Below are 112,362 nucleotides of genomic sequence, written 5' to 3'. Positions count from 1 at the left end.
CGGCCGCTCGGCCGCCCGGATGTCGTCGAGGCTTGTCAACGACAGGGTCGGCGGCTTCTCGGAGAGCACCGAGATGCCCCGGCCGAGGATGGACAGGGCCTGCTCGCGGTGCAGCCCCGGAGGTGAGCACAGGTGCACGATGTCGAGCGCGTCGGGCGAGCCCAGTTCCCCGAGCAGCGACTCGAGATCGGGGAAGGTGCGGGCCACATCCCACTGTGCGGCGAAGTCGCGGAGGCGTAGGGGATCGATGTCGGTGGCGGCGACGAGTTCCATGCCGGCAACCGCTCGGAGGTCGGCGGCGTGAATCCCCGCGATCGCCCCGGTGCCCACCAGTGCCACCCGCAGCGGCTGCGTATTCCGGTCCTCGTCCATGCTGCTGCTCCTCGGTTCCGGGGTGCCCGAGTCGCGGCGCCCGCCCACGTTCTCAGCGTACCGGCGAGGCAAGCGCTTTCCCGCCGCGAATGTCATTCGGTGGTCTTGACAGAACGTCTACCTCTCGACTTTGCTGATCGCAGAAGGGGAGTAATCCTCGCTCCGCATCGTCAGTACGTTCCCGCCGCGGGATCCGGTGCGCAGGGGCCGACAGGCCGATGAGACCTTCACGAATACTCGTGGAGGTCTGTGTCATGAATGTGCCCCTGTGGGCGTGGTTCGCCGTACTCGGAGTCATCCTGGTGATGCTCGCCGTCGATCTTGTCGCGCATCGCCACGCGCACGTGATCGGTGTGCGCGAAGCTGCGGCGTGGTCCGTGGTGTGGGTCGTTCTCGGTGTCGCATTCGGCGCCCTGGTGTGGCGGCTGTGGGGGGCCGAGTTCGGCCAGCAGTATTTCGCCGGTTACGTGATCGAGAAGTCCCTCGCCGTGGACAACGTGTTCGTGTGGGCGATCATCTTCGCCGCGTTCGCCGTCCCTCGCGAGTACCAGCACCGGGTGCTCTTCCTCGGGGTGCTCGGTGCACTCGTCTTCCGCGGCATCTTCATCGCCGCCGGCGCCGCACTGATCGAGAACTTCTCCTGGGTGCTCTACATCTTCGCGGCGTTCCTGATCTACACGGGCTGGCGGATGTTCCGCTCCCGCAACGAGCACGTGCACCCGGAGAAGTCCCGGATTCTCAGGGCGTTCCGCCGATTCGTGCCGATGACCGACGCGTACGCCGGACAGCGATTCCTCGTGCGCAAGGCCGGTGTCGTGGTCGCCACCCCGCTGCTCGCGGTGCTGGTGCTGGTGGAGGTCACCGACATCGTCTTCGCAGTGGACTCCATCCCTGCGATCTTCGCCGTCACCAGCGAACCGTTCCTGGTGTTCACCGCCAACGCGTTCGCGATCCTCGGGCTGCGGGCGATGTACTTCCTGCTCGCCGACCTGATTCACCGCTTCATCTACCTCAAGGTGGGGCTGTCCGCGGTGCTGATCTGGGTCGGCATCAAGATGCTGTTGCTCGACGTGCTGTACATTCCGACGACGGTGAGCCTCGCGGTCGTCATCGCCATTCTGACCGTGTCCATCGTCGCGAGTCTCCGTGCCACCCGGGGTCAGGGTCGTCGCGAGGTGGAAGCGGTCCCGGTCGGCGCGTTCCGGGTCGCGAGCGAGGATGAGGTCGCGGCGCTCGAACCGGTCCTCCGCCGTCGCACCCGCGCCACCACCGGTGTCGGATCCTCCCACGGCTGACGCGGTCCGGCGGATGGTCGGTGTGTCGAGGCCGACCCGTCGTCAGGGCCGCCCGGTGTGCTCGGCGCTGAGTTCGTCGTCCGCCCGGGCGAGTCCCTCGAGCATCCGTAGGCGTTCGACGGGGTCCCAGCTGCCGCTACTGGCGAGGGGGATGTCGAGGATGTGCCGGCGCTGCTCCCGAGGGATGGCGCGGGCGACGTCGATTGGAGCGTCGAGCACCGCGGCGTAGAGGGACCGCCCCGCCGCATAGAACGGGTCGGTGATGCGGGGCGTGCCGTCGGCGGCCGCCATGACGTTGGAGGGATTGTCGTCGACCGGCCCGCACCAGGGCAGCGCACTCATCGCCCGGCGGTGCATCCGCCCGACGAGGTCGGCCGCCTCGGCGATGCCAGGGTCTCGAGCTTCCAGACGACGGAGTACCGCGGCAGCGATTGCGCCGTCGAGGGGACGGAGGAAGTTCATCAGCAGCAGACTGCCGCCGCCCTCCAGTCGACGCTCGAGGTAGAGCTGCGGGAACCATCCGGTGGTGCGTCCCTCACGGTAGAGAGCCGCGGTGAAGGGAGCGGTGGGGTCGAACGGACTGATCCGTGCGGCGAGCCGACCGGATGGTGACTCGAGTGCGATTGCCCAGTCACCGCGACCGCAGGGCGTCCACCCGCGGTGGAGGAGGTGCTGCTCGGCATCGAGGTGATCTGCGCCGGCGCCGATGCCGGCGACGTCCTGCATCCCGGTGTCCATGGGAGCCACCCTAGGCCTCCCCCCATCACTCCGCCGCGTCGTCCCGGTGGGACGCGTACGGTCGCTGAGCTTGTCGAAGCGCCGTCGGGTGCGGTGGCGCCCCTTCGACAGGCTCAGGGACCGTGGGGTGGCGCCCCTTCGACAGGCTCAGCGTCCGGTGGTGGCCGTGGGCGCCGTCGACGGGCGGGCACGCAGGTGGATGCGCTTGCCCTCCTTGCTGAAGATCGACAACATCTCAACCGGGCCGGCGCCGGTCGCGGACAGCCAGTGCGGGATGTGAGTGTCGAACTCGGCCGCCTCACCCGGTCGGAGCGTGACCTCCTGCTCCCCGAGGACGAGTCGCAGGGTACCGGAGAGCACGTAGAGCCACTCGTGACCGTCGTGCACCTTCGGATCGGGAACCTGACGAATGCCGGCCGGGTTCGCGGGCAGCGTGACCTTGTAGGTCTGCACCGGGCTGGACTCCGGCGAGAGCGTCTCGAAGCGGATCTCGCCAATGCGCTTCGTGGTGCGCGGCACGCGCGGGTCGGGTGAGGCGCGCGGGACGATGTCGTCGAGCTCGAGCCGCAGCGCCCGCGCGATCGGCACCACGAGTTCGAGGTTCGGCGCTCGCTTGCCCGCCTCCAGCCGGGAGAGCGTGCTGGACGAGATTCCGGTCGACCGGGAGAGGTCGGCGAGGGTCATGCTCCGTTTCTCCCGCCAACTCTTGAGGCGCGGGCCGATGAGGGCGAGGGACGCGTCGGGCATGGCACTCCTCCTCTTTGCCGATCCGGCATCGGTAGTTGTCGATCACGCTAGCATTCCCGCACGCTGGCACCATGACGAACGACGAACTGTCCACCCGCTCCACCGCGACTTCTCCCGCCGACGGATCTCCCATCGAGCCGTCACCCGTCCCCGACTTCCCCCTTCAGGACTCCCCTATGCAGAACGAGCACTGGGACGTGATCATCATCGGCGGTGGCGTCGCCGGCCTCAGTGCCGCGCTCATCCTCGCGCGCGCCCGGCGCAGCGTGCTCGTGCTCGACGCGCACGAGCCACGCAACCGCTTCGCTCCGCACATGCACGGCGTGCTGAGTCGCGACGGCTATTCCCCCCTCGATCTGGTCGCCGACGGCTACCGCGAGGTGCGCGCCGTCGACGGTGTGATCGAGAATGCGCGGGTCCTGCGCACCCGGCGCATCGACGGCGGATTCGAGGTCGAGACCGACACGGGCGCGCGCGCCACCGCCCGACGCCTCATCGTCGCCACGGGTACCCGCGACCGGCTTCCCGACATCCCCGGTCTCGCCGATGCGTGGGGTCGCGGGGTCGTCGCGTGCCCGTACTGCGACGGGTACGAAGCCGCCGGGCGCGCCATCGGGGTCCTCGCGGGCTCGGTCGCGGGACTGCACAAGGCGCACATGCTGCGCTCGTATTCGGCGAACATCACCGTGTTCACCGCCCTGGCGGGACCGATCCCTGAGACCGACCGGCTCGTGCTCGAGGAGCGTGGCGTGCGGTTCGAGCACTGTGCCGTCACGCACGTCGTCACCGACGGGGACTCCGTCACCGGCCTCGGACTGGCGGACGGAACGACGACGCCGATCGATGTGGTGTTCGCGGAACCGGCACCTGTGGCCCTGGACGAGCCGTTGCGACAGCTGGGCGCTGAGCGCACCGAGACCCCTTTCGGGTCGTGGACCGCCGTGGATGCGTTCGGCAGGACCAGTGTCGAGGGCGTCTGGGCGGTCGGCAACTCCAGCAGTCCGGCAGCGCTCGTCCCGATCGCTGCCGGATCCGGCGCCACCGCGGCCCTCGCCCTCAACGGGGAGTTCGTCGCCGTGGACGTCGCCGCAGCGACCGCGCGGGTCGACGCAGCGCGGGCGGGCGGCTCGAGCGACGCGGACCGTGGGCTAGGCGACGCGACCGCGTTCTCTCTCAGCGCGGAACGGAGGTGACCCGGATGGCTCCCGCAATCGAGGATGCAGCCACCGATCCCGCCACGTTCTGGGAGTCGCGCTACCTCACCCACCGTGGAGAGAGCGGGAGGGTGTGGAGCGGCTCCGTCAACGCGGCGGTCGAGCGGGAGGTGGTCGACCTCGCCGCGGGCAGCGCCCTCGACCTCGGCTGCGGCGAGGGCGGGGACGCGCTCTGGCTCGCGGCCCGAGGATGGAGCGTGACGGCCGTCGACATCTCGGCATCGGCCCTCGCCGTCGGGGCAGCGAGAGCGCTGCAGGAGGGACTCGCCGACCGGATCGACTGGGTGCGAGCGGATCTCGCGGCCTGGCAGCCGATGATGCGGTACGACCTGGTCACCGCGGCGTTCCTGCACTCCCCCGTCGAGCTTCCGCGCGAGCGAATCCTGCGGCGCGCGGCCGCCGCGGTGGGCCGTGGGGGCCGACTTCTCGTCGTCGGCCATGGCGGGCCGCCGCGATCGGGCTCCGGCGAGCACGATCAGAACGCCCTTCCCCTTCCGACGCCCGACGAGGTGCTCGCGTCGCTCCACCTGGACGACGGCTGGGTCGTCGAGACCAATGACCTCGTCGATCGGCACGCCATTCGTCCGGACGGCACCGCCCATCCGGTTATCGATACCGTTCTGCGGGTGCGGCGCGATCGCTGAGAGGCGCCGAGACGGTGGCGTCAGCCGGACGGGTTGTCGACCGGCTTGTCCTCCTTATCGGTACCCGTCTCCGGATCGACATCCTTCGGGTCGACGGACTCGTCGGGATCCGGAGTGGAGGTGGCGTTGCTCATGAGCATTCCGATCGGTCACACGCCGGCTCGCGTAGTCGGTGATGGGTGAACCGTACTCTCCCCTCGGGGGCGTGCGCGGCTAGGGTGAACGGATGGCGCCGTGCCGCCGGATTGGGGGCGGTATGCCGCTCGACCCTCTCGACCGCGATCTCCTGCGAGCCGTCGCCGGCTACATGCAACGCGCTTCGGAGCTGGCCATGGCGGACCTCCGTGACGAACGGACGCCGCTCGGAGACTTCCTCAGCGAATACCTCGGCACTGATGCTGCGGCGGTGCCGATCGTCACCGAGGAGCTTCCGCCGCATCGGCTCGTGGATGCTGATATCGCGCTCGACGTCATCGCGGGCGATTCCCCGGACTCCCTGTTCGGGGTGACGGGCGGGGAACAACGCTTCCACAGTTCCCTGTCGGACCTCGTGTCGAACGCGCACGGGCGATTCGACGTCGGTCCTGTCGCCTATGCGACGCTCGCCACCGGCCCCGACAGCTCGCGTCGGGTGGTTCAGTTCGGGTTGCGTCTGCTCCGACACGAGGGCACGCCGATCGCGCTCATTCAGCGCGGTCCCGCTCCGCAGTTCGGGCGGGAGCACGCCCAACTCGAGATCATGGCCCCTAACCAGGATGCGGTCGCGTCCTTCCTCTCCCGGCTACGGGCGCAGATGATCGACTCCAGCGTGCTCCGCGGGCAGGTTCTGTCCTTTCGGGCGACCCAGTACGGCCAGTCGGCCGGGGCGTCGTTCCTCCCCCGTCCGGACGTGCCGGAGGACGCCATCGTGCTCGAGGCCGGCATCCTCGACAACGTCGTCGATCACGTCGTCGGCATCGGTGAGCATCGGCGGACTCTCCTCGCGTCCGGTCAACACCTCAAGCGGGGGTCCTGCTGTACGGCCCACCCGGCACGGGCAAGACTCTCACCGTTCGGCACCTGCTGGCGCGAACGCCGAACGTCACCGCCATCGTGCTCACGGGATCGAGCATTCAGTTCGTCACCGCGGCTGCCGAGATCGCCCGCACCTTCACGCCATCGATCGTGGTGCTCGAAGACATCGACCTCGTCGCGATGGAGCGCACCTATACGCCGCAACCGCTCCTCTTCGAGGTGCTCGACGTGCTCGACGGTCTGGACGGCGACGCGGACATCGCGTTCGTGATGACGACGAACCGGGTGGACGTGCTCGAGCACGCACTCGCCGATCGGCCGGGACGCGTCGACCTCGGCGTGGAGATCCCCCTGCCGGGTTTCGAGACGCGCCGCCGGCTGTTCCGCCGATACGCCGGTGGGCTCCCCCTCAGCGAGAAGGCCCTGGAGGCGGCCGCCCTGGCCGCAGACGGAACGACCGGATCCTTCGCGAAGGAACTGATGCGTCGCACCGTGCTCCGCGCTGCCATCCGTGGCGATTCCCCGACCGACGCGGATCTTGCCGAGGCGCTCGACACGCTGTTGGCCACCGGAGCGGCACTCACTCGACGGTTGCTCGGTGGAGCGGGTGAGACAACCGGAGCAGACGGCCCAGCCGACGACTTCGCCGGGCTCGGATGAGCACGTGCCGCAGGTGTCACGGTGCGCCCGATTCCGAGATCTCGATCGCGTAACGCGCTGTTCACGCGATCCGGATAACGTTTCCCCACATACTTCCGATGAACAGGAGCCTGATGCGCTTTTCTCGAACCCTGAGCGGAGTCACCCTCGCGGGTGTCGCCCTCACGCTCGCGGCGCCCGCCGCAGCAGCGGCGGAGCTGCCGACGGACGGCGTCGAACTGACGTTGATGTCGACCACGGACACCCATGGGCACGTAGTCAACTGGGATTACTTCGCCAACGCGGAGTACCCGGCCGACGAGGCACTCGGTCTCGCCCGGGTCGCCACCGTGGTGGATGACGTGCGAGTACGGGAGGGCGAGGAAGCCGTCGTCGTGGTCGACAACGGCGACGCCATCCAGGGCACACCCCTCACGTACTACTACGGCCTCGGCGACGGTGCCGCGGCCGTGCTCGACGGCAGCACCGTTCACCCCATGGCGCAGGCCTTCAACACCATCGGCTACGACGCCCAGGTGGTGGGCAATCACGAGTACAACTACGGGCTCGACCTGTTGAGCGCCTACGACGAGGGCCTCGACGCGCCGTTGCTCGGCGCCAACGTGATCGATGTCGCGACGGGCAAGCCGTATCACGACCCCTACACCCTGATCGAGCGGACCATCGACGGCGAGACCGTGACGATCGGTGTCCTCGGCCTCGTCACGCCCGGCGTGCGGGTGTGGGACAAGCAGTACGTCGAGGGCGTGCTCGAGTTCCAGGACATGGTGACCGCGGCGAAGGAGTGGGTCCCGGTCGTCGCGGACCAGGCCGACGTGGTCGTCGTGATCGCGCACACCGGCGAGGGGACGGTCCCGGACACCGAATACGACCCCGCCGACCTCAACGAGGACGTGGTCAACAACATCGCCTACCAGGTGCCGGGCATCGACGTGCTCGTCGCCGGCCACAGTCACCAGGACATTCCGGGCAAGGTCTACACCAACGTGGCCGGCGAGAAGGTGCTGCTGACGCAGCCCTTCTACTGGGCGCAGAGCGTGACCGAGGTCACCCTCACCCTGCTGCCCGACGCCGACGGCGGCTTTGACGTGGACTGGTCCGACGCCGGCGCTCCGGTCGCCACGGCGCACTACGGCAGCGACATCGCCACCGAGGACGAGTCGGTGGTCGCCGCACTCGCCGACCAGCACCAGGCGACGATCGACTACGTCAACACGCCGGTCGCGACCAGCGTCACGGCACTGCCGGCCGCGTCGTCGCGCTACGAGGACACCGCGATCATCGACTTCATCAACCGGGTGCAGGCCGACACGGTGGATGCGGCCCTCGAGGGGACCGAGTGGGCCGACATCCCGGTGATCTCGCAGGCCTCGCCGTTCTCGCGCACCGCGCTCTTCCCGGAGGGCGAGGTGACCATCCGCGACATCGCCGGCCTGTACATCTTCGAGAACACGCTCCGAGGGGTGCGGATGACCGGCGCCGAGGTGCGCGACTACCTCGAGTATTCCGCCCGCTATTTCGTGCAGGTGGAGGAGGGCGCGGAGTTCGACCCGGAGACGGGGACGAACGCCGTGTACCCCGACCGCCCGACGGGCGTGCCGGACTACAACTTCGACGCCCTTCCCGGCCTGAACTACACCATCGACATCTCGCAGCCGGTCGGTTCGCGCATCGTCGGGCTCACCCTGCCCGACGGCTCGCCGCTGGCGGATGACGACGAGTTCATCCTCGCGGTGAACAACTACCGTCAGAGTGGCGGCGGCGCCTTCCCGCACGTGGCGGAGGCACCGGTCGTCTATAACGAGCTCCTCGAGATCCGCCAGTTGCTGATCGAGTGGGCGAGCGAGCGCGGGGTCATCGACCCGGCGGACTTCTTCGAGCAGAACTGGAGCCTCGTCACCACCTCGCCCGAGCCGACGCCGACCACCCCGACACCGACACCGACACCCGAGCCCTCGCCGACCACCCCGGCACCGGCGCCCAGCCCCGACCCGACGCCCGCGCCGGGCGCAGGAAGCGGCGGCAGCGGAACCGGAACGGGGAACGGCACGGGCACGGCGGGGAACCGGGACACCGGTGACCGCCGCCCCGGTTCGCTCGCCAGCACGGGGTCCGATGCGGCGCTGCCGATCGGCATCGCCGCAGCCCTGATGGGCGTCGGCGGACTCCTCTGGTTCGGCGCACGCCGCCGCACCGCCGCCGGTTCGCAGCACTGAGGTCCCACCCTGCCCGTCATGCCGCCGGCGTCTACGCTGGCGGCATGACGGCATCGGGAGGCATCGAACCGGCGCCTTCCGACGCCGCACTGATCGGTGCGGTGCCGGCCCCAGACCTGCACGTCATGACCCTCAACGTGCGGCGCCCGGTGCCCTCCCTCCGCCGGGGCGGTCCGGACGCCTGGAGCACTCGCGCACCGGCCCTCCGGCGGTTGCTCCTGTCGGAGCAGCCGTCGGTGCTGGGAGTGCAGGAGGCCGTTCCGGGGCAGGTGCGGTTCCTCACCGAGGGCCTCGGTCCGTCGTTCGCGGCGGTCGGTCGCGGCAGGAATCCCGACGGCGGCGGGGAGCAGTGCGCCATCCTCTTCGATTCCCAGCGCCTCCGGCTGACCGACTGGGCTCAATACGCCCTGTCGGACTCCCCCGACGTGCCGGGATCGCGATCCTGGGGCAACCTGTTTCCCCGCATTGCTGTGCGCGCGCAATTCGTCGATCTGGCAACGGGCGCGCGCCTGAGCGTGCTCAACACCCACCTCGACCACCTCTCCGCCCGCTCCCGGCTGCGTTCCGCGCGGATGCTCGCCGGGATCGCCCGTACCGCGACGGCGCCCACGGTGCTGCTCGGCGACGCGAATACCGCCGTAGCCACCGCGCCCTACCGCGAGCTCGTCGATGCCGGGCCGTTCCGCGACGCCTGGACCGATGCCGACCGCCGACTCACCGAATCCTGGGGTACCTACTCGCGGTACCGTGCTCCGCGGGTCGGAGGAAGGCAGATCGACTGGATCCTCGTCAGTGGCGGCATCCGGGTCGCTCGCTGCGGCATCAACGCGGCGCGGTTCGACGGTGCCGCGGCATCCGACCACGAGCCCGTGCAGGCGGTGCTGCGCGTCGGCGCGTTAGCCGATTCCCCAGCGACCGGCGGTTAGTCTGCAGGGGTGATGGAAACGTTCCTGCGAGCACCTCGCGGTGCTCCGGAGGTTCTCGCCGATGCCGTACGCATGGCGGGGCTGGTGAGCTTCGGGGTCGCGGCCGTGTTCCTCGGCCTGGTCGAGACCGCCGTATTCGCCCTGGCGATGCTCGGGCTCGTGCTTCCCCGCTTCCTCGGCGCTCGGGCCGCGCTCGATGCCCCGTTCGGTGTCGTGGTGCTGGTGGCGGCCTGGAGCAGCGTTCTCGACCTGTACACGACCGTGCCCGGATGGGACATCGTCATCCACTTCCTCACCAACGGGTTGGCCGCGGTGGTGGCGTTCCTCCTGTTCGTCCGTCTCACGGCGCGATCCGGGTCACCCGTGTCGAGCGGCTCCGACCTCAGCGGCACGGTGCTCACCACCTCGTTCGGTCTGTCGATCGGCGTGCTGTGGGAGTTCGCGGAGTGGATGGGGCACAACTTCGTCGACGCGTCGATCTTCGTGAACTACGACGACACGATCGGCGACCTCGCGGCGGGGGGTCTCGGATCGTTCGTCGCGGGCACTCTGCTGGGCTTCTTCACGGCGCACAGTCGCTGGGTGCCGACACGGTCCGAACTGACCTCCGTCGACTGAGCACTTTCTCCGGCATCCGGGGTGCCGGAGCCGGAGCAATCGCTCAGCACCGGTAGCGCGCTCGGGCCGGGCGCTCACCCGGGCGGGCTCGTTCGTCGGGGCACACCGCAGCCTCGGGTACGATCTTCTGTGACCTTCGACGCCTCTCCCTCCCCCATCGACCCCGTCGACCTCGGAACCACGCTGCGCGTGCTGGAGTCGCTGGCGGGGATCGACGAGGAGCACCCCGACTTCATCGCGGTGCGTCGGGCCACCGCACGCATGTTCAAATCGGTCAAGAAGCACCGCCGGTTGGAGAAGCGCAGCGTCATCGCTCTTGCGGACAAAGCCGTGATCGCCGCCACGGCCACCGGCGCCGCAGACCGCATTGACGACGAGACCCGCGGCATCGAGCTCTCGATCGGTACCACCTCGCCGACCGCCGGAACCCTGCTCCGCTCCCGGCCCTGCTACATCTGCAAGACGCACTACACGTCGGTCGACGCCTTCTACCACCAGCTCTGCCCCGACTGCGCCCGCCTCAACTCCGCCAAGCGCACCGCCAGCGCGGATCTCTCCGGCAAGCGTGCCCTCCTCACTGGAGGGCGCGCGAAGATCGGCATGCACATCGCCCTGCGGCTGCTCCGCGACGGGGCGCACACCACCATCACCACGCGCTTCCCGCGGGACGCCGTGCGTCGCTTCGCCGGGCTGCCCGACTCCGGGGACTGGCTGCACCGCCTCCGCATCGTCGGCCTCGACCTCCGAGACCCGGCGCAGGTGATCGCCCTCGCCGACTCGGTCGCGGAACAGGGTCCCCTCGACATCCTCATCAACAACGCGGCGCAGACCGTGCGACGCTCCCCCGGCTCGTACTCGCGGCTGGCCGAGGCGGAATCGGCACCGCTGCCCGACGGTCTGCTACCGGAGATGCTCACGTTCGGACACACCAACGACGCGCATCCGGAGGCCCTCGCCGCGTCGGTCGCCGCGCATCCGATCCTCGCCGACGCCGTCGGGCTTTCCGCGGCGCAGCTCACCGATCTCGCTCTCGCGCCCGGCTCCTCCTCGCTCGCCCGCCACGCGGACGGCACGGCGATCGACGCCGGAGGTCTCGTGCCCGACCTGCACGCGTCGAACAGCTGGTCGCAGCACGTGCAGGAGGTGGACCCGTTGGAGATGCTCGAGGTGCAACTCGCCAACGTGACCGCGCCGTTCCTGCTGGTCAGCCGACTCCGTCCCGCCCTCGCCGCCTCCCCCGCCCGGCGCACGTACGTCGTGAACGTCTCGGCGATGGAGGGAGTCTTCTCCCGCGGCTACAAGGGCCCGGGACACCCGCACACCAACATGGCGAAGGCCGCACTCAACATGCTCACCCGCACCAGCGCCCGCGAGATGCGGGAGACCGACGGCATCCTGATGACGAGCGTGGACACGGGCTGGATCACCGACGAGCGCCCGCACCCCACGAAGATCCGCCTCGCCGAGGAAGGCTTCCACGCGCCCCTCGACCTCGTCGATGGTGCGGCGCGCGTGTACGACCCGATCGTGCGGGGCGAGCAGGGCGAAGACGTGTCGGGCGTGTTCCTGAAGAACTACAGGCCCGCCGACTGGTGAGCCGGCGGGCCTGGAGGTTCCGCTAGGGAACTAGCGGAGGAGCTACTCGACGGCGTCGAGGTCCGTCTCGAGCAGGGCCGCGAGCTCGTCGAGCGCCTTCTCGGCGCCTTCGCCCTCGGCTGCGAGGGTGACGACCTCGCCGTGAGCGGCACCGAGGCTCATGATCGAGAGGATGCTCGCCGCGTTCAGCGGAGTGCTTCCGTTCTTGCTGATGGTCACCGGCACCGGCTGCTTCGCAACGGCCTCGATGAAGAGGGATGCGGGGCGGGCGTGCAGCCCGACGCGGCTGGCGATGGTGGCGTGGCGCTCGGCCATGGGGTTCTCCTTGGTGTCGTTAGGGACGGGGTGGTTCGGACGGGGTGGGCTTTCAGGCTACGGAAACCGCCGCCTGCGAGTCGACGGATCCCGGCTTCTTGGCCACCCAGCGCTTGAGGGCGATCACGACGAGCGCCGAGACAACGGTACCCGCCGCGATGGCCAGCAGGAACATCGGGAAGTTGCCGATGGCGAAGAAGACGACGATTCCACCGTGCGGCGCCTGAGACGTGACCCCGGCGCCCATCACGATGGCGCCGGTGAGGGCGCTTCCCACGATGCCCGCCGGGATGACGCGCAGCGGGTCGGCCGCGGCGAACGGGATCGCCCCCTCGGAGATGAATGCTGCTCCGAGGAACCACGCCGCCTTGCCGTTCTCGCGCTCGACCGGGCTGAACAGGCGTCGGTCGAGCACGGTGGCGAGCGCCATGGCGAGCGGCGGCACCATCCCCGCGGCCATGACCGCCGCCATGATCATCCACGGCGCCTGGTTGTCTGCCGCACCGGCGCCGAGACCGGCGACCGCGAAGGCGTAGGCGACCTTGTTGACCGGTCCGCCGAGGTCGACCGCCATCATGACGCCGAGGATGACGCCGAGCAGCACCGCCGAGGCGCCCGAGAGCGAGGACAGCCAGTCGTTCAGCCCTGACATCAGCGCGGCGATGGGGCCGCCGAGGATCACGATCATGAGTCCCGAGGCGACGATGGAGGCGAACAGCGGGATGATGACCACCGGCATGAGCCCGCGGAGCCAGCGCGGCACGTCGATGCGACCGATCGCGTAGGCGATCCCGCCGGCGAGCAGACCGCCGACGAGGCCGCCGAGGAAGCCCGCGTTCATGATCAGAGCCACGGCGCCTGCCGTGAAGCCCGGGGCGATGCCGGGGCGGTCCGCGATCGCGTAGGCGATGTACCCGGCGAGGGCGGGAACGAGGAAGCCCATCGATGCTGCACCGATGATGTACGCGACCGCGCCCAGGTACGTGGCCAGCCCGCCCTCCGGGAGGTTGAACAGGCTGTTGCCGAGGATGATGTCCCCGGCGTCGTCGGTGATGTCGAAGCCACCCAGCAGGAAGCCGAGCGCGATGAGGAGGCCGCCGCCGGCGACGAAGGGGATCATGTAGCTGACGCCGGTGAGGAGCCACCGCTTGAGCTTCTGGCCGGCGTGCTCGTTCGGTGCGCCGACCGTGCGGGCACCGGCGTCGGCGCCACCTCCGGCGACGCGGGCGGCGTTCGGGTCGTCCCCGGCCGCGAGGGCCTCCGCGATCATGGTGTCGGGAGCGTCGATGCCGCGCTTCACGGGCGACTGGATCACGGGCTTTCCGGCGAAGCGGCCCTTGTCGCGAACGTCGACGTCAACGGCGAAGATCACGGCCGATGCTCGGGCGATGAGGTCGGGATCGAGCGCCGTGGTGCTCGACGACCCCTGCGTCTCGATGTGCAGGTCGACACCGGCCCGGTCGGCGGCAGCGACGAGCGCGTCCGCCGCCATGTAGGTGTGCGCGATGCCGGTGGGGCACGCCGTGACGCCCACGAGCACGGGGCGCTCGGCCGCTACCGCCGTCGCGCCGGCCGCTCCGGCGGTGGCAGGCGCGCCGCTCACCGGGTGCGCGGACGATGACGCTGCCGGCGCGGCGGCGGGCGCGGTGGCCGGTGCGGGTGCCGGGGCGTCGGTGAGAGCGCCGTCGACGAGTGAGACGATGGCCTCGCGCGACGGTGCCTCGCGGAGGGCGGCCACGAAGTCCGGCTTGATGAGGGAGCGGGCGAGCTTGGACAGCAGCGCGAGGTGCGCCTGATCTGCTCCATCGGGTGCCGCGATGAAGAAGATCAGGTCCGCGGGCGCGTCGGCGGAGCCGAAATCAATGCCCGGGTTCGGTCGCGCCATGGCGAGCGTCGGTTCGAGCACGGCCGCGGATCGGCAGTGCGGGATCGCGAGGCCACCCGGGATGCCGGTGTCGGTCTTCGATTCCCTCGCCCATGCGTCCGCGAAGAGCGCTTCGGTGTCGGTTGCGCGGCCGCTGTCGACCACGAGGCGCGCCAGTGCGCGGATGACCCCGGCACGGTCGGTGCCGAGGTTCTCGTCGAGCACGACGAGTGAGGGGGTGATGAGGGACGTCATTGTGTTCTCCTGATCGGGCGGATGGGTGAGGTTCAGTGCGGTTACGGCGTGCGGGACGAGAGACTGCGGAGGATGGCCGTGTCGGGCCGCGTCTGGTGCGCGGCCGGCATGGTGCTTCCGGGCAGGGAGGCGGCGGCCGATCCGTGCGCGACGGCCTGGGCGAGGCGACGCTCCGGCGGCTGGCGCGCGGCGTCGGCCAGCAGATAGCCGGCGAGCGACGAGTCCCCTGCTCCGACGGTGCTGCGCGGCACCACCGGGGGCATCTCGGCGAGCCACCCGCCATCCGCGGTGGCGAGCACCGCGCCGCGGGAACCGAGGGTCGCCAGAACGGCTGCGCACCCGGGGCCGACCAGCGATCGCGCGGCGTCGAATGCGGCGTCGACGTCGTCCTCGAGGGCGTCGCCGACAGCGGCGCCGGTGAGCTCGGCCAGTTCTTCGGCGTTCGGTTTGATGAGGTCGACCTGGGCGCCGGCGGCGAACAGCGCGGACAGCGGCGCACCGGACGAGTCCACCGCGACGCGGGGAGCTGACGACCCGAGCTCCGCCCGCACGGCACGGATCACCCTGGCGTAGAAGTCGTCGGAGAGGCCGGGCGGAAGCGACCCGGCGAGCACGAGCCACGTCGCACCGGCGGACGATGCGACGACGAGCCGGGTCAGGGCCTCTGCATCGGAATCGGTCAGCGTGGGCCCGGGCTCGTTGACCTTCGTGGTCGTGCCGTCGGGCTCGGTGAGGGTGACGTTCGACCGGATGCGTCCGGTCACCGGCAGGTTCGCCGACGGGATGCCAGCGGCGGCGAGGGCCTGCAGCATCGGATCGGTGCGGGCCCCGGGCAGCACGGCGAGCGTGTCGAGGCCCGATGCGAGCAGCGCGCGAGACACGTTGACGCCCTTGCCGCCGGGCTGCTCCTCGGTCGCGAACGCGCGCTGCACCTCGCCGCGGCGCAGCGGCTCGGACAGCTCGATGGTGCGGTCGAGGCTGGGATTGGCGGTCAACGTGACGATCATGCGACCATCACCTCCACTTCGGCGTCGGTGAGCGCTGACGCGAGCCGGTCCTCCGGCTGCGCACTGGTGATGAGGGTGTCGAGTTCATCGAGGGCGGCGAACCGCATGAGGGCCTCTTCGCCGAGCTTGGAGTCGTCGACGAGAGCGACGGTGCGGCGGGCGGCGGTCACGTAGGCGGACTTGACGGCGGCCTCCTCCTGATCCGGGGTGCTCAGTCCGAAGTCGGCGTGCACGCCGTTCGCGCCGAGGAAGGCGATGTCCGGGCGCACACCGCGCAACTGCGCGACGGTGGCCGCCCCCACGGCAGCACCCGTGATACCCCTCAGGCGTCCGCCGAGCAACTGCACCTCGACATCGGGATTCGTTCCGACGATCGAGGCGATGGACACGGCGTTGGTGATGATGACGAGCGATCGGTGGGCCGCATCCGGGCGCCACCTGGCGATGTGCTCGGCCAGGAGCCCCGTGGTCGTTCCGGCGTCGACGGCCACGGCTCCGCTGAACGATGAGGGAAGCAGCGTGCGGGCGGCGTCGGCGATGCGGCTCTTGGCAGCGGCGTTCCGGTCGGTGCGCGCGGACACGCTCTCCTCCAGCCGGCTCGTGCGGGATGGCGCCACGGCCCCGCCGTGCACCCTCCGCACGACTCCACGGGACTCGAGCTGGGCCAGGTCGCGACGGACGGTCTCGGCGGTCACGTCGAACGTGCTGGCCAGATCGAGCACGGACACGCGGCCCTCGCTCTCGATCAGGTGCGCCACACGCTCCTGTCGCTCCTCCGCGTACATCGATTCTCCTGTCCCCATTGACGAGCGTGCGGTCTGTCGATCTGTGTTTATGTGACTTTACCTGTGCTTCACCTCGAATACAACACATTTCCACATTGATGTGGATGAGCTGCGGCGTACGGTGCGGGCCGTTCGGGGTGCACGGCAGAATGGAGGATGCCGAGGAGGCGCCGCCCGGCGTCGGCGGCACTGACATGCGAGAGGGAGCATCGTGGCCGAGCGTCAGCGGAGGGTCTCGGAACCGCTCCCCCTTCTCATCGCCATCGCCGCTGCCATGTTCGCGATCGTGGGCTTCGCAATGGTGCGCGGGCACGCCGACTGGACCGACGTGCTCCTCAGCGCCGGCTATGCCGCGGTCGGATCGATCGCGGTAGCGGGAATCGAGCGCCGTCTCCGTGAGCGGTCCCGCCGCCCGTAACCATTCGCCTCAGACCGAGGACCGAGTCGGCGGACCCCCCCCCCCCAGCACTCCCGGTATCGGATTGCCGGCGTTGGCGAGCGCGCGGGACGTGGGTGAACGCCTATCGAGTGCGCGTGACTTCTCTCGTGCGTCGATGATGAGCCGACACCGGGATCCGGGCATCGGGAAATCCACCCGGACGTCGCAGACTGTGTCGCCGTGTGACGACGCCGCTATCCCTTCGCGGGCGCGCGACCTAACCTCGACGCACGAGGAAGGGAAGCCGTGCCGAACAGTTCTGTGGGTCTACTGCCGATTCAGCGCGCGGTCGCCGGAGCATCTCCGGGGGCGTGGTGCGACGGGCTCGTGTCCGCGGTGCGGCACGGCGTGGTCGACGTGATCCTCCTCGACGGGTCGCTTCTCCGACTGACCGGTTCCGCCGTCGTGTCGCCCGGGGAACCGGTCGCCGCTCATCCGGTCGCGGAGATTCTCGCGGTCGGCACGTCCTGGTACTCTGCTCGACCGATTCCCCTCTGACGCTCGCGACGTCGGCCGACGGGAATCTGCTGTGCGGGCCGCATCAGGCCGCGGGCATCGCCGCCTGACAGGCCTTCACCATCGCGTCGCAGGCCGCGGCACAGATGCGGCAGTGGTCGTGCATCTCCGCGTGCGCCCCGCATTCGGCTGCGCAGGCCTCACCCATGCTGACGCACGCCATCATCATCGACCGCATCACCGTCGCGTCGTATCCGGTCGGTCGCATCATCATCCGCATCATCGCCGTGGCGACGTCCGCGGTGTTGAGGCACATCGACGCGCACCGCGCCATGTCCTGACCCGCGTCCGCGTCGGCGCACATGGTCGCCGCCATCGCGGCGGCGGAGCACGCCTCGATGCAGTCCTGCATCTCCGTCATGTCCATCGCCATCTCGCCCTGAGGCATGGACTTCATCATGTCCATCATCGTGCTCATGTCTGCTTCGCCGCCTTCTTCTGTCGAGGAATGCGAGCGGGACCGCCCGCAGGAAAAGGCTACGTCTGCGTCGGCGCCTTTCCCAAGCATTTCCGGGTTCCGGACGAAGGGCCCGCAGTCGCGCGGAACGGCCATTCCGTTCGACGACAACAAAAACCCCGACCGTGGCGTTTCAGCCATCGATCGGGGTGGTGGTGGATCTGAGGGGATTCGAACCCCTGACCCCCTGCATGCCATGCAGGTGCGCTACCAGCTGCGCCACAGACCCGCAGCCTTCCGGAACCCCGGAAGACAACTCCACAAGATTACTACATCCCGGCGGCTGCTTTGTACGCCACCGGGCGCGGCTACGCCGGAACCTGCGGAATGTCGATCGGAACGACCGGGCAGTCCTTCCAGAGACGCTCGAGCGAGTAGTACAGCCGGTCCTCCTCGTGGAAGATGTGCACCACGAGGTCACCGAAGTCGAGCAGTACCCAGCGGCCCTCGGCGCGGCCCTCGCGGCGCAGCGGCTTCGAACCCTGATCGAGGAGCTTGTCCTCGATCTCATTCGCGATCGCCAGAACGTTGCGTTCGTTGCGCGCCGAGGCGATGAGGAAGATATCGGTGAGGGGTAACGGCCCCGACACGTCGAGGGCGACGAGGTCTTCGGCCTGCTTCGAATCGGCAGCCCGGGCGGCTGCGGTGAGGAGAGTGCGTGCGTGCTCGGTAGCGGTCACAGGGTCCTTTATCGGGTGAGAGGTAACGGAAGGGATGGGAAGGCGGGCTGCTACAGCCCCATGCCGAAGGCGACGGAGAGGAGAGTGCCGACGACCACGAGGAGCACTCCCCCGGTGCACGCCAGGACGACGGGCGTACTGATGCGGTTGCGCGCCGGCGGTCGGATGAGAACACTGGCGGAGGTGGCATTGCTGACCGCCCGGGTGGCGCTCACGGGCTCGGTGTCGAAGACCACGTGACCCTCACCGTCGGCGGCGTCGATGAGGCGGTCGATCTCGGCCGAGTCGTAACGGTCGGACAGGGCGCCGGGGGCACCGGACGCGAGCGGCGCCTCCATGGATCCGGTCACGAGTATGGCGCCCGTGCCATCGATGACCTCGTGGGTGTTCCCAGGAGCGGGAAGGGTCGGCAGCACGAGGCAGCTGGTGTGCACGCTGTGCCCGCCGGTGTCGGGCACGGTCCAGGCGGCGTCAGCGGAGTCGTCGTCGGCGGCGCGGCTTTCGGCGTCACCATCGGGGTTCGCGGCGCCGTCCACGCCGGCGGCCGATTGCGCGGCACTCGACGCGTGCGCCGGGCTCGGAAAAGAGGCGACGTGTTTGATGGGATCGTGGCCGATCGATGCACCCTCGGTGGGCGCCGGTTCGGTATAGGCGTTCTCTGCTGCGGGGACAGCATCCGCGTCACCGACCTGTTGCGGGTGCTGCTGGGCGAGCATCCGCTCTCGTTCGCGGAGTTGACGACGGGTCAGCGGCTGCTCACCAGCCACGCCCGAATCGACCAACTCCGTCATACAGAACTCCGATACAGATGGTGTTTCGAGATGTACTGAACGACACCATCGGGAACCAAATACCAGACCGGGAATCCCCGACCCACCCTCGCCCGGCAATCGGTCGAAGATATCGCCAGTGCCGGAACCTCCAGCAAGCTTACGTCGCCCTCCGGCAATTGACTAACGGTGAGCGCGTGGCCGGGGCGGGTGACAGCAACGAAGTGGGCGAGCGACCAGAGCTCGTGCACATCCTTCCAACTGAGGATCTGCGAGATCGCGTCCGCACCGGAGATGAAGTACAGGTCGGCGTCCGGTCGCTCGGCGTGCAGGTCGCGGAGCGTGTCGATCGTGTAGGTGGGGCCCTCGCGGTCAATGTCCACCCGGCTGACGGTGAACCGGGGGTTGGCCGCGGTCGCGATCACGGTCATGAGGTAACGGTGCTCGGCCGAACTCACCGCGCGCTTCTGCCACGGCTCACCGGTCGGGACGAACACCACCTCGTCGAGGTCCAGGGATTGCGCCACCTCGCTGGCGGCCACGAGGTGCCCGTGGTGGATGGGATCGAAGGTTCCACCCATTACGCCGATGCGGCGACGACCGCCAGCTGCATGCATCGCTGTCGCTGGCGCTAGTGGCTCGACCCGGTCCCGTGTCCCTGCTCCGGCGCCGCACCGCGCTCGAACTTGCCGCGGTGCCGGTTCGCCACGTCGCGGTAGCTCCACACCACGATGCCGAGAACGAAGAAGATCGAGAGCGCGATCGCTCCGAAGACCCAGGCCGGGAACGGAAGCTCACGAGCGAACTCGGACTCGAATGCGGTGAGGGCGGCGAGAGCGACGTGCTGCATGAAATCTCCGATCGGCGGATGCGCGTGGATGGACGCGCGCAGAACCCAGCTTAAGCCACGCGTCAGGCGCGCACGTGCCCCGACCCGCGCACCAGCCACTTGGTGCTGGTGAGTTCCGGGAGGCCCATCGGGCCGCGCGCGTGCAGCTTCTGCGTGGAGATGCCGACCTCCGCGCCGAAACCGAACTCGCCGCCATCGGTGAACCGAGTCGACGCGTTCACCATCACCACGGCGGAGTCGACCTCGGCGAGGAAACGCTCGGCGTTCGCGTGATCGTTCGTCACGATCGACTCGGTGTGGTGCGTGGAGTACTCGGCGATGTGCGCGAGCGCGGCATCGAGGTCGTCCACGATCGCCACCGCGAGATCGAGGGTGTAGTACTCGGCGCGCCAGTCGTCCTCGGTGGCGGGCACGGCATCCGGCACCAGGCGGCGCACGCGGTCGTCGCCGTGGATGGTCACCCCCGACGCGGTCAGTGCCCGCACCACCGGGGGGAGCAGGCGGTCGGCGGCATCACGGTGCACCAGCAGCGTCTCGATCGCGTTGCAGACGCTCGGTCGTTGCACCTTCGCGTTGTGCACGATGTCGACGGCCCACTCTTCGGACGCGCTTTCGTCGAGGAAGACGTGCACCACTCCGGCGCCCGTCTCGATGACGGGCACGGTGGATTCGGCGACGACGGTGTTGATGAGGTCGGCGCTCCCCCGCGGGATGAGCACGTCGATGAAGCCGCGGGCGCGCATGAGGTGAGCGGCGCCCGCCCGACCGAAGTCGTCGACGGTCTGCACCGCGTCTCCGGGCAGTCCGACGCTCTCGAGAGCGTCGGAGATGAGCTCGACGAGCACCCGGTTGGTGTTCTCGGCGGCGCTTCCGCCGCGCAGTACCGCGGCGTTGCCGCTCTTCAGCGCGAGGGCCGCGATGTCGATCGTCACGTTGGGCCGCGCTTCGTAGATCGCGCCGACCACACCGAAGGGAACCCGCACCTGACTGAGCTTCAGCCCGTTCGGCAGCGTCTTGCCGCCGATCACCTCGCCGACCGGGTCGACGAGCGCCGCGATCTCGAGTACCGCATCCGCGAGGGCGCCGAGGCGGCGTTCGTCGAGGGTGAGGCGGTCGAGGAGTCCCGTCGACAGTCCGTTGCTCGCGCCGATGTCGAGGTCGAGGCGGTTCGCCGGCGTGATGCGCTCGATGTTGCCGCGCACCGCATCCGCGATGGCCCGGAGCCCGCGGTTCTTCTGGTCCGCGGTGGCGGTGGCGAGCACGGCGGATGCCCGCTTGGCGGCGGAGAGCCGCTCGTCCAGGGAGGTGCGTTCGAGCGTGTTCGGCATAGGAGCATCCTACGAGAGCGGTGGGCGCTGGTCGGTGCGGTGCGGGGCGGCGGGATGCGGGTGGTGTGGGTGGTGTGGGTGCAGGCGGGCTTCGCCGGGGGCGGTGCGACGCGGTCTCGGTCACGCGCGCCCGTTGCGGTCGGATGCGCCACCGTTTCCGTCAATAGCGCCCGCTGATTCGCGGGCGATCGGCCGAAACTGTGGCGCATCGATGACAACCCGCAGGTATTGTCCCTTCGACAGGCTCAGGGACCGTGCGGCGCCGGGTCGAAGAAGGTGCCGACGGGGTCGCCACGGAGGGCGGAGGCGACGTCGGCGGTCGCGGCGAGCAGCACCCCGGCACCGGATGCGGTGGCGAAGCGGGCGGCGGCGACCTTCGTGGTCGCTCCCCCGGTACCGAGCCCGGTGCCCACGCTGCCCACGATCACGCCGGGCAGGTCGTCGCCGAACGGCACGTGCCGGATCGGCTCCGCACCGGGCTCCTGTGGAGGGCGCGTGTACAGCGCGTCCACGTCCGAGAGCAGCACGAGCAGATCGGCGTTCACGAGCTGCGCCACGAGGGAGGCGAGCCGGTCGTTGTCGCCGAAGCGGATCTCGTGGGTGGCCACGGTGTCGTTCTCGTTGATGATCGGCAGGATGCGCAGGCCGAGCAGCCGGTGCATCGCGCGCTCGGCGTTGCTCCGCGGCGTGGGGTGCTCGAGGTCACCGGCGGTGAGCAGCACCTGACCGGCGGTGATACCGAAGCGGTCGAGGCTGTCCTGGTAGCGGTAGATCAGCACGTTCTGGCCCACGGCGGCCGCGGCCTGCTGGGTGGCGAGGTCATCGGGACGCACGTCGAGTTTCAGATAGGGCATACCGGTCGCGATGGCGCCCGACGACACCAGCAGCACCTCGACGCCCCGCGCGTGCGCCTCCGCCAGCGCGGTGACCAGCGGTTCGATCTGACCCGCGTTCTTCCCGCTGATCGACGACGACCCCACCTTGACCACGATGCGGCGTGCGGAGAGGATGTCGTCCCGACTACGAACGGTCATCGTCCTCGGCCCAGAGTCCGGCCTCGCGCTCGCGCACGAGCTCGGCTCGGGCGGCCGCCTTGGCGTCCATGCGCTCGGTGTACGTCTCGCGGCGCTTCACGTTCGTGCGCCGGTCGGAGGACTCGAGTCGCGCATCCGAACCGCGGGGCCCGGTGATGAGCTCCGCCGTCGAGCCGAGCGTGGGCTCCCAGTCGAACACGACCCCGTCGCCCGGGCCGATGATGACGGTCGAGCCGGCCGAGGCGCCGGCCTTGAACAGCTGGTCCTCCACCCCCACCTTGGCCAGGCGGTCGGCGAGGAAGCCCACCGCCTCGTCGTTGGTGAAGTCGGTCTGCTGCACCCAGCGCTCCGGCTTGGCGCCGAGGATGCGGTACACGTTGCCGTAGGTGCCGCCCTCCACCCGCACGACGAAGCTCTCCTCGTCCACCGCCTTGGGACGCAGCACGATGCGCTGCTTCACGGGCGCTTCGGCGGCGGCCTTGCGCTCGGCTTCAACGAGCTCGGCCAACGCGAAGGAGAGCGAACGCAGTCCCTCGTGCGAGGCCGCGGAGATCTCGAACACGCGGTAGCCGCGAGCTTCGAGCTCCGGACGCACGAGCGCGGCGAGATCCTTCGCCTCGGGCACGTCGACCTTGTTGAGCGCGATCAGCTGCGACCGGTCGAGCAGAGGGATCTGGCCGTCGGGCACCGGGTATGCCGCGAGCTCGCCGAGGATGACGTCGAGGTCGCTGATCGGGTCGCGACCGGGGTCGAGCGTGGCGCAGTCGAGCACGTGCAGCAGCGCCGTGCAGCGTTCCACGTGACGGAGGAACTCGAGCCCCAGGCCTTTGCCCTCGCTCGCACCCTCGATGAGACCGGGCACGTCCGCGATCGTGTAGCGGGTCTGCTCCGCCTGCACCACGCCGAGGTTCGGGTGGAGCGTGGTGAACGGGTACTCGGCGATCTTGGGTCGGGCCGCGGAGAGCGCGGCGACGAGGCTGGACTTGCCGGCCGAGGGGTAGCCGACCAGTGCGACATCCGCCACCGTCTTCAGCTCGAGGACGACGTCGCCCTCCCAGCCGAGCGTGCCGAGCAGGGCGAAACCCGGCGCTTTGCGCTTGGTTGAGGACAGGGCGGCGTTGCCCAGTCCGCCCTGGCCGCCCGGGGCCACGACGAAGCGCATCCCGGGTTCGGACATGTCGATGAGCTGGTTGCCCTCCGCATCGGACACGACGGTGCCCACGGGGATGGTCAGCTCGAGCGTCTCGCCACTCGCGCCGTTGCGGTGGTCGCCCATGCCGGGTCCGCCGTTGCTGGATGAGCGGTGCGGTCCGCGGTGGTACCCGAGCAGCGTGGTGACCTGAGGGTCGCTCACCAGCACGATGTCGCCGCCGTTGCCCCCGTTCCCGCCGTCGGGTCCCGCGAGGGGCTTGAACTTCTCGCGCTTCACGGAGACGCAGCCGTCCCCGCCGTTGCCCGCCCGGAGGTGAAGTGTCACGGTGTCAACGAATGTCGCCATGGGACAGTCCGTCCTTTCACCCGCGGAGGCAGGTCTCGTTCGTTAACGCGAAGAGGCGGGCCGAAGCCCGCCTCTTCGCTTGCACAGTGTGTCGTTGAGCGTCAGACAGCCGCTGCGACGATGTTGACGACCTTGCGGCCGCCCTTCGCGCCGAACTGGACCGAGCCAGCCTCGAGGGCGAACAGGGTGTCGTCGCCACCACGACCGACGTTGACGCCGGGGTGGAAGTGCGTGCCGCGCTGGCGGACGATGATCTCGCCCGCGGAGACGACCTGACCGCCGAAGCGCTTCACGCCGAGGCGCTGTGCGTTGGAGTCGCGACCGTTGCGAGTGGAACTCGCGCCCTTTTTGTGTGCCATGTGCTGATCTCTTCCTGACTAACGGGTGTGGGGACTACGCGATTTCGGTGACCTTGACGCGCGTGAGCTCCTGACGGTGCCCCTGGCGCTTCTTGTAACCGGTCTTGTTCTTGAACTTCTGGATGACGATCTTGGGACCGCGGAGGTCGTTCAGAACCTCGGCCGTCACGGTGACCTTCGCGAGCGACGCCGCGTCGGAGGTGATCGTGTCGCCGTCGACGAGCAGGACGGCGGGGAGCTGGACGTTGCCGTCCTTGTCAGCCTTCTTGCGGTCCATCGTGACGATGGTTCCGACCTCGACCTTTTCCTGGCGGCCACCGGCGCGCACTACTGCGTAAACCACTTCTCGTACCTAATTTCTCTCGGGGATCCTGCATATGAGGACACGTCCGTCATCGAACCGAACCTGTGTCGTGACGCTCGTGTCTGACTCTGAGGAAGTCTGCGGCGATCTCGTAGGCTTTGCCTAACGCACGCCAGCGGTCAACTTTACTTGATCGAGACTAGCCGGTCAAACGGAGCCGACCCGCGTTCGCGCGGCGTGTCCGCGAATCCGAGCCGATCCGCCGCTGCCCTCGTGTGCGCCGACGGCGGGCGGTCGCCTGCCTAGACTGCGACCATGACCGTGCTGATCGACCGTCCGATGTGGCCCGCCCACGACACCCTCTGGTCCCACCTCGTCAGTGACAGCACCCTGGCCGAGCTGCACGCGTTCGCCGACGTCAACGGCATCCCCCGCCGGAGCTTCGATCTCGACCACTACGACGTGCCGGAGGCGCGCTACGCCTCGCTCGTCGCCGCGGGCGCCGTACCGGTGGGCAACCGAGAGCTGGTGCTGCGCCTCGTGGCGAGCGGACTGCGGGTGCGTCAGCGCGATCGACGCTGACGCACCCCGCCTGATCTACTCGCCCGCGCCGTCGTTCCGGTCCGGGCCCCGGTCCGCCGCCGTGGCGTCGCTCGTGCCGGCATCATCGCTGTGGCCCGCGTCCCCGGCGGGCGTGATGGGTGCCGACAGGGTCGCGGTGCTCACCCGGCGGCTCCGCGAGCGCCCCTTGCCCGGCTCCTTCGGCTCGGGGAGGGCACTGAGCACGGAGCCCAGCAACTCCTCGGCGTCCTGCTTGCTCACCCGGCGCGGCTCGCGCACCGCCTTGGTGACGGGGATGTCGAGGATGGCGACATGCGCAGGAACCTCCGATGCCGCATTCGCGGGGAGAGTTCCCTGCGCGCCGTCGGACGGGGCAGCATCGGCGACCGGGGTCACCGACGTACCGGCCCCACCCGACGAGGATGCGCGACGGGACCGTGAGCCGCGGGGCGGCGTCACCGGAGCCGACGTCTCCGCCGGCACGTCGGGAACGGCCGGAGTGACGACGGGCTCCTCGACGGCCAGGTCCGGCACGGTGGGGTCCTCCGCGGCACGTTCCTGCAGCGCGGAGACGATCGTGCTCGTGGCGATCTTGGCGAGGGCATTGCGCGCGTCCTCGGTGATGCCGTGGGTGGACTTGACGCTGCCACCGCCCGAGGTCGCGCCCCCGCCGTTCCCGTTGCCGTTGTTGCCGCCACCGTTGTTGGTGCCGCTGGTGGATGACCCGGAGTTCGACGATCCACGGTTGGAGTCGCCGCTGCCCTTGCCCCGACGACGGGATGACGACATTTCCGGCTGCACGCTTTGCCGGTGCTTCACCAGCGGGTCGTGCTGCACGATGATGCCGCGCCCGGCGCACGCCTCGCAGTTCTCGCTGAACGATTCGAGCAGGCCGAGCCCGAGCTTCTTCCGGGTCATCTGCACGAGACCGAGCGAGGTGACCTCGGCGACCTGGTGCTTGGTGCGATCCCGGCTCAGGCACTCGAGCAGTCGGCGCAGCACGAGGTCGCGGTTCGTCTCGAGCACCATGTCGATGAAGTCGACGACGATGATGCCGCCGATGTCGCGCAGGCGGAGCTGACGCACGATCTCGTCGGCGGCCTCCAGATTGTTCTTGGTGACCGTCTCCTCGAGGTTTCCGCCGGAGCCCACGAACTTGCCGGTGTTGACGTCGACCACGGTCATGGCCTCGGTGCGGTCGATCACGAGGGAGCCGCCCGACGGCAACCACACCTTGCGGTCGAGCGCCTTCTCGATCTGCTCGGTGATGCGGTACTCGTCGAAGACGTCGGTGGATCCCTCGTACCGCTCCACGCGATCGAGGAGGTCGGGGGCGACCTGACTGAGGTATGTCTCGATCGTGCCGCGGGCGTCGTCACCCGAGATGACGAGCTTCTGGAAGTCCTCGTTGAAGACGTCGCGGATGATCTTGATGAGCAGGTCCGGCTCGCTGTGCAGCGAGTACGGGGCCGACTGGGTCTCCACCTGGCGCGAGATCTCGGCCCACTGCGTGGTGAGGCGCTTGACGTCGAGGGTGAGCTGCTCCTCGGTTGCGCCTTCCGCGGCGGTGCGCACGATCACGCCGGTGTTCTCCGGCAGCACCTCCTTGAGGATCTTCTTCAGGCGGGCGCGCTCCGTGTCGGGAAGCTTGCGGCTGATCCCGTTCATCGACCCGTTGGGCACGTACACGAGGTAGCGGCCGGGCAGCGAGATCTGGCTGGTCAGGCGGGCGCCCTTGTGGCCGATGGGATCCTTCGTGACCTGCACGAGCACCTTGTCGCCCGGCTTCAGGGCGAGCTCGATGCGGCGCGGCTGGTTGTTGCTGGACGAGTTCTCCGCCGCAGCCTCCCAGTCGACCTCGCCGGAGTAGAGCACGGCGTTGCGTCCGCGGCCGATGTCGACGAACGCCGCCTCCATGCTCGGCAGCACGTTCTGCACGCGTCCCAGGTACACGTTGCCGATGAGCGACGCCTCCTGCGCCCGCGCGACGTAGTGCTCCACGAGCACGTCGTCCTCGAGCACGCCGATCTGGATGCGGTTGTCCCGGGCGCGGATGACCATGCTCCGGTCGACCGACTCCCGGCGGGCGAGGAACTCGGCCTCGGTCACCACCGGGCGGCGGCGGCCGGCGTCCCGTCCGTCGCGGCGACGCTGCTTCTTCGCCTCGAGCCGCGTGGAACCCTTGATGCGCTGGGGCTCGGTGATCTGCTCCGGTGCCTCGCGCTCACGCGGTGTTCGCACCTTGACGACGGTGTTCTTCGGGTCGTTGTCGCCGGCACGGTTCTCGTCGCCCGGGCGACGGCGGGCACGACGGCGCACGGATGATCCGTCGCCGTCACGGTCGTCGCGCGCGCCACGGTTGGTGCGGTCGGCGTCGTTGCGGTCGTTCGAGCCGCTCCGATCGGCGCGCTCATCGACGAAGTCGGCCTCGAAGTCATCGAAGTCGTTGCGGTCGCTCCGTCGATTCGGTCGCGGCGGGAGGGCGGGGAGATCCGGCGCCTGGAACAGGAGAGCCGTGGTGAGTGGCCGTGGCGCCTGCACCGGCGGCTCGGAACGCTGGTCGGTGCCGGACTGGTCGCCGCCGGTCTGGCCGGTGCGGGCGTCGAGCTCGGCGTCCTGGTCGATGGTCTGGGGGGTGATGTCTTCGGTCACGGCGTTCTCCGCCTTCTGTGCGCGGACGCGATCGCTGAGCGACCGCCTCGCTGGATTGTCGGTGTGGTCTGCGGCCGTCGCGGAGTCGCGACCCGCTGGGCTTTCGCCGGTCGGGGTTTCGGGCGCGGCGGTCGGTTCGTGCTTCGGCCCGGCCTTGCGGCTAGTCCTCCAGCCGAACAGGCCACGAATGCCGCCGCCACTCTCATTCTTTTCCACCACTGCTGGTGCACTCCTTGACCGCACCCGGCGGCCGCGCCGCCCGACTGCGGTTACTCTCTCGCGCGGTGCCTGCCGGAGCAGATTCCGCTAATCCTGTGCATTTCGGACCGGCTCATGGCTACGGTCCCACGCTTGTTTTTTCGTACCTGTATTTGTTGACGCTTTATCGGAACTGGCTATCCGACACTGGCTGGGCCACGTGGTCCGGGTGGTGCCCGGTAAGACTTGTAGTGATGTCGCCACGCGCGGCGTGGGCGACTGACAGCCATTATCGCATGCCTTCCCGGCCGGGGCGGAGCGCGCGCTGTGGCAGACTCGCTCGCATGACGCCGACGGGACCGCAGTACCGGTCCGTCGGTTACGCGATATTCCTGCTGCTGACGGGCGCTTCGGGCTGGGTGGCGTCGTTCATCCTGGTGCTGGAGCGGATGACATTGCTGGAACGCCCGGGCGAGTCGCTCGCCTGCGACGTGAACCCGTTCGTGTCGTGCGGCACGGTGATCGAGAGCTGGCAGGGTTCCCTGTTCGGCTTCCCCAATCCGCTGCTCGGGGTGGCCGGATTCGTCGCCCCGATGGCCGTCGGCGTGGGACTTCTGGCCGGTGCCCGGTTCGCCCGGTGGTTCTGGACCCTCTTCGTTGTCGGGCTCGGGGGCGCGTGGGCGTTCGTCACCTGGTTGTTCACGCAGACGGTGTTCTCCATCGGCGTGCTGTGCCCGTGGTGCATGCTCGTCTGGCTCGCCACGATCCCCCTGTTCTGGTTCTCGCTGCTCTTCACCGCGTCGCGGGGGCTGCTGGCCGTTCCCGCGGCCCTGACCCGAGCGGGACGCGGGATGTGGCCCTTCGCCTGGGCGATCGTGGTCGCGAACTACGCCGTCTTCGCCCTGATCATCCTCGCCGTGTTCCCGCACCTCCCGCGCGTGCTGTTCGGCTGACCCGCCGCCGCGCCACCCTCCCCCGCCGCCGCCGCTCCTCCCCGCGCCCGCCGCTCCTCCCCGCGCCCGTTGCGCGTCCCCGCACCCGTTCCCCGTCCCCGCTTGTGCAATATGTGTAGCGGCGACGCGGAACCGGAGCGACGGGGAGGGCGACGCGACGAGGAGGGGGCGACGCGATGACTGAAGTCGATCTACCCTCGCGCTGCAAACTAGTTTGTGCTACAAAGTTATCCATGGAGATCCGACCGACGCCATCGGCGACCGCACCGGTCTTCGCCGCCGACCCGCCCCGCACCCACCGCGGCACCGCACGGCACCGCACCGCACCGCACCGCACCGCACCGCACCGCACCGCACCGCACCGCACCGCACCGATTGAGGACACCATGCCGGACTCCCCGCACCACGACCACGACCCGCAAGACCACGACTCGCACCACGATCCCGATCCCGATCCCGATCCCGATCCCGATCCCGATCCCGATCCCGATCCAGCCGAGATGCTCGCGCTGCTGGAGCAGCAGGAGCGGCGGGTCGACGCCACACTGCTCTCCCCCGTTCCCTGGCTCTACGCCATCTGGGGCATCGCCTGGCTGGTGGGCTTCCTGCTCCTCTGGTCGGGCTGGCCGGGCGGCAACCCCTGGTTCTCGGTGCCGCTCCCGATCGCCGGCATCTCGTTCGGCGTGCTGATCCTCGGCTCCATCGTCGCGTCCGCGGTGATCGGGATGCGCATCAACGCCGGGGTGCGCGGGGCGTCCGACTTTCCGGGCGCGGTGTACGGCATCTCCTGGTCGGCGTCCGGGTTCGCGTTCGCGCTGCTGGGGATGGGACTGATCTCCAACGGCCTCTCCCCCGAGCTCGCCTCGGTGTACTTCCCGTCGGCCTACGCGCTCATGGCCGGCACGCTCTACTTCGCGGGCGCGGCGCTCTGGCGGGACAAGAGCCAGCTCGCGCTGGGCATCGTGCTCCTCGTGCTCGGGTCCGTCGCGCCGTTCTTCGGTCAGCCGACCAACAATCTCGTCATGGCCCTCGGCGGAGGCGGCGCCTTCCTCGTCGGCGCGGGGATCATGGCGGCCCGCCTCCGACGCACCGGGAGTTGACATGGCCGAACTCGATCCGGTCATCCACGCCGCCGCGCGACTGCGGATCACCGCCACCCTCGCCCGGATCCCACCCGGGGACCGGATGTCGTTCCCCCGGCTCCAGGAACTCCTCGATATGACGGCGGGCAACCTGTCGACCCACCTGCGCCGGTTGGAAGAGGCCGGATACGTCGAGGTCGCGAAGACCCACTCGGGTCGCACCCCGGTCACGTACCTCAGCCTCAGCACGAGCGGACGACGCGCCTTCGAGGACTACACCGAGACCCTCCGACTACTGCTGGGAGAAACGTCATGACCGCACTCGCCACGCTCGACCGGGTCACGCGGCGCTACGGCGACCTCACGGCCGTGAACGACGTGAGTCTCACGATCGACCCCGGCGTCATCCTGGGCCTGCTCGGACCGAACGGTGCCGGAAAGACGACCGTCATCTCGCTCCTGCAGGGACTCCGTCGACCGACGTCCGGCACGGTGCGCCTGTTCGGCGGCGACCCTCGCGACGCCGCCTCCCGTTCACGCCTCGGCAGCACGCCCCAGGAGACCGCTCTGCCTCCGACGCTCCGGGCGGGGGAGGTCATCGACTTCGTGGGCAAGCACTTCGCCGATCCGGTGCCGCGGGGGGAGCTGGCCGACGAGTTCGGGCTCGGCGACCTGCTCCGCCGGCAGACGGGCGCCCTCTCGGGCGGTCAGAAACGCCGGCTCAGCGTGGCCCTCGCCTTCGTCGGCAGGCCGCGCCTGGTGCTGCTCGACGAGCCCACGACCGGACTCGACGTGGATGCCCGCCGCACGCTGTGGGCGGCACTCCGGCGGCAGCACGACGCCGGAGCGACCGTGGTGGTGACGAGCCACTACCTGGAGGAGATCGAGGCCCTCGCCCAGCGGGTGGTGGTGATGGGCGCCGGACGGGTGCTCGCCGACGACAGCCTCGCGAATGTGGTCGGACGGGTCGGCCTGCGGCTCATCCGTCTCCGCTCCCCCGAGCCCGACCGCATCCGCGCTCTGCCGGGTGTTCTCACCTGCGAGGCGGATGCCGACGGCATGCTCACGCTGTCCGTGCCGGACTCGGACGCCTTCCTCCGCGCCCTCATCCCGAGCGGCGTGCCGTTTGCCGAGCTCACCGTCCGCGGCGCGACACTGGAGGAGGCGTTCCTCTCCCTCACCGAAGAGTCGATCCCCCGAACCACGGAGCACGCATCATGACCGTCCTCGCCCTCGCCGGGGTTCACGCGAAGTACCTGCTCATCGAGACGGCACGGGTGCCGATCGCGATCATCGGCGGGCTGGTGTTCCCCGCGCTGTCGCTGCTCTTCTTCGTGATTCCGCAGCGCGCCGTGGCGGAGAATCCCGCCTTCGCCACTCAGGCGGTGCTGTCGCTGTGCGTCTTCGCCGTCCTGGCGAACTCGCTGTTCAGCTTCGGCCTGAACATCGCCGAGGCCCGCGAGAAGCCCTGGGACCCGTATCTGCGCACGCTGCCCGCGCCCGGCATGTCCCGCGTGCTGGGCCAGGTGTTCTCCACCGGGATGCTCGGGCTCGCGTCCGTGGTGCCAGTGGTCATACTCGGTGCGCTCCTCACCCAGGCCAGTGCGACCGGCCCGCAGGTGCTGGCCGGTCTGCTCACGCTCGGGCTCTCCGCGCTGCCGTTCATGTTCATCGGCATCTGCATCGGCTACTCGATGCCGTCGAAAGCGGCCATCGCGGTGGTGCAGGTACTCATGTTCGGGCTGGCGTTCGGCGGCGGGCTCTTCCTGCCGCCCGTGATGTTCCCGGGCTGGCTCGACGTCCTGTCGCGGTTCCTGCCGTCCCGGCACTCCCGCGAGCTGGTCGTGTGGGCGGTCACCGGCAGCGACCTTCCCGCGTGGGCGTGGATCGGCTGGGCCGTCTGGACCGTGGTCACCTTCGCGCTGGCCCTGGTCCTCTTCCGGCGCGACGAGGGCCGACGCTACCGCTGACCGTGAGGCACCGGGATCCGCCCGACTACGCGAGTCGATGCGGATCCGGGCACCTCACCGGGAGGGACGATGGATCAGTCGAACCAGAGCGCGAGCTCGCGGGCGGCCGACTCCGGCGAGTCGGATCCGTGCACGAGGTTCTGCTGCACCTTGAGTCCCCAGTCCCTGCCGAGGTCGCCCCGGATGGTGCCCGGGGCAGCGGTGGTGGGGTCGGTGGTGCCGGCGAGGGAGCGGAAGCCCTCGATGACCCGGTTTCCGGCGACTCGGAACGCGACGACCGGGCCCGACTCCATGAACTCCACGAGCGGCTCGTAGAACGGCTTGCCCTGGTGCTCCTCGTAGTGCTGCGCGAGAAGCTCGCGGCTGGCCTGCACCATCCGCACGTCGACGAGCTGGTAGCCCTTCGCCTCGATGCGGCGCAGGATCTCGCCGGTCAGGTTGCGGGCGACTCCGTCGGGCTTGACCAGAACGAGCGTTTCCTCAACGGATGCGGTCATGGGTTTTCCTCCTGTGTCTCGGCCGTTGTCCACGCGCTCTGCGCGGCGGCTTTCTCTCGGTCGATGCGGGCGCCCGCGATCATGCAGTACGCCCACAGTGCGGCGAAGAACGCCCCGACCACGAATATGGCCGGCAGCACGAGTCCGCTGGCGAAGACGAGCAGCTGCACGGTCCACCCGAGCACGAAGCCCACGGGATAGCGCAGCAGATACATGGTGACGAGCATGAGCGCGAGCAGCGCTCCTCCGCCGCCGAGTGCCACCGTTGCGGGCACGACCTCGAGACCGAACGCCACAAGCGCCGCGAGGAACACCACGATGAACTCGAAACCGATCACGATCGAGCCGAGCGTCTGCTTGGTCGACCTCGGTGGTCGCGCACGCCCCGGTGCTGTCGCGGTCACGCGCCCTTCCATCCCTCGTCCGCGGCGATGGTGATCGCCTCCCCGACGAGCAGGATCGACCCGGTCACGAGCACGGCGCCACGATCGGTGCCCGACGCCTCGTCCCGGGCCACGTCGAGGGCGGTGCGGATGTTCGGTTCCACCGTGACACGGTCGGGGCCGACGATACGTACTACGGCGGCGGCGAGCTCGTCGACGTCGGTCGCCCGTTCGGATGGCGACTGCGTCACCAGGAACGTCGACACCACCGGGTCGAGCGCGCGCACGATGCCGTCCACGTCCTTGTCCCCCAGCACGCCGAGCACCGCGGTCACCCTGTCGAAGGTGAAGTAGTCGGAGAGGGCGCCGGCGAGGGCCTGGGCGCCGCCGGGGTTGTGCGCGGCGTCCACGAGCACGGTCGGTTCGGTGCCGATCACCTGCAGCCGACCCGGCGACGTCACGGTGGCGAGTCCTTCGGCGACCACGTCGGTGGCGAGCTGCTGGGAGCCGCCACCGAGGAACGTCTCGACGGCGGCGATCGCCACCGTCGCGTTCTGCGCCTGATGGTCGCCGAACAGCGGCAGGAAGAGATCGGCGTACCGGCCGGCGATCCCCTGCACGGTGAGGACCTGCCCACCCACCGCGACGGTGTTCGACAGCAGCGAGAAGGCGTCGCCCTCCGTGCCGAAGGTGGACTCGGTGAGGGCGGCGGCGCGGCGCAGTTCAGACAGCACCTCGTCCGACTGCGCGGCGCTGACCACGTCGGACGACGGCTTGATGATGCCGGACTTGGTGCGGGCGATCTCGGCGACGGTGTTCCCGAGCCGCGACGTGTGGTCGAGGGAGATCGACGTGAACACGGCGACCTGGCCGTCGGCCACGTTGGTGGAGTCCCACTCGCCGCCCATGCCGACCTCGAGCACCGCCACGTCGACCGGCGCATCGGCGAAACACGCGAACGCCAGGGCGGTGAGCGCCTCGAAGTAGGTGAGGGGCGGTTCCCCCGCGGTGGTGAGCTCCGTGTCCACCATCGCCAGGTACGGCGAGATGTCTTCCCAGTTGCGCACGAGCGCCTCGTTCGAGATGGGCTCGCCGTCGATCGCGATCCGCTCGTTCACCCGCACGAGGTGCGGGCTCGTGAACAGCCCGGTCCGCAGTCCGTGTGCGCGGAGGATGCTCTCGCTGATGCGGCTGGTCGACGTCTTGCCGTTCGTCCCCGTCACGTGGATGACCGGGTAGGCGCGCTGCGGATCGCCGAGGAGTTCCGCCACGCGCCGGGTGGCGGCGAGCCGGGGCTGCGGCGCCGCCTCGCCCATGCGGTCGAGCAGCGCGGAGTACACGCCGTCGGCCGCCGCGGCGAAGAGGTCGTCGTCCGTGTCGTCCCAGGAGTCGTTCGTCATCGCTTCGCTACCTCAATCCGCACCGAGGATCCCCGGCCTACAGCCTTCCATGTGTGAGCGTCGACGGCATCCACGGATTCGTCGACGCCGGCGAGCTCGGTGACCAGTTCCACGGCCAGCGTCTCGCGCGAGATGAGGTCGCGGTGCGCGGTGATCGCGGCCACGGCGGTGTCGTCGCGTGCGGTCAGCACGAGGGCGACGCGGTCGCTGACCTCGAAACCCGCCGCCTTGCGGGCGTCCTGCACGGCGCGCACCACGTCGCGTGCCAGACCCTCCGCCTCGAGTTCCGTGGTGAGCGCGGTGTCGAGCAGCAGGAATCCGCCGCCGGGCAGCAGCGCGAGAGCCGCTCCGTCGGCGCCTCCCGACGCCTCCAGCCGCAGCTCGTACTCCCCCTCGACGAGCGGCACACCGCCGGCGGTCACCGTGCCGTCCTGCTCCGTCCAGTCGCCGGCGCGGGCGGCAGCGAGTACCGCCTGCACTCCCTTGCCGAGCCGGGGGCCGGCGACGCGCGCGTTGACCGTGAGCCGCGACGTCACGCCGAAGGAACCGGCGCTTCCCGCCTCGAGCTCCACGAGGGTCACCGTCTTGACGTTGAGTTCGTCGCGCAGGATGGACTCGAACCGGCCGAGGCCGTCGGTGCCGGAGATGACCACGGTGAGACCCGCGAGCGGCTGCCGGACGCGGAGCCCGGATGCCTTGCGCAGCGAGAGCGCGCTGGAGCTGATGGTGCGCACCGCATCCATCGCCCGTACGAGCTCGTCGTCGACCGGAAAGGCGTCCGAGGTGGGCCAGTCGGTGAGGTGCACGCTGCGGCCGCCGGTGAGGTCCTTCCAGATCCGCTCGGTGACGAGGGGCAGCAGGGGCGCGGCCACACGGGTGAGCGTCTCGAGCACGGTGTACAGCGTGTCGAAGGCCTCGGTTCCGGTCTCCCGCGCGCCGGTTCCGTCGGTGGTCACGCCCGCCCAGAAGCGGTCCCGGGAGCGGCGTACGTACCAGTTGGTGAGCACATCGGCGAAGTCGCGCACCTTCGCGGAGGCGAGCGAGCTGTCGAGGTTTTCGAGGTCGGTGGTCACGTCGTCGATGAGTCGCGCCGTCTTGGCGAGGATGTACCGGTCGAGGGGGTCGGTCGAGTCCGTGCGCCACTCCGCGTGGTACGCACCGTCGACGGTTCCCGAGCGGCCCACGGTCCCCGAGCGGCCCACGGTCCCCGAGCGGCCCACGGTCCCTGAGCCTGTCGAAGGGACGGCCCCCTCCACGAACGTCCCTTCGACGAGCTCAGGGACCGACTCACCCGAGCCCGCGCGCGCGGTGTTGGCGTAGAGGGAGAAGAAGTACCAGGTGCTCCAGAGCGGCAGGAGCACCTGGCGCACGCCCTCGCGGATGCCCTCCTCGGTGACGACGAGGTTGCCGCCGCGCAGCACGGAGCTCGACATGAGGAACCAGCGCATCGCGTCGGAGCCGTCGCGGGTGAACACCTCGTTCACGTCCGGATAGTTGCGCAACGACTTCGACATCTTCTGCCCGTCGCTGCCGAGCACGATGCCGTGGCTGACCACGTTGCGGAATGCCGGCCGGTCGAACAGGGCGGTGGAGAGCACGTGCAGTGTATAGAACCAGCCGCGGGTCTGACCGATGTACTCCACGATGAAGTCGGCGGGGTTGTGGCTGTCGAACCACTCCTGGTTCTCGAAGGGGTAGTGCACCTGGGCGAACGGCATCGATCCCGAGTCGAACCACACGTCGAGCACGTCGGGGATGCGGCGCATGGTCGATTTCCCGGTCGGGTCGTCGGGGTTCGGCCGGGTGAGTTCGTCGATGTACGGGCGGTGGAGGTCGTGCGGGCGCACGCCGAAGTCGGCCTCGAGCTCGTCGAGCGACCCGTACACGTCGATTCGCGGATACGCAGGGTCGTCGCTCTTCCACACGGGGATCGGCGACCCCCAGTAGCGGTTGCGCGAGATCGACCAGTCCCGGGCATTGCCGATCCACTTGCCGAACTGGCCGTCCTTCACATTGTCGGGTACCCAGGTGATGTCCTGGTTGATGCTCTCCATGTCGTCGCGGAACTCGGTCACCCGCACGAACCAGCTGGACACGGCCTTGTAGATGAGCGGGTTGCGGCACCGCCAGCAGTGCGGATAGGAGTGCTCGTAGCTGGCCTGGCGCAGCAGGCGGCCCTTGGCCTTCAGGAGCTGGGTGAGCGGCTTGTTCGCCTCGAACACCTGCAGCCCCGCGACCTCCTCGATGATGGGCAGGAACCGGCCGCCGTCGTCCACCGAGATGAGCACCGGGATGCCGGCCGCGGCGCACACCACCTGGTCGTCCTCGCCGTACGCGGGAGCCTGGTGGACGATGCCGGTGCCTTCGGTGGTGGTGACGTAGTCGGCCACCAGCACCTGCCACGCGTGCTCCGTGCCGTGCGTCTCGGTGTCGGCGTAGTAGTCCCAGAGGCGGTCGTAGCGCACGCCGTCGAGGTCGGCACCGCGCACGGTGCGGGACACGGCTGCGCGCGCGTCCTCGGCCGAGTCGTAGCCGAGGTCCTTGGCGTAGTTGCCCACCATCTCGGTGGCGATGAGGTACTCGGCGCCCAGCACCTCGGTCGTGAGATTCGCGGGGCGGTGCTCGCCGAGGCTGTCGGGTGCCTCGGAATCGGGCGTGCCGTTCGGCCCGCTCGGTACGACGGAGTACTCGATTTCGGGTCCCACGGCGAGCGCCATGTTGGTCGGCAGCGTCCACGGGGTCGTCGTCCAGGCGAGCGCGCGCACGCCGGTGAGACCGAGGGCCTCCGCCTTCATGCCGACGAGCGGGAAGGTGACCGTGACCGACTGGTCCTGGCGCATCTTGTAGACGTCGTCGTCCATGCGCAGCTCGTGGTTCGACAGCGGGGTCTGGTCGCGCCAGCAGTACGGCAGCACGCGGTAGCCCTCGTAGGCGAGGCCCTTCTCGTGCAGCTGCTTGAACGCCCAGATCACCGACTCCATGAAGGTGATGTCGAGGGTCTTGTAGTCGTTCTCGAAGTCGACCCAGCGCGCCATCCGGGTGACGTAGTCCTGCCATTCGCCGGTGTAGCGCAGCACGGCCTCGCGGGCCACGGTGTTGAACGCCGCGATGCCCATCTTCTCGATCTCGCTCTTGTCGGTGATGCCGAGCTGCCGCTCCGCCTCGAGCTCGGCGGGCAGTCCGTGGGTGTCCCAGCCGAAGCGGCGGTGCACCTGCTTGCCGCGCATGGTCTGGAAGCGCGGGAAGACGTCCTTCGCGTAGCCGGTGAGCAGGTGACCGTAGTGCGGGAGCCCGTTCGCGAAGGGCGGGCCGTCGTAGAAGACCCACTCCGGGTCGCCCTGGCGTTGGTCGATAGACGCCTGGAAGGTGCCGTCGGCGTGCCAGAAGCCGAGCACCTCCTCCTCGATGGCCGGGAAGCTCGGGGACGGCGAAACGGAGCGGGCGACGGGCGACGTTGTGCCATCGGCGGGGGCACCGGTCGCGGGCGTTCCGGCGTGCGGTGTGCCGTCGGACCCGGATGAGGGGCGGGGGTAGGTCATGGCTCTCCTGGCAGCGTTGGATCTCTGCACGAGGACGAACGCCACCGGAGTCCGGCGGTGATCGCGGTACCACCCCGCTTGCTCCGATCCGCTGCGTCACGAATCGGAACCGCTCATTCGTTGGCTGTGACGGGCCAGTCCCGTTCGGGTCTAGTGGGCGCCCGCGGACGGGTGCCGTTCTTCCGAAGGCTCCCCGGTGATGGCCGGATCGGTGCCTGTGCGCCCAGCCTACTCGACTCCCGCGCCCCGGCGACGGATCCCGCCGGCTCGCTCCGGCCGGGTCGACGGGGTCAGGAGGAGAGGAAGACGGGCGCGAAGCCGTCGCACACCGGGGCGAGTGCGCTGTCGACGTAGGTGTGCAGGGGCGCGCGGGTGACGCCGGCGCCGGCCCAGGCACCCGCCGCGGCCGCGACCGCACCGAGCACCGCGAATGCCGCCGCCTGCACTCCCACGTCCTCCGTCGGCATCCCGGTGCGCCCGGCGAGGAACCGACGCAGCACAGCGGCCTGCTCCATGAACCGGGCAAGGCCCGAGGCCTGCAATTCCTCCGTGGTGCCCATGAGCTCCCGCTGGGTGACCGCCCAGGGCACACGGTCGGATTCGATCGGCCCGGTGGCCTCCGCGAAGGCGCGCCGCACCGCCGTCATCGCCGGCACGTCCGGGGGGATCGCGGCAAGGCGTGCCGCCACCCGGCCGATGCTCTCGTCGTAGGTCACCCACAGCACGTCGCTCTTGCTCGAGAAGTAGTTGAAGAACGTGGATCGGGACACCCCCGCCCGCTGGGTGATGTCCGACACGGAGGTTCCCGCGTAGGTGCGCTCCAGGAACAGCTCGGCCGCGGCATCCTCCAGGGTCGAGCGGGACGACGCGACCGGGCGCCCTCGTCTCGGCTGCTCCGCCACCTCGATTCACCTCCGTAGAATGGAACTCGGGAATAAATGTACCGCGTTCATTTATTGTCCTCATGACACCGTACCGCCTGCGATCGAATCGAGCCCCATGTTCCGCGCTCCCCTCTCCCCGCGCCGCGCCGCCGGCGGTGCGCTCGGGCTCGCAGCCCTGCTGCTGCTCACCGGCTGCTCGGCTCCGGATGCCGCGCCCGCCAACTCGGGACCGGTGACCGGCGGCACGCTCACGTACGCATCCGGGGATGCGGAGCCGACCTGCCTCGACCCGCACGTGGGCGGCAACTACCCGCAGGCCCTGATCAGCACCCAGTACCTCGAGTCGCTGGTGTCGAAGAACGCCGACGGCGAGATCATCCCGTGGCTCGCGACGGAGTGGGCCGAGGCTGAGGACGGTCTGTCCTGGACGTTCACCCTGAGGGACGATGTCATGTTCACCGACGGCACGCCTCTCGACGCGGAGGCGGTGCGCGCGAACATCGCCCACCTGCAGGATCCGGAGACGCTCTCCTCCACCGGGTACCTCGCCCTCGGCAAGGTGACCAGCACCGAAGCGGTCGATCCGTCGACGGTGCGCGTTCTCTTGAGCGAGCCTGACAGTGCCCTGCTCGAGTCGCTCTCCCAGCCCTGGCTCGCCATCCAATCCCCCACCGCCATCGCGCGGGGCATGGACGAGAACTGCGCGTCCCCCGTGGGCACCGGACCCTTCGTGGTCGAGGAATGGAACCGGCAGAACTCCATCACCCTGGTGCGCAACGAGGACTACACGTCACCCCCCGCCGACGCGGAGCACGACGGGCCCGCCTACCTCGAGCGGATCGTCTGGCGCTTCCTCCCGGACTCGGCGTCCCGGTACGCCGCCCTGCAGGCCGGTGAGGTGGACATGATCGACAACGCCCAGCCCGACACCATCGTGCAGGCGGCGCAGGACGACGCGCTCGAGGAGCTCGACGCTCCCCGGCCGGGTGCCTCGAACCGGCTCGAACTGAACTCCGGCAAGCCGCCGTTCGACGACGTCCGCGTGCGTGAGGCCTTCATCCGTTCGGTCAACGTCGACGACGCCGTCGAGGGGCTCTTCTTCGGTACCGCCGAGCGATCGTACTCGCCGCTGTCGAGCGTGGAGCCGCTCGCCGTGGGCGACGAGAGCCTGTTCGGCTTCGACCCGGAGGCGGGCGCCGCGCTGCTCGACGAGGCGGGGTGGAGCGAGCGGGACGCCGAGGGGTACCGCGTGCGCGAAGGCCAGCGCCTGACGCTGAGGCTGCCGGTGAGCACGAACCAGTCCATCCCTGCGGAACAGTCGCTGTTCGAGCAGGTGCAGGCGACGGCGCGGGATGCCGGATTCGAGATCGTGCTCGAGCCCCTCGACCTCAGCAGCTGGTACGGCGCGCTCGCCGCGAACGAGTACGACCTGGTCAGCGCTCCGTACACCAAGGTCGGACCGGACGTGCTCCGCATCCTGTACCACAGCGATGGTACGACGCCAGCACCGAGCGGCTACTTCGCGAACCATGCGCAGGTGCGCAATCCCGAGCTCGACGCCATCCTGACGGAGGCCGGGCAGGTGTCGGATCCGGACCGCCGCGCCGAGCTTTACGCCGAGGCGCAGCGGATCGTGCTCGAGGGCTTCTACATCCTCCCGCTCTACGACCAGCAGAACACCTATCTGCTCCGGTCGGATGTGCGCGGCGTCCGCGCGCTGCCCACCGTGTCGGCGCCTACCCTGTACGACGCCTGGCTGGACCGGTGACGACGGACCGGGCGCCGGTGGGCGTGCCGTTCCGGTTCGCCCGCTGGCTCCTGGTCCGCTCTGCTGGCGCGCTCTTCGTGCTCTGGGCCGTCGCCACCCTGACCTTCTTCGCGATCCGCCTGATCCCGGGCGACCCCGCGGAGGCCATCCTCGGCGGGCCAGGCTCGCAGGCCTCGGACGAGGCGCTCGCCGCGGTGCGCGCCGAGTACGGGCTCGACCAGCCGCTCGCCGTGCAGTACCTCGCTGCGCTCGGTCGGCTCGCGACCGGCGATCTCGGCACGTCGTACTCGCTGCGCACGAGCGTCTCGACGCTGCTCGCCGAGCAACTGCCCGGCACGATGCTGCTCGCCGCCCTGTCGCTCTCCGTCGCCTGGATGCTGGCGCTGGCACTCGCCACCTGGTCCACCCGGGGCGGGCGCGTGCCCGCCGCGGTCGGCGCCGGCCTCGAGGTCGTGGCGGCGGCGCTCCCGCACTTCTGGATCGCGATCGTGCTCATCCTCGTCTTCAGCACCGGGCTCGGCTGGTTCCCTCCCATCAGTACCGCCGGCCCGGCCGGTCTGGTGCTTCCGGTGGTCACGCTGGCCCTCCCCCTCGCGGGCTTTCTCGGTTCGATCATGCGCGAGTCGCTCCTCGATGCGTTGGAGGCCCCGTTCGCCCTCTCGGCTCGCGCGCGCGGCGAAAGCGAACTGGGTGTGCGCCTGGTGCACGCGCTGCGGCACGCCGCGCTTCCCGCGATCGGCCTGTCCGGCTGGGCGTTCGGCTTCCTGATCAGCGGCGCCGTCGTGGTGGAGACGATCTTCGCGCGGCCGGGCCTCGGTCGCACGCTGCTCACCGCCGTCACCGCCCGCGACATTCCGCTGGTGATCGGCGTCGTGCTCGTCGTGGCCGCCGCGTACATCGTGCTGACCGTGCTCACGGATGCCGCGTCCCGTCTTGCCGATCCCCGGTTGCGTGCCGCGTGAGCGACCTCGAAGTCTCGACGCGCATCGCCCGCAGCGCGACGTCGCGCCGCGCCGGCACGCGCCGTTCCGCGACCGTCGGTGAGGTCGTCGCGGCGCTCGTGATCGTCTTCCTCCTGCTCTCCGCGCTGCTGCCGGGGGCGATCGCCCCGCTCGATCCGCTCGCCATCCGCCCGCTCGAGGCGTTCTCGCCCCCGTCGCCGGGGTCGTGGTTCGGCACGGACGAGTCCGGTCGCGACATCTTCAGCCGTGTCGTGCACGGCACCGCGTCGTCGCTGCTGATCGGGGTCAGCGCCACCGCGATAGGCCTCGGTCTCGGTCTGATCCTCGGCACCGCCGCCGGCATGCTCGGCCCCGTCGTCGACTTCTCCGTCAACCGGATGCTCGAGGTGCTGTTCGCCTTCCCCGGCCTGCTGCTCGCCCTCTTCTTCATCGTGATCTTCGGACCGGGGGTGGTCACGGCCACCATCGCCGTCGGCATCTCCACCGCGCCCGGATACGCCCGCATCATCCGCGGTCAGTTGGTGAGCATCCGCCGTTCGGCGTACGTGGAGGCCGCTACCGTGCTCGGTCGGAGCCGCTGGCAGATCCTCTACCGGCACATCCTGCCCAACACGCTCGCGCCGATCTTCGTGCTCGGCACGCTCGGCGTCGGCCAGGCCATCGTGTGGGCGGCGTCGCTCAGCTATCTGGGCCTCGGCGCCGTGCCGCCCGCCGCCGAGTGGGGCGCGATGCTCGCCGCCGGTCGCACGTACATCTCCACGGCATGGTGGCTCACCTTCTTCCCCGGCCTGTTCATCGTGCTGACCGCGACGGCGATCACCGTGCTCGGCCGGCGGCTGCAGCAACGCGTTCGGGAGCAGGGGTGAGCGCCGCAGGCGCGACCGGCGCGGACCCGGTGCTGCGGGTCGAGAACCTCACCGTGGGGTTCGGTGCATCCGGTGCGGCGGTGGTCGAGGGCGTCTCCTTCACGGTGGCGGCGGGCGAGTGTCTCGCGCTGGTCGGCGAGTCCGGGTCGGGCAAGAGCGTCACCGCCCGCAGCATCCTCGGCCTCGCGGGCGCCCGCTCGTGGCAGCGGGCGGATGCGGTCGAACTGTCGGAGCGCGACCTGCGTTCGCTCAGCGAGCGGGAGTGGCGGTCGGTGCGCGGTCGGAACGTCGGGCTCATCCTGCAGGACGCCCTGGCCTCGCTCGACCCCCTCCGACCGGTGGGTCGCGAGATCGCCGACGCCCTACGACTGCACACCCGCCTGTCCCCGGCGGCGCGGGCCGCGCGGGTGCACGAACTGCTGCGGTCGGTCGGGATGCCGGAGCCCGAGCTGCGGGTGAAGCAGCGCTCGGGCGAGCTGTCGGGCGGGCTGCGGCAACGGGCCCTGATCGCCTCAGCGATCGCCCTCGACCCCGGCCTTCTCATCGCCGACGAGCCCACGACGGCGCTCGACACCACGGTGCAGGCCCGCATCCTGGACCTGCTCGCCGAGCAGAAGGAGAGCGGCACGGCCGTGCTGCTGATCAGCCACGACCTCGCCGTGGTGAGCCGCGTGGCGGATCGCGTGGCCGTTCTCCGCGAGGGGCGCATCATCGAGACCGGTCCGACCGATCGGGTATTGAGGAATCCCGAGGAGCCGTACACGCGGCGCCTGATCGGTGCCGTGCCGACCGGGCGCCCCCGGGGTGAGCGATTGTCGGTGCCCGTCGGCTCGGCACCCGGTGGATCGGCGCAGCGCGCTCGGCCGGCCGCACCCGTTCCGGCACGCGCCACCACGCCGCGCGATGCCGTCGCGCTCTCCGTGCGGAACGTCACGGTGCGGTTCCGTGGCCCGAACGGGTCGACCCGCCTTGCGGTCGATTCGGCCTCCGTCGACCTGCACACGGGAACGACGCTGGGGCTCGTCGGCGAGTCCGGTTCGGGCAAGACCACCCTCGCCCGGCTGGCCCTCGGGCTCATCGCTCCGGATGCGGGTGAGGTGCGCGTGGGGGGTGAGCCGTGGAACCCGCTGGCCGAGAAGCACAGGCGTCCCGTTCGTGCTCGCGTCGGAGCCGTCTATCAGGACTCCCTCGCGTCGTTCGATCCCCGGCTGAGTGTGGAGGCGATCCTCACCGACGCCGCGACGGGTGGCGCGCGCCGCGGCTCACCGGCACGGTCCGGCGCCGCGGATCGCGTGCGTGAGCTTCTCGATTCCGTCGGCCTTCCCGCCGGGGTGCTGCCCGCGCGGCCCCTCAATCTCTCGGGCGGTCAGCGGCAGCGCGTGGCCATCGCCCGTGCGCTCGCGCCGCGACCGGACATCCTCATCTGCGATGAACCCGTCTCCGCCCTCGACGTCTCCGTGCAGGCCCAGGTGCTCGACCTGCTCGACGAACTGCAGGAGAGGCACGGGCTCAGCTACCTGTTCATCTCCCACGATCTCGGGGTCGTGGCGCACATGGCCGATCGGATCGCCGTCATGTCGGAGGGTCGCATCGTCGAGATGGCCGACACCGACCGCATCCTCGCCGCTCCGCAGCACCCGTTCACCCGGCGCCTCCTCGACGCCTCCCCCCGCCTCTAGGCCGCCTCGCCATCGCGACCTCACGGTCCCTGAGCTCGTCGAAGGGACGCACCCCGCCTCAGCGACGCGGCACCCCTCACGACCCTTCGACAGGCTCAGGGTCCGCAACCCCTCACCCCACGGTCCCTGAGCTCGTCGAAGAGACGCCCCCCGCCCCACCGACGCGACCCCACGGTCCCTGAGCTCGTCGAAGGGACGCACCCCGCCTCACGACGCGACGCCCCTCACGACCCTTCGACAGGCTCAGGGTCCGCAACGCGCGGCCGCAGTCAGGCGGCGGCGATGCCGGCGTCGGTGATCTCGGCGACACGCGCGACGATGGCGGCGAGATCCACCGGCACCGTCGTGTCCACGCGGATCACCGGGCAGATGCCCAGGGGTTCGGCGCACTCCGCCCACTCCGCCCAGATCGACTCGACGTCACCAAGGATGCGGTGCACCGGGCCGCGCGTACGGCTCTCGAACCGCGTGCGGGCGAGGGGCGCGGGGGCATCGCACCACACCTCGATCGCGGTGCGCACACCGGCGTACTCCAGCCCCTCGAGCGCGAACTCGAGGTCACGGGGTCGGAACCACCACGACTCGGCCACGAACGCCGAGTGCTCGGCCCCCCGGCGCCACAGTTCCCGCATCGCGACGGCACCGACCACGTTCGCCGCGTCGCCGGGGTTGGTGGCGGCCAACTGCTCCTTGATCGCGTCCCGCGACAGGCACGGCCACGACAGTTCGGCGGCGAGTGCCATGGCGAGCGACGTCTTCCCTGACCCGGGCAGCCCGTTGACGAGCACCGCGACGCCGTCAGCCGGATCCATGTTCGCCCCATCGTTACAAGATCGTGTCGTGAAAGAGTACGTGACGAGCGGCGTCAGCGGGGAAAATTCGTGCGCTAAAATTCGAGAACACGACACTCAGGCAGTTCCCCACTGACACGCTGCCGCACATATCGAACCGGAGAAGCCGATGACCTCACACGTGCCCGATAAGCCCGCGCTCGAAGGCCTGGAATCGAAGTGGGGTCCCGTCTGGCAGTCCGACGGCACCTACGACTTCGATCGCGCCGGTGCGTCCCGCTCCACGATCTTCTCCATCGATACCCCGCCGCCGACCGCTTCCGGGTCGCTGCACATCGGTCACGTCTTCTCCTACACGCACACCGACGTGGTGGCGCGCTTCCAGCGCATGCGCGGCAAAAAGGTGTTCTACCCGATGGGCTGGGACGACAACGGTCTCCCCACCGAACGCCGTGTGCAGAACTACTACGGCGTGCGCTGCGACCCGTCGCTGCCGTACGACCCCGACTTCACCCCGCCGTTCGAGGGCGGTGACAACAAGAGTTCCAAGGCCGCCGACCAGCGGCCCATCTCGCGACGCAACTTCATCGACCTGTGCGAGCGCCTCACCGTGGAGGACGAGAAGACCTTCGAGAAGCTCTGGCGCGACCTCGGCCTGAGCGTCGACTGGAGCCAGTCGTACCGCACCATCGGCTCCGAATCGCAGGTGGCGTCGCAGCGGGCCTTCCTCCGCAATCTCGCCCGTGGAGAGGCGTACCAGGCGGATGCGCCGACGCTCTGGGACGTGACGTTCCGCACCGCCGTCGCCCAGGCGGAACTCGAAGACCGCGAGCAGCCCGGCACCTACCACCGCATCGCGTTCCACGGCGCGGACGGGCAGGACGTGCACATCGAGACCACCCGCCCCGAGCTCCTCCCCGCCTGCGTGGCGCTGGTGGCGCATCCGGACGACGAGCGCTACAAGCCGCTCTTCGGCACCACCGTCACGACCCCGCTCTTCGGCGTGGAGGTGCCCGTCGTGGCGCACCACCTGGCCCAGCCCGACAAGGGGTCCGGAATCGCCATGATCTGCACGTTCGGTGACGTGACCGACGTGATCTGGTGGCGCGAATTGCAGCTGCCGAACCGCGCCATCCTCGGGTTCGACGGCCGGATCATGAGCGACGCTCCCGACGCGATCACGTCGGACGAGGGACGAAGCGCGTACGAGCAGCTCGCCGGTAAGACAGTGTTCTCGGCGAAGGCCGCCGTGGTCGACCTGCTGCGCGAGAGCGGTGAGCTGATCGGCGAACCGAAGAAGATCGTGCACCCGGTCAAGTTCTACGAGAAGGGCGACAAGCCGCTCGAGATCGTGTCGACCCGCCAGTGGTACATCGATAACGGTGCGCGACGCGAGGAACTGCGCACCCGCCTGCTCGAGCGCGGTGCCGAGATCACCTTCGTGCCCGACTTCATGCGGGTGCGCTACGAGAACTGGGTCAACGGCCTCTCCGGTGACTGGCTGATCTCGCGGCAGCGCTTCTTCGGCGTGCCGATCCCCGTGTGGTACCCCCTCGACGACGACGGCAATCCGGCGTTCGACCGACCCATCGTGCCGACCGAGGATGCTCTCCCGGTCGACCCGTCGTCGGACACCGCTCCCGGCTACAGCGACGACCAGCGCGGCGTGCCCGGCGGCTTCACGGGCGAACTCGACGTGATGGACACGTGGGCGACGTCGTCGCTCACGCCTCAGCTCGCCGGCGGCTGGGAGCACGATCCGGAGCTGTTCGACCTGGTGTTCCCGTTCGATCTGCGCCCGCAGGGCCAAGACATCATCCGCACCTGGCTCTTCTCCACCGTACTGCGGGCGGAACTCGAGCACGGTGCCGCGCCGTGGAAGACCGCCGCGATCTCCGGATTCATCGTGGACCCCGACCGCAAGAAGATGTCGAAGTCGAAGGGCAACGTGGTCACCCCGGCCGGAATGCTCGAGCAGCACGGGTCGGACGCGGTGCGCTACTGGGCGGCATCCTCCCGGCTCGGCACCGACGCCGCCTTCGACCCGATGAACCCGACGCAGATCAAAATCGGTCGGCGACTCGCGATCAAGATCCTCAACGCGTCGAAGTTCATCCTGGGCTTCGAGGCCGACGCGATCGGCGACGAGGCGGGTGACGCGATCACGCATCCGCTCGACACCGGGATGCTGGCCTCCCTCGACGAGGTGGTGCGCGTGGCGACCGCCGCGCTCGGCGACTACGACCATGCGCGCGCCCTGGAGACCACCGAGAGCTTCTTCTGGACGTTCTGCGACGACTACCTGGAGCTCGTCAAGGAGCGGGCGTACGGTCAGGTCGGCGGCGAGGCGGATCAGGCGTCCGCCGTGGCCGCGCTGCGCGAGGCACTCACGGTGCTGTTGCGCCTCTTCGCCCCGTTCGTGCCGTTCGCCACGGAGGAGGCCTGGTCCTGGTTCCGGGACACCTCGGTGCACTCCGAGCCGTGGCCCGAGCCGCGTGCCGCGGAAGGCGACGGCGACGCCTCTCCCGCACTCCTCGGCCTCGCCGGCAAGGCCCTCACCGGCATCCGACGCGCCAAGACCGACGCCAAGGCGTCGCAGAAGGCGCCGGTCTCCTCCGTCACGGTCTCCGGCCCCGCCGACGCCATCGCGCTGCTCGAGCTGGCGGCCGACGACATCAAGGCCGTGGGCCGGATCACGGATCTGCACTTCACCGAGTCCGACGAGGTCGCCGTGGCGGAGATCACCCTCGCACCGTCGGCCTAGCGCCCACGGCCTAGTGCGCCCGGCCGACGTTCCACGCCCCCGCACCCCAACCCGATAGGGAGACACTCATGCAACTCGGTACCCGCTGGACCGTCGGTGACGACGCCCCGGCCACCCTGCCCGAAGTGGTGCTGCTCGCGGTCAAGACCGTGGAGCAGGACCTGCGCGACCTCGGCACCGACACCACCGCGTGGCGCTGGACCCTCACCTGGCTCGAGCGCCGACCCGTGCTCGAGCTCGACGACGGGACGACGATCACCTACGACCCCGCCGAGGACGCGGCCACCATCGTGCTCCCCGGCCAGTCGGTGGACGACCCGTTCGACGACGAGGACTGATCGTCGGCATGCTCGTCGGACGTCCGGCGATCTAGGATCGGCACGGTGACCACACGACCCGACCGCCGCCACCTCGCGCTCACCCTGCTCGTGGCCGGGACGTTCTTCATGGAGAACCTCGACGGCACCATCCTCGCCACCGCGGCCCCGAGCATGGCCCGCTCGTTCGGCGTCGATTCTGCGGCGATCAGCATCACGATCACCTCGTACCTGCTCACGCTCGCCGTGCTCATCCCGCTGAGTGGCTGGCTGAGCGACCGCTTCGGGCTGCGCCGGGTCTTCATCCTTGCGATCGCACTGTTCACCATCGCGTCGGCGCTCTGCGCGGCGAGCACGAGTCTCACCGAGCTCACCATCATGCGGGTGTTCCAGGGCATCGGCGGCGCGATGATGGTACCCGTCGGCAGACTCGCCGTACTGCGGGTCACCGAGAAGAAGGACCTGATCCGCGCGATCGCGTGGCTCACCTGGCCGGCCCTCGCGGCGCCGGTGATCGCCCCTCTGCTCGGGGGGCTGATCACCACCTATGCCACCTGGCCGTGGATCTTCCTCATCAACATCCCGCTCGGCATCTTCGCGTTCTTCGCCGCCCTGCGTCTCGTGCCGCGGTCGGAGATTGCCCGCCCCCGGGCGCTCGACTGGCTGGGACTTCTCCTCACCTGCGCGGGGATCGGGGCTCTCGTCTACGCGGGCGACCTGCTCGCCGCCCGGTCACCGCAGTGGGTGCTGACTCTCGTGCTGGCCGTCGTCGGCACCGCGCTCGCCGCCCTCGCCGTGCGTCACATGCTGCGAACCGCGCACCCGCTGCTCGACCTTCGCGCGTTCCGCATCGAGACCTTCCGGGTGGCGCACGCGGGCGGATCGATGTTCCGTCTCACGATCTCGGCCGTCCCCTTCCTGCTGCCGCTCTTCTTCCAGGACGCGCTGGGGTGGACCCCGGTTCAGGCGGGCTCGGCGGTGCTCGTGCTGTTCGCAGGGAACCTCGTCATCAAGCCCCTGACGACGCCGATGCTGCAACGGTTCGGATTCCGGCGCGTGCTGCTCGGCTCCACCCTCGGCGCCGCGCTGAGCATGGCGCTCGTGATCGGACTGGCCGATGGCACGCCACTGCTGCTCCTGATCATCCTGATGTTCTTCAGCGGGGTGACGCGGTCGATCGGCTTCACGGCGTACAACACCATCGCGTTCGCCGACGTGCCGTCGGAGGAGATGACGCACGCGAACACGCTCGCCTCGACGGTGCAACAGGTCGCGGCAGGCTTCGGGGTCGCCGTCGGAGCCATTGCGTTGAGCGTCGGCGAGCCGATCGCCCGGATGTGGGGAAGTTCGGATCCGGAGTCGGCGTTCCACGTGGCGTTCGGCATCCTGGCACTGCTGGCACTGGTGCCGATCGTGGAGACGCTTCGCCTCTCGCAGAGCGCCGGCGACAATATCCGGCCCGCCCAGCGCGCGCGAAAGAAGATCCGCCCGGCGGCATAGCCCCGGAGCAACGACTCAGGGCCCCTGCGGTTCGTCCACAATGCCGACGAACCGGGTGCCCACGTTGTCGTACTCGCGCCGCACAACCCCCGCGGGCACCTCCGGCAGGTCGTCGGGCGGATGCACGGCACAGCTCACGTAGGAGAACGCCGGCCACCACTTCTTGGGGCGGGCCGATTCGGTAGCGCCGCAGATGTCGCAGGTCAGCTGCACCCACACGGCCTTCGAGCCGCGGTTGGCTCGGGACTGCACCAGCCAAGCCGGCGGAGTCGCCTCCAGTTCCCTCAGCTCAGCCTCCGTCATGCGCGTGGGAAGACCGTGGCGGCGCGCCATCTCGAGCGGGATGTCCAGTCGCTGCGCCACCTCCCGGCGCGGTATCACGAAGCGCCCCCGTCCTTGCGGGCGAGGATCTCGCCGTGCGGCATGCCGAGCCAGCCGTCGGCGTCTGCGGCCCAGGCGAGCCACGCGTTCCGGATGTCCTCGAGGTCGCTCGCGGTAGCGAAGCCGCGCTCCACCGCCTGCACTCCGAATGCGGACTCGGTCACCCGCACCGCCCAGGAGTTGCCCCACCAGTCGCGTTCCGCATCCGAGGAGAAGCACCAGATCGATGCGCTCGCGGTCACGTCCCGGAATCCGGCCGCGCGTGCCCACGCCTTCAATCGCGGACCCGCATCGGGCTCGCCGCCGTTCGAGCGGTGCACCCGCTGGTAGAGCGCGGCCCAGGCGGAGAGCCCGGGCGACTCCGGATACAGCACCACGCCGGAATAGTCGACGTCGCGAGCGGCCACGAGTCCCCCCGGCTTCGCCACCCGGCGCATCTCCCGGAGCACGGCGACCGGATCGGCTACGTGCTGCAGGGTCTGGTGCGCGTGCACGATGTCGAAGCTGTCGTCGGGGAAGTCGAGGGCGTACGCGTCACCGATCTCGAACTCCACGTTGCTCACTTCGTGATCCGCGGCGGTGGACCGCGCCGAACGCACGATCGTCTCGGCGGCGTCGATTCCGACCACTCGACCAGGCGCCAGGCGTTCGCCGAACTCCACCGTGATGGTGCCGGGCCCGCTGCCGACGTCGAGCAGCGACAGGCCGGGGGCCAGGTGCGGCTCGAGGTAGGCGGCGGAGTTGTCGATCGTCCGCCAGGAATGGGACCGGAGTACGGACTCGTGGTGACCGTGCGTGTAGCGCTCTTCGGAAGCCATGCGCCCAGCCTAGAGTCGCCCTCCTCGCTTCCCCCGCACCCATAGGCTTGCAGCATGCCTGAATCGACCAATCCGTTCTTCGCGCCCAGCACACTGCCGTACCAGCTTCCCCCGTTCGCGGAGATTCGTGACGAGCACTACCGTCCGGCGTTCACGCGCGGCTTCGAGGAGCACCTCGCCGACGTGCTGGCGGTCGCGGGCACCCCGGAAGCCCCCACCTTCGAGAACACCATCGTGCCGCTGGAGCGCGCGGGCGGAACGCTCGAGCGGGTGGCCAACGTCTTCTTCAACAAGAGCTCGTCCGACAGCACCGACTTCACCAACGATCTCGAGGCCGAGATCGCGCCTCTCCTCGCCGCGCACGAGGATGCGATCCGGTTGAACGCGGACCTCTATGAACGGATCCGCACGGTGCACGAGTCGCGCACCGACTCCGGCCTCGACGCGGAGGCGATCTACCTCGTGGAGCGCATCTTCACCGAGTTCACCCTCGCGGGCGCCGGGCTCGACGCCGCCGAGAAGGAGAAGCTCCGCGACTACAACCAGCAGCTGTCCATCCTCACCACGCGTTTCGAGAAGAACCTGCTCGCCGACACCAACGACCTCGCGGTGGTGATCGACGACCGCGAGGAACTCGACGGGCTGAGTGACGGTGAGATCTCCGCCGCGGCGGAGGCGGCGAAGGAACGCGGGCTCGACGGCAAGTACCTCCTCTCGCTCGTGCTGCCCACCGGCCACCCGTACCTCGCGGCGCTCACGAACCGCGACGTGCGACGCCGCATCATGGAGGCGTCGCGGTCCCGCGGTTCACGCGGCGGGGACTACGACAACCGTGACCTCGTACTCAAGATCACCCGGCTCCGCGCCGAACGCGCCGCCCTTCTCGGTTTCCCGAGCCACGCGGCCTACGTCACGGCCGACGAGACGGCGAAGAACCCCGAGGCCGTTGCGGCGATGCTCGGTCGGCTCGCCCCCGCCGCTGCGCGGAACGCGCGAGCGGAGGCCGCAGACCTGCAGGAGCAGATCGACGCAGCCCAGGACGCGGCCGGTGAGCCCCGCTTCGAACTCGCCAGCTGGGACTGGGCGTTCTACACCGAGAAGGTGCGGATGGCGAAGTACGCGGTCGACACCGCCGCGATGCGACCCTACTTCGAGGCCGAGCGCGTGCTGCACGACGGCGTGTTCTTCGCGGCGACCCGCGTGTACGGCATCACCTTCACCGAGCGCCCGGACCTCGTGGCGTACCACCCGGACGCCCGCGTCTTCGAGGTGTTCGACGAGGACGGCAGCGCGGTCGGGCTCTACATCCTCGACCTCTACACGCGCGATTCGAAGCGCGGTGGCGCGTGGATGAACCCGCTCATCTCGCAGAACCGCCTGCTCGACCACCCCACCGTCGTGGTGAACAACCTCAACGTGCCGAAGCCCCCGGTGGGCGAGATCACGCTGCTGAGCTACGACGAGGTGAACACCCTGTTCCACGAGTTCGGTCACGCGCTGCACGGCCTGTTCGCGCAGGTCACCTACCCGAAGTTCGCCGGGACCAACGTGTTCCGCGACTTCGTGGAGTTCCCCAGCCAGGTCAACGAGATGTGGATGCTGTGGCCGGAGGTGCTCGGAAACTACGCCGTGCACCACAAGACCGGGGAGCGCATGCCCACCGAACTCGTCGACACGCTGCAGGCGTCCTCTGCCTTCAACGAGGGCTTCTCGACGAGTGAATATCTCGCCGCCGCGCTCCTCGACCAGGCCTGGCACCGCATCGATACGTCGGCGGATGTGCGCGACGTCGCGGAGTTCGAGGCGGCCGCCCTCGCGGAGGTCGGACTCGACAACCCTGCGGTGCCCACCCGGTACTCGAGCACCTACTTCGCGCACACGTTCGCCGGCGGGTACGACGCCGGCTACTACTCCTACATCTGGAGCGAGGTGCTCGACGCGGACACGGTGGAATGGTTCAAGGAGAACGGCGGGCTCACCCGGGCGAACGGCGATCGCTTCCGCGACCGGCTCCTCGGCGTCGGTGGGTCGAAGGACCCGCTCGAGGCGTTCCGCGACTTCCGGGGAAGGGATGCGCGCATCGAGCCGCTGCTCGATCGCCGCGAGCTCAACTAACCGCGGGGCTCCGCTCCGGGCCTCGGGCGGTCACACCAGGTGCGGGCGGAGCGTCTCGGCCGCGATGTCCACGTCCTCCTCGCTCGTGGAGACGTGGAACGCGAGCCGGAGGCGCCCCGCGCGCATGGCCGCCGAGATCCGCGCCTCGAGGATCGCGGGAACGGCGGTGTCCGCAACACCGAGACTCACGATCGCCGAGCCGGTAGCGGGGATCCCGACGGCCGCGCAAAAGCGGTCGGACAGTCCCACCGCGTGGCGATGCAGCCGGTCCGTGCCCACTGTTTGCAGCATCGCCATCGACGGGGCGGCCCCGACCCAGGAGTGCCATGCCGGTGAGACGTCCAGCCGACGAGCATCCGCCGCGAGTCGGAGGGGCGTCCCGTAGATGCTCGACCACGGGTGCTCCCCCGCGTACCAGTTGGCGTTGTGCGGGATGAGGTCGTCCAGCAGGGAGTCCTGCACGGTGAAGAACGCGGTGCCCCGCGGCGAGAGCAGCCACTTGTAGCCGCCGCCGACGGTGTAGGCGAACCGGCCCGCGTCGATCGGTAACCAGCCGGTGGACTGCGTCGTGTCGAGGAGTACCCGGGTGCCGGTGACCGCACAGGCGGCCTCGAGCGCATCCAGATCCACCATTCGTCCGTTGCTCGACTGCACCGAGGACACCGACACCACCGTGGTGGCGGGCGTCACCGCGTCGGCGATGTCCTCCAGCGGCACCTCGCGCACCACCACGCCTCGCCGGGCCTGGGCGTGGAACGGGAAGAGGATGCTCGTGAAGTCGCCCTCCGCCGTGAGCACCTCGCTCCCGTCCGGGAGATTCGCGGCCACGAGCCCCGCGAACACCGAGACCTGGCTCCCCACCGCGATCGACTCGGGCGGCATCCCCACCAGCGACCCGTAGTCGGCCCGGGCGGCAGCCAGCGGCGCATCGAAGTCGACGGGATTCGAGATTCCGCGTCGCCAGTCGTCGAGCGCCGACCGAACCGCGTCCACCGTGCGCCGCGGCGGCAGACCGAGCGAGGCCGTATTCAGGTAGACGACATCGGACTCGAACTCCGCAACCAGCAGCGCGATGGGATCCGGAGCACCGTCGTGTCCTGCGTCGTCCTGTACGGCGGGCCCTCCCGCCGCAAGACGGTTCTGCTCCATGTTCCGAGTCTGCCGAATACCGACCGCAGGTCAAGCCCCTGTGCGGGGAAACACGACCGCTCTACGGTGGAAACCGTTCCCGCGCCAGACGAGGTGCGGCCCCACTACTCCCGCTTCCGGCCCGAGTCGCTCCCGGGCCGGAAGCGGGGCCAGCGGAACCGCTGAGGATTGCTCAGGCGGACTTCTCCGCGCGCATCGGCTTGCGCGGAACAATTGTGGGCGCGGCGTTCTCCAGCACCGCGGCGCGGGTGACGATGACCCGACCCACCTCGGTGTCGGACGGGATGTCGAACATGATCGGTCCGAGCACCTCCTCCATGATGGCGCGAAGGCCCCGGGCACCGGTCTGGCGCACCACGGCGAGATCGGCGATCGCCTCGAGCGCGCCCTGATCGAAGTCGAGCTCGACGCCGTCGATCTCGAACATCTTCTGGTACTGCCGCACGAGGGCGTTGCGCGGCTTGGTGAGGATGTCCATGAGCGCCACCGCGTCGAGCGGCGTCACCGTCGTCACCACGGGAAGACGCCCGATGAACTCGGGGATCAGCCCGAACTTGTGCAGGTCCTCGGGGAGGACCTCGCCGAACAGGTTGACCTCGTCGCCCTTGCTGTGCAGCGGTGCACCGAACCCGATGCCGCGCTTGCCCGCGCGCTGACTGATGATGTCTTCGAGACCCGCGAAGGCGCCGGCCACGATGAAGAGCACGTTCGTGGTATCGACCTGGATGAACTCCTGATGCGGATGCTTGCGGCCGCCCTGCGGCGGAACCGACGCGACGGTGCCCTCGATGATCTTGAGAAGCGCCTGCTGCACACCCTCGCCGGAGACATCGCGCGTGATCGACGGATTCTCGGCCTTGCGGGCGATCTTGTCGACCTCGTCGATGTAGATGATGCCGGTCTCGGCGCGCTTGACGTCGTAGTCCGCGGCCTGGATCAGCTTGAGGAGAATGTTCTCCACGTCTTCACCGACGTAGCCCGCCTCGGTGAGCGCGGTGGCGTCGGCGACGGCGAACGGCACGTTGAGCCGCTTGGCGAGCGTCTGCGCCAGATAGGTCTTGCCGCATCCGGTGGGGCCGATGAGGAGGATGTTCGACTTGGCTATCTCGACATCATCGCCGAGGGTGTCCGCCGAGGTGATGGTGCTGCGGGCCCGGATGCGCTTGTAGTGGTTGTAGACGGCCACCGACAGTGCGCGCTTCGCGGCTTCCTGTCCGATCACGTACTCCTCGAGGAAGCCGTAGATCTCCTTGGGCTTCGGGAGGTCGAATTCGCTGGTGGTCTCATCCGTCGCCTCGGCGAGGCGTTCCTCGATGATCTCGTTGCAGAGCTCGACGCATTCGTCGCAGATGTAGACGCCAGGGCCCGCGATCAGCTGCTGCACCTGCTTCTGGCTCTTGCCGCAGAACGAGCACTTGAGAAGGTCGGCGCTCTCGCCAATGCGTGCCATTCGAACTCCTCCGCTCGCAAACGCTGTGCACCGAGCCTAACCCGTACGGCGGACAATACGCGTCACCGTGACGGCGCGCGACGAGAGCGGTGCACGGGGACGGACGGCGCACGGTGCTTCCCGCTCCGAGGCCGGGTTCCGGCCGAGCGAGACAAAGGGGGCGGTCGGAACCCGACCACCCCCTTCTGCGGATGTCATCCGCGCCGAACGCTACTTTACGAGCGTCGGCAGGTTCTTCCGCGAACTCAGCACCTGGTCGATGAGGCCGTACTCGAGGGCCTCCTTCGCGCTCAGGATCTTGTCGCGGTCGATGTCCCGGTTGACCTGCTCGACACTGCGGTTGGAGTGGTGAGACAGCGTCTCCTCCAGCCACTCGCGCATGCGCAGAATCTCGGCCGCCTGGATCTCGATGTCCGACGCCTGACCCTGACCGGCTCCACCGATGGCGGGCTGGTGAATGAGGATACGGGCGTTCGGCAGCGCGAGACGCTTGCCCTGGGTGCCACCGGCGAGCAGCACGGCCGCCGCGGATGCGGCCTGACCGAGGCAGACCGTCTGCACCTGGGGGCGGATGTACTGCATCGTGTCGTAGATCGCCGTCATGGCGGTGAAGGATCCACCGGGCGAGTTGATGTACATGACGATGTCGCGGTCGGGGTCCTGGCTCTCGAGCACGAGGAGCTGCGCCATCACGTCGTCGGCGGAGGCGTCATCCACCTGCACGCCGAGGAAGATGATGCGGTCCTCGAAGAGCTTCGCGTACGGGTCCTGGCGCTTGTACCCGTACGCCGTGCGCTCCTCGAAGCTCGGCAGGATGTAACGGTCCGAGGGGGAGGTGGCGGTGATTCCGGGGGTGCCTGCGGTCGCCGGGGAGAAGCCCGATCCGGCCGAGGTGAAGTTGGGTGTGATCATGTCGCTTTCTATTCCTGTTCCTGAACGTCGCTGTGCTCGAGGCGCTACTGGGCTTCGGTTCCGCCGCCACCGGTGACGTCGGTGGCCGACGCACGGAGGTGGTCGACGAAGCCGTACTCGAGGGCTTCCTCGGCGCTGAACCACCGGTCGCGGTCGCCGTCCTCGTTGATCTGGTCGACGGACTTGCCGGTCTGAGCGGCCGTGATCTCGGCGAGACGACGCTTCATGTCGAGGATGAGCTGCGCCTGCGTCTGGATGTCGGATGCGGTTCCGCCGAAGCCACCGTGCGGCTGGTGCAGCAGCACGCGCGCGTTCGGGGTGATGTACCGCTTGCCCTTGGTGCCCGAGGTGAGCAGCAGCTGGCCCATGGAGGCCGCCATGCCGATGCCGACGGTCACGATGTCGTTCGGCACGAACTGCATCGTGTCGTAGATCGCCATACCGGCGGTGATGGATCCACCGGGCGAGTTGATGTAGAGGTAGATGTCCTTCTCGGAGTCCTCCGCGGCGAGGAGCAGGATCTTCGCGCAGATCTCGTTGGCGTTCTCGTCGCGAACCTCCGAACCCAGCCAGATGATGCGGTCCTTCAGCAGTCGGTCAAAAACACCCGGTAGCAGTGTGGGTTCGGCCATCGTTTTGCGCTCCATTCAGTTATTGCTTCGCTCATGAATCTATCGGAGCCGACTCGCGAGAATCGGCGTGTTCGCCGTGGGCAAAGAACACGAGGGCGAACGACGACGGGTCCGGGATCATGCGATCCCGGACCCGTCGAAGGTGGTGGTGCTTAGGACGTGGACGTGCCCTCGTCGTCGGTTGCGGCGTCGTCCGTCGCACTCGCGTCGGCAGCGGACTCGTCGGCGGCGGAATCGTCCGCAGCGGACTCGTCGGCGTCGACTGCGTCATCGTCCTGCGCGGCCGTTGCCTCGTCGAACTGGTCGGCGGGAGCGGTGACGACGGGCTTGGTGAACTCGGAGACGTCCACGGCCGTGCCGTTCGTGTCGACGACGTTCGCCCGGTCGAGCACGATCGCCAGCGCCTTGTTACGGGCGACCTCGCCGACCATGGCCGGGATCTGGTTGTTCTGCTGCAGAACCTCGACGAACTCCTGCGGCTGCATGCCGTACTGCTGCGCGCCCTGGACGAGGTACTGGGTCAGCTCGTCCTGGCTCACCCGCACCTCCTCCTTCTCGGCGATGGTGTCGAGCAGCAGCTGCGTGCGGAACGCCTTCTCGCTGGCCTCGGTGACCTCGGCGCGGTGCTCCTCGTCCTCGAGCCGGCTCTCGTTCTCCAGATGACGGTGCACCTCGTCGAGCACGAGCTTCTCCGGAACGGGGATCTCGAGACCCTCGAGCAGCTTGTCCACGATCTGATCGCGGGCCTCGGTGACCTGACCGAACGCCTTGGAGCGCTCGACGGTGGACTTGAGGTCTTCGCGCAGCTCGTCGACCGTGTCGAACTCGCTGGCCATCTGCGCGAAGTCGTCGTCGGCATCCGGAAGCTCGCGCTCCTTGACGGCGACCAGCACGACGGTGATCTCGGCCTTCTGTCCGGCGTTGTCGCCACCCACGAGGGTGGACTCGAAGGTCGTGGTCTCGCCGGCGCTCAGGGCGTCGAGCGCCTCGTCGATGCCGTCGATGAGGTCACCGGAGCCGACCTGGTAAGAGATGCCCTTCGCGGAGTCGACCTCGACGCCGTCGACCGTGGCGGTCAGGTCGATCTGCACGAAGTCATCCGTGCCGGCGGGACGGTCGACCGTGATGAGCGTGCCGAAGCGGGCGCGCAGGTCGTCGAACTCCTTCTGCACTTCCTCGTCGGAGACCTCGATCGGCGCGACCTCGAGCTTCAGGCCCTCGTAGTCGGGGAGCTCGATCTCGGGGCGTACGTCGACCTCGATGGTGAGTTGCAGGTCGCCGGAGAAGTCCTTCTTGCTCGGCCACTCGGCCACGTCGGCCTCGGGGCGACCGAGCGGGCGGATCTTGGTCTCCTCGACCGCGGCACGGTAGAACACGTCCATGCCCTCGTTGACCGCGTGCTCCATGACCGCCTCGCGACCGACGCGCTGGTCGATGATCGCGGGCGGGACCTTGCCCTTGCGGAAACCGGGGATGTTGATCTGCTCGGCGATGTGGCCGTAGGCGTGATCAAGGTGCGGCTTCAGGTCCTCGGGAGCGGCTGAGATGGCCAGCTTGACTCGCGTGGGGCTGAGCTGTTCGACCGTGGTCTTCACGTGGGGGAATCTCCTGTTCGCGGTGCACGCCTCGGCTGAGACGCATGTCTGTGCGGGGGTTGTGGTCGGGGCGACAGGACTCGAACCTGCGATCTTCCGCTCCCAAAGCGGACGCGCTAGCCACTACGCTACGCCCCGGACTGCGCTAACAACCCGACTGGTTTGAACGCTCGAACGCATGCGGAAGCTCACGTGCGGGCGAATGGCCTCGGCAAGTCTAACGGAGTTCACCTCGTCGCCGTGGTTCGACGCGGCGATCGGCTGTACTAGGCTTATGGGCGCACATCGGCGGCGACGCCGGTTGCGGGGATGTAGCTCAATGGTAGAGCCTCAGTCTTCCAAACTGATCACGCGGGTTCGATTCCCGTCATCCCCTCCATCCAGCCCCACGACCCCTCCCCCACGGTCCCTGAGCCCGTCGAAGGGACACGACACCCGCCGTCCCCCCACGGTCCCTGAGCCTGTCGAAGGGACACGACACCCGCCGCTCAGCCCTGGAAGTCCTCCGGCTCCACGTCGTCGAGGAAGCGCTTGAACTCGTCGAGCTTCGCCTCCTCGTCCACCACGCCTTCGGTCTCCGTCGCATCCGGTACGCCCGCCTCCTGCAGAAGGTCGTCGTTCACCCAGATCGGTGCGTCGTACCGGGCGGCGAGAGCGATCGCGTCCGACGGTCGGGAGTCGAGGACGAGCCGCCCGGTGCCAGTGGCCAGGGTGATCTCCGCGTAGAAGGTGCCGTCCTCGATGCGGGTTACCTCGACCTTCTCCACGTCGGCGTGCAACGCCTCGAGCATGGTCTTCATGAGGTCATGCGACAACGGACGCGGAGCCTGCGCACCCTCGGTGGCGAGGAAGATGGAGGTGGCCTCCTGGGCGCCGATCCAGATGGGCAGCATCGTGCCCATGCCGGGCTCCTCGAGGATGGGCTTCAGCAGCACGACCGGCTGCGCGCGAGAGTCGACGGCGAGGGCGACGACGCGAACCTGAACCATGGTGCAACTCCCCGATCGACACTGAGAGGAACCGTTAGAGGAACGGTCCCATAGTATGCCCGGGGGCCGGACTCGGAACCGGAACGGTGCGGCCGAGAACCCGCTCGCCGCTCCGCATCCGTCAGCGGCACACCGTGAGGTCCTCGACCGGAAGCGCGAGGGCATCCGTGCCGCCGAGCAGCGTCACGTGCTCCGTGCGGAGGGCCGCGAGGTCGCTCAGCACACCCGCCGGCACGCAGTCCGTATGCACGACGTACAGCGGCGCCCCGGCACGGCCGGCCAGGGCCGAGCCCGCGAGGGCGTCGGGGAACGTGTGGCCCGTGGCGAGGAACACCCGCGGCGCGGACGTGAACGCATCGCGGTTCACCGCGGACGCGGTCGCGAAACGGTCGGCGCCGGACAAGCGCGTGGTGGCGAAGTCGCGATCGAGTTGCGCTTCGATCCCGGCACTGACCGACACCGGTCCGCCGACGATGTGCACGGAGTCGATACCGAGGTCGCCGAGCACGTCGAGGGTTGCCCCGTCGACGGTGGATGTGCGGCCGTCGAGCAGGAGGACCGGGTCCCCGTGAGCTCCGGCGGCCCCACCCGCGCTCAGCGCGTCGGGGAAATTCGTGCCGGTGGCCACGTACACGCCGTCGACGGCGGCGTTCCCGAACGCGTAACGCACGACCTCGCGGGAGGTGTCGAAGCGATCCGATCCGGCAACCCGAACCGTGTTCGGCACGAGGCGTCGCAGCGAGGTGAGAACCGACTCCGCAATGGCGTTCTGCCCGCCGACAACGACGATCCGTTCCGGGTTCAGCCGGAGAAGTTCGGTCCGCACCGAAGCGGGCAGCTCGGCGCTCCTGCTGAGAAGAAGCGGACCACCCTCCCTGGCCGCCGCGGCACCCGCCGACAGCGCATCGGGATAGTCGTGTCCGGTGGTCAGGTACGCTACCCGTGCACCCTCGGGGTAGGCCTCGCGGGAGATGGTCGCCGAGACCTCGAAGCGGTCGGATCCGGTGAGGCGATCCACCCGGATTGCGGCGCTTCCCGGCACCACGGGATTCGACCGCGGGGACACGGCACCCATCCCCTCCGAGGTGATGGCCGCGACATCGAAGGTGTACTCGGTCCCGTTCGCCAGCGCATCGATCACGGCGGAGGTGACGCGTCCGTCGACGGTCACGGTGCGAACCAGGGCGCCGGAGCTGAAGACCCGGACCTGGTAGCCGACGATCGGCGCACCTCCGTCGGAGTCGGGCGCCTGCCAGTGCACCGTGGCCGAGCCGTCGCCCCCGGACGCGGCACCGATCGCGGGCGCGGCGGCGGAGGAGGGAGCGAGCACGTGCACGGGAATCACCATGTCCTCCACGTCGCCGAAGCCGTCGAAGCCCTGCTGGCGGGTGACGACGAGATCCTGGTCGCCGTAGCGGAGATCGCCATCCTGATACGGCAGGGTGAGGGTGAGGCTCCTGCCGTCGTTCGAGATGACGGTGTCGAGCTCGTGCAGGCCGTTCAGCGCGTTGTCGATGGTCCACCGTCCGGGGAACGGCGAGGAATGGGCGACGACCCAGAAGTAGTCCCGGTCGGCGGTGAGGGTGATGGCGTCCCCGCTTCGCACCAGGATCCGCTCGGGCGCTCGGCGGAGCGCGCTGCCGGAATACCAGTCCACACGCGTGCGGGAGAGGTCGAAGAAGGCTCGGGCCGACGTGCCGCCGTCATGCCGTTGATAGGTGAGGTCGGCGCGGAAGGTATCGCCACTGCGGTCGTCGTCGGGGGGATTCGGGGCATCCGCCGGTCCCGCCGCCTCGAGGGTGACGTCGTAGTACAGCCGACCATCCCCCTCGTCGATGGGGCTGTGGTCCGGGAACACGGCGAAGAAGTCCGCAGGGACAGGGATCTCGATAATCTCGGCGGTCAGTTCGACCACGCCGGTGACCTCGAAGTCGGCCCCGGAAAGCCGGTAGGACACCGCGTCGAGATTCAGTCCGTCGGTCGGGATGCGAAACGCGAGCTCCGTGGTCGAGGTGGGCAGCAGGAGGGGGCGGTCGGCCTCCCGCGCATCACTGCCGACGTTCAACTGGCTTGCATACGCCCCGGGAACGGGGACTTCGGTGTGTGCGGCGGCGGCGGCTCCGGGCACACCCCCCGCCACGAGGGCGACGGCGGTAAGAGCGCTCACCGCCAGGAGCGAGGCGGCTTTCCGAGCAGGGCGAAGAGGGGTGGCGAGTGCACTCACGGGTGGATCCTTCCGTTGACGGCAACTCGGGGCTCGGCGTCGTGGGTGCGACGCTCCCGTGCGTCGTGGGTGCGACGCGTCCGTGGTGCCGTCTCGGCCTGGGTAGCCGATGGTTGATCGTATCCGTCGGGAACGGCTCCGTGGCGGAAACCTCGGACCTTTTCCGAAACGTGACGAAATGCCGTGCGGTGGACGCCACTACGGGCACACTCGGGGCCTTCTGCGGGTGAACGGGACGCGAACATCGGCCGAACACGTCGCCACGTCGACGGGCGGCGACCCGACGGACGGCGACTCGACGGACGGCGCCTCGCCCCAGCGCCGGTTTCGGCGCAGCACCGGTCAGCGGCACAGCGCCGCGTCGAGGTCGGCCGTCAGGTCGGCGATGTCCTCGATGCCGATCGACAGACGGATGAGCCCGGGGGTGATGCCGAGTCGTTCGCGCAGGTCGGCATCGAATGACGTGTGGGTCGTGGTGGCCGGATGGAGCGCCATCGATCGGGTGTCGCCGATGTTGGTCATGCGGCTGATCACCCGCAGCCCGTCGAGGAAGCGGCGCGCGCCGTCTTCCCCGCCCCGCACGGTGACGGAGAACACCGATCCGGAGCGTCCGCCGTAAAGCCGCTGAGCGAGGTCGTACGCCGGATTTCCGGGTAGTCCCGCGTAGTCCACGCTCTCCACGCCGGGGTGGTCGGCCAGGAACCGGGCGACGGCGACCGAGTTGTCGAGGTGTCGTTCCATGCGCAGCGACAGCGTTTCGATGCCCTGGTGCAGCAGGAAGGAGTTGAAGGGCGACAGCGCCGGCCCGATGTCGTTCACGACGGCTTCGCGGGTGGCGCGGGCGTACGCGGTGGTGGGGAATCGGTCGGCGATCGACGGTCTGCCCGGTCCGACCGGTTGAGTGATCAACGGGTAGGAGCGCGACGACCCCGCCCAGTCGAAGCTCCCCCCGTCCACGATGGCGCCGGAGATCGCCGCGCCGTGTCCGCTCAGGAACTTGGTCGACGAGTGCACCACCACATCCACACCGTGTTCGAACGGACGGATGAGGTACGGCGACGCGATGGTGTTGTCGACCACGAAAGGGATACCGTGCCGCCGGGCGACGGCGGCCACGCGATCGATGTCGACGATGTCGTTCTTCGGATTGGGGATGGTCTCGCTGAAGATGGCTTTCGTGTCCGGGGTGATGACGCGGTCCCACTCGTCATCGTCGAACTCGTCCCACACGTAGTCCACGCTCACGCCGAAGCGGCGGAAGCTGCGGCCGAAGAGGATGCGAGTGCCGCTGTAGATGCTGGCGGTCGAGACGATCCGCTCCCCCGCCTGGGCGATCGAAAGCAGCGCCGCGGTGATCGCCGCCTGCCCGGATGCCACCACGATCGCTTCGGTGCCACCCTCCAGGGAGGCGATGCGGCGTTCGGCCACCGCACCGGACGGATTGCGCTGGCGCGAATAGATGAGGCCGTCGCTCTCGCCCGAGAACCGCGATGACGCGTCGTCGAACGAGTCGAAGCGGTATCCGGCGGTCATCGCGATGGGGGCGATGCGGGCCCCGCTCGTGAGGTCCTCGTACTCCCCCGCGTGCACTTGCCGGGTGTCGAATCCGTAGCCGTCCCAGTCGTACTCCGGGCGACACACGCTCGTTTCCGTGTCCGTCGTGGATTCTGCGGTCATGCTTCCTCGTCCCCTCGTCGGTGCTGCACCGTGTTCGCCACGAATCCGCTGGCCAGGTTGCGTCGATCCCGTGGTCGGCGGCGCACCGCGTCGGCCATGCGCAGGATCGTCTCCTCGAGGATGGGTCTCGGCATGGCGAAGATCAGTCGTACGTGCTTCGCGAACCCGTCGCCGCACAGCGTGCCGTCGGTCATGGTCACCCCCGCTTCGGTGCGGAAGAAGTCGGCGACGCAGCCGTCGATGTCGAGGGCCGAGCAGTCGAGCCAGGCGATGTAGGTGGCCTCGGGACGGTGGAAGCGCACCTCGGGCAGGTGCTCGCCGAGCAGTCGCTCGAGCAGGCGACGATTGCCGTCGAGATAGTCCAGCACCTCCGCGAGCCACTCCCGCCCCTCCGAGTACGCGGCCGTCGCCGCGAGGACTCCGGGCGTGGACGCGCCGTGCAGCACGGCGAACCCGAACGTCTGGTACAGCTCCTCGTCGGCGGGGTTCGAGGTGATCAACTGCGCCGTCTTGAGCCCGGGTAGATTCCACGCCTTCGACGCCGAGGTGGCCGTGAGGGTGTGCCGGGCGGTCACCTCGGAGAGGGAGGCGTAGGGCACGTGCGGCACACCGTCGTAGCGCAACGGCGAATGGATTTCGTCCGCGAACACCCGGCCGTTGTGACGGTGAACGATCGCCGCGATCGCCTCCAGCTCGTCCCGACGGATCGCCGAGCCGGTGGGGTTGTGCGGGTTGCACAGGACGAGGAGACGGGCGCCCGCCGCGAAGGCGGCGTCGATGCCGGCCAGGTCGTGCGACCAGCGGCCGCCGGTGAGTACGCCGGGAACCTCGAAGACCTCCCTGCCGAGGGTGGGCAGGAAGCTGAGGAAGGGCATGTACGCGGGGGTCGGAACGATCACGCCGGAGCCTGCCGGTGTGTACTTGGTGACCGCCACGTCGAGCGCCGCCATCACGTCGGACACCGGGTGGATGTTGTCGGCGCCGATATCCCATCCGCTGTCGTGCTTCAGCCAGGCGGCGGCAGCCTCGGCCATCCGGCGCGTGGTGGCGGGGGCCAGGTAGCCGAGGTCGCAGTCGTCGACCGCGCGATGCAGTGCCTCTTTCACGGCGGGGGCCGTTCCGAAGTCCATCTCGGCGACCCAGGCGCCGATCGTGTCGGGATACAGGCTCCACTTGCGACTGCCCGCGCGGCTGAGCTGCTCGCGGGTGATCTCATCGAAACGGGATCGGGTCACGGGGATCCTTCGTGTGGCGGACGTGGCGTTCGCTCGACCCTAGTGAAGGGGCGCGAGGCACCGGCGGCGGGGCGACACACGGCGTCATGTTCCGCGGGTGCGGTGGGCGGTGCTGCGCTGTGGGCGGCGGGAGTGTTGTGGGCTGTGCTGCGCTGCGGGCGGTGGGAGCGCTGTGGGCGGTGCTGCGCTGTGGGCGGCGCTGCGGGCGGCGGAAGCGCTGTGGCTGCGGGCCGGATGCGACGGCGACGGTGCGGGTGTCGGGGTGCTGCGGGCGGCCCACCACGATCGCGCGGGTTGGTCGGTAGTTGCACGCGCCGGAACCATCGACTGCGGAAGCGACAGAATTCGACGCTATGCCGTTCGACATCCTGCTCCCCTGGTGCGGGTCGAACCGGCACTGGAGCGCGCGACCGGTCAGCGCCACAATGGTGCATGACCGAAATCCCGGTGGATCCGGAGGAGTCGGGCGACGCGCCGGATCCCGCAGTTCCGCCGTACCGGGCGCAGTTGCTCGCCACCGAGCACTGGAGTCTGCTCGCGTCGCGGAGCACGACGCAGAGCGAGGTGCTCCTGCGCATCGCGATGCTGCTCACCGTGGTATCGGCCGGGCTGTTGAGCCTGGGCATCGTGGGTCAGGCCACCGGGTTCTCGGAGACATTCGCGGCGTTCGCAGCCGCGGTTCTCGGTTTCGCGAGCCTCGTGGGTGTGCTCACCCAGGTGCGGGTCTTCAACGTGGGGATGGAGGACCTCATGTACGTGCTCGCCATGAATCGCCTCCGTGCCGCGTACGTGCGCCTCGATCCCGGGATCGAGCCGTACCTCATGACCTCCGCGCATGACGACGCGGTGGGGATGGCGCAGACCTATTACTTCCTCGGTGCGCGCAGCGATGCGAGCCAGGTGAGCGGGAGCAGCATGGTGTTCGTCACCGCGATCAACTCGGCACTCCTCGGCCTCCTCGCCGCCGCCATCACCGCGACGAGCGGAGGCGAGGCGTGGCTCATGACCGTCGTCGGGGTGGCGTGCGGACTCGTGTATTGCACTGTGTCCGTTCTGCTCGGCGCCCGGCACTTCCAGAACCTGTGGAGAACCTACGAGCCGCGGTTCCCGGCACCGGGCGCTGCTCGCCTGGCGGGTGCGGACGGGGACGCGGCGTAGCGATTCGCGGGGGTCGAGGGGGATCGGCGGCAGCACGCGGGAAACGGGTGGCGCGCCCCGCAGGGCATGCGATGCGTATGAGCGTCGTGCACGCGTGTGCGCGGAGTGCGCCGCACATCCATGATCGGCGCTGCGCGCAAGGCTGAGCTGCGCCACAAGCCTAGGCGTTGCGTGCGCGGTTGCGCTGGGCCACGACTGCAGGTGCAGCATGCACGGCTGTCCTGAGCGGAGTGGAGGCGCAGAATGCAGTGCGTGTGCGTGCTATCCCGCATGGCGCGCTGCCTGAGGTGTGCGCAGTCCCTGAGGAGGCCGGCTGCGTCGTCGTGCGGTGGCGGGCGTGCATGGTGCGCAGAGCGCGCATGGCGCGCATGAGTGCGCGGGGCGCGCATGAGTGCGCTGCACGAGCAGTGCCGTTGACGTGTGCACGTCCCGTTATCGCTGCAGCCAGGTGAGCACCGCGAGCACACGACGGTGATCCGAGCCGGAGTCTTCGAGCGCGAGCTTCTGGAAGATCGACGTCACGTGCTTCTCCACGGCACCGACGCCGATGTACAGCCGTGAAGCGATGCCGGCGTTGGTGCGTCCCTCGGCCATCAGGCCGAGGACTTCCCGCTCGCGGGGCGTCAGCGAGGTGAGCGGATCGTTCCGCAGGCCGAGCAGCTGACTCACCACCTGCGGGTCGAGCACCGTGCCGCCATCCGCGATGCGGTTCACCGCGTCCTTGAGCTCATCGAGCGACGACACGCGGTCTTTCAGCAGGTAGCCCATCCCGCCGGTGCCGACCGACAGCAGTTCTTGTGCGTAGGTGCCCTCCACGTACTGGCTGAGCAGCAGGATGCCGAGGCGCGGCATCCGCCGGCGCAGTTCGATGGCGGCGCGCACGCCCTCGTCGCGGAAGGTGGGCGGCATGCGCACGTCGAGCACGGCGAGGTCCGGTGCGTGCGTGTCGATGTCCGCGAGGAGCGATTCCGCATCACCGTATGCCGCGACGGTGTCGAACCCCGCTTCGTCGAAGAGGCGGACGAGCCCCTCGCGCAGGAGCACCGAGTCGTCGGCCAGTACGAGGCGGAGGCGGTGGTCGGGGCTGCGCACGGCGGTCATGCGACCACACTAGGGCGGGTCGCGTGGGTGTCGATCCCTCGGGGCGCGAAGGGATGCCACCCCCGGTCCCTGTGCCCGTCGAAGGGACAAGCCCCCACCGTCCCTGAACCTGTCGAAGGGACACAACCCCTCACGGCCCCTGTACCCGTCGAAGAGACATAACCACTAACGGTCCCTAAGCCCATCGAAGGGACGCAAGCCGACACGGTCCCTGAGCCTGTCGAAAGACGCAAGCCGGCACGGTCCCTCAGCCTGTCGAAGGGACGCAACCCCTCACGGTTCCTAGCCCGTCGAAGAGACGCACCATACGGACCCTGAGCCCGTCGAAGGGACGCACCCCGTCACGGTCCCTGAGCCTGTCGAAGGGACGCAACCCCGACGGTCCCTGGGCTTGTCGAAGGGTCACGCGTCACCCACCACTTACCTGTGGACAAGAATTTATCCCCATTCTCGCGCCCCACCTCTTGAGACACGTGTTCGATGCTGGGATAATAGGTGGTATGGACCTCCTCTCCACCCGACTCCGCACCGCAGCGGACGCAGTCGCCGTCCTCGGCGACTGTGCGGCCGATGTCGCGGTCTTGACGGACGGGGAGTTGCGGGGTGCGCAGGACCGGGTGACCGTGTTGCGCCAGTGCGTGGACCGGTACTCGGCCTTCATCGCGGGAGAGATCGCACACCGGTCCCGCCCGGAGGCGGGGCATGGTGGGATGGCGCAGAGCGCAGGGTTTGTGTCGCCGGAGGCGATGATCCAGTCGATCGGCAAGCTGTCCCGTCCCGAAGCCGTGAAGTTGGTCCGGCTGGGCAGGATCATCGCCGAAACAGAAGCAGCCGATGCCCTCACCGCAGGAACAGTGGGCGCCGCGGAAGAGGGTGGTGCTGGGGATGACGCGTCGACCGCGCCCGCGACCCCATTCGCGTCGTTAGCGCCGCCGTGGCAGGCACCCTTCGTCGCCGCACTCGCGGACGGGACACTGTCGTCGGACTGCTTCCACGCGATCCAGCGGGCGCTTGGTGACGTCGGCCCCGGAGTCTCGGCTGCGGGACTCACTGCCGCGTGCGCTGAGCTCATTGCGTCGGCGGCGGGGTTGAGTCCGGACCAGTTGTTCCGGAAGGCACGGCACCTCCGCGATGAGCTCGACAGTGACGGCATCGCACGGCGCGAGAAGCAACGCCGGGACGACCGGACGCTGCGCACCTGGTGGGACAGTGCAGGCATGTACTGCGGGAAGTTCCGCCTCGCACCCGAAGAAGGCACCATCGTCGCCGGCGCCATCGACCAAATCCTCTCCCCACGGCGAGGTGGTCCGCGGATGGTCGACCCGGAAGAAAAGGCCGCCGCTGAAGCGCTCCTGAACGATGAACGGTCGACGGAGCAGATCGCCGCCGATGCGTTGGTCGAGATGATCCGCCTCGCCATCGACGCGGACCCCGGCACCATCTTCGGTACCCACCGCCCCGCCGTCCGCATCATCATCACCGACGCGCACCTCCACAACCGTGCAGGCCACGGACGGATCGAAGGACACCCCGACCCCGTCTCCTTCCGCACGGTGGAACGGCACCTCTGCGACACCGGAGCAATAGCCGTCGGATTCGACGACACCGGACAGTGCGTCAACGTGGGACGGGCCCGCCGGTTCTTCACCCCCAGGCAACGCGTCGGAATGGCCGTGCGCGACGGCGGATGCCGGTTCCCGTCCTGCGACCGGCCACCATCCTGGTGCGAAGCCCACCACATCAACTCATGGAAGAAAGAACACGGCAGAACCGACATCGCCGACGGGGTCCTCCTCTGCCGAAGACACCACCTCCTGGTGCACGACAACCACTGGAAGGTCCTCCGCCACGACGGTGGTTACTGGCTCAGACCACCCATGGCCATCGACCCGACACAGACGTTGATTCCGATGCCCAGCCGCAACCCCGACATCCACACCATCCAAACCCAACATCAACGACCACGGCAACGCACATGACGACCGCGGCGAGGAGCGCGCACAGGGCCCCCATGCGATTCTCACCACTGCGGCGGTCGACCCGGAGTGACGAACTCCAGAGGGATGAAGGCCTGGGCAACGGTCGGCCCACCGGCCGGGCTGTCGAGAGACAACGACCCACGCAACCCACGGAGTCGTTCCGTCAGACCGTGCAGACCGTGTCCCTCGGTGGGGATCGCACCGCCCAGGCCATTGTCCGTGACGGTGACGGTGAGCCACTGCGCACCGGTGGTCGGGTCCACGGTGATCGCGGAATGCAACACCGAGTCGGTGGCACCGGAGTGCTTCGCCACATTGGCCAACAGCTCCGCCGCCACGAAGTATGCGCTCCGCTCGACCGCCGGCGGGAGGGCGAGAGCCGGATCGAGTTCCGTCGACACCCGCACCGGGACGGTACTGGTAGCGGCAAGCGACGCGAGACCCGCGACCAGTCCCCTGTCCTGCAGGATGGGCGGCGCGAAGCCTCGCGAGAGCGCCCGCAACTCCTCGAGCGTGTCGCGGGATTGCTGCATTGCTTCGGCAATCAGCGCCCTCGCGGACTCCGGATCGCTCCCGAGCTTGCGATCGGCCGCGGCGAGATCCATCTGCATCCGAATGAGCCGCTGCTGCGGGCCGTCATGGATGTCGCGCTCGAGTCGGCGAAGGGACTGGTCCTCGGCGGCAAGTACGGCGCCCCGGGACTCACTGAGGTCCGCCACTTCGCGCTGGAGGAACTCCGACCGCCACGCGCCGAGCATTGGTCGCGCGATCACGTCGTGCAGCAGCGTGAGCCCGTGGGTGACGAACGGAAGTGTCGCCAGAAAGATGACGCCGAGGAGCACCTGGAAGATCGCCTCGCCGATCAGCGGTTCGACGGTGGCATCGAGCCCAGGGAGGAGCCACGGCGCGACGCCGCCCAGCACTGTGCGGTAGAGCCAGTCGTCCTCTCCCCGACCGGCCGGCAGCCACTGCACCCAGAGCCAATACGTCACTCCGGCCAAGGCCACCGACAACCAGAAGACGGTGATGATCCACGTGATGATGCTGACCACGAAGTTGACCGCCATCGCATGCAGCAGGTGCAGCCAGTAGTGCCCATTGCTGAGGACGCGGAGGAGACCTGCCCAGAATCCGGCGGGATCTCCGGAGTTCGTCCACGCCGGCCTCGGGATGGGCGGCCGACCGGCCCACTCCAGTCGCGCCATCTCGAACGTGCCGAACGCACGAGAAGCCAGCAGCGCGGCGATGATGAAGAAGACGCCGAAGAACAGGGCGATCGTGGAGACGCCGGTCGAGAACAGCGTGACGACGGCGATGAAGGTGACCACCGCGATGGGCATCGCCAGGAGCAAGAAACCGAGTTCGCGGGGGACGGAACGCCACATCCGTCCGTAGCGATGTCCCGACCCGCTTCGCTCGGGTGCCGGTGGAGTCGGAGTCGTCACAGGATCCAGCGTGGCAGACGCGGCGGGAGCGGGGTCGGGGGAACTGGTCATGCTTCACTCTCCCGCGGCGATACATTCCCAACCATCCTGCGAGCATCCGCACCCGCCGGGGGAAACCCCCCGACGCGAGCACCACCGCAGCCCGAATACCAGCACCTGCACGGGCACGGGCACCAGCACCAGCACCAGGACGGGCATGGGCACGGGCACGGGCACGGGCGTCACCGAAGCGGAGGCACGGCCGGAGCGAGAACGGGGCGGCACCGGGAGCGGCACCGGAGCGGCACCGGTGCACCCTCTCGCTCAGAGCGAGTCGTGGGTGAAGCGTCCCCCCAAGAGGGTCGCCGCGACCGGCATACTGCGGAACGTCTCGATCGACGCGGTGTACGGATCGGCGTCCAGCACCACGAGATCCGCGGGGGCACCGACCGTCACGGCGTGGCGGCTCGAGGCGGCCAACGCCGCCGCCACGTCGATGGCCTGCTCACCGTGCCAGGCGGGCAGCCCGTGACGGGTGCGCCACACGGCCGCGGCCATGGTGATCCACGGGTCAAGGGGCGACACCGGAGCGTCGGAACCCAGCACGACCCTCGCACCGGAGCGGAGCAAGCTCGCAACCGGGAAGGCCAGGTGCGTTCGGCCGGTCCAGTAGGCATCCGCGACGTCGCGGTCGTCGAGTGCGTGATCGGGTTGCATGCTCGCCGCGACGCCGAGGGCGGCGAAGCGCGGAATGTCCTCCTCGGTCAGCAGCTGCGCATGCTCGACCGACCCGGTGGCACCGGTCGCCTCGAACGCGTCGAGGGCGAGCCGATTGGCATGGTCGCCGATCGCGTGCACCGCGCAACGCAAGCCACCGGCGGTCGCGCGCGACATTGCCTCGACGAGCTCATCGGGCGGCACGGTGAGCAGACCCTTCGGATCGGGACTCCCGCCCATCCCGGGGTACTCGTCGAAACAGAAGGCCGTGCGGGTGTTGAGCGATCCGTCGGTGATCACCTTGAACGGTCCGACCGTCAGCAGGCCGTCCGTGCCATCGACAACTTGCCCGCTGCGCAGGCCCATGCCGATCGCCCGGTCGAGTTCGGCCCGATACGTTCCGAACTCCACCCGCAGATCGACGGTACCCCCGCCGATCCGGCGGACCCAGTCGTCGAGATTCCAACGCATCTCCATGTCGACCACGCCGACGACACCTCGGCTGGCGGCCTCGGTCGCCGCCTCCGCAGCCCACCGGTCGACGGTCGGGGCCGCCACCTCCTGGAGCCGCCGCACGATCTCGAAGCTGTCCTCCTCGCGCAGCAGCCCGCTCGCTCCCTCGCCGGACGGATACCCGAACACGCGGAGTGCCGCGGTGTTCAACCAGCAACTGTGCACATCGCCGCTCACCAGCACGACCGGCACGGATTCCGCAACGGAGTCCAGCAGAGCGGCCGTCGGGACATCGGGCCACAGCGCATCGCGGAACCCGTAGCCGACGACCGGCATGCCGTCGGGGTCCACCCGCGACGCCACCCGCTCCCCCACGAGGCGTGCGACCTCGGCGGCGGACGTGGCCGACTCCAGAGTGAGCCGCCGCCTCGTCAGCGTCCACTGCGTGAAATGCACATGGTTGTCCCAGAGTCCGGGGACGACGTGTCGACCGTCGAGGTGGCGTACCTCCACACCCGTCGAACCGTCCGCGCTCCCCGGTGCACCGGCCCCGGACGGAGCGGCCCGGGTGAGGACACCGTCCTCGATGAACAGGTCCACCGGCTCGGCGCCCTCGGCGAGCCGGGCGTCGCGCAACAGCAGTGCGGGACGCGGCGTCACGACGCCCGCACCCGACGCATCTCCCGAGCGAGGTCGGCATTGGCGTACGCGCCATCGCCCTCCAGGGCGTCGATGACGCGGTCGACGACCTCCGCCGGCTTGTTCTGACTCAGCTTCGCCTTGGCGACGAATCGCGTCACCTCGAGCCGGAAGCCGACCGTCCCGGCCAGCAGGCGGCGCGCATACCCGGTCGGGTCCTCCATCGTCCGCGGCTGCGGCATCCGCGACTCGAACGCGTCGACCAGCGACCCCAGCACCCGGTAGTTCTCCTCGTCGTCCAGAATCTCGGGCACGCCGTACAGGTGCGCAGCCGAGAAGTTCCACGTCGGCACCGCGGGCGCATCGTCGTACCAGCCGGGCGAGATGTAGCCGTGCGGGCCCTGCACCACGACGAGCACCTCGTGCCGGCCGAGTTCATGCAGCCGTTCGTCGGGGCGCCCCACGTGGCTGAGCAGGACGATGCCGTCCCTCGCGTCATCCAGCAGCACCGGGTAGTGGGAGGCGACCAGCTCGCCGGACGCGGACGTGCTGACCAGCGTCACCCACGGGTTCTCCCGGATCCATCGCTTGATCTCTCCGGCGTCGTGCACGGCGAAGCTCGGATTGTTCCGCACGCTATGCCTGGTCCTGCGGGCACCAGTACAGCTTGCGCCCGCCCATCGGCTCCATCACGATGTGGGTCCCGCACACCCGGCAGGGCAGTCCCTCACGCTTGTAGACCCAGTGGCGGTCGTCGCGGCTGGCGAGCGCGGCGTCGAGACGAGCGCCGCGCAGTCCGTCCATGGTGAGCATCTGGCCCACCTCGACTCCCTTGCGCAGCAGTTTGGTCCAGTCGCGCCAGAGACCCCGGGCGGCCTCCTCCGACACCCGATTGCCCGGCGTGTGCGGATTCAGCCGCGCCCGGAACAGCAACTCCGCCCGGTAGACGTTGCCGATGCCGCTCACGACGCTCTGGTCCATGAGCAGGAGGCCGATGGGCGTCGACTTCTTGCGCACCGTCGCCGTGAACCGGTCCTCCGACCGCTTGCCCCCGTGGACCAGCGGATCAGGACCGAGCTTCGCGATGGCCACCTCGACCAGGTCGGCGGTCAGCACCTCGCAGGCCGTCGGTCCGCGCAGGTCGGCGACGGCATCCTCCGTCAGGAGACGCAGCCGCACCGCACCGATGGGATCGGGCGGCCACGCCTCGAAGGTGTCGTGCAGCTGCTCCTGCTCCGCCATCCGCAGTCGGGTGCGTCTCGGCGCCCCGATGCTGCTGAGGGAGTCCTCTGCGGCCGTGTCGATGGGGATGTTGCCCCGCATGCCGGTCTGCCCGTAGCGCCGGGAGGAAGTGGACACCGACCCGGCGAAGTCCCACGCTCCGTACAGCCCGAGGTGGACCCGCAACCACAGCCCGGAGTCGAACTCGATGAACAGCTGCTTACCCACCGCGAACGCGCGAACGAGCACGGCACCGCTCAGTCGCTCGGCGCCCTCCGCGAACCTGCCCTGCGGGGACGACGCCTCCACGCGGTGCCCCGCGAAGTGCTCGCCGAACTGTCGCGCGATGCGGTGGATGGAGTGACCCTCGGGCACCTCGCCGCCTAGCTCTCGATCGGGTCGATCGCGATCCCCGCAATCGACCCGGTGGTCTCGTATTCCGCGAGCTGCGCGATCCGCCGCGCGTGCCGTTCCTCGTTCGAGAACGGCGTCGCGAGGAACGCGTCGATGAAGGCGGTGGCCTCCTCGATCGTGTGCTGGCGGGCGCCGATCGACACCACGTTGGCGTCATTGTGCTCCCGCGCGAGCACGGCGGTGGCGTGGCTCCAGACGAGGGCGGCACGCGCGCCCCGCACCTTGTTGGCAGCCATCTGTTCGCCGTTTCCGGACCCGCCGAAGACCACGCCGAGCGCCTCGTGACCCGCCTTCTGGTCCGCAACCACCGCCTGTGCGGCGTTGATGCAGAACGACGGGTAGTCATCGAGGGAGTCGTACTCGTCCGGCCCGTGGTCGATCACCTCATGGCCCTGCTCGGTGAGGTGATCCACCAGGTAACGGCTGAAGTCGAGCCCCGCGTGGTCGGTGCCGATGTGAATGCGCATGTGCGTGCCTTTCGAAGCGGGTGGGGTCGAGGCGAGTCGGAGCGGAATGCGTCGAGGAGGGCGGACGGAATCAGTCGAAGATGGGGTCGACCATGCGCGAGCGCTTCAGCTCGAAGAATCCCTCGAAGTTGGCGGCCGCCACCACGCCGTCCCACAGGGCGAGCGCCTGCTCCCCCCGGGGAGCGGGGGAGATCACCGGGCCGAAGAATGCGGCTCCGTCGACCGAGATCACCGGTGTGCCGACGTCCTGACCCACCCGGGTGATGCCGTCGAAGTGCGACGCGCGCATCTGCGGGTCGTACTCGTCGCTGTCGGCGTAGGCCGCGAAGTCGGCCGGGAGTCCCACCTCGGCGAGCGCGGCGGGAATGACCTCGTCCGCATCCTTGCTGCCCCCCGGGTGGATGCGGGTGCCGAGCGCGTCGTACAGCTTCTTCACCATGTCCTGGCCGTGCAGTTCGCTCGCCGCGGCGACCAGCCTGGTGTAGCGCAGCGCGCGGGGGAAGAACGCCCGGTAGTCGTCGCTCACGTCCTTGTCCTCGTTGAGGACGGCGAGACTCATGACGTGCCAGGTGAGATCGAGGTCGCGCTGGCGTGCGACCTCGTCGACCCACCGCGACGTCATCCACGCCCAGGGGCAGGACGGGTCGAACCAGAAATCGACGACGGGGCGGGGCGCGGGGGAAGTCTCGGATGCCATTACCTCAGCCTATCCGCGCCGGGGACCGGTGTCGGGGGGCGTTCAGCCATCCGACCCACGCCCGAGCGCGTGCCCGACCGCGACCTGTCGGCCGTCGAGCGCCACGACGAATACGGACGACTCCATGGGACGTCGCGGGAAGAGGTCCGCCACGCCGGGGGTCACGCGCTCAACTAGGCTGATCGACGGACTTTCGGGGCGTTCGCCCTCACCCCTCCCCCGTCATCGAAGGAGACATTCCGTGCCAGGAGACAACCTCACCCGGGTAGAAGCGCAGGAACGAGCCGCCCTGGTGCGCGTGCACGACTACGACGTCACGCTCGACCTGACCACCGGTGCGGAGACGTTCCGCAGCACGACCACGGTCCGGTTTCGCGCAACGGCAGGCGCGTCGACCTTCCTCGACGCGATCACCCGCACCGTGCACTCGGTCACCGTGAACGGACGCGAGCTCGACCCGGCAACGGTGAGCGACGGCGTGCGCATCCAGCTCGACGACCTCGCCGACGACAACACCGTCACGGTCGTGTCCGACTGCATGTACACGAACACCGGTGAGGGCCTGCACCGCTTCGTCGACCCCGTCGACGACGAGGTGTACCTGTACAGCCAGTTCGAGGTGCCCGACTCCCGCCGCATGTACGCGGTGTTCGAGCAGCCCGACCTGAAGGCCACCTTCCGCTTCACCGTCACGGCTCCGAGCTACTGGGAGGTCGTGTCGAACTCCCCGACGCCCGAGCCGACGGATGCGGGAGACGGTGCGAGCACGTGGGCCTTCGAGCCGACCCAGGTCATGTCGAGCTACATCACCGCGCTCATCGCCGGACCGTACGGTGTGGTGCGGTCCGAGCTGACGTCGAGCGACGGCCGGGTCATCCCGCTCGGCGTCTTCGCCCGCAAGTCCCTGATGCAGTATCTCGACGCGGAGTACGTGTTCGAGAAGACGCGGCAGGGCTTCGAGTTCTACGAGACCCGCTTCGACTACCCGTACCCCTTCCCGAAGTACGACCAGCTGTTCGTGCCCGAGTTCAACGCGGGCGCGATGGAGAACGCCGGTGCCGTCACCTTCGTCGAGAGCTACGTGTTCCGCTCGAAGGTCACCGATGCCATCAAGGAGCGCCGGGTCGTCACGATCCTGCACGAACTGGCGCACATGTGGTTCGGCGACCTGGTCACGATGAAGTGGTGGAACGATCTGTGGCTCAACGAGTCGTTCGCCGAGTACATCTCCACCCTCGCCACCGCCGAGGCCACCGAGTGGCACGGTGCGTGGACCACCTTCAACGCGCTGGAGAAGAGCTGGGCGTACAACCAGGACCAGCTGCCCTCCACCCACCCGATCTTCGCGACGATCAACGACCTCGAGGACGTGCAGGTCAACTTCGACGGCATCACCTACGCCAAGGGCGCATCGGTGCTGAAGCAGCTCGTCGCGTGGGTCGGTCAGGAGGAATTCCTCGCCGGCGTCGCCCGCTACTTCCGCACGCACGAGTACTCGAACACCGAGCTGCCCGACCTCATGGTCGAGCTGGAGGCCACCAGCGGCCGCGACCTCTCGGCTTGGACCGGCCTCTGGCTCGAGACCGCGGGCGTCAATACGCTGCGTCCGGCGATCGACACCGACGCCGACGGCACCATCACCGGTTTCGCGGTGCTGCAGGAGGCGCACCCGGACTACCCGACCCTCCGACCGCACCGTCTCGCGGTGGGCTTCTACTCGCTGCAGGACGACCGTCTGGTGCGCACGCACCGCGTGGAGCTCGACGTCGACGGCGCCCGCACCGACGTGGCCGAACTCGTCGGACTCGCCCGGCCCGAACTGGTGCTGCTCAACGACGACGACCTCGCCTACGCCAAGATCCGTCTCGACGAGCACTCGCTCGACGCTGCCACCCGTCACCTCGCGCGAATCGACGACCCCTTGGCCCGGTCGCTCGTGCTCGGATCGGCATGGGATGCGGCGCGCGACGCGGAGACCCGCCCGCGGGACTACATCACCTTGGCGCTCGACAACATCGCCGCCGAGACCGAATCGACCACCCTCCGCATGGTGCTGGCGCAGGTCATCCTCGCCGCCACCAACTACGTGGCCCGGGACGCGCGCGAACAGACGCTCGAGCATGTCGCCGAAACCCTTCTGACGCTCGCTCGGGACGCCGCCCCCGGCTCGGACGCGCAGTTCCAGTTCCTCAAGGCGTTCGCCTCGGTGGCGGGCACGCCCGAGCACCTTGACGCGATCGCGGCCCTGTCCGACGGAACGGCGCCGCTCGACGGCCTCGAGATCGACACCGACCTTCGCTGGGAGCTGCTGATCGCGCTCGTCGCCGGTGGCCGCGCGGGGCAGACCGAGATCGACGCCCGTCTTGCCGAGGACAACACGGCGACCGGCACGCAGTCGGCGGCTCACGCGACGGCGGCGATCCCCACCGCCGAGGCGAAGCAGGCCGCGTGGGCATCGCTCGTCGACGTGGCTACGGCCCCGAACGCGATCGTGCGGGCCACCGCCCTCGGATTCAAGCGGGCGGCGGACACGAGCCTGCTCGAGCCGTTCGTCGAGCAGTACTTCGCGGCCCTGCAGGACGTCTGGGAGTCGCGCAGCTACGGCATCGCCTCCGCGCTGATCACCGGGCTCTACCCGTCACCGCTCGCGTCCCCGGAGCTTCGGGACGCGACCCGGGCCTGGCTGGACGCCAACGCCGAGCCGCCCGCGCTGCGAAGGCTCGTCGTGGAGAACCTGGCCGGCGTGGAGCGCGCCCTCCGTGCTCAGGAGCGGGACGCCGAATAACGCCGTCCGGACGCCCGGCGTCCGACCCATCCCATCCATTACATCTCGACACCCTGGAGCCGCCAGCCGATGCTTCGCGCTGAACAGACCCCCATCCCCGAGAATCCCGTCGCCCCCGTCGTGAACGCGTTCGAGACGCCGTTCGTCGGCCCGTTGATCGGCGTGGTGCTCATCATCGTCATCGCGGTGGTGGTGCGCTTCCTGATGCAGTTCATCATCCGGCGGGTGGTCGACAAGATCGTCAACGGGGTGAAGAAGCGGCAGAACGTGGAGGACACGCAGGCCATCGCGTCGTCGCCCCTGGCGGCCGTGCGCGTCGTGCAGCGCACGCGGACTCTCGGCAGCGTCCTCAGCAACATCGTCACCGTGGTGATCGCGGTGATCGCCATCCTTCTGGTGCTCACGACCGTCAACCCCGATGTGCTCGGCTCCCTCGCGCTGCTCACCGCGGCCCTCGGCGCGGGCCTCGGCTTCGGCGCGCAGAACATCATCAAGGATGTCCTGAACGGACTGTTCATGGTCGTGGAGGACCAGCTCGGTGTGGGCGACATCATCGACACCGGTTTCGCCACCGGTGTCGTCGAGGCCGTCGGAATCCGTGTCACGCAGATCCGCGACGTGAACGGGACGCTGTGGTTCGTGCGGAACGGTGAAATCCTGCGCGTGGGCAACATGTCGCAGGGCTGGGCGCGGGTCATCATCGACCTTCCGGTGCCGTACACCTCGAACGTCGACCTGGTGCAGGAGAACCTGCTGGCGACCGCCACGGAGTTGGCGACCAGCTCGGAGTGGCGGTCGCGAGTGCTCGAGAAGCCGGAGATCTGGGGAATCGAGTCGATCTCCGCGGAGGCGCTCGTCATCCGGCTCGTGATGAAGACCCGCGCGTCGGCGCAGTACGACGTGGCGCGGGAGCTCCGGCTGCGACTCAAGCGCGGTCTCGATTTCCTGGGCGTCACGCTCCCTCCGCTGAACCGGGTGGTGATGGACGGCCTGAACCGCAAGGATGGACCACAGCCGGAGAGCTCGAAGCGCACCCGGCCGGCCGACGACACCACGCCCTCGGATCGGAAGTGACCATGCGGAACGACAACGGTGAGCCGCGCACGGCACTGCCCGTCGGCCTCCCGACCGCCGGGCATACCGTACCCCTCGCACCCGCCACGCCCGTGACGCTCCGGGTGAGCGCCGGCGGCGACCCCCCGGCCGGCAACTTCTACGACCAGATCGGGGGCCGGGCGACCTTCGAGAAGCTGGTCCGCGAGTTCTACCGCGGTGTGGCGAACGACCCCGTGCTCGTCGCCATGTACCCGGAAAAGGATCTCGAGGGCGCCATCCAGCGGCTCACCGGGTTCCTCGAGCAGTACTGGGGCGGGCCGACCGCGTACAGCGACGAGCGCGGGCACCCGAGGCTGCGTCTCAGACACCAGCCGTTCCCGGTGAACCCGGACGCGCGGGACCGCTGGCTGCGCCACATGCGGGACGCCGTCGATTCGCTCCGACTCTCGCCGTTGCACGACGCGACCCTCTGGTCGTACCTCGAGCGCGCCGCGCACGCGATGGTCAACACCTTCGACGAGTGACCGTCGTCAGTCGGTCATCGGCTCCACCGGCGTGGCCCGCTCGGCCGCGCTCCGCTCGACGCAGAACTCGTTGCCCTCCGGGTCGGCGAGCACCACCCAGCCCGTACCATCGCTGTCCCGTCGATCGTCGACCAGGGTGGCGCCGAGGCCGCGCAACCGTTCGACCTCCTCGTCCCGCGTCGCATCGGTCGGCGACACATCGAGGTGCACCCGGTTCTTGACGATCTTTCCCTCCGGCACCCGGATGAACAGCAGCACCGTGGGACCGTGCGCGTCGGCGAGGTACGCCTCGTCGGTCCCCGGTTCATTTGGGTCGTCGGGGTCGGGCAGGAATCCCGTCGCGTCGGCCCAGAAGAGCGACAGTCGATAGGGATCGGAACAGTCGAACGTGATGTGCGTGACGGAAACGGTCATGTCCCGAGCATGCCATGGCGTCGCAGGTGAGGAGGCCTCAGGAGGGCCGCAGGTGAGGAGGCCTCAGGAGGAGGGACTGCCCGACGCCAGCGGCGCCGACGCCAACGACCCCCGCGACCGCACGAGCACGTGTCCGCGCCCGGAGGACAACCGGTACCACGGCCCGGTGCGGTACACGGCCACCGGGTCGTCGGCGGCGAGGAAGCCGAGGCTCAGGGCGGCGAAGGCCGCGCCCGCGGGAACGCCGTCGAGGCCCGGAATCGGACGGTTCCACACCTCGCTCCGCACGCGAGTGACGATCTGCTCGCCGGTACCGGGCAGCACAGCGGCAGCGACCTCGTCGATTCCCTCCCGTGCCACTCGTTCGAGAAGGACGGGGTCGGCGCTGCCCCGCGGCTCCCACCCCGTCCGTGGCGGGGAGATCCCCGCCCACGGCGCTGTGCCGGATTCCTGCGGGATGCTCACCGCGGGTGCGACGGTGGGCGCGGCCGAGTCCTCCCCCTCGAAGCGTGCGAGCCGGTCGAGGAGGGATCGCACGGTGACCACCACGTCGAACGTACCGTCGTCGGCGAGGGCGAACGTGCGGAGGCCGAGAACCGTCGGGCTGGCATCGAGCAGCCCTGCCGGCGTCAGGATCGCCACGTAGACGGCGAGTACACCGCGATCGGCCACCAGACGCACCGAGCCGGTGTCGAGCCGTTCCGACCGACCGAGGAACACCCGCAGATCGCTGAGCGAGTGCGAGTCGGGGAGCAGGAAGGAGGACGCCATCTGTTGTCTAAACTACTTCACAGTCGACGCGGTCGGACGACTTCGAGGCCGCGGACACCTATCGGAAGGCGACATGACCCACTCCCCCGACGGCGGACGCACCGATCCGCTCGGCAGTCTGCTCACCGCGCTCGACCTCACCGACACGGGGGCGCGCACGAGCGAGGACATCCTCACCGGTTCGTCGCAGTGGATGCCGCTGGGTAGGGTCTTCGGCGGACAGGTGCTGTCGCAGTCGCTCGTCGCCGCGCAGCGCACCCTCGAGGATGACCGCATCGTGCACTCCATGCACGGGTACTTCCTGCGGCCGGGCGATGTGCAGAAGCCCATCACGTTCTCCGTCGACCGCATCCACGACGGCCGGTCCTTCTCCACGAGACGCACGCAGGCCTACCAGGACGGCCGGCCGATCCTGTCGATGATCGCGTCGTTCCAGCGCGAGGACGAGGGGCTCGATCACCAGTCCGACATGCCGCAGGGGCTTCCCCAGCCCGAGGATCTCCCGGCGGAGAAGGACTTCCTCGGCAGCATCGACCACCCCGTCGCTCAGTACTGGGCCAATGGCCGGCCGTTCGACATCCGGCACGTGTCGGGACCGGTGTACTTCGGGCCGGGGGGCGAACGGGTCGCCTCTCAGGCCGTGTGGTTCCGCGCCATCGGCGAACTCCCCGACGACCCCAACCTGCATCGCGCCGCCCTCGTCTACGCGAGCGACTATTCCATCCTCGAGTCCGTGCTGCGGAGGCACGGGCTGACCTGGGGCACCCCCGGCCTCAAGGTGGCGAGCCTCGACCACGCGATGTGGTGGCACCGATTCGCTCGGGTCGACGACTGGTTGCTGTACGTGCAGGAGTCGCCCAGCGCGACCGGGGGTCGCGGGCTCGCCCTCGGAAAAATCTTCTCCCGTGACGGAGCACTCGTCGCGAGCGTGGCACAGGAGGGCATGGTCCGCGCGCCCGAGTCCTAGGATCGGCACTGGAGCGATGCCGCTCCACCGACGGTTCGACCGGAAGGAATCCCATGACTGATGCGCACGTCTTCAGCCGCCGCACCGCGCTCTCGCTCGGCACGGCCGGCACGCTCGGGATCGGCCTCGCCGCCTGCGCCGGCCCGGCCGCGCAGCCCAGTGGAGGCTCGGCCGCGGGCGGCACCGCGTCGGGCACGGTGGTCGCCCCGCTCGCCGACGTTCCGGTCGGCGGATCCATCGCGGTCGACGTGGACGGGGCGCCGTACGTGGTCGCCCAGCCGACCGCCGGTGAGGTGGTCGCGTACACCGCCGTGTGCACCCACCAGGGCTGCAAGGTGGTTCCGGCCGAAAAGGTGCTGGACTGCCCCTGTCACGCATCGCAGTTCGATGCGTTCACCGGCGAGGTGATTCAGGGTCCGGCGGACCAGCCGCTCGCCGAGCTGCCGGTCACGGTGGACGGCGACACGATCGTCACCGCCTGAGACCAGCCCGCGTCGTCGCCGTCAGCCCGGCGTCGCGTGCAGTTCCCGCTCGTCGCGCTCAGACCCGCTGAGTGAACACCACCGGATCCTCGAGGTAGGGCGACCAGGCGGCCCGTTCGACCTCGTTGATCCGGCGCGGGCGCTCCGATGCGGTGTCGACCAGCACGATGGTGGTCACCGCGCGGGCGTACAGCACGGCCGGCTGAACGCCCCGCGGTGAGTGCACCTCGTAGCAGACCTCGAGGCTCGCGCCGCCGAGCCGGCCCAGCCAGAGCTGGATGTCGAGAGGGTGCCGCAGGTACGGCACCGGCGCAAGGTACTCGATCTCCTGACGGGCGATCAGCGTCAGCGTGTCGGCTCCGGGCGTCCCGTCGAGTACCGCGGCCGCACTCCCGGCGCCGACGGCCTCGGGACCGTGCGCGTCCGTTGCATCGTCCGTCGCCCAGAACGCCTGGATGCGCGCCTCCTCGAGGAGGCGCAGCATCTCGGCGTTGTTCACGTGCCCGTACGCGTCGAGATCCGACCAGCGCAGCCGGATCGGCACGTGCAACCGGGTCATGCCGGTCAGTCCCGCGTGAGCTTGCGGTAGGCCGAGCGGTGGGGCTTCGCCGCATCCGGGCCGAGACGCTGAATCTTGTTCTCCTCGTACGCCTCGAAGTTGCCCTCGAACCAGTACCAGTTCGCCGGGTCCTCGTCGGTTCCCTCGTAGGCCAGGATGTGCGTGGCGATCCGGTCGAGGAACCACCGGTCGTGGGTGATGACCACGGCGCAGCCGGGGTATTCGAGGAGGGCGTTCTCGAGGCTCGACAGGGTCTCGACGTCCAGGTCGTTCGTCGGCTCGTCGAGCAGGAGGAGGTTTCCGCCCTGCTTGAGCGTGAGGGCGAGGTTCAGCCGGTTGCGCTCACCGCCCGACAGGATACCGGCCCGCTTCTGCTGGTCGGGCCCCTTGAAGCCGAACGTCGACACGTAGGCGCGGGCCGGGACCTCGGTCTTGCCGACCTGGATGTAGTCGTGTCCGTCGGAGACGACCTCGAACAGGGTCTTGTTCGGGTCGATGCCGCCGCGACTCTGGTCGACGTAGGAGATGTCCACCGTCTCGCCGATCTTGAGCTCGCCCGCGTCGAGGGGTTCGAAGCCCACGATCGTCTTGAACAGCGTGGTCTTGCCCACGCCGTTCGGGCCGATGACGCCGACGATGCCGTTCCGGGGAAGGGTGAAGCTGAGGTTGTCGATGAGCACACGGCCGTCGAAGCCCTTATGCAACTTCTTGGCGTCGATCACCTGCGAACCGAGTCGCGGACCGACGGGGATCTGGATGTCCTCGAAGTCGAGCTTTCTCGTGCGCTCGGCCTCGGTGACCATCTCCTCGTAGCGGGCGAGACGTGCCTTCGACTTGGCCTGGCGCCCCTTCGCGTTCGAGCGCACCCAGTCCAGTTCCTCGGCGAGGCGCTTGGACAGCTTCGCGTCCTTCTTGCCCTGGACGCTCAGCCGCTCCTGCTTCTTCTCGAGGTAGGTCGAGTAGTTGCCCTCGTAGGGGTAGAGACGTCCGCGGTCGACCTCGGCGATCCACTCGGCCACGTGGTCGAGGAAGTACCGGTCGTGGGTTACGGCGAGGACGGCACCGTGGTACTGCGCCAGGTGCTGCTCGAGCCACAGCACGCTCTCGGCGTCGAGGTGGTTGGTGGGCTCGTCGAGGAGCAGGAGGTCGGGCTTCTGCAGCAGCAGCTTGCACAGCGCGACGCGGCGCTTCTCCCCGCCGGAGAGGTTCGAGACCGATGCGTCGCCCGGCGGCGTGCGCAGGGCGTCCATGGCCTGCTCGAGCTGGGAGTCGAGGTCCCACGCGTCGGCGGCGTCGATCGCCTCCTGCAGTTCGCCCATCTCGGCGAGCAGCGCGTCGAAATCGGCGTCGGGCTCGGCCATCGCGGCGGAGATCTCGTTGAAGCGGTCGATCTTGCCCTTGATCGGGCCGACCCCCTCCTGCACGTTCTCGAGCACGGTCTTCGACTCGTCGAGTTCGGGCTCCTGCATCAGGATGCCGACGGTGAAGCCCGGTGTGAGCTTCGCCTCTCCGTTGCTGGGGGTGTCGAGCCCGGCCATGATCTTGAGGATGGTGGACTTACCGGCGCCGTTGGGTCCCACGACCCCGATCTTCGCTCCGGGGATGAACGACATGGTGACGTCGTCGAGAATCACCTTGTCGCCGACCGCCTTGCGGGCGCGGACCATCGAGTAAATATATTCGGCCATGGGTCAAGTCTATTTGCCCGAGGGCACCGCGCTCCTCCGCCACCCGCCGATGTCGGGGCGCTGTCCGGCTATTCGGCGCCAGCCGGCGCTACCCGGGTGTCCGGCGCCGTGCCGATGTCCGGCGCTAGCCGCCGATGTCGGGCGTCGCGCCGACGAGGCAGCGGCCCGTTCCCAGCACCGGGGCGACCGCACTCACGAAGCCACCCGCGCCGCGATCGCCCAGGAGGCAGGATTCCCCGATGCGCACGGCGAACTGGAGCGAGTCCACGGCGTTCCCGATGGGGGTGCTGTCGTCGGTCGCCTCCAGGTCCTCCGGCGCGAAACCGGCCTCGGTCAAGGCGTCGATGATCGCACCCCGCCCGGCGTCGGGCGTTCGGGCGAAGAGCGAGCCGCTGACCGCGTCGAAGTAGGGCTTGTTCTCCACGGCACTGCCGCCGTCGACGAGCACCGGCGGCGACTCGGGTGCACCGGTCGTCGTCGGCGCTCCCGACTCCGACTCACCTGCGGAGCCCGATTCGCGAGGAGCCTCGGACGACGGGGATGCCGAGCACCCGACGAGGAGGGCCACGGGCATGAGCGCTCCCGCCATCGCCGTGACCATACGGGAGGCGCCGACCGATCGACGTGGCATGGCGGATCCCCCGGTGTCGTGCTCCGCGCTGCCGTCGCACCCGGCCGGAGCGAAGCGTGTGCGCCACGAGCCTACCCATTCGCCCACGTCGCCTCCCGGTCGACGGCAGGCCCGGAGGACCGGGAAGCGGCACTCGTGCCAGTCGGCCGCTCCCCGGCCGAGCGTCCATCGTCACCGACCGCCGGGAGCGGTGGGGCGGCACCAGCGGGGCCGGGGCCGACTACTCCCGCCAGCGCGTGGTGGAGGAGGAGAACCAGCACCGTCACCGACATCGGCCCCGATCCGCGCGGGATCGGGGCCGATGGGGTGCAACTCCGCAGCGATACGGGGCTCTACCCGCTGTCGTTGTTCCGGAGTCAGTGCTCCCGGAACTCCAGGTCGTCGCCGACCGCGCCCTGCAGCGCGTTCTTCGCGATCGCCAGCGACGGATAGACGCCGTGCTGCTCCTCGCGCTTCAGCAGTCGCACGGCGTAGCCGTCCTCCTGCGAGTGGATCGACCCGATAGCGCCCTCGCTGCCGAAGGCGACCCAGGTCTTGCCGACCACGTGCGAGTCTGTCGAGGTGTCGTGAGCCATGTCATGCCTACCTTTCTCCGTGCCCCGAGAGTACGCCCGGGCGCGCTCGAGATGAAGCCCCGAGCACGCCCATCGTCGGCGCGAGGGTCAGGACGCGAGAACGTACTGCGCGAACGACTTGCGCACCTTGTTCACCTTGGGTCGTGCCACGGCGAGGCAGTATCCCTGCCCGGGGTTCTTGGCGAAGAAGTCCTGGTGGTACTCCTCCGCGTCGTACCAGGTGCCGAGCGGCTCGAGAGTGGTGACGACGGATCCGTCCCACAGTTCGGAGGCCTTGTCGATCGCCCGTGAGAACAGGTGCTTCTGCTCGTCGTCGACGTAGAACATCGCCGAACGGTACTGGGTGCCGATGTCCGCACCCTGGCGGTTCAGCTGACGGGGGTCGTGCAGGGTGAAGAACACGTCGAGGATGACGTCGGCCGGGATGACCGTCTCGTCGAACACGACCTTGACGGCCTCAGCATGACCGGTCGCGCCGGTGCACACCTCTTCGTAGGACGGATGGGCACTTGCGCCACCCGTGTAGCCGGAGATCACATCGGAGACGCCATCGAGGGTGCGATACACCGCATCGAGACACCAGAAACATCCACCGGCGAGTACAAAAGTCTGCATAAGGTCAACCTACTTCCCGAATCTGGCGGAGTCCTCCTCGCGCCACATCCTGCAACCGTCCATGGCGTGCCCGCATTCCGGAGTGGTCGGGATGACACCCGGCCTCGGCGAGCCGCGGCGCTGTCGAGCGGAAACGTATCCGAGCAGGAACGCCGCCGGACTGCGAGGCCGCCGAATGATGGCAACAGCGAAACTGACGAACAGAACCGCCCGGCCGCGAATAGGCTCCGGCATATGACTTTCCTCGCCGCCGACGACCGTTACGACTCGATGACCTACCGCCGCACCGGACGCAGCGGCCTGAAGCTCCCCGAGATCTCCCTCGGACTGTGGCACAACTTCGGATCCGACCGCTCGCTCGACACCCAGCGGGCGATCCTCCGCCGCGCGTTCGACCGCGGCGTCACCCACTTCGACCTGGCGAACAACTACGGCCCGCCCGCCGGATCGGCGGAGACGGCCTTCGGCCGCATCTTCGCGGAGGACTTCCGGCCGTACCGTGACGAGATGATCGTGTCGACGAAGGCCGGCTACACCATGTGGGAGGGTCCCTACGGCGAGTGGGGATCCCGCAAGTACATGCTGTCCTCGCTCGACCAGAGCCTCACCCGGCTCGGCCTCGACTACGTGGACATCTTCTACTCCCACCGACCCGATCCCGAGACGCCGATCGAGGAGACCGTCGGCGCTCTGGCGACCGCCGTCACCTCGGGCAAGGCCCTCTACGCCGGCATCTCGAACTACAACCCCGAGCAGACCCGGGCCGCGGTGGAAGCCATTGCCGTGCACAACGTGCCGATCCTCATCCACCAGCCGCGCTACAGCATGTTCGATCGACACGTGGAGCGCGGTCTCCTCGACGTGTTCGACGAGACGGGCATGGGAAGCATCGTGTTCTCACCGCTCGCTCAGGGCCTGCTCACCGATCGTTACCTCGACGGATCGGTGCCGGCGGACTCCCGCGCCGCCCAGAACCGCTTCCTCTCCGGTGATTCGATCACCGAGCAGTACCTCGAGAAGGCGAAGGCCCTCTCCGCCATCGCGCAGGACCGTGGACAGACGCTGGCGCAGCTCGCTCTCTCCTGGGTGCTCCGGCACCCGCAGGTGACCAGCGCGCTCATCGGCGCATCGAGCGTGGAGCAGCTCGAGCAGAACCTGGCCGCCCTCGAGGCGCCCGCGCTCACGGATGCGGAACTCGCGGCCATCGAGCCGCACGCCGTCGACGGCACCACGCTGTAATCCCCACGCCGCTGCACCGGCACTCCCCGGTCGCCGGTGCGGCAACGGCATAGGCTTGCGGCTCGTGGGTTACCTCTACGCGCTGATCGCCGCCCTCCTCTTCGGCATCAACGGGAGCGTCACCAAGGTGATCGTGGGTGCGGGCCTCGACCCCGCCCAGCTCACGTTCTTCCGCGTCACGGGCACCGTCGTCGTCTCCGGGCTGGTCCTGCTCGTCACCGACCGGGCGGCGTTCCGGCTCACCCGGCACCAGCTGGGGGTGATGGCGATCCTCGGCGTGTTCGGTGTGGCCGGCCTGCAGTTCTTCTACGCGACCGCCCTCAGCCTGCTTCCCGTCGGGATCACGCTGCTCCTCGAATACACGGCCGTTCTCATGGTCGCCGTGATCGCCTTCTTCTTCTTCTCCGAGCGCGTGAAGCCCCGGCTGTGGGTCTCCATCGGCCTCGTGCTCGGGGGTCTCGCCGTCGTGGCGCAGATCTGGACCGGATCGCTCAACCTCCTCGGGGTGGTCTTCGCCCTGCTCGCGGCCGTCGCGCTGACGGTCTACTTCCTCGTCGGTGAGCGACTGCTCACGGCCTCGAGCGCCATGGCCGTCGCCTTCTGGTCGATGCTCTTCGCGGCGCTCCTCTGGGCGATGCTCAGCGGCTGGTGGACGATCGACCCGAGCGTCTTCCCGACGGCCGTCTCGCTGAGCGGAAACCTCGAGGCGGTATCCGTGCCCCTTCTGCTCCCGCTGCTCTGGAACGTCCTTCTCGGCTCGTTCGCCCCGTTCTTCTTCTCCTACCTCGCACTCAAACGCCTCACCGCCACGGCCGCTGGGGTCATTGCGTCGTCGGAGGTGATCTTCGCATTCCTCGTCGCGTGGGTGTGGCTCGGTGAAGGACTCAACCCGGTGCAGCTCGTCGGGGCGGCTCTCGTTCTGGCCGGAATCGTGCTCGCACAGACCGCCCGTGCGGAGAAGGTGCTGGATCCCGATCTCGCGTTCCGGGACGGTCCGGACGTGGTCGGGGAGCGCGTGCCCGCCACGCGCGCCACTACCGAATCCGTCGGCGGGAATGTCGGTGGTCGTTCATAGTCTGATCCCATCGACAACGCGATCGCCGGGCCGGCGGCACGGATGGAGGACCCTTGACCACGCTCACACTGCCACCCCGAGTCTCATCGGGCATCTCACTCGTTCAGCTGCACAACGGCCTGTGGCGAGTCGTCCGCTCGTCCGGTGCCGTGCTCGGATATGTCGAGAGCTTTCCTGATCCGCGTGGCGAGCGTTTCCGCGCGAAGCGGCTCACCGCGAACAAGCGCTCCTTCATCGGGCTGGGCGAGTTCTGGCAGCTCCAAGACGCCGTGGACAGCCTTCGTTTCGGTTGAGTGGTCCACACCAGCCGTGACCGAGCCCGCCACGCCAGCGTGACCGAGCCCGCCACTCCGCACGGCCTGCCCCACAACGCGGATCCCGACGCGTAATCTGCGAGCCATGCAGTGGTGGAATAACTTCGTTCGTTGGCTCACTTCCGACGCGGGGTGGCGGGTCGTCACCGAGGCCGCGATCCCTTTCCTCGCCATCCTGACGGCCGGGCTCGTCGCCGCACTCATCGCCCGCAATACGATGAAGCGAGTGCTCGCCCGTCACGACCGGGAACAGAAGACCGCCGCGATCGGCGCATTGATCGACGCGGCGAGGCAGGCGGCGGTGTGGGATTCCCTCACTCCGCAGGAGCAGCTGTTGAGCGACCGAGCCGCGGGAGAGGCGGATGTGCGGGTGCGCTTGCTCCCTCTTCGCGGAGCAGGGGTAGCCGCCGACTGGGCGGCGCACGAGATCCTGGAGTTCAAGCGCGGAAGCGCCACGTTCGGGTTCCAGTTCGATACCCTGCTCGTCGAGTTCCGGAACCGGTTGATCGACTGGCAGCGTCACCCGGCACGGGCGCGGAAGATCTTCGCCAGCGACATCGCTCGCTGGGACGTCGAACTCACCGACGCGGAGAAGCAGGCGAGAGCCGAGCAGGACGCCTGGACGGCGGAGCAGCACTCATCGCGATTCTCGGCGGCCGGATCGGATGCTGCCCGCGCCTCGGCGCAGGCCGACCGGCCAGCGCAGACCGGTACTGCCCGACCAGTGTCAGCCGGCTTCGCCAGCACCGCGGACGGGCCGAGTTACCTCCCCGCGGATGCCGGATCACCGGGTTCCGGGGGAACGGGACCCATGCGCGGGGGTGTGCTCCCGCACGCGGCCTCGGGCTCTCGCGAGGTGGAAGCTCCGGATGACTTCGCCATGCCGGGCAGTCGCCGCCCGGGTGCACCCGACAACTGACGGGCGCGCGCCGGAAGCACTTCAGCGCCCGCCGACCGGCTCGCTGCAGCGCGATCCGGCCGTCAGCGCCACCACTCGTCGAACCTCGACGCCGGCACCTGACGCTTGTGCTCCGTGGCGAGGTACCTGGTCTCGATGGCGGTCGCCGCGGCGTCGTCCACCGCCTTGCCCTCCAGGTAGTCGTCGATGTCCTCGTACGCGAGGCCGAGATTCGCCTCGTCGGTCTGACCCGGAGTGTCATCGAGCAGGTCCGCGGTGGGCGGCTTGAGGTAGAGGCGCTCCGGAGCGTCGAGGTGCTGCAGCAGCGCACGACCCTGCCGCTTGCTGAGTCCCGTGAGCGGGAGAAGGTCGGCACCGCCGTCACCGAACTTGGTGAAGAATCCGGTCACCGCCTCGGCCGCGTGGTCGGTGCCGAGCACGAGGAGGCCCTCCTGCCCCGCGATCGCGTACTGCGCGATCATGCGCGCCCGCGCCTTCACATTGCCCTTGGTGAAGTCGATCATCTTCGTGCCCATCGCGTCTCCGTACTCCGCTTCGAACCCGTCGACCCCGCGCTGGATATTGAACACCACGGTACGCTGCGGCTGAATGAACGACAGCGCCAGCTGCGCGTCCGCCTCGTCCGCCTGCACGCCGTACGGAAGGCGCACGGCGATGAAGATCGCCTGCGTCCCCTCGGCGGCGAGCTCATCGACCGCGAGCTGAGCGAGGCGACCCGCAAGAGACGAGTCCTGCCCGCCGCTGATGCCGAGGACGAAGCCGCGTGCGCCCGTGCGGGTGAGGTAGTCCTTCAGGAAGTCCACGCGCGCGCGAATCTCACCGGCCGGATCGATGGATGCCGACACGTGGAGTTCGGCGATGATCTTCTGTTGCAGGGGTCGTGTGCTCGTCATGTGCCCTCGGCAGGAATCGAACCTGCGACCAAGAGATTAGAAGGCTCCTGCTCTATCCGCTGAGCTACGAGGGCGTCTCCTCCGCGTATCACGATACCGCCCCGGATTACGCGTGGTCGTCAGGCGGCGATCCCGGTCGTCAACAGGAGAATGCCGAAGACGAGCAGCGCGGTCGCCAGGGCGAGCGAGATTCCGACCAGCACACGGTGCACCTGGAGGAATCGAGTGGGCGCGCCGGTCGCCGTGCGCGCGCGAGCGTCCTTGCTCACCCGGCGGAGGAACGCGGGCCAGACGATGAAGTTCCATGCGGCGTTGACGAGGAGCAGTACGGCGAGAGTCGGGATCACCCGTTCAGTGTACGAACGGTCGCCGCCCGTTCCGCCGCGGATAGACTCGCGGGATGGGTAGCAACGCTGATCGCCTCGTCTGGATCGACTGCGAGATGACCGGTCTCGACATCGAGATCGATGAACTGGTCGAGGTCGCCGTGATCGTCACCGACTTCGAACTCGAGCCGGTGGACGAGGGCCTCAGCATCGTCATCCGCGCCGACCAGTCCGCTCTCGACAACATGGGCGACTTCGTGACCGCGATGCACCAGTCCTCCGGGCTCCTCGAGGAGATCCCGAACGGCGTGAGCCTCGGTGACGCCGAGTACGCGGTACTCGAGTACATCAACAGGCACGTTCCCGTCTCGAACTCGGCACCGCTCGCCGGCAACACGATCGGCACCGACCGGGCGTTCCTCGCCAAGTACATGCCCCGGGTCGACAACCACCTGCACTACCGCAACATCGATGTGTCCTCCGTGAAGGAACTCGCCCGTCGCTGGTTCCCGCGCGTGTACTTCAACGCACCCGCGAAGAACGGCGGGCACCGTGCCCTCGCCGACATCCTCGAGTCCATCCGCGAGCTCGACTACTACCGCTCGGCCGCCTTCGTCGCCTTCCCCGGTCCGGCTACCGAAGACGTCCAGGCCGTTTCCGCGTCCATAGTGGACAAGTGGAGCTCTCGCTTGTAATAGACTCTTCGATGCCGCGGTACGGAATTCGTTCCGGATCGCACATGGTGGGCGTAGCTCAGTTGGTAGAGCGCTGGCTTGTGGAGCCGGATGTCGCGGGTTCGAGCCCCGTCGTTCACCCCAAACCCCGCACGAATGGTCCCGCTCCGGCGGGACCATTCGTCGTTTTCCGGCAGGTCCTCCGTTCTCCGGGCGGGGGGCCGCTGCGAGCGGGTCGCGCACGGCATCGATAGCGTCGCGCGAGCGGATGCCCGGGCTTTCCTAGACTGGGACGATGGCTGAAGAACTCCCCCCGTTCGTCGACGCCGCCTGGTTGCAGGCGAACCGGGACGACGTGGTGCTCGCCGACGTCCGGTGGTATCTCGACGGTCGATCCGGGCGCGACGCCTACGACGCCGGGCACCTCCCGGGCGCCGTGTTCGTCGATCTCGAGCGCTGGTTGTCGGGGCCCGGCGGCGCCGGGACCGGGCGACACCCGCTGCCGTCCCCCGAGACGTTCGCGGCCGGGATGTCCGCACTCGGCATCGGTGAGAGCAGCACCGTGGTGGCCTACGACGACGCGGGCGGGGTGATCGCCGCACGTCTCGTGTGGATGCTGCGGGCGACGGGCCACCGCGCGGCGTTGCTGGACGGCGGGGTGCAGAACGTCGATGGCGAGCTCGAGACCGTTCCGGTCGAACTCCCGCCGGATGTGTTCACCGCCGCACCATGGCCGCAGTCGCGATTGGCGACCCTCGACGACGTCGCCGACCCGGCCGTCATCGTCGTCGACGCCCGCAACCGCGAGAGATTCGACGGGGCGGCGCCCGATCCGGTGGACCCCCGCTCCGGCCACGTTCCCGGTGCACGCAATGTGCCCTGCCGCGAGAATCTCGAATCAGACGGCCGCCTCAGATCGACCGCGGAGTTGACCGCCGCGTTCGCGGCCGCCGGAGTCGTGACGGCGGCGGACGGCAGAAACGTCGTCGCCTACTGCGGTTCGGGCGTCACCGCCTGCCACAACCTCCTCGCCCTCGAACACCTCGGGCTCGGCGTCGGCAGGCTCTTCGTCGGCGGGTGGTCGCAGTACTCCAGCCTCCCCGACCTGCCGGTCGCCGTCTCCGCTGCGCCCTCGGCGCTCTCGCCGACCTTCCCGGTGTGACAGGCTGAAGGAATGCCCCGGCTTGACGAAGCGATCGACACCATCGAACGGGTGTCCCTCGATTCCCCGTGGGTGACCATCGTCTGGAACGATCCGGTGAACCTCATGTCCTACGTGGCGTGGGTGTTCCGCAGTTACTTCGGTTTCCCTGCCGAGGAGGCGGAACGCCGCATGCTGATGGTGCACAACGACGGGCGCGCCATCGTGGCGTCCGGTGGGCGCGAGGAGATGGAGCGGCACGTGGAGGCCATGCACGACTTCGGCCTGTGGGCGACGCTCTCGCGGTCGGAATCGTGAAGCAGTTCCACCGCCGTGCCGACGGCACGGTGAGCACCAGCGTGGACGGTCCCGAGGCCGGGCTCTTCCTCTCGCTGGTCGACGAGGTGCACGCCGTGCTGGAGTATGCCGACGGCGATCTTCGCCCGATCGATCCCGTGCTCGACCGATTCTTCCCCGAGGCCTACCCGACCGACTCCGACGCGTCCGCGGAGTTCCGTCGTTTCACGACGCCGGATCTGCGGAGCCGGAAGACGCACAACGCCGCGGCCATCGCGGAGAGCCTCGCTCCGGCGTTGACGGCCGACGAGCCGGTGCCGGTCATCCTCGACGAGCAGCAGGTGCAGGCGTGGGTACGCGGTCTCACCGACATGCGGCTGATGCTCGCCGCCCGGGTGGGCATCGGCGCCGAACCCGACCCCGGGCTTCCCGTCGATGCGGTGGAACCACTGACCGAGGTGTACAACTGGCTCGGGTGGGTGCAGGACTCCCTCGTGCGCGCGCTGGACGACTGAGGTGGATCTCGACAGAGATGCCTTCGAAGCGCTCGTCGTGGCCGAACTCGACGAATTGCCCGACGACATGGTCGACGGCCTGGACAACGTGGTGTTCGTCGTGGAGGACCGACCGGAGGACGGCACGCTCGACACCCTCGGTCTCTACGACGGCACCGCCCTGACCGAGCGGGGTACGTACGGATTCGGCGAGATGCCCGACCGCATCATCCTGTACCGCGAGCCGCTCCTGGCGATCAGTGAGTCCGAGGACGAGCTGCGGGACGAGATCCACGTCACCCTCGTGCACGAGATCGCGCACTTCTACGGCATCGATGACGACAGGCTGCACGAACTCGGCTGGGCATAGCGACACCCGCACTAGCCTTGCCGCATGTCGCGAACGGGGCGGAACGACCGGCGTGTACGCCGCGCGCTCGTCGTGGCGCTCGGCACCATCCTCATCCTCGCCGCCGGCCTGTACGGCCCGGTGACGCTGCTCCCTCCACTGCCCGTCGCGTCGGTGCGGATGCTCGACCTCCCCGCCTCGTCCGGAATCGGCGCGGCATCCGAGGTGCCCCTGCCCGTTCCCGGTGCCAGCGCCGTGTACGCGGATGGAGCGACGGATCCCCTGGCGACCTCGGGTAGCGCCGATCCGGTCCCGATCGGCGGCGCGTCGAAGGTCGTCGCCGCCCTCGTGGTGCTCGACGAACGTCCGCTCGCGGCGGGCCGATCCGGCGACAGCATCCCGATCACGTCCGACGACTACGCCTCCTATCTCGACTACCGCGACGCCGGTGGCCGGAACATTCCCGTGGTCGAGGGGGATACGTGGACGCAGCGTGAGGTACTGCAGGCCGTCGTCCTCGGGTCGAGCAACAATCACGCCGACACGCTCGTCCGGTGGGCCTTCGGCTCGCTCGACGCCTACGCTTCGGCAGCCGGCGACTGGCTGAGCGCGCACGGGCTGACGCGCACCACGATCGTCGACCCGACCGGCCTCACCGACCGCAACACGGGCACGGCAGAGGACATGGCACGTCTCGCCGAACTGGCCGCGGGGAACGTGGTGCTGAGCGAGCTGTTGGAGAGCCCGGTCGTCACGACGACCCGCGGCTACGAGATCTCGAACCAGGCCGACTTCCGGGTCGTGGACGGGGTGCGCGGGATCAGCCGCAGCTTCAGTGACGCAGCCGGGGTCTGCCTGTTGTTCGCCGTGCCGCTCGGCGGGAACGAACCGTCCCGCACGGTGTACGGGGCGTTCCTGCGCCAGCCCTCCTACGACTCGCTCGAAGTCGACATGGACGAGTTCCTCACCGGTATCCGCGCCAGAGCGGAGGCGGTGTCTCTGGTGGGCGCCGGAGTGGCCGTGGCGGAGTACCGCAGCGCCTGGGGTCAGACCACCACCGCCGTGACCCGGGACGGGCTGGAGGTGCAGTCTCTGTCGGGGGCCGCCGCGAACGGCGACGTGCAGGTCGACGACCTGCGGACGGTACGCGCGGGCGACCGAGTCGGGACGCTGCGCTACGAGGTCGACGGGACGACGCGGGAGGTCGTGCTGGTCGCCTCAGCGGCTCTGACCGACCCGGGCCCCGGGTGGCGGCTCCTCTCCCCGGGGCCCATGGTCGGCAGCCTTCTGTCGGAGCGCGGCGACTGAACAGTCGACGGCTGCCGCCCAGGCCCCGACGGGTGATCGCCGGGACCTCCGAACTAGAAGCTGAGCGAGTCGACCTCGCCGTTCGTGGAAACCGGGTCGCTGTCCTCGGGCTCGAAGGCGTACGTGACGTGCTTCTCGCCGGCGACCTCACGGTCCCCCGTGGCGCGGTACCAGAAGAGTGCGTCGGAGTTGTCGACGTGGGCGGCTGCTCCGATGCGATGATCGTACTCGCCGTTCTCCAGCAGGCGGGTCTCGGTGGTTCCCTCGAGCGGTCCGTCGCTGAAGATGGCGAGGTATCGGGTGTTCTTGTCTGTTCTATCGGTCATGTGTCCACGGTACTCCGCGTCGGTTCCCGGCCCGTTCGACAGGGGCGCGGTGAACCGCATCAGAGGCCGGAGAACATGACGTCCGCGCGCTCCTGCGGACGCTCCCGCTCTGCGAAGCGGCGTTCCTGGGCGGCCCATCGGTCCCAGTGCGGACGGTATCCGTTCCCGTCGCGGGACAGGGCCCGCCGCTTGCGGACCTCCGGAGGGGTGTGCACCCAGACCCCGAGCGTCGCCGCGGCCCGGTTCGCGCGGGTGAGACTGCCCGACCCCTCGACGATCAGGGGCACCGTCGGGTCGAGGGCATGCCACTCCGCGGGAGCACCCGCTGCCCAGTCCCAGCGTTGCCACCTCGGCGTCGCCGAGTCGAGCACGTGATCCCGCACGTGCTCGCTGGCCGCGTCGAGTCCGTCCCAGCCCGGATACACATCGTCGAGACGCACGAGCGAGACCCGACCGGGCCACCGATCGAGGAGGGCCGAGGCGAGCGTGGACTTGCCCGCACCCGAACCACCGTCGATGAGCACGATCGGGCGGGTGCCGCTGGCGAGCGCGGCCGCCATGACCTCGCCTGCCGTGTTCCGCTCTCGGGGATCAGGAACCAATGAAGTTCCACGTCCCGGCCAGCACCGCGACGGTGATGGCGGTCCCCGCGATCGCCGCACCGGTCAGCATGAGCAGCACCTCGCGAACGCCGAACGGCGACGGCCTGGCCCAGGTACGGTCGTTCGACGCACCGAACCCCCGCGCCTCCATGGCGGTCGCCAACTTGCTCCCCCGGCGGATGGACAACACGAGGAGGGCGAACGCCTGGGAGGCGAATCGCTTCACCCGTCCCCGGTCGGCGACGCCCCGCGCGCGACGGGCGAGCTCGAGGGACCGCCAGTCCGCCACGAACAGTCCGACGAGGCGGAGACCGGCCAAGGCACCCAGCACGAAACGGCTCGGCAGCCGCACCACCTGACCGAGCCCGTCGGCGAGATCCGTCGGATCCACCGTCACGAACAGGACGACGGCGGGGAGCCCCACGGCGAGGATGCGCAGGAACGTGGCGAAGGCGAGTTCCAGCGAGCCGTCCGACACCACGATTAGGAGGAACCGGAAGTACACGTCCCCGCTGGTCTGGCCGTACAGAGCGATGGTGAGGGCGGCGCCGGGAGCGGCGATCCACACCGGCAGGGTCCGCAGGAAGAAGGTGCGGAGCGGCAACCCCGCCCACAGCAGCAGCGGGATCTCCAGCAGGAGCGCCACGGACGCGGACACGGTGTCGAGGGAGAGGATCAAGGCGAGAGAGAGGATCAGGGCCGTCGCGAGCTTCGCGACAGGATTGACCGACCCCACGCCCGCGCGCACCGCCGGGGCCTCGAATACGCTCATCGCACCTCCTCGAGCCGCGCGACGGCACCGCTCCCCCGCATCATGCGGAACTCGCGATCGGCGAGAGCGCGCACGAAGTGCTCGTCATGGGTGATCGACACCACCGCCGACCCGTCGGTCACCAGGGCGGAGAGGAGCTGGACGAGCTCCCGCCAGGTGCGGGCGTCCTGCCCGAAGGTCGGTTCGTCGAGGACGAGCACACGGGGACGGGTGGCCAGCACGGTCGCCACGCTCAACCGCCGCTTCTCGCCACCCGACAGGGTGAACGGATTCGCGTCGGCGAGCGCGTCGAGGCGGAGCCGCGCCAGCAGCTCGTCGACACGGGCGGTCATTTCGGCGGAAGACAGTCCGAGGGCGCGGGGACCGACCTCGAGTTCGCTGCGCACGGTGGAGGCGAGGAACTGGTGCTCCGGGTCCTGGAACACCGTGCCGATGCGGGTGAGCAGGTCGCGCGATCGCCACCGGATCGGCGAGGTGCGCACACCGTCGGCGAGCAGCGGCGTGGCGGTCAGGGAACCCGACACCGGCGGGAGCAGACCCGCCAGGGTGAGACCCAGCGTGGACTTGCCGGCCCCGTTGGGGCCGGTGATCGCGGTCGCCGTTCCGGCGGCGACGTCGAGAGCGATACCGGACGCGATCGCCCGGCCCGCTGCGCGGCCGACGGCCAGGTCCGCGGCGCGCAGGAGTCCCCCGCGTTCCGCTCCGCGCTCCCGTCGGGGCGCCACCGGCGCATGCTCGGTCACCCACACGCCCGAGTCCGCGAGCGCGGCACCCTGCCGTCCGAGCACGTCGTTCGGGGTACCATCGGCGAGCACACCGCCCCGCGGCGCGAGCACCACCACGCGGTCGACGAGGTCCCGCCACACGTCCACCCGGTGCTCGACCACGATCAGGGTCGCTTCGCTGTGCGCCAGCACCCGGGCCACGGCGTCCCGCACCTCCCGCACGCCGTCCGGATCGAGATTCGCGGTCGGCTCGTCGAGAAGCAGCAGCCCCGGACGCATGGCGAGCACCCCCGCGAGGGCGAGCCGCTGCTTCTGGCCTCCCGACAGGTCGGACGTCGATGCGTCGAGGGGAACGTCGAGCCCGACCGCGTCGAGTGAGGCGGTCACCCGGCGCCAGATCTCGTCCCGCGGTACTCGGAGGTTCTCGCATCCGAAGGCCACATCGTCGCCCACCCGCGCGAGGATCACCTGCGAGTCCGGGTCCTGCAGGAGCAGCCCGACCCGGCCCCGCGCCGCGTCGGGTGTCGATCCGTCCACGGTGAGTTCACCGCGCGTCTCGCCCTCGTCGGCGTCCCCGAGCACGCCCGCGAGTGCGGAGAGCACGGTCGATTTCCCGGCGCCGCTCGCGCCGAGGAGGAGGACGCGCTCCCCCGGCTGGATGGCGAGGTCGAGGTCGGACACCGACCATGCCCGGCGGCTCGCGTGCCGCCACCCCCAACCGCGGGCGCGCACGGCGGCGCCACCGGACCGGGACGGGAAGGAGGGCATGATCGGTGCGGGAATAGGACGGATCAGACGCGCGCCCGGACCTCGCGGCCCGAGGCGAACCGGTCGAGGGCGCCGGTGCGAGCGAGCCCGCGGGCGGCGAGGTACGACAGCAGCCCCGCGAGAACGGCTCCGGACACGACGGCGCACACGGTGTAGATGATCGCGAAGGTCAGCGACGCTCCCGCGTAGTAGTTGATGAGGTCGTTGACGGCCAGCGCCACGCCCGCACCGGCGCCCGCCAGCACGGCCACGTACGCGCGCCAGTTCGCGTAGAGGAAGAGGGCGAACACCAGCTCGGCCCCGAGTCCCTGCACGAGCCCTGAGAGCAGCGTCGACGCCCCCCACTGGTTGCCCACGAGGGCGGACACCGCGGCCGCGACCAGTTCGCCGTACAGCGCGGCGCCCGGTTTACGGATGATGAGCCCCGCGAGAACGCCCGCGAACAGCCAGCCGCCGCCGAGCAGCGCCTGCAGGCCGGGAAGCAGGACCTCGAGCGGTGCACTGAGCGGGTTGTAGGCCACGTTCCACGCCACGAAGATGAGGCCGGAGGCGACCCCGATCACGCTGGCGACGACGATGTCCACGACCCGCCAGCGCGGGTTCGGGCGGGTGCGGCGGCCCGACGGTGTGGTAGTTGCGGTGGTGGTCGATTCGTGCACGATTCGTGCCCCTTCCGTGAGAAAGACAGGCACGGGTCGGGGCACCGACCGGTTGGCCGGTGGCTACCCAGAGAAATCATCTCCCTGCGCTGGCATGACCCAGATCAGGTTCGACGGTCGAAGATTGGTGATCTTCCTCTCAGCCCGGCTCACCGGACTCCCGTGTTCGCCACCAGTCTAGTACCGGGGGCGACGTGTCGCTCAGGCGCTCTTGCGCCTCGGCTTCTTCTTCTCGGGCTCGGCGCCGTCGGACTCGTTCTCCGCGTCCGCCGACGCCGTTGTCGCCGGGGCCTTCTTCCTCGCCGGAGTCTTGCGCGCCGGCTTCTCGTCCGACGCCTTCGGCGCGGCCTTCCTCCCCGCCGCGGGCTTCCGCTTCGGCGGTGCGTCCGCGTCGGCGCTTTCGTCGTCGTCGTCGTCCGAATCCGACGACGCCGCGGGTGCGTCCTTCGCACCGGAGCTCGTGGCTTTCCCACCCGACGAGGCCCGGTTCTTCTCCACGCTGCGTCGCAGCGCCTCCATGAGGTCGAGCACCTCGCCGCCGCCGTCGCCCTCCTCGGCCTCGCCGAAGGTGGCGGCGGTGTCGAAGGTGTCGCCCTGCTCGATCTTGGCCTCGATGAGCTCGCGCAACTGCTCCTGGTAGTCGTCGGTGAACTTGCCCGGTTCGAAGTCGCTCTCGAAACTCTTCACGAGCTGCGATGACATCTGCAGTTCCTTCGCCGACAGAGTCACCCGCTCGTCCAGCGCCGGGAACGTGGCCTCCCGCACCTCGTCGTCCCAGAGCAGCGTCTGCAGCACCAGCACATCGCCGCGCACGCGGAGCGCGGCGAGGCGGGTCTTCTGCCGCAGGGCGAAGTGCACGATGGCGGTGCGATCCGTCTTCTCGAGCGTCTCCCGCAACAACGCATACGCCTTCGGCGACGCCGAGTCGGGTTCGAGGAAGTAGCTGCGGTCGTACATGATCGGGTCGACCTGCTCGCTGGGCACGAACTCCACCACATCGATCTCCCGGCTGCGCTCCTCGGGCAGGGACTTCAGGTCCTCACGGGTGATGACCACGGTGTGCTCGCCGTCGTCGTACGCCTTGTCGATGTGCTGGTAGTCCACGACGTTGCCGCAGATCTCGCAGCGGCGTTGGTACCGGATGCGTCCACCATCCTCGTCATGCACCTGATGCAGCGACACGTCATGATCTTCGGTGGCGCTGTACAGCTTGACCGGCACGTTCACGAGGCCGAACGTGATCGCGCCCTTCCAGATGGATCTCATACGTTCAATGATGGAGTGTTATGGCGACCAAAGACGAGCAAGTCGTCACAATCGACGGGCATCGGCTCACGCTGACCAACCTCGACAAGGTCCTGTACCCGGAGACCGGGACGACCAAGGGCGACGTGCTGTCGTACTACGCCGCCGTCGCCGACCACCTCCTCCCGCACGTCCGCAATCGTCCGGTCACCCGCAAGCGCTGGGTGCACGGCGTCGGCACCGCCGAGCACCCCGGCGAGGTCTTCTTCCAGAAGAACCTCGATGCCGGCACGCCGCGGTGGGTGGCCCGCCGCAGCATTGAGCACCGCACCTCGTCGAACGAGTACCCGCTACTGAACGACCTTGCCACGCTGATGTGGTTGGCGCAGATCGCCGCCCTCGAGATCCACGTGCCGCAGTGGCAGTTCGGTCGTACCGGTGAGCGCCGGAACCCCGACCGGCTGGTGCTCGACCTCGACCCGGGCGAGGGTGCCGGGTTGGCGGAGTGCGTGGACGTCGCCCGGCTCGCGCGGTCGATCCTGACCGACATGGGGCTCGACCCGATGCCCGTCACCAGCGGCAGCAAGGGCATCCACCTCTACGCGGCCATCGACGGGTCCCTGACCTCCGACGAGGTGTCCGCCGTCGCGCACGAACTCGCCCGAGCGCTCGAAGCGGACCATCCCGACCTCGTGGTCAGCGACATGAAGAAGACCCTGCGCACGGGCAAGGTGCTCGTCGACTGGAGTCAGAACAACGGCAACAAGACCACGATCGCGCCGTACTCGCTGCGCGGTCGCTCCCGTCCCACCGTCGCCCTGCCGCGCACCTGGCGTGAGCTGGAGTCGCCCGAGTTGCGGCATCTCGAGTACTCCGAGGTGATGGACCGGATGGAGCGGGATGCGGATCCCCTCGCCGGGCTCACCGCCGGACACCTGGCATCGCCGGAGCCGACCCCGTCGCACTCGGACGCCGTCGAGGCCGCACCCGCGACTCGGGATCGGCTGGCGAAATACCGCAGCATGCGCGACAAGACGAAGACGAGCGAGCCGGTGCCCGATGAGGCGCCTCCGACCACCGAGGGCAGGTCCTTCGTGGTGCAGGAACATCACGCCCGACGCCTGCACTACGACTTCCGCCTCGAGCACGACGGCGTCCTGGTGAGCTGGGCGGTGCCGAAAGGGCTGCCGACGAGCACCACGGAGAATCACCTCGCCGTGCAGACCGAGGATCACCCGCTGGAGTACGGGGAGTTCGAGGGCACCATCCCGCACGGTGAGTACGGTGCGGGCGAGGTGACGATCTGGGAGTACGGCGATTACGAGGAGGAGAAGTGGCGGGAGGGCAAAGAGGTCATCGTCACCCTGCACGGTCGCAAGGGCGAGGCGGGCATGGGCGACCCCAAACGGTACGCGCTGATCCACACCGGAGGGAACGGGCGCGCCGCCAATAACTGGCTGATGCACCTCATGGACGGCACGGCCCCGAAGGTGCGGGCGGCATCCGGCTCGATGAAGCGCGCCACCGCGACCCCGAGCACCGGACGGAGCGCGACTCGCGACGCACGAGGGACCCTCGCCCCGATGCTCGCCACCGCGGGGACTCCCGCCGACCTGCCGGACGTCGAGAACTGGGCGTTCGAGATGAAGTGGGACGGCATCCGGGCCCTCGCCTTCGTGGAGGACGGCGACGTCCGGCTGCTCAGTCGGAACACCAACGACCTCACCCGCACCTACCCCGAACTGCAGGAACTCGTCGATGTCGTGGGTGCGCGGTCAGCCGTCCTGGACGGCGAGATCGTCGCACTCGCCGGTGGGCGACCGGACTTCGGGCGTCTGCAGGAGCGGATGAACCTCACCAAGGCCGCGGACGTTCAGCGCGCCCGGTCGCGCGTGCCGGTGCACTTCCTGCTGTTCGACGCGCTGGAGATCGGCGGCGAGTCGCTGCTCGGCCGGACCTACGACGAACGCCGCGCGGCCCTGCTCGACATCGTGACCGACCGCCGCAACGGGGTGGTGCAGGTTCCTCCGGCCTTCGATGGAGCCCTCGCCGATGCGATCGACAGCAGCAGGGCCCTGAATCTCGAGGGGGTTCTCGCCAAGCGGCGGGACAGCACCTACTCCGGCGGCGTGCGCTCGCGCGCGTGGGTCAAGATCAAGCACAGCCTGCATCAGGAGGTGGTGATCGGAGGATGGCGTCCCGGTAAGGGCCGGCGGGCCAATGGTGTGGGTTCGCTGCTGCTCGCGGTGCCCGACTCCGACGGGCTCCGCTATGTCGGGCGCGTGGGCACCGGCTTCCGGGACAGCGAGCTCGACGCTATCGCGCGTCGGCTGGCCCCGTTGGAGCGGAAGACCAACCCGATGATCGATGTACCGAGACTCGACGCCTCCGATGCGCACTGGGTCCGCCCCACGCTGGTCGGCGAGGTCGAGTTCGCGGAGTGGACCTCGACGAGGCGTCTCCGTCAGCCGAGCTGGCGAGGCTGGCGCCCGGACAAGGCGCCCGAGGACGTGACCGCGCCCGAGCTCTAGCGGCGGTAGTCGTCGAGTTCCGGCTTGGTGGTCTTGCGGCGCAGCAGCGTGAGGAAGTAGAGCACGACACCCACGCCGATGAGCACGAGTCCGCGCACCCAGACGTCGCCATCCTGCTGGGTGAGCAGCAGGATGCAGGACGCGACGCCGAGCACGGGCACGAAGGTCCACACCCGGAAGTGCTTGTGCTCGACCCTGTCCCGCCGGAGCACCAGCACGGCGATGTTGGTGCTGATGAACACGAAGAGCAGAAGCAGCACCACCGTCTCGGCGAGCGAGGCGAGACCACCGGTCGCCGTGAGGATCATGGCGACGGCGGTGGTGGCGAGGATCGCGACCCACGGCGTGCGGCGGTTGGGGAGCACGCGGCCGAGAACCGACGGCAGGAGGCGCTGCTCCGCCATGCCGTAGGTGAGCCTGCTGGCCATGATCATGGTCAGCAGGGCGCCGTTGGCCACGGCGACCAGGGCGATGAAGCTGAACAGCTGCGGCGGAATGCCGAGGCCCGTCGCTTCGACCACGTCGAGCAGCGGGCTCGTCGACCCGGAGAGCTCGTCGGCGGGCATGGCCATCGACGCGGCAAGACCGATCAGCACGTACATGACACCGGCGGTCGCCAGTGCGCCGAACAGCGCGCGAGGGTAGATGCGGGACGGATTCCGCACCTCCTCGGCGACGTTCGCCGACACCTCGAAGCCGACGAACGAGTAGTAGGCGATGATCGCCCCGCCGAGAGTGGCGAGAGCGGGCGATGCCCCGGCAGGGAATTCGGTGATGCGGGACGGATCGGCGTTGCCCGCACCGAGCATGATCGCCACCGCGACGACGACGATGACCAGACCGGTCAACTCGATGATGGTCATGACGACGTTGCCGCGCAACGACTCCTTGATGCCCCGAGCGTTCAGCAGGGCGATCAGGGCGAGGAACACGATCGCGGCCGGCACGGCGGGCACGTCGATGAACTGCCGGAGGTAAGCCCCGGAGAAGGCGAGCGACAGTCCGGCGGCGCTGGTGACACCGGCGGCGAGCATGCTGAAGCCGACCAGGAAGGAGATGATCGGCTTTCCGTAGGCGCGCTCGGCGAACACGGCGGCGCCGCCCGCGCGGGGGTACTTGGTCACGAGCTCCGCATAGGATCCTGCCGTCAGGAGCGCGAGGGCGAGGGCCACCACGAGGGGCACCCAGAGTGCACCGCCGACCTCTCCGGACAGGACTCCGACGAGCGCATAGATTCCCGCTCCGAGCACGTCGCCGAGGATGAACAGATACAGGAGGGGTCCGGTGATGGCGCGATTGAGCTTGGTGGGAGATTCCTGCGGGGCGGTCATGATCGGAAGCCTATTCACGCGACCGGCCCGATGCGGCCCCGCGAGCTCCATCCCCTTGTGGGGGATACGGGCCGGGGGTACCCTTCTGGACTAACGAGGTCCGGATGCGGATGTGGCCCAAAGCACTATTGGAGAGTGCCCGCGGTGCGTACCCGCACTCGTGCCTCGGGGGGAAGGAAGCAGCTGGCACTTCCGCCCCCGGCGCCGGAAGGAGTGAGCCCGCCCGTACCGAGATCGATCGCACCGCGGGGAAGCGGATCGCGCGTGGTCTCCAGGTTCGGGCGGGCTCCGTTGTGAGCGGCGAGTGCTCTCATCCGGTCCGGCCGTCCGAGTGGTCCCCCGGTAAAGCGACCGCGATACCCTCGAACGTGTGAGATTCGCGCATCTGATCGCCGACGGCGACACCACCACCCGCCTTGCCGTGCTCGCCGACACCAGCGAGGCGTTGTTCCTCGACGAGATCCTGGACGACGCTCCCCGGGACCTGCAGGACCTCATCGAGAGGGGCGCCGACGAGGTCTCCCGTGTGACGGCGGTCCTCGATCGCGCGCGCGCGTCGGGTGTGAGCACCACCCCGCTGGCGGACACCCGGTTCGATTCAGGGATCCTCCGACCGCCCGCGATTTATGCCGTGGGCCTGAATTATCGGGCGCACGCCGACGAGCTCAACATCGTCACGTCGTCCGCCCCCACCGTGTTCGCGCTGTGGCCGAACTCCCTCGCGGGGCACGGCGGCGAGACGTCGTGGTCCCCGTCCCTCACCGAGCAGGTCGACTATGAAGTGGAGCTGGGTGTGATCATCGGCACCCCGGCGAGGGACGTGCCGGTGGAGAACGCGCTCGATCACGTCTTCGGGTACACCGTCGTCAACGACATCACGGCGAGAGACCTGCAGTTCTCGGAACAGCAGTGGAGCCGGTGCAAGAGCTTCGATGGTTTCACTCCGACCGGGCCGGTCGTGGTGACCCGGGACGAGGTTGCGGATCCGCAGGATCTGCGCATCCGCGCCATCGTCGACGGAGAGGTGCTGCAGGATGGCAGCACGAGCGAGATGGTGCGCACCGTGGCGCAGCTGATCTCCTTCCTCTCGCGCTCGGCGACCCTGATGCCCGGCACCCTCATCTCGACCGGCACTACCAGCGGGGCCGGCTACTCGCGGGACCCGCAGGTGTTCCTGGTCGACGGATCGACGGTGACGGTGTCGGTCGAGGGGATCGGAGAACTCACCACCCACACGCGCTTCGCTCGGGCGTAGGGTCGGTCCATGACTTCCGACGAGCGCCAGGCCGATCCGATCACCGACCACTCCGTGCCTGCCGACGCCGACTTCCAGGCTGCGGGCTCCGATGAGGCGGGCCCCGCCGATCAGCACGGATCGGCCGACCTCGATGGGGACGGCACCTCCTCCTAGGCTGGAGGAACGACACAACGTTTTTCCGAGAAGGAGTTGTCATGTTCGCCAAGTTTGTGTTCCTGACCGGCGCCGCGTTCGGCTACGTGCTCGGCGCTCGCGCCGGTCGACGCCGGTACGAGGAGATCGTGCACGCGGCGGAGGAGCTCTGGGAGAATCCGCGCGTGCAGCAGTCCGTGGCCGACGCCCAGCGGTTCGTGACCGAAAATGCTCCCGTGGTTCAGGAGAAGGTCACGGTCGCGGCGAAGGATGCGTCGGTCAAGCTCAGCGAGACCGTGAAGGACGTCTCCGACAGGGTGACCGGCACCGCGCAAGAGGTGACCGAGCGCGTGACCGGTACCGCGCACGATGTGTCCGATCGGGTGACGAAGACGTCGCGCGACGTCTCCTCGCTCCTCTCGGGAACCGCGCGGCAGATGGTGGACACGGCACGGCAGGTGGCGGACTCGGCCAAGCACGTCGCCGACACGGTCAGCCACACCGCCGAGGACGTACGCGAGAAGGTGGTGGGTTCCGCCACCGAGGCGCGTACCCGCGTGACCGAGACGGCCGACGACATTCGCCAGCGTGGCAGCGAGGCCGGCGCGAAAGCCGTCTTCTCGGCCGGTGAACGGCGTGACAACGCGCTCGCCGACTTCGACGACAGCGACTTCGAGGATTCCGACCTCGACGCCGAGGAGGCCACCACGATGGGAGCCGACGAACTCGGAACGGACGACCCCGGGCACTTCCCGCGCACGGTCTGATCTCGAACGCTCCGACCCCCGCGTGGTCGGACTGTGCACGGTCCGACCCCGCGCGATCTCACCCCGCACGGTAGCCGCACGCCTGCTCCCCGCTCCGTCGCGGGCCGTCAGCTGTGCGGCGCGTCACCGCCCAGGTCACCCAGCATGTCGGGGGTGATCACGGCGAGCGCCGCGGTGACGGGCTCGATGCCGGCCAGACGGTCGCGCGACAGCAGCTTCAGCACCTGCTCCCGCGTCATGAGACCGTTCTGCACCACCAACTCGGCGATGGTCGAGGAAGAGGTGAGTGCGGTCTTCGCAAGCTGGGACGCCTCGGCGTAGCCGATGTACGGAGCGAGGGCGGTCACCACCCCCACCGAACTGTCGACCTGCGCCGAAAGCCGCTCGGAGTTGGCGGTGATGCCGTCGATGCAGTGCACCCGCAGGGTGCGGGCCGCGTTCCGCAGCCACACGACCGACTGCAGCAGACAGTGCGCGATGACGGGTTCGAAGGCGTTCAGCTGCAGTTGACCGGCCTCCGCCGCCATCGTCACCGTCACGTCCGCACCGGCGATCGCGAAGGCGACCTGATTCACGGCTTCCGGTATCACGGGGTTCACCTTGCCCGGCATGATGCTGGAGCCCGCCTGCCGCGCAGGGAGATTGATCTCGCCGAACCCGGCCTGCGGACCCGAGGAGAGCAGGCGAAGGTCGTTGCAGATCTTCGACAGCTTGATGGCCGACCGCTTGAGGGTGCCGCTGAGGGTCATGAACACGCCGGCGTCGCTCGTCGCCTCGATGAGGTCCGATGCCGTTACGAGCGGCAGCCCGCTGATGTCGCGGAGGTGGCGGCACACCGCCGGCGCGTAGTGGGGATCGGCGGTGATGCCCGTGCCGATGGCCGTGGCGCCGAGGTTGATCTCCGCGAGCAGCGGAAGCGTTTCCGACAGGCGCGCGTGATCCTCCCCCAGAGTTGTGCTGAACCCGTGGAACTCCTGCCCCAGCGTCATCGGTACCGCGTCCTGGAGCTGGGTACGACCGATCTTCAGCACGCCGGCAAACTCGTCGGCCTTGGCGCGGAACGATCCGCGGAGTTCCTCGAGTTCGTCGAGGAGTCCGAGCAGTGAGAGGCTGAGCGCGATCTTGAGGGCCGTGGGATAGGTGTCATTCGTGGACTGGCTGCGGTTGACGTCGTCCAGGGGATGCAGGAAGGAGTAGGCCCCGAACGCATGCCCGGACTTCTCCAGCCCCCGGTTCGCGATCACCTCGTTGGCGTTCAGGTTCGTGCTGGTCCCCGCGCCGCCCTGAATGACCCCCACGACGAACTGGTCGTGCAGGTGTCCGTCCAGAATCTCCGAGCAGACCTCGTCGATGAGCCGCGCTTTCGCTGCGTCGAGAACTCCGATCTCGGCATTGGCGCGAGCTGCGGCCTGCTTGACCATCGCGAAGGCGCGCACGAAATCGGGATAGACGCTCACCGGTCGGCGGCTGATCGGGAAGTTCTCGAGAGCGCGGGCGGTGTGGATCCCCCAGTACGCTCCCGCGGGGACCTGCATGCTGCCGAGCGAGTCGGTCTCGATGCGCGTTGCGCCGGAACCGGCCGGCTCCCCTGGGACGTCAACGGACAAGGGTCGCTCGCGTCGCTGCGGTGTCATCCCCTCACGCTATCGCCGGAGGGGGCGAATTCCCTCGGCACGCGTAGCCTTGACGCATGGGAAACGAATTCGAACCGGATGCCAACGAAGAACGCCTCGTCGACCTCGCTGACGGGGACGAGTTCCCCACCGTGCTGCCGACGGTGGATTCCGACGAACGGGTGGAAGAGGAGCCGGATGTGGATCCCGAAGCTCCGCTCGACCGGGACACTCCGGCGTAACACCCCTAGGAGGCCGGGATCGCCCGGCGTAGCGTTGCTCCATACCCGCCCCTCATCGAACGGAGCACCACATGAGCAAGCTGATTTTCCTGGCAGGACTCGGCACCGGTTACATCCTCGGAGCCAAGGCCGGCCGCGAGCAGTACAGCAAGATCGCCGACGCCGCCAAGACCGCCTGGGAGAAGCCCGCCGTGCAGCGCTTCGTGACCAAGGTGGACGGTGCGGTCGAGACGAAGGCTCCGCTGCTGCACAGCGTCGCGGAGACCGTCCTGACGCCCGGTGACGCATCCAGCGACAGCGGCTCGTCGAGTGACAGCGGCCCGTCCGGCGACAGCGACTCCTCAAGCGACGGCGGTCCGTCGGTCACCGCCGACGGTACCCCGTTCTCGGTGGGCTCCGATGGCACGACGAGCGGCGCCGAAGGCGACCAGTACCGCGGTTGACGCGCAGCGGTGCCGATCGAGGGCTAGCCGATCAGGCCCTCGATCGGCCCGCGTGCGAAGTACACGAGGAAACCGGCGGCGACGATCCAGAGCAGCGGTGAGATGCCCCGGGCGCGACCGGCCAGGGAGCGCACGAGCACCCAGCTGATGAAGCCGACGCCGATGCCGTTCGCGATCGAGAACGTGAGCGGCATGACGATGATCGTGAGGAACACCGGGAGCGACACCGAGAACTCGGTCCAGTCGATGTCGCGGATCTGCGCCACCATGAGCGCACCGACGACGACCAGTGCGGCGGCCGCCACCTCGAGCGGCACCACCTGCGTGAGCGGTGAGAAGAACATGGCCGCGAGGAACAGCACTCCCGTGACGACCGAGGCGAGTCCCGTGCGGGCGCCTTCACCGATCCCCGCCGCGGAATCGATGAAGATCGTGTTGGACGACGACGACGTCGCCCCGCCTGCCACCGCGCCGACGCCCTCGATGATGAGGCCGGAGCGGAGACCAGGGAAGTTGCCGTTCGCGTCGGCGAGGTGCGCACCCTTCGCGAGCCCGGTCATCGTTCCCATCGCGTCGAAGAAGTTCGTGAACACGAGGGTGAAGATCAGCATCGAGGCCGACAGGGCGCCGATGCGCTCGAACGCGCCGAAGTCGAATGCGCCGATCAGGGAGAGGTCGGGAAGCGACACGATCGCCTCCGGCAGCACGGGGGCGTTGAGGTTCCAACCGTCCGGATTGGTGCCGAGCGACGGGCCGACGCGGAAGACCGCCTCCGCCACGATGGCGATGACCGTGCTGGCGATGATGCCGATCAGCAGTGCGCCCCTCACGTTCCGCGCCATGAGCACGCCCATGAGCACGAGCGCGATCACGAAGACCACGGTCGGCAGGGTCGCGATGGATCCCCCTTCGCCGAGCTGCACGGGCGGCGACGCGGCTCCGCTCGACCGCACGAAGCCGGAGTCGACGAAGCCGATGAAGGCGATGAAGAGGCCGATTCCGACCGTGATGGCGGTCTTCAACTGCGGGGGCACGGCATTGAAGATCAATGCCCGCAGCCCGGTGGACGCGAGCAGCACGATGATGAGGCCGTTGATCACGACCAACCCCATCGCCTCCGACCAGGTGACCGAACCGACGACGCTGACCGCGAGGAAGGAGTTGATGCCGAGTCCCGCCGCGATTCCGAATGGCAGGTTAGAGACGACGCCGATCAGGATCGTCATCACACCGGCCGTCAGTGCGGTCACCGCGCCGACCGCCGCGGCCGCCAGATAGCCGCCCTCCACGTCGGTGGCGGCGGACTCCGGGCCGAATCCGCCGATGATGAGCGGGTTCAGGATCACGATGTACGCCATGGTGACGAACGTCACCAGTCCACCGCGCACCTCGCGGCTCACGGTGGAACCGCGTGCCGCAATGGAGAAGTGTCGGTCGAGGACGCTGTGCAGGGTGCGGCGCGGCCGCTCGACTCCAGAGATGGGGACTCCCGGGGGGATGGGGGGGCGTGGATGCGGTCTGCGGCGCCGGATGGGCCGTCGATCATCCTAGAGGGAGGATCGACGGGCGGAGAACCGGCGTCAGCCGCCGTGCAGCGCGGGGACGATCAGGTACACGCCGTACAGCGCGGCGAGACCGCACAGCGCGAAGCAGAAGTAGCCACCGACGGTGGCCGCACGCGAGCGGATCCCGGTGACGGACACTTTTTGTCCGTCATCGTCGTACTCGGTCCCTTCCGCGTGGAGACGCACCCCGAGCGAGAACAGGGCGACCACGACGCCGGCGCCCACCAGGGACGCGATCGCCACGATCGCGAAGTCGGCCCAGTCGATCATGCGCCGAGCTTTTCTTTGCGCTTGCGTGCGGTCGCCTTGCGACCACGGATGGCGGTGCCCGCGACGTCGAGCTCGATGGCGTTCGCCGGACCGACGCGGTGGCGGCGCGACCAGAGCCAGATGCCCAGGATGGTGAGGGTGCCGAGCACGGCGTCGATCGCGATGCCGAGCATGCCGAGCTGGGCGATGATGGCCGCGATGCCGCCGACCGCCGCGGCAGCCGGGAGGGTGAGCAACCAGCCGACGGCGATCCTGCCGACGGTCTTCCAGCGCACCGATGCACCACGCCGCCCGAGCCCGGAGCCGATCACGGAGCCGGAGGCCACCTGCGTGGTCGAGAGGGCGAATCCGAGGTTGGTCGACGCGAGAATCGTGGCAGCCGTGGACGCCTCCGCCGAGAAGCCCTGCGCCGGCTTCACCTCGGTCAGTCCGGAGCCCATGGTGCGGATGATCCGCCAGCCGCCCATGTAGGTGCCGAGCGCGATGGCGATGGCGCACACCGTGATGACCCAGAACTGCGGACCGGTGTCGGCCAGCTGATACCCGCCCGCGATGAGAACCAGGGTGATGACGCCCATGGTCTTCTGCGCGTCGTTGGTCCCGTGCGCGAGGGCGACGAGCGACGACGTGAAGATCTGGCCCTTGCGGAACCCGCCGCGCTCGTTCGGACCGGACGACCGACGAGTGATCGAGTAGGCGAGACGCGTGGCGGCGTAGGCGACGAAGCCCGCGATGGCGGGCGCGAGCAGCGCGGGGAGGATGACCTTGGACAGCACGACACCGAAGTCGACCGACTGGAGACCGGCGCCGATGATGGCCGCTCCGATGAGGCCGCCGAAGAGGGCGTGACTCGAACTGGACGGGAGCCCGCGCAGCCAGGTGATGAGGTTCCACGTGATGGCACCGATGAGGCCGGCGAAGATCATCTCCGGCGTGATGCGGACGCCGTCCTCACCCTCCCGGATCAGACCACCGGAGATGGTTCGGGCGACCTCGGTGCTGAGGAACGCACCGACGAGGTTCAGGAGAGCGGCAACGGCCACCGCGACGCGGGGTTTCATGGCGCCCGTGGCGATGGGCGTGGCCATCGCGTTGGCCGTGTCGTGGAAACCGTTGGTGAAGTCGAAGATGAGAGCGAGCGCGATCACGAGCACGACGATGAGGGCGAAATCCATCACGTGATCTCTGCGTAGGAATACATCGTGCCCGATACTAACCGCACGTGAACGCCCGATGAACGCGCGGGGGCTCCGCCTGCGATCGCCGGGAGTGGAAGACTGGGGGTCCCCCAATCGAAGGAGTTCCATGGCATCCGGCGGCAAGAAGAAGGCAGCGAAGAAGTCTCCCTCCGACGAGGAGAAGGGAACCGGCGTGAAGGCATCGGTACTGAAGGCGTCGAAGTCGGCCACGAAGGGCAAGAAGTCCGACACGACAGACACCAAGGCCACGTCGCGCAAGAAATCGACGTTGGACAAGAAGGCGAAGTCGGACCAGAAGGCCAAGTCGGACCAGAAGGCGAAGTCGGACACGAAGACGAAGTCGGACCGGAAGGCCACATCGAACAAGAAGGCGAAGTCGGACCCGAAGGCCACGAAGGCGAAGTCGGCCTCGAAGACGTCATCGACCTCCTCGAAGCACGCAAGCTCGAAGAACGCCGCGAATAACGTCTCGAAGAACGCCGGGTCGACGAAGTCCGGGTCGAAGAAGAGTTCGGCGAAGAAGAGCACGGTGAAGCCGACATCGCGGAAGTCCGCCGCTGACAGCCGCACGGCCGCGGGCTCCGGATCGCAGCCCACCGACACGTGGACCGTGACCGAACTGCGGGATCGCGCCCGCACTCTCGGTCTCACCGGGTACTACCGGCTGCGGAAGGCCGATCTCCTGGAGCGCATCCTCACCCGCTGACGGGCGCCTTCGGCGCGTTCATCTCCGGCTCGACGACGGTGGACTCGTCGGCACCGAAGGTGAACGTGCGCTCGACGCGGGCACCGGCGAGTGCGGCCGGCAGCCAGCGTTTGGCGTCGTCCCACATCGACTCGAGCGGCAGCGCTCCGACCGGGAACCACTCGGGGGCGAGCTCGTCGGATTCGGTCGGTGTGCCGGTCCATCTCGTGGTGGTGTACACCGACGACTGCTGACTCCAGGCGGGACGCGTGGGGAAGAGGTAGGTCAGGAGTCCGAGGGGGACCAGGTCGTCGGCCGCCACCCGCAGTCCGACCTCCTCCTGCACCTCGCGCACCATCGCCTCGCGGGGGCTCTCCCCCGGCTCGAGCTTGCCTCCGGGCGCTACGTACTTGCCGACG

Annotated in this window: 112 protein-coding genes, 5 tRNA genes and 1 riboswitch (2 of these 118 running past the window's edge); of the genes, 50 read left to right on the top strand and 67 right to left on the bottom strand. The window is 69.0% G+C overall.

Annotation, left to right across the window (positions count from 1 at the left end):
- Nucleotides 1-372 carry the 5' portion of a Gfo/Idh/MocA family protein gene (locus tag EY822_RS13100; RefSeq protein WP_150308649.1) on the bottom strand. 762 nt of this gene lie to the left of the window's left edge, so the window shows 372 of its 1,134 coding nt (coding positions 1-372); its start codon is at nt 370-372; its stop codon lies off the left edge, out of view.
- Nucleotides 373-626: 254 nt separating this feature from the next.
- Here EY822_RS13100 and EY822_RS13095 point away from each other — a divergent pair, with 254 nt between their 5' ends.
- Nucleotides 627-1,667 carry a TerC family protein gene (locus tag EY822_RS13095; protein ID WP_150308648.1) on the top strand — a complete coding sequence of 347 codons (1,041 nt, stop codon included), beginning with the start codon at nt 627-629 and terminating at the stop codon, nt 1,665-1,667.
- Between the two features lie 42 nt (nt 1,668-1,709).
- Here the strand turns inward: EY822_RS13095 and EY822_RS13090 are convergent, their stop codons facing one another.
- The gene (locus EY822_RS13090; RefSeq protein ID WP_150308647.1) at nt 1,710-2,405 is read right to left on the bottom strand and encodes a hypothetical protein; all 696 of its coding nucleotides are present in this window, start codon (nt 2,403-2,405) and stop codon (nt 1,710-1,712) included.
- A gap of 147 nt (nt 2,406-2,552) precedes the next feature.
- The gene (locus EY822_RS13085; RefSeq protein ID WP_150308646.1) at nt 2,553-3,152 is read right to left on the bottom strand and encodes a helix-turn-helix domain-containing protein; all 600 of its coding nucleotides are present in this window, start codon (nt 3,150-3,152) and stop codon (nt 2,553-2,555) included.
- 71 nt (nt 3,153-3,223) lie between these two features.
- Here EY822_RS13085 and EY822_RS13080 point away from each other — a divergent pair, with 71 nt between their 5' ends.
- Nucleotides 3,224-4,345, top strand: coding sequence for an NAD(P)/FAD-dependent oxidoreductase (locus EY822_RS13080; protein ID WP_150308645.1), 1,122 nt, complete (start codon nt 3,224-3,226; stop codon nt 4,343-4,345).
- 5 nt (nt 4,346-4,350) lie between these two features.
- Nucleotides 4,351-5,010 carry an SAM-dependent methyltransferase gene (locus EY822_RS13075; protein WP_150308644.1) on the top strand — a complete coding sequence of 220 codons (660 nt, stop codon included), beginning with the start codon at nt 4,351-4,353 and terminating at the stop codon, nt 5,008-5,010.
- Nucleotides 5,011-5,791: 781 nt separating this feature from the next.
- Here EY822_RS13075 and EY822_RS15515 read toward each other — a convergent pair.
- The gene (locus EY822_RS15515) at nt 5,792-5,977 is read right to left on the bottom strand and encodes a hypothetical protein (RefSeq protein WP_227497282.1); all 186 of its coding nucleotides are present in this window, start codon (nt 5,975-5,977) and stop codon (nt 5,792-5,794) included.
- Between the two features lie 44 nt (nt 5,978-6,021).
- On the opposite strand from EY822_RS15515, the gene EY822_RS15510 reads away from it, so the two are divergent.
- From EY822_RS15510 to EY822_RS13050, 5 genes are all read left to right on the top strand, one after another.
- Entirely contained in the window at nt 6,022-6,684 is a 663-nt protein-coding gene (locus EY822_RS15510; RefSeq protein WP_227497339.1) for an AAA family ATPase, read from the top strand.
- A 113-nt stretch (nt 6,685-6,797) separates the two neighbouring features.
- A complete protein-coding gene (locus tag EY822_RS13065; RefSeq protein WP_150308643.1) occupies nt 6,798-8,900 on the top strand; it encodes a bifunctional metallophosphatase/5'-nucleotidase in 2,103 nt (700 codons plus the stop codon).
- Between the two features lie 44 nt (nt 8,901-8,944).
- The gene (locus EY822_RS13060) at nt 8,945-9,826 is read left to right on the top strand and encodes an endonuclease/exonuclease/phosphatase family protein (RefSeq protein WP_150308642.1); all 882 of its coding nucleotides are present in this window, start codon (nt 8,945-8,947) and stop codon (nt 9,824-9,826) included.
- A gap of 9 nt (nt 9,827-9,835) precedes the next feature.
- Nucleotides 9,836-10,444, top strand: coding sequence for a hypothetical protein (locus EY822_RS13055; RefSeq protein ID WP_150308641.1), 609 nt, complete (start codon nt 9,836-9,838; stop codon nt 10,442-10,444).
- A gap of 129 nt (nt 10,445-10,573) precedes the next feature.
- Entirely contained in the window at nt 10,574-12,040 is a 1,467-nt protein-coding gene (locus EY822_RS13050) for an SDR family oxidoreductase (RefSeq protein WP_150308640.1), read from the top strand.
- Between the two features lie 42 nt (nt 12,041-12,082).
- Here EY822_RS13050 and EY822_RS13045 read toward each other — a convergent pair whose 3' ends face one another.
- The 4 genes from EY822_RS13045 to EY822_RS13030 are packed head-to-tail and all read right to left on the bottom strand — an operon-like array spanning nt 12,083 to nt 16,266.
- The gene (locus EY822_RS13045; RefSeq protein WP_150308639.1) at nt 12,083-12,355 is read right to left on the bottom strand and encodes an HPr family phosphocarrier protein; all 273 of its coding nucleotides are present in this window, start codon (nt 12,353-12,355) and stop codon (nt 12,083-12,085) included.
- A 52-nt stretch (nt 12,356-12,407) separates the two neighbouring features.
- Entirely contained in the window at nt 12,408-14,474 is a 2,067-nt protein-coding gene (locus tag EY822_RS13040; protein ID WP_150308638.1) for a PTS fructose transporter subunit IIABC, read from the bottom strand.
- A gap of 41 nt (nt 14,475-14,515) precedes the next feature.
- Nucleotides 14,516-15,481 carry a 1-phosphofructokinase family hexose kinase gene (locus tag EY822_RS13035; protein ID WP_150308637.1) on the bottom strand — a complete coding sequence of 322 codons (966 nt, stop codon included), beginning with the start codon at nt 15,479-15,481 and terminating at the stop codon, nt 14,516-14,518.
- Entirely contained in the window at nt 15,478-16,266 is a 789-nt protein-coding gene (locus EY822_RS13030; RefSeq protein ID WP_150308950.1) for a DeoR/GlpR family DNA-binding transcription regulator, read from the bottom strand. Before EY822_RS13030 ends, EY822_RS13035 begins: the two co-directional genes overlap by 4 nt.
- A 211-nt stretch (nt 16,267-16,477) precedes the next feature.
- Between EY822_RS13030 and EY822_RS13025 the strand changes: the two genes are divergently transcribed.
- Both EY822_RS13025 and EY822_RS13020 read left to right on the top strand, forming a co-directional pair.
- Nucleotides 16,478-16,684 (top strand): hypothetical protein, encoded by a 207-nt coding sequence (locus EY822_RS13025; RefSeq protein ID WP_150308636.1) that lies wholly within the window; start codon nt 16,478-16,480, stop codon nt 16,682-16,684.
- 267 nt (nt 16,685-16,951) lie between these two features.
- A complete protein-coding gene (locus EY822_RS13020) occupies nt 16,952-17,203 on the top strand; it encodes a nuclease (protein ID WP_150308635.1) in 252 nt (83 codons plus the stop codon).
- Nucleotides 17,204-17,246: 43 nt separating this feature from the next.
- On the opposite strand, the gene EY822_RS13015 is transcribed toward EY822_RS13020, so the two are convergent.
- From EY822_RS13015 to rplU, 11 genes are all read right to left on the bottom strand, one after another.
- On the bottom strand, nt 17,247-17,774 hold the full coding sequence (locus EY822_RS13015) for an aldehyde dehydrogenase (protein ID WP_227497281.1): 528 nt from the start codon (nt 17,772-17,774) through the stop codon (nt 17,247-17,249).
- A 57-nt stretch (nt 17,775-17,831) separates the two neighbouring features.
- Nucleotides 17,832-17,907: transfer RNA gene (locus EY822_RS13010), tRNA-Ala, on the bottom strand.
- 79 nt (nt 17,908-17,986) lie between these two features.
- The gene (gene rsfS / locus EY822_RS13005; protein ID WP_150308634.1) at nt 17,987-18,358 is read right to left on the bottom strand and encodes a ribosome silencing factor; all 372 of its coding nucleotides are present in this window, start codon (nt 18,356-18,358) and stop codon (nt 17,987-17,989) included.
- A 50-nt stretch (nt 18,359-18,408) separates the two neighbouring features.
- On the bottom strand, nt 18,409-19,149 hold the full coding sequence (locus EY822_RS13000) for a hypothetical protein (protein ID WP_150308633.1): 741 nt from the start codon (nt 19,147-19,149) through the stop codon (nt 18,409-18,411).
- Complete coding sequence (gene nadD / locus EY822_RS12995) at nt 19,146-19,745, bottom strand: nicotinate-nucleotide adenylyltransferase (protein ID WP_150308632.1); 600 nt, start codon at nt 19,743-19,745, stop codon at nt 19,146-19,148. Before nadD ends, EY822_RS13000 begins: the two co-directional genes overlap by 4 nt.
- A gap of 14 nt (nt 19,746-19,759) precedes the next feature.
- Nucleotides 19,760-19,978 (bottom strand): hypothetical protein, encoded by a 219-nt coding sequence (locus EY822_RS12990; RefSeq protein WP_150308631.1) that lies wholly within the window; start codon nt 19,976-19,978, stop codon nt 19,760-19,762.
- A 62-nt stretch (nt 19,979-20,040) separates the two neighbouring features.
- A complete protein-coding gene (locus EY822_RS12985; protein WP_150308630.1) occupies nt 20,041-21,306 on the bottom strand; it encodes a glutamate-5-semialdehyde dehydrogenase in 1,266 nt (421 codons plus the stop codon).
- Nucleotides 21,307-21,551: 245 nt separating this feature from the next.
- Nucleotides 21,552-22,340 carry a glutamate 5-kinase gene (gene proB, locus EY822_RS12980; RefSeq protein WP_150308629.1) on the bottom strand — a complete coding sequence of 263 codons (789 nt, stop codon included), beginning with the start codon at nt 22,338-22,340 and terminating at the stop codon, nt 21,552-21,554.
- A complete protein-coding gene (gene obgE, locus EY822_RS12975) occupies nt 22,327-23,838 on the bottom strand; it encodes a GTPase ObgE (protein WP_150308628.1) in 1,512 nt (503 codons plus the stop codon). The genes proB and obgE overlap by 14 nt, the downstream gene beginning before the upstream one ends.
- Before the next feature lie 101 nt (nt 23,839-23,939).
- Entirely contained in the window at nt 23,940-24,197 is a 258-nt protein-coding gene (gene rpmA, locus EY822_RS12970; RefSeq protein WP_150308627.1) for a 50S ribosomal protein L27, read from the bottom strand.
- Nucleotides 24,198-24,231: 34 nt separating this feature from the next.
- Entirely contained in the window at nt 24,232-24,540 is a 309-nt protein-coding gene (rplU, locus tag EY822_RS12965) for a 50S ribosomal protein L21 (protein WP_150308626.1), read from the bottom strand.
- A gap of 276 nt (nt 24,541-24,816) precedes the next feature.
- On the opposite strand from rplU, the gene EY822_RS12960 reads away from it, so the two are divergent.
- Nucleotides 24,817-25,083 carry a DUF4031 domain-containing protein gene (locus EY822_RS12960; RefSeq protein WP_150308625.1) on the top strand — a complete coding sequence of 89 codons (267 nt, stop codon included), beginning with the start codon at nt 24,817-24,819 and terminating at the stop codon, nt 25,081-25,083.
- Nucleotides 25,084-25,098: 15 nt separating this feature from the next.
- Here the strand turns inward: EY822_RS12960 and EY822_RS12955 are convergent, their stop codons facing one another.
- On the bottom strand, nt 25,099-28,014 hold the full coding sequence (locus EY822_RS12955; RefSeq protein ID WP_406610335.1) for an Rne/Rng family ribonuclease: 2,916 nt from the start codon (nt 28,012-28,014) through the stop codon (nt 25,099-25,101).
- A gap of 242 nt (nt 28,015-28,256) precedes the next feature.
- Here EY822_RS12955 and EY822_RS12950 point away from each other — a divergent pair, with 242 nt between their 5' ends.
- The 5 genes from EY822_RS12950 to EY822_RS12930 all read left to right on the top strand — a co-directional run bounded on the left by EY822_RS12950 (nt 28,257) and on the right by EY822_RS12930 (nt 31,917).
- On the top strand, nt 28,257-28,865 hold the full coding sequence (locus tag EY822_RS12950) for a vitamin K epoxide reductase family protein (RefSeq protein WP_150308624.1): 609 nt from the start codon (nt 28,257-28,259) through the stop codon (nt 28,863-28,865).
- Nucleotides 28,866-29,098: 233 nt separating this feature from the next.
- A complete protein-coding gene (locus tag EY822_RS12945; RefSeq protein WP_227497280.1) occupies nt 29,099-29,965 on the top strand; it encodes a hypothetical protein in 867 nt (288 codons plus the stop codon).
- A 1-nt stretch (nt 29,966) separates the two neighbouring features.
- Nucleotides 29,967-30,263: a transcriptional regulator gene (locus tag EY822_RS12940; RefSeq protein WP_150308622.1), complete on the top strand. Its 297-nt coding sequence runs from the start codon at nt 29,967-29,969 to the stop codon at nt 30,261-30,263.
- Nucleotides 30,260-31,168, top strand: a complete 909-nt coding sequence (locus EY822_RS12935; RefSeq protein WP_150308621.1) for an ABC transporter ATP-binding protein — start codon at nt 30,260-30,262, stop codon at nt 31,166-31,168. Before EY822_RS12940 ends, EY822_RS12935 begins: the two co-directional genes overlap by 4 nt.
- A complete protein-coding gene (locus tag EY822_RS12930) occupies nt 31,165-31,917 on the top strand; it encodes an ABC transporter permease (protein ID WP_150308620.1) in 753 nt (250 codons plus the stop codon). Before EY822_RS12935 ends, EY822_RS12930 begins: the two co-directional genes overlap by 4 nt.
- Before the next feature lie 74 nt (nt 31,918-31,991).
- Here the strand turns inward: EY822_RS12930 and ndk are convergent, their stop codons facing one another.
- The 5 genes from ndk to EY822_RS12905 form a co-directional block, all read right to left on the bottom strand.
- A complete protein-coding gene (gene ndk, locus EY822_RS12925) occupies nt 31,992-32,414 on the bottom strand; it encodes a nucleoside-diphosphate kinase (protein WP_150308619.1) in 423 nt (140 codons plus the stop codon).
- The gene (locus EY822_RS12920; protein WP_227497279.1) at nt 32,411-32,818 is read right to left on the bottom strand and encodes a DUF4233 domain-containing protein; all 408 of its coding nucleotides are present in this window, start codon (nt 32,816-32,818) and stop codon (nt 32,411-32,413) included. Before EY822_RS12920 ends, ndk begins: the two co-directional genes overlap by 4 nt.
- Complete coding sequence (locus EY822_RS12915) at nt 32,815-34,197, bottom strand: bifunctional folylpolyglutamate synthase/dihydrofolate synthase (protein ID WP_150308617.1); 1,383 nt, start codon at nt 34,195-34,197, stop codon at nt 32,815-32,817. The genes EY822_RS12920 and EY822_RS12915 overlap by 4 nt, the downstream gene beginning before the upstream one ends.
- Nucleotides 34,194-37,736 (bottom strand): isoleucine--tRNA ligase, encoded by a 3,543-nt coding sequence (ileS, locus tag EY822_RS12910; protein WP_150308616.1) that lies wholly within the window; start codon nt 37,734-37,736, stop codon nt 34,194-34,196. The genes EY822_RS12915 and ileS overlap by 4 nt, the downstream gene beginning before the upstream one ends.
- 290 nt (nt 37,737-38,026) lie before the next feature.
- The gene (locus EY822_RS12905; RefSeq protein ID WP_227497278.1) at nt 38,027-38,638 is read right to left on the bottom strand and encodes a TetR/AcrR family transcriptional regulator; all 612 of its coding nucleotides are present in this window, start codon (nt 38,636-38,638) and stop codon (nt 38,027-38,029) included.
- A gap of 97 nt (nt 38,639-38,735) precedes the next feature.
- Between EY822_RS12905 and EY822_RS12900 the strand changes: the two genes are divergently transcribed.
- Genes EY822_RS12900 through nikE form a run of 4 tightly spaced genes read left to right on the top strand, consistent with a single transcriptional unit; the run spans nt 38,736 to nt 43,895 of the window.
- Nucleotides 38,736-40,388 (top strand): ABC transporter substrate-binding protein, encoded by a 1,653-nt coding sequence (locus tag EY822_RS12900; RefSeq protein ID WP_150308614.1) that lies wholly within the window; start codon nt 38,736-38,738, stop codon nt 40,386-40,388.
- Entirely contained in the window at nt 40,385-41,350 is a 966-nt protein-coding gene (locus tag EY822_RS12895) for an ABC transporter permease (protein ID WP_150308613.1), read from the top strand. Before EY822_RS12900 ends, EY822_RS12895 begins: the two co-directional genes overlap by 4 nt.
- On the top strand, nt 41,347-42,216 hold the full coding sequence (locus tag EY822_RS12890; protein ID WP_406610269.1) for an ABC transporter permease: 870 nt from the start codon (nt 41,347-41,349) through the stop codon (nt 42,214-42,216). The genes EY822_RS12895 and EY822_RS12890 overlap by 4 nt, the downstream gene beginning before the upstream one ends.
- Entirely contained in the window at nt 42,213-43,895 is a 1,683-nt protein-coding gene (nikE, locus tag EY822_RS12885; RefSeq protein WP_227497277.1) for a nickel ABC transporter ATP-binding protein NikE, read from the top strand. Before EY822_RS12890 ends, nikE begins: the two co-directional genes overlap by 4 nt.
- Nucleotides 43,896-44,164: 269 nt before the next feature.
- Here the strand turns inward: nikE and EY822_RS12880 are convergent, their stop codons facing one another.
- The gene (locus tag EY822_RS12880) at nt 44,165-44,707 is read right to left on the bottom strand and encodes an AAA family ATPase (RefSeq protein WP_150308611.1); all 543 of its coding nucleotides are present in this window, start codon (nt 44,705-44,707) and stop codon (nt 44,165-44,167) included.
- Between the two features lie 148 nt (nt 44,708-44,855).
- Between EY822_RS12880 and valS the strand changes: the two genes are divergently transcribed.
- The 3 genes from valS to EY822_RS12865 all read left to right on the top strand — a co-directional run bounded on the left by valS (nt 44,856) and on the right by EY822_RS12865 (nt 49,267).
- Nucleotides 44,856-47,450 carry a valine--tRNA ligase gene (gene valS, locus EY822_RS12875; protein WP_150308610.1) on the top strand — a complete coding sequence of 865 codons (2,595 nt, stop codon included), beginning with the start codon at nt 44,856-44,858 and terminating at the stop codon, nt 47,448-47,450.
- A gap of 68 nt (nt 47,451-47,518) precedes the next feature.
- Complete coding sequence (locus tag EY822_RS12870; RefSeq protein ID WP_150308609.1) at nt 47,519-47,788, top strand: hypothetical protein; 270 nt, start codon at nt 47,519-47,521, stop codon at nt 47,786-47,788.
- Between the two features lie 45 nt (nt 47,789-47,833).
- Nucleotides 47,834-49,267: a DHA2 family efflux MFS transporter permease subunit gene (locus EY822_RS12865; RefSeq protein ID WP_227497276.1), complete on the top strand. Its 1,434-nt coding sequence runs from the start codon at nt 47,834-47,836 to the stop codon at nt 49,265-49,267.
- A 15-nt stretch (nt 49,268-49,282) separates the two neighbouring features.
- On the opposite strand, the gene EY822_RS12860 is transcribed toward EY822_RS12865, so the two are convergent.
- A complete protein-coding gene (locus EY822_RS12860) occupies nt 49,283-49,648 on the bottom strand; it encodes a DUF5997 family protein (RefSeq protein ID WP_150308608.1) in 366 nt (121 codons plus the stop codon).
- Nucleotides 49,645-50,466: a methyltransferase domain-containing protein gene (locus tag EY822_RS12855; protein WP_150308607.1), complete on the bottom strand. Its 822-nt coding sequence runs from the start codon at nt 50,464-50,466 to the stop codon at nt 49,645-49,647. The genes EY822_RS12860 and EY822_RS12855 overlap by 4 nt, the downstream gene beginning before the upstream one ends.
- Nucleotides 50,467-50,520: 54 nt before the next feature.
- Between EY822_RS12855 and EY822_RS12850 the strand changes: the two genes are divergently transcribed.
- On the top strand, nt 50,521-52,581 hold the full coding sequence (locus EY822_RS12850) for a M3 family metallopeptidase (protein ID WP_150308606.1): 2,061 nt from the start codon (nt 50,521-50,523) through the stop codon (nt 52,579-52,581).
- Between the two features lie 30 nt (nt 52,582-52,611).
- Here EY822_RS12850 and EY822_RS12845 read toward each other — a convergent pair whose 3' ends face one another.
- The 6 genes from EY822_RS12845 to EY822_RS12820 all read right to left on the bottom strand — a co-directional run bounded on the left by EY822_RS12845 (nt 52,612) and on the right by EY822_RS12820 (nt 58,457).
- A complete protein-coding gene (locus tag EY822_RS12845) occupies nt 52,612-53,730 on the bottom strand; it encodes an aminotransferase class V-fold PLP-dependent enzyme (protein WP_150308605.1) in 1,119 nt (372 codons plus the stop codon).
- A gap of 172 nt (nt 53,731-53,902) precedes the next feature.
- Entirely contained in the window at nt 53,903-55,180 is a 1,278-nt protein-coding gene (gene clpX / locus EY822_RS12840) for an ATP-dependent Clp protease ATP-binding subunit ClpX (RefSeq protein WP_150308604.1), read from the bottom strand.
- 210 nt (nt 55,181-55,390) lie between these two features.
- A complete protein-coding gene (locus EY822_RS12835; protein ID WP_227497275.1) occupies nt 55,391-56,092 on the bottom strand; it encodes an ATP-dependent Clp protease proteolytic subunit in 702 nt (233 codons plus the stop codon).
- A 44-nt stretch (nt 56,093-56,136) separates the two neighbouring features.
- Complete coding sequence (locus tag EY822_RS12830; protein ID WP_150308603.1) at nt 56,137-56,724, bottom strand: ATP-dependent Clp protease proteolytic subunit; 588 nt, start codon at nt 56,722-56,724, stop codon at nt 56,137-56,139.
- Nucleotides 56,725-56,876: 152 nt separating this feature from the next.
- Nucleotides 56,877-58,319: a trigger factor gene (gene tig, locus EY822_RS12825; protein WP_150308602.1), complete on the bottom strand. Its 1,443-nt coding sequence runs from the start codon at nt 58,317-58,319 to the stop codon at nt 56,877-56,879.
- A gap of 62 nt (nt 58,320-58,381) precedes the next feature.
- Nucleotides 58,382-58,457 (bottom strand) — tRNA-Pro (locus EY822_RS12820).
- Between the two features lie 167 nt (nt 58,458-58,624).
- Here EY822_RS12820 and EY822_RS12815 point away from each other — a divergent pair.
- Nucleotides 58,625-58,698: transfer RNA gene (locus EY822_RS12815), tRNA-Gly, on the top strand.
- Nucleotides 58,699-58,807: 109 nt separating this feature from the next.
- On the opposite strand, the gene EY822_RS12810 is transcribed toward EY822_RS12815, so the two are convergent.
- The 4 genes from EY822_RS12810 to EY822_RS12795 all read right to left on the bottom strand — a co-directional run bounded on the left by EY822_RS12810 (nt 58,808) and on the right by EY822_RS12795 (nt 64,444).
- Nucleotides 58,808-59,308, bottom strand: a complete 501-nt coding sequence (locus EY822_RS12810) for a bifunctional nuclease family protein (protein WP_150308601.1) — start codon at nt 59,306-59,308, stop codon at nt 58,808-58,810.
- 121 nt (nt 59,309-59,429) lie between these two features.
- Complete coding sequence (locus EY822_RS12805; RefSeq protein WP_150308600.1) at nt 59,430-61,532, bottom strand: cell wall-binding repeat-containing protein; 2,103 nt, start codon at nt 61,530-61,532, stop codon at nt 59,430-59,432.
- A 342-nt stretch (nt 61,533-61,874) separates the two neighbouring features.
- Complete coding sequence (locus EY822_RS12800; protein WP_150308599.1) at nt 61,875-63,209, bottom strand: O-acetylhomoserine aminocarboxypropyltransferase/cysteine synthase family protein; 1,335 nt, start codon at nt 63,207-63,209, stop codon at nt 61,875-61,877.
- Nucleotides 63,206-64,444, bottom strand: a complete 1,239-nt coding sequence (locus EY822_RS12795; protein ID WP_227497274.1) for a MalY/PatB family protein — start codon at nt 64,442-64,444, stop codon at nt 63,206-63,208. The genes EY822_RS12800 and EY822_RS12795 overlap by 4 nt, the downstream gene beginning before the upstream one ends.
- 432 nt (nt 64,445-64,876) lie before the next feature.
- Between EY822_RS12795 and EY822_RS12790 the strand changes: the two genes are divergently transcribed.
- Nucleotides 64,877-65,602: a hypothetical protein gene (locus tag EY822_RS12790; protein WP_227497273.1), complete on the top strand. Its 726-nt coding sequence runs from the start codon at nt 64,877-64,879 to the stop codon at nt 65,600-65,602.
- A 432-nt stretch (nt 65,603-66,034) separates the two neighbouring features.
- Here the strand turns inward: EY822_RS12790 and EY822_RS12785 are convergent, their stop codons facing one another.
- Nucleotides 66,035-66,703, bottom strand: coding sequence for a response regulator (locus EY822_RS12785; RefSeq protein ID WP_150308598.1), 669 nt, complete (start codon nt 66,701-66,703; stop codon nt 66,035-66,037).
- 500 nt (nt 66,704-67,203) lie between these two features.
- Between EY822_RS12785 and EY822_RS12780 the strand changes: the two genes are divergently transcribed.
- Nucleotides 67,204-68,682: an HNH endonuclease signature motif containing protein gene (locus EY822_RS12780; protein ID WP_150308597.1), complete on the top strand. Its 1,479-nt coding sequence runs from the start codon at nt 67,204-67,206 to the stop codon at nt 68,680-68,682.
- A gap of 41 nt (nt 68,683-68,723) precedes the next feature.
- On the opposite strand, the gene EY822_RS12775 is transcribed toward EY822_RS12780, so the two are convergent.
- The 6 genes from EY822_RS12775 to EY822_RS12750 form a co-directional block, all read right to left on the bottom strand.
- Nucleotides 68,724-70,178: a sensor histidine kinase gene (locus EY822_RS12775; protein ID WP_150308596.1), complete on the bottom strand. Its 1,455-nt coding sequence runs from the start codon at nt 70,176-70,178 to the stop codon at nt 68,724-68,726.
- Nucleotides 70,179-70,430: 252 nt separating this feature from the next.
- Nucleotides 70,431-71,936 (bottom strand): amidohydrolase, encoded by a 1,506-nt coding sequence (locus tag EY822_RS12770; protein WP_227497272.1) that lies wholly within the window; start codon nt 71,934-71,936, stop codon nt 70,431-70,433.
- Nucleotides 71,933-72,550: an FMN-binding negative transcriptional regulator gene (locus EY822_RS12765; RefSeq protein WP_150308595.1), complete on the bottom strand. Its 618-nt coding sequence runs from the start codon at nt 72,548-72,550 to the stop codon at nt 71,933-71,935. Before EY822_RS12765 ends, EY822_RS12770 begins: the two co-directional genes overlap by 4 nt.
- Nucleotide 72,551: 1 nt before the next feature.
- Nucleotides 72,552-73,511, bottom strand: a complete 960-nt coding sequence (locus EY822_RS12760) for an Fpg/Nei family DNA glycosylase (protein ID WP_150308594.1) — start codon at nt 73,509-73,511, stop codon at nt 72,552-72,554.
- Between the two features lie 8 nt (nt 73,512-73,519).
- Nucleotides 73,520-74,017 carry a ribose-5-phosphate isomerase gene (locus tag EY822_RS12755; protein ID WP_150308593.1) on the bottom strand — a complete coding sequence of 166 codons (498 nt, stop codon included), beginning with the start codon at nt 74,015-74,017 and terminating at the stop codon, nt 73,520-73,522.
- A 70-nt stretch (nt 74,018-74,087) separates the two neighbouring features.
- Nucleotides 74,088-74,714 carry a mycothiol-dependent nitroreductase Rv2466c family protein gene (locus EY822_RS12750; protein WP_150308592.1) on the bottom strand — a complete coding sequence of 209 codons (627 nt, stop codon included), beginning with the start codon at nt 74,712-74,714 and terminating at the stop codon, nt 74,088-74,090.
- 241 nt (nt 74,715-74,955) lie between these two features.
- Between EY822_RS12750 and pepN the strand changes: the two genes are divergently transcribed.
- The 3 genes from pepN (at nt 74,956) to EY822_RS12735 (ending at nt 79,079) form a co-directional block, all read left to right on the top strand.
- Nucleotides 74,956-77,499, top strand: a complete 2,544-nt coding sequence (gene pepN, locus EY822_RS12745; protein WP_150308591.1) for an aminopeptidase N — start codon at nt 74,956-74,958, stop codon at nt 77,497-77,499.
- 69 nt (nt 77,500-77,568) lie between these two features.
- Complete coding sequence (locus EY822_RS12740) at nt 77,569-78,573, top strand: mechanosensitive ion channel family protein (protein WP_150308590.1); 1,005 nt, start codon at nt 77,569-77,571, stop codon at nt 78,571-78,573.
- Nucleotides 78,574-78,575: 2 nt separating this feature from the next.
- Nucleotides 78,576-79,079: a globin domain-containing protein gene (locus tag EY822_RS12735; protein WP_150308941.1), complete on the top strand. Its 504-nt coding sequence runs from the start codon at nt 78,576-78,578 to the stop codon at nt 79,077-79,079.
- 6 nt (nt 79,080-79,085) lie between these two features.
- Here the strand turns inward: EY822_RS12735 and EY822_RS15505 are convergent, their stop codons facing one another.
- Together EY822_RS15505 and EY822_RS12725 are read right to left on the bottom strand one after the other, a co-directional pair.
- Nucleotides 79,086-79,493 (bottom strand): VOC family protein, encoded by a 408-nt coding sequence (locus EY822_RS15505; protein ID WP_227497271.1) that lies wholly within the window; start codon nt 79,491-79,493, stop codon nt 79,086-79,088.
- Between the two features lie 63 nt (nt 79,494-79,556).
- Entirely contained in the window at nt 79,557-80,264 is a 708-nt protein-coding gene (locus EY822_RS12725; protein WP_150308588.1) for a hypothetical protein, read from the bottom strand.
- Nucleotides 80,265-80,337: 73 nt separating this feature from the next.
- Between EY822_RS12725 and EY822_RS12720 the strand changes: the two genes are divergently transcribed.
- Together EY822_RS12720 and EY822_RS12715 are read left to right on the top strand one after the other, a co-directional pair.
- Nucleotides 80,338-81,231, top strand: a complete 894-nt coding sequence (locus EY822_RS12720) for an acyl-CoA thioesterase (RefSeq protein WP_150308587.1) — start codon at nt 80,338-80,340, stop codon at nt 81,229-81,231.
- Nucleotides 81,232-81,284: 53 nt separating this feature from the next.
- Nucleotides 81,285-81,713 (top strand): QcrA and Rieske domain-containing protein, encoded by a 429-nt coding sequence (locus tag EY822_RS12715; protein WP_150308586.1) that lies wholly within the window; start codon nt 81,285-81,287, stop codon nt 81,711-81,713.
- 58 nt (nt 81,714-81,771) lie between these two features.
- Here the strand turns inward: EY822_RS12715 and EY822_RS12710 are convergent, their stop codons facing one another.
- From EY822_RS12710 to msrA, 5 genes are all read right to left on the bottom strand, one after another.
- Nucleotides 81,772-82,272, bottom strand: a complete 501-nt coding sequence (locus tag EY822_RS12710) for an acyl-CoA thioesterase (protein ID WP_150308585.1) — start codon at nt 82,270-82,272, stop codon at nt 81,772-81,774.
- A 5-nt stretch (nt 82,273-82,277) separates the two neighbouring features.
- Entirely contained in the window at nt 82,278-83,960 is a 1,683-nt protein-coding gene (gene ettA, locus EY822_RS12705; protein WP_150308584.1) for an energy-dependent translational throttle protein EttA, read from the bottom strand.
- Between the two features lie 124 nt (nt 83,961-84,084).
- Nucleotides 84,085-84,591, bottom strand: a complete 507-nt coding sequence (locus EY822_RS12700) for a DUF6993 domain-containing protein (RefSeq protein WP_150308583.1) — start codon at nt 84,589-84,591, stop codon at nt 84,085-84,087.
- Between the two features lie 356 nt (nt 84,592-84,947).
- A complete protein-coding gene (locus EY822_RS12695) occupies nt 84,948-85,166 on the bottom strand; it encodes a hypothetical protein (protein WP_150308582.1) in 219 nt (72 codons plus the stop codon).
- Between the two features lie 87 nt (nt 85,167-85,253).
- The gene (gene msrA / locus EY822_RS12690) at nt 85,254-85,781 is read right to left on the bottom strand and encodes a peptide-methionine (S)-S-oxide reductase MsrA (RefSeq protein ID WP_150308581.1); all 528 of its coding nucleotides are present in this window, start codon (nt 85,779-85,781) and stop codon (nt 85,254-85,256) included.
- 234 nt (nt 85,782-86,015) lie between these two features.
- Here msrA and EY822_RS12685 point away from each other — a divergent pair, with 234 nt between their 5' ends.
- From EY822_RS12685 to EY822_RS12670, 4 genes are all read left to right on the top strand, one after another.
- Entirely contained in the window at nt 86,016-87,020 is a 1,005-nt protein-coding gene (locus EY822_RS12685; RefSeq protein ID WP_150308580.1) for an aldo/keto reductase, read from the top strand.
- 64 nt (nt 87,021-87,084) lie between these two features.
- Nucleotides 87,085-88,095 carry a DMT family transporter gene (locus EY822_RS12680; RefSeq protein WP_227497270.1) on the top strand — a complete coding sequence of 337 codons (1,011 nt, stop codon included), beginning with the start codon at nt 87,085-87,087 and terminating at the stop codon, nt 88,093-88,095.
- A gap of 53 nt (nt 88,096-88,148) precedes the next feature.
- A complete protein-coding gene (locus EY822_RS12675) occupies nt 88,149-88,388 on the top strand; it encodes a hypothetical protein (protein ID WP_150308578.1) in 240 nt (79 codons plus the stop codon).
- A gap of 106 nt (nt 88,389-88,494) precedes the next feature.
- Entirely contained in the window at nt 88,495-89,328 is an 834-nt protein-coding gene (locus tag EY822_RS12670; protein WP_227497269.1) for a hypothetical protein, read from the top strand.
- Between the two features lie 62 nt (nt 89,329-89,390).
- On the opposite strand, the gene nadE is transcribed toward EY822_RS12670, so the two are convergent.
- The 3 genes from nadE to EY822_RS12655 all read right to left on the bottom strand — a co-directional run bounded on the left by nadE (nt 89,391) and on the right by EY822_RS12655 (nt 90,568).
- Nucleotides 89,391-90,221: an ammonia-dependent NAD(+) synthetase gene (gene nadE / locus EY822_RS12665; RefSeq protein ID WP_150308577.1), complete on the bottom strand. Its 831-nt coding sequence runs from the start codon at nt 90,219-90,221 to the stop codon at nt 89,391-89,393.
- A 1-nt stretch (nt 90,222) separates the two neighbouring features.
- A tRNA-Arg gene (locus EY822_RS12660) sits at nt 90,223-90,295 on the bottom strand.
- Nucleotides 90,296-90,340: 45 nt separating this feature from the next.
- Nucleotides 90,341-90,568, bottom strand: coding sequence for an SCO4848 family membrane protein (locus EY822_RS12655; protein WP_150308576.1), 228 nt, complete (start codon nt 90,566-90,568; stop codon nt 90,341-90,343).
- 53 nt (nt 90,569-90,621) lie between these two features.
- Here EY822_RS12655 and orn point away from each other — a divergent pair, with 53 nt between their 5' ends.
- The 7 genes from orn to EY822_RS12620 all read left to right on the top strand — a co-directional run bounded on the left by orn (nt 90,622) and on the right by EY822_RS12620 (nt 94,810).
- Nucleotides 90,622-91,242 carry an oligoribonuclease gene (gene orn, locus EY822_RS12650; protein WP_150308575.1) on the top strand — a complete coding sequence of 207 codons (621 nt, stop codon included), beginning with the start codon at nt 90,622-90,624 and terminating at the stop codon, nt 91,240-91,242.
- Nucleotides 91,243-91,289: 47 nt separating this feature from the next.
- Nucleotides 91,290-91,365, top strand: a tRNA-His gene (locus EY822_RS12645).
- A gap of 151 nt (nt 91,366-91,516) precedes the next feature.
- A complete protein-coding gene (locus tag EY822_RS12640; RefSeq protein ID WP_150308574.1) occupies nt 91,517-92,383 on the top strand; it encodes a sulfurtransferase in 867 nt (288 codons plus the stop codon).
- A 12-nt stretch (nt 92,384-92,395) separates the two neighbouring features.
- Nucleotides 92,396-92,680, top strand: coding sequence for an ATP-dependent Clp protease adapter ClpS (clpS, locus tag EY822_RS12635; protein WP_150308573.1), 285 nt, complete (start codon nt 92,396-92,398; stop codon nt 92,678-92,680).
- On the top strand, nt 92,650-93,174 hold the full coding sequence (locus tag EY822_RS12630) for a DUF2017 family protein (protein WP_150308572.1): 525 nt from the start codon (nt 92,650-92,652) through the stop codon (nt 93,172-93,174). The genes clpS and EY822_RS12630 overlap by 31 nt, the downstream gene beginning before the upstream one ends.
- A 1-nt stretch (nt 93,175) precedes the next feature.
- Complete coding sequence (locus tag EY822_RS12625) at nt 93,176-93,523, top strand: metallopeptidase family protein (RefSeq protein ID WP_150308571.1); 348 nt, start codon at nt 93,176-93,178, stop codon at nt 93,521-93,523.
- Between the two features lie 24 nt (nt 93,524-93,547).
- Entirely contained in the window at nt 93,548-94,810 is a 1,263-nt protein-coding gene (locus tag EY822_RS12620) for a serine hydrolase family protein (protein ID WP_150308570.1), read from the top strand.
- A 53-nt stretch (nt 94,811-94,863) separates the two neighbouring features.
- Here EY822_RS12620 and EY822_RS12615 read toward each other — a convergent pair whose 3' ends face one another.
- From EY822_RS12615 to ku, 6 genes are all read right to left on the bottom strand, one after another.
- On the bottom strand, nt 94,864-95,136 hold the full coding sequence (locus tag EY822_RS12615; protein WP_150308569.1) for a hypothetical protein: 273 nt from the start codon (nt 95,134-95,136) through the stop codon (nt 94,864-94,866).
- A gap of 59 nt (nt 95,137-95,195) precedes the next feature.
- The gene (locus EY822_RS12610; protein ID WP_150308568.1) at nt 95,196-95,696 is read right to left on the bottom strand and encodes a nucleoside/nucleotide kinase family protein; all 501 of its coding nucleotides are present in this window, start codon (nt 95,694-95,696) and stop codon (nt 95,196-95,198) included.
- Between the two features lie 31 nt (nt 95,697-95,727).
- A complete protein-coding gene (locus EY822_RS12605; protein ID WP_150308567.1) occupies nt 95,728-96,510 on the bottom strand; it encodes an energy-coupling factor transporter transmembrane component T family protein in 783 nt (260 codons plus the stop codon).
- Nucleotides 96,507-98,003 (bottom strand): ABC transporter ATP-binding protein, encoded by a 1,497-nt coding sequence (locus tag EY822_RS12600; protein WP_150308566.1) that lies wholly within the window; start codon nt 98,001-98,003, stop codon nt 96,507-96,509. Before EY822_RS12600 ends, EY822_RS12605 begins: the two co-directional genes overlap by 4 nt.
- 23 nt (nt 98,004-98,026) lie before the next feature.
- Nucleotides 98,027-98,662 (bottom strand): ECF transporter S component, encoded by a 636-nt coding sequence (locus EY822_RS12595; RefSeq protein ID WP_150308565.1) that lies wholly within the window; start codon nt 98,660-98,662, stop codon nt 98,027-98,029.
- A 64-nt stretch (nt 98,663-98,726) separates the two neighbouring features.
- Nucleotides 98,727-98,836: riboswitch (TPP riboswitch) on the bottom strand.
- A gap of 27 nt (nt 98,837-98,863) precedes the next feature.
- Nucleotides 98,864-99,928: a non-homologous end joining protein Ku gene (ku, locus tag EY822_RS12590; protein WP_150308564.1), complete on the bottom strand. Its 1,065-nt coding sequence runs from the start codon at nt 99,926-99,928 to the stop codon at nt 98,864-98,866.
- 20 nt (nt 99,929-99,948) lie between these two features.
- Here ku and EY822_RS12585 point away from each other — a divergent pair, with 20 nt between their 5' ends.
- Nucleotides 99,949-102,438, top strand: a complete 2,490-nt coding sequence (locus tag EY822_RS12585) for an ATP-dependent DNA ligase (RefSeq protein WP_150308563.1) — start codon at nt 99,949-99,951, stop codon at nt 102,436-102,438.
- Here the strand turns inward: EY822_RS12585 and EY822_RS12580 are convergent.
- Nucleotides 102,435-103,769: an APC family permease gene (locus EY822_RS12580; protein WP_150308562.1), complete on the bottom strand. Its 1,335-nt coding sequence runs from the start codon at nt 103,767-103,769 to the stop codon at nt 102,435-102,437. The two genes, EY822_RS12585 and EY822_RS12580, sit on opposite strands and share 4 nt — an antisense overlap.
- A 370-nt stretch (nt 103,770-104,139) precedes the next feature.
- Here EY822_RS12580 and EY822_RS12575 point away from each other — a divergent pair, with 370 nt between their 5' ends.
- From EY822_RS12575 to EY822_RS12570, 3 genes are read left to right on the top strand one after another with little or no spacing between them, the layout of a single operon-like run.
- Nucleotides 104,140-105,024 (top strand): fumarylacetoacetate hydrolase family protein, encoded by an 885-nt coding sequence (locus EY822_RS12575; protein ID WP_150308561.1) that lies wholly within the window; start codon nt 104,140-104,142, stop codon nt 105,022-105,024.
- Between the two features lie 9 nt (nt 105,025-105,033).
- The gene (locus EY822_RS15500) at nt 105,034-105,180 is read left to right on the top strand and encodes a hypothetical protein (protein ID WP_227497268.1); all 147 of its coding nucleotides are present in this window, start codon (nt 105,034-105,036) and stop codon (nt 105,178-105,180) included.
- 41 nt (nt 105,181-105,221) lie between these two features.
- Nucleotides 105,222-105,926 (top strand): hypothetical protein, encoded by a 705-nt coding sequence (locus EY822_RS12570; RefSeq protein WP_150308560.1) that lies wholly within the window; start codon nt 105,222-105,224, stop codon nt 105,924-105,926.
- A 107-nt stretch (nt 105,927-106,033) separates the two neighbouring features.
- On the opposite strand, the gene EY822_RS12565 is transcribed toward EY822_RS12570, so the two are convergent.
- Nucleotides 106,034-107,560, bottom strand: coding sequence for an aspartate ammonia-lyase (locus EY822_RS12565; protein ID WP_150308559.1), 1,527 nt, complete (start codon nt 107,558-107,560; stop codon nt 106,034-106,036).
- A gap of 56 nt (nt 107,561-107,616) precedes the next feature.
- Here EY822_RS12565 and EY822_RS15495 point away from each other — a divergent pair, with 56 nt between their 5' ends.
- Both EY822_RS15495 and EY822_RS12560 read left to right on the top strand, forming a co-directional pair.
- Nucleotides 107,617-107,781: a hypothetical protein gene (locus tag EY822_RS15495; RefSeq protein WP_227497267.1), complete on the top strand. Its 165-nt coding sequence runs from the start codon at nt 107,617-107,619 to the stop codon at nt 107,779-107,781.
- Nucleotides 107,782-107,852: 71 nt separating this feature from the next.
- Nucleotides 107,853-108,224, top strand: coding sequence for a hypothetical protein (locus EY822_RS12560; protein WP_150308558.1), 372 nt, complete (start codon nt 107,853-107,855; stop codon nt 108,222-108,224).
- Between the two features lie 23 nt (nt 108,225-108,247).
- On the opposite strand, the gene EY822_RS12555 is transcribed toward EY822_RS12560, so the two are convergent.
- The 3 genes from EY822_RS12555 to EY822_RS12545 all read right to left on the bottom strand — a co-directional run bounded on the left by EY822_RS12555 (nt 108,248) and on the right by EY822_RS12545 (nt 111,234).
- The gene (locus tag EY822_RS12555; RefSeq protein ID WP_150308940.1) at nt 108,248-109,612 is read right to left on the bottom strand and encodes an NCS2 family permease; all 1,365 of its coding nucleotides are present in this window, start codon (nt 109,610-109,612) and stop codon (nt 108,248-108,250) included.
- 192 nt (nt 109,613-109,804) lie between these two features.
- Entirely contained in the window at nt 109,805-110,059 is a 255-nt protein-coding gene (locus tag EY822_RS12550) for a hypothetical protein (RefSeq protein ID WP_150308557.1), read from the bottom strand.
- Nucleotides 110,056-111,234: an inorganic phosphate transporter gene (locus EY822_RS12545; protein WP_150308939.1), complete on the bottom strand. Its 1,179-nt coding sequence runs from the start codon at nt 111,232-111,234 to the stop codon at nt 110,056-110,058. Before EY822_RS12545 ends, EY822_RS12550 begins: the two co-directional genes overlap by 4 nt.
- A gap of 130 nt (nt 111,235-111,364) precedes the next feature.
- Between EY822_RS12545 and EY822_RS15490 the strand changes: the two genes are divergently transcribed.
- Nucleotides 111,365-111,964: a Rho termination factor N-terminal domain-containing protein gene (locus EY822_RS15490; RefSeq protein WP_227497265.1), complete on the top strand. Its 600-nt coding sequence runs from the start codon at nt 111,365-111,367 to the stop codon at nt 111,962-111,964.
- Here EY822_RS15490 and EY822_RS12530 read toward each other — a convergent pair.
- Nucleotides 111,954-112,362, bottom strand: partial view of an 8-oxo-dGTP diphosphatase gene (locus EY822_RS12530; RefSeq protein WP_150308556.1) — the 3' portion only. The gene runs 125 nt beyond the window's last position; 409 of the gene's 534 nt are visible here — the last part of the coding sequence; its start codon lies off the right edge, out of view; its stop codon occupies nt 111,954-111,956. The genes EY822_RS15490 and EY822_RS12530 overlap by 11 nt on opposite strands.

Origin of the sequence: Planctomonas psychrotolerans (assembly GCF_008642235.1) — a bacterium.
Classification (GTDB): Bacteria; Actinomycetota; Actinomycetes; order Actinomycetales; family Microbacteriaceae; genus Planctomonas; species Planctomonas psychrotolerans.
Note: the sequence above shows the minus strand (reverse complement) of the source record. Positions and strands in the feature narration are given on the sequence as shown.

Excerpts from the sequence above, each read along its gene's own strand:
- EY822_RS13095 (WP_150308648.1), top strand. The coding sequence starts at position 627 with ATGAATGTGCCCCTGTGGGCGTGGTTCGCCGTACTCGGAGTCATCCTG.
- EY822_RS13090 (WP_150308647.1), bottom strand. The coding sequence starts at position 2,405 with ATGGACACCGGGATGCAGGACGTCGCCGGCATCGGCGCCGGCGCAGAT.
- EY822_RS13085 (WP_150308646.1), bottom strand. The coding sequence starts at position 3,152 with ATGCCCGACGCGTCCCTCGCCCTCATCGGCCCGCGCCTCAAGAGTTGG.
- EY822_RS13080 (WP_150308645.1), top strand. The coding sequence starts at position 3,224 with ATGACGAACGACGAACTGTCCACCCGCTCCACCGCGACTTCTCCCGCC.
- EY822_RS13075 (WP_150308644.1), top strand. The coding sequence starts at position 4,351 with ATGGCTCCCGCAATCGAGGATGCAGCCACCGATCCCGCCACGTTCTGG.
- EY822_RS15515 (WP_227497282.1), bottom strand. The coding sequence starts at position 5,977 with ATGCTCACCGATGCCGACGACGTGATCGACGACGTTGTCGAGGATGCC.
- EY822_RS13065 (WP_150308643.1), top strand. The coding sequence starts at position 6,798 with ATGCGCTTTTCTCGAACCCTGAGCGGAGTCACCCTCGCGGGTGTCGCC.
- EY822_RS13060 (WP_150308642.1), top strand. The coding sequence starts at position 8,945 with ATGACGGCATCGGGAGGCATCGAACCGGCGCCTTCCGACGCCGCACTG.
- EY822_RS13045 (WP_150308639.1), bottom strand. The coding sequence starts at position 12,355 with ATGGCCGAGCGCCACGCCACCATCGCCAGCCGCGTCGGGCTGCACGCC.
- EY822_RS13040 (WP_150308638.1), bottom strand. The coding sequence starts at position 14,474 with ATGACGTCCCTCATCACCCCCTCACTCGTCGTGCTCGACGAGAACCTC.
- EY822_RS13035 (WP_150308637.1), bottom strand. The coding sequence starts at position 15,481 with ATGATCGTCACGTTGACCGCCAATCCCAGCCTCGACCGCACCATCGAG.
- EY822_RS13030 (WP_150308950.1), bottom strand. The coding sequence starts at position 16,266 with ATGTACGCGGAGGAGCGACAGGAGCGTGTGGCGCACCTGATCGAGAGC.
- EY822_RS13015 (WP_227497281.1), bottom strand. The coding sequence starts at position 17,774 with ATGGCCGTTCCGCGCGACTGCGGGCCCTTCGTCCGGAACCCGGAAATG.
- EY822_RS13000 (WP_150308633.1), bottom strand. The coding sequence starts at position 19,149 with ATGACGGAGTTGGTCGATTCGGGCGTGGCTGGTGAGCAGCCGCTGACC.
- nadD (WP_150308632.1), bottom strand. The coding sequence starts at position 19,745 with ATGCATGCAGCTGGCGGTCGTCGCCGCATCGGCGTAATGGGTGGAACC.
- EY822_RS12990 (WP_150308631.1), bottom strand. The coding sequence starts at position 19,978 with ATGCAGCACGTCGCTCTCGCCGCCCTCACCGCATTCGAGTCCGAGTTC.
- EY822_RS12985 (WP_150308630.1), bottom strand. The coding sequence starts at position 21,306 with ATGCCGAACACGCTCGAACGCACCTCCCTGGACGAGCGGCTCTCCGCC.
- proB (WP_150308629.1), bottom strand. The coding sequence starts at position 22,340 with ATGACCGTTCGTAGTCGGGACGACATCCTCTCCGCACGCCGCATCGTG.
- obgE (WP_150308628.1), bottom strand. The coding sequence starts at position 23,838 with ATGGCGACATTCGTTGACACCGTGACACTTCACCTCCGGGCGGGCAAC.
- rpmA (WP_150308627.1), bottom strand. The coding sequence starts at position 24,197 with ATGGCACACAAAAAGGGCGCGAGTTCCACTCGCAACGGTCGCGACTCC.
- EY822_RS12960 (WP_150308625.1), top strand. The coding sequence starts at position 24,817 with ATGACCGTGCTGATCGACCGTCCGATGTGGCCCGCCCACGACACCCTC.
- EY822_RS12950 (WP_150308624.1), top strand. The coding sequence starts at position 28,257 with ATGACGCCGACGGGACCGCAGTACCGGTCCGTCGGTTACGCGATATTC.
- EY822_RS12945 (WP_227497280.1), top strand. The coding sequence starts at position 29,099 with ATGGAGATCCGACCGACGCCATCGGCGACCGCACCGGTCTTCGCCGCC.
- EY822_RS12940 (WP_150308622.1), top strand. The coding sequence starts at position 29,967 with ATGGCCGAACTCGATCCGGTCATCCACGCCGCCGCGCGACTGCGGATC.
- EY822_RS12935 (WP_150308621.1), top strand. The coding sequence starts at position 30,260 with ATGACCGCACTCGCCACGCTCGACCGGGTCACGCGGCGCTACGGCGAC.
- EY822_RS12930 (WP_150308620.1), top strand. The coding sequence starts at position 31,165 with ATGACCGTCCTCGCCCTCGCCGGGGTTCACGCGAAGTACCTGCTCATC.
- ndk (WP_150308619.1), bottom strand. The coding sequence starts at position 32,414 with ATGACCGCATCCGTTGAGGAAACGCTCGTTCTGGTCAAGCCCGACGGA.
- EY822_RS12915 (WP_150308617.1), bottom strand. The coding sequence starts at position 34,197 with ATGACGAACGACTCCTGGGACGACACGGACGACGACCTCTTCGCCGCG.
- ileS (WP_150308616.1), bottom strand. The coding sequence starts at position 37,736 with ATGACCTACCCCCGCCCCTCATCCGGGTCCGACGGCACACCGCACGCC.
- EY822_RS12900 (WP_150308614.1), top strand. The coding sequence starts at position 38,736 with ATGTTCCGCGCTCCCCTCTCCCCGCGCCGCGCCGCCGGCGGTGCGCTC.
- EY822_RS12880 (WP_150308611.1), bottom strand. The coding sequence starts at position 44,707 with ATGGATCCGGCTGACGGCGTCGCGGTGCTCGTCAACGGGCTGCCCGGG.
- valS (WP_150308610.1), top strand. The coding sequence starts at position 44,856 with ATGACCTCACACGTGCCCGATAAGCCCGCGCTCGAAGGCCTGGAATCG.
- EY822_RS12870 (WP_150308609.1), top strand. The coding sequence starts at position 47,519 with ATGCAACTCGGTACCCGCTGGACCGTCGGTGACGACGCCCCGGCCACC.
- EY822_RS12855 (WP_150308607.1), bottom strand. The coding sequence starts at position 50,466 with ATGGCTTCCGAAGAGCGCTACACGCACGGTCACCACGAGTCCGTACTC.
- EY822_RS12850 (WP_150308606.1), top strand. The coding sequence starts at position 50,521 with ATGCCTGAATCGACCAATCCGTTCTTCGCGCCCAGCACACTGCCGTAC.
- EY822_RS12845 (WP_150308605.1), bottom strand. The coding sequence starts at position 53,730 with ATGGAGCAGAACCGTCTTGCGGCGGGAGGGCCCGCCGTACAGGACGAC.
- clpX (WP_150308604.1), bottom strand. The coding sequence starts at position 55,180 with ATGGCACGCATTGGCGAGAGCGCCGACCTTCTCAAGTGCTCGTTCTGC.
- EY822_RS12835 (WP_227497275.1), bottom strand. The coding sequence starts at position 56,092 with ATGATCACACCCAACTTCACCTCGGCCGGATCGGGCTTCTCCCCGGCG.
- EY822_RS12830 (WP_150308603.1), bottom strand. The coding sequence starts at position 56,724 with ATGGCCGAACCCACACTGCTACCGGGTGTTTTTGACCGACTGCTGAAG.
- EY822_RS12810 (WP_150308601.1), bottom strand. The coding sequence starts at position 59,308 with ATGGTTCAGGTTCGCGTCGTCGCCCTCGCCGTCGACTCTCGCGCGCAG.
- EY822_RS12800 (WP_150308599.1), bottom strand. The coding sequence starts at position 63,209 with ATGACCGCAGAATCCACGACGGACACGGAAACGAGCGTGTGTCGCCCG.
- EY822_RS12790 (WP_227497273.1), top strand. The coding sequence starts at position 64,877 with ATGACCGAAATCCCGGTGGATCCGGAGGAGTCGGGCGACGCGCCGGAT.
- EY822_RS12785 (WP_150308598.1), bottom strand. The coding sequence starts at position 66,703 with ATGACCGCCGTGCGCAGCCCCGACCACCGCCTCCGCCTCGTACTGGCC.
- EY822_RS12780 (WP_150308597.1), top strand. The coding sequence starts at position 67,204 with ATGGACCTCCTCTCCACCCGACTCCGCACCGCAGCGGACGCAGTCGCC.
- EY822_RS12775 (WP_150308596.1), bottom strand. The coding sequence starts at position 70,178 with ATGACCAGTTCCCCCGACCCCGCTCCCGCCGCGTCTGCCACGCTGGAT.
- EY822_RS12755 (WP_150308593.1), bottom strand. The coding sequence starts at position 74,017 with ATGCGCATTCACATCGGCACCGACCACGCGGGGCTCGACTTCAGCCGT.
- EY822_RS12750 (WP_150308592.1), bottom strand. The coding sequence starts at position 74,714 with ATGGCATCCGAGACTTCCCCCGCGCCCCGCCCCGTCGTCGATTTCTGG.
- EY822_RS12740 (WP_150308590.1), top strand. The coding sequence starts at position 77,569 with ATGCTTCGCGCTGAACAGACCCCCATCCCCGAGAATCCCGTCGCCCCC.
- EY822_RS12735 (WP_150308941.1), top strand. The coding sequence starts at position 78,576 with ATGCGGAACGACAACGGTGAGCCGCGCACGGCACTGCCCGTCGGCCTC.
- EY822_RS15505 (WP_227497271.1), bottom strand. The coding sequence starts at position 79,493 with ATGACCGTTTCCGTCACGCACATCACGTTCGACTGTTCCGATCCCTAT.
- EY822_RS12725 (WP_150308588.1), bottom strand. The coding sequence starts at position 80,264 with ATGGCGTCCTCCTTCCTGCTCCCCGACTCGCACTCGCTCAGCGATCTG.
- EY822_RS12720 (WP_150308587.1), top strand. The coding sequence starts at position 80,338 with ATGACCCACTCCCCCGACGGCGGACGCACCGATCCGCTCGGCAGTCTG.
- EY822_RS12715 (WP_150308586.1), top strand. The coding sequence starts at position 81,285 with ATGACTGATGCGCACGTCTTCAGCCGCCGCACCGCGCTCTCGCTCGGC.
- EY822_RS12710 (WP_150308585.1), bottom strand. The coding sequence starts at position 82,272 with ATGACCCGGTTGCACGTGCCGATCCGGCTGCGCTGGTCGGATCTCGAC.
- ettA (WP_150308584.1), bottom strand. The coding sequence starts at position 83,960 with ATGGCCGAATATATTTACTCGATGGTCCGCGCCCGCAAGGCGGTCGGC.
- EY822_RS12700 (WP_150308583.1), bottom strand. The coding sequence starts at position 84,591 with ATGCCACGTCGATCGGTCGGCGCCTCCCGTATGGTCACGGCGATGGCG.
- EY822_RS12695 (WP_150308582.1), bottom strand. The coding sequence starts at position 85,166 with ATGGCTCACGACACCTCGACAGACTCGCACGTGGTCGGCAAGACCTGG.
- msrA (WP_150308581.1), bottom strand. The coding sequence starts at position 85,781 with ATGCAGACTTTTGTACTCGCCGGTGGATGTTTCTGGTGTCTCGATGCG.
- EY822_RS12685 (WP_150308580.1), top strand. The coding sequence starts at position 86,016 with ATGACTTTCCTCGCCGCCGACGACCGTTACGACTCGATGACCTACCGC.
- EY822_RS12670 (WP_227497269.1), top strand. The coding sequence starts at position 88,495 with ATGCAGTGGTGGAATAACTTCGTTCGTTGGCTCACTTCCGACGCGGGG.
- nadE (WP_150308577.1), bottom strand. The coding sequence starts at position 90,221 with ATGACGAGCACACGACCCCTGCAACAGAAGATCATCGCCGAACTCCAC.
- orn (WP_150308575.1), top strand. The coding sequence starts at position 90,622 with ATGGGTAGCAACGCTGATCGCCTCGTCTGGATCGACTGCGAGATGACC.
- EY822_RS12640 (WP_150308574.1), top strand. The coding sequence starts at position 91,517 with ATGGCTGAAGAACTCCCCCCGTTCGTCGACGCCGCCTGGTTGCAGGCG.
- clpS (WP_150308573.1), top strand. The coding sequence starts at position 92,396 with ATGCCCCGGCTTGACGAAGCGATCGACACCATCGAACGGGTGTCCCTC.
- EY822_RS12620 (WP_150308570.1), top strand. The coding sequence starts at position 93,548 with ATGTCGCGAACGGGGCGGAACGACCGGCGTGTACGCCGCGCGCTCGTC.
- EY822_RS12615 (WP_150308569.1), bottom strand. The coding sequence starts at position 95,136 with ATGACCGATAGAACAGACAAGAACACCCGATACCTCGCCATCTTCAGC.
- EY822_RS12610 (WP_150308568.1), bottom strand. The coding sequence starts at position 95,696 with ATGGCGGCCGCGCTCGCCAGCGGCACCCGCCCGATCGTGCTCATCGAC.
- EY822_RS12605 (WP_150308567.1), bottom strand. The coding sequence starts at position 96,510 with ATGAGCGTATTCGAGGCCCCGGCGGTGCGCGCGGGCGTGGGGTCGGTC.
- EY822_RS12600 (WP_150308566.1), bottom strand. The coding sequence starts at position 98,003 with ATGCCCTCCTTCCCGTCCCGGTCCGGTGGCGCCGCCGTGCGCGCCCGC.
- ku (WP_150308564.1), bottom strand. The coding sequence starts at position 99,928 with ATGAGATCCATCTGGAAGGGCGCGATCACGTTCGGCCTCGTGAACGTG.
- EY822_RS12585 (WP_150308563.1), top strand. The coding sequence starts at position 99,949 with ATGGCGACCAAAGACGAGCAAGTCGTCACAATCGACGGGCATCGGCTC.
- EY822_RS12580 (WP_150308562.1), bottom strand. The coding sequence starts at position 103,769 with ATGACCGCCCCGCAGGAATCTCCCACCAAGCTCAATCGCGCCATCACC.
- EY822_RS15500 (WP_227497268.1), top strand. The coding sequence starts at position 105,034 with ATGACTTCCGACGAGCGCCAGGCCGATCCGATCACCGACCACTCCGTG.
- EY822_RS12570 (WP_150308560.1), top strand. The coding sequence starts at position 105,222 with ATGTTCGCCAAGTTTGTGTTCCTGACCGGCGCCGCGTTCGGCTACGTG.
- EY822_RS12565 (WP_150308559.1), bottom strand. The coding sequence starts at position 107,560 with ATGACACCGCAGCGACGCGAGCGACCCTTGTCCGTTGACGTCCCAGGG.
- EY822_RS15495 (WP_227497267.1), top strand. The coding sequence starts at position 107,617 with ATGGGAAACGAATTCGAACCGGATGCCAACGAAGAACGCCTCGTCGAC.
- EY822_RS12560 (WP_150308558.1), top strand. The coding sequence starts at position 107,853 with ATGAGCAAGCTGATTTTCCTGGCAGGACTCGGCACCGGTTACATCCTC.
- EY822_RS12550 (WP_150308557.1), bottom strand. The coding sequence starts at position 110,059 with ATGATCGACTGGGCCGACTTCGCGATCGTGGCGATCGCGTCCCTGGTG.
- EY822_RS12545 (WP_150308939.1), bottom strand. The coding sequence starts at position 111,234 with ATGGATTTCGCCCTCATCGTCGTGCTCGTGATCGCGCTCGCTCTCATC.
- EY822_RS15490 (WP_227497265.1), top strand. The coding sequence starts at position 111,365 with ATGGCATCCGGCGGCAAGAAGAAGGCAGCGAAGAAGTCTCCCTCCGAC.